The following is a 115,343-nucleotide window of genomic DNA, read 5'->3' as shown; positions in this document are numbered from 1 at the left end:
AGTAAAAAATTTAGTGAATATGGGAGCTACCATACTTAAGGCTCCAATTTTATTGTTTGTAGCAAATGAGAAAAAGTATGGTGATGCTTATCTTACTATGTGGAAACACCAATTGAAAGAATGTTGGAAAGAAGTAAAAAGCGACTTTAATGTTGTTACAGATGGGGAAAGGCCAAAGCCGAAGCAGAAGGATCATAAGCCACTTAGCATAGCTGGTACATGGAAAGAGCTTAACGCTAGAAAATCAGATATTGAAAAAAACTTAGAGAAGGGGTTGAGCAAAAATAGTGAAAGTATAGATAAATCTAGAAAACCAGGTGTTGGAGAAAGCTTAAAGGAAAAGTCGCAAAACAAAGTTAATGAAGAAATAGCTGGGTTTAGAAATAAAAAGAGCGGCAATGTTTATGTTGAGAAATTACAAAATGAGAGGAATTCACAGAAAGGGCAAGGCGCTACACACCCTCATTAGCCATTACTTTAAATTGATACCCACCCTCTATTTAATCATTTTACAACAAAAACTTGCGTGCATTTTGCCCTCAGTATAAGATATTAATTATTTAATTAAATTTCTTAACCATATGCGCCCTGTAATACTATGTGGTGGTAGTGGCAGCAGACTTTGGCCTCTATCTAAGCCAAAGCAATTTCAGAAAATATTTAGTCAGAATACTATGTTTCACAACACTTTGTTGAGGCTAAAAGGCGATTATATGCCACCCATCATTACCACAAATATACAATATGAGTCATTATTGATGCAGGAATTACATTCATTACAGGAATGTAAAGTAGTTTTTGAACCAGTTAAAATTGGGACAGCGGCAGCAACACTAATTGCTGTGCTTCTCTGCGATAGGAACGAGACAATCTTAGTTCTGCCTTCAGACCATTTTATAGGTGATTTGAATAGTTTTTATGTTTCTATTGAGAAAGCGTCTAAGCTAGCCTCTGAAACTGACTCTATAGTCACTTTTGGGGTAAAGCCCATAAGTGTTGAAAGTAGTATCAGAAAAGTATAAAGAACTGTTATTGCAAGAAAATGGAGGCAATAATGGATCAAATAGAAAGAGTACTAAATTTAATAAAAGATGAGGATTTAGAAAGGCTAGGAAAATTAAGTGAAGTAGATAAATGTAATACTAAATTGTTGGGCAAGATTATATTTAAAGGTCTAATGAAGTTAATATTAATGGGGCAAAAAACAAGCTTAAGAGCGCTAGAAATGGTAATAAACAGGTGTATAATGGATAAGAATAGCGATAAAAGTACAGTAACATACAGTGGTTTGTCAAAAAGGTTAAAAGTTATAAATCCAGAATATTTTAAGGGAGTATATATTGATTTGATGAGCAAGATTAAAAAGCTATTACCCCAAAAAACATCAAATAATTTACATAAGTTTGATTCGACAATCATAAATTTATCGGGATATCTCATAAAAGATGGGCTAAAAATAGGCGGTAAAAGTAACGACAGTCAAGTTAAAGTGAGTGTAGGATTAAAGGATCAATTGCCGACAAGTATAAGATTTTGTAAAGGACAAGAAGAAATTAGTGAAGATATAGCATTAGTGAGAGCCATTAATGAAGCTAAAGTTGAAAAAGAGGATATTTTATTATTTGATAGAGGAATCAGAAAAGTTGGAACTTTTGCCGAATTTGATGAAAAGGAGTACAAATTTATCACAAGAGTTAAAGTAGGAAGAAAACATGATGTTATAAGCAGGAACAAAGTTATAGGAGAACAAAAATCGGATGGATCAGAGATTTTAGAAGATATAATAGTTAATCTTTATCGTGCACGAGGTAAAGTAGCAGAAAAGCATGACCTACGTTTAATAAAAATTCGAAATAAGGCAGGAGATGAAATATGGTTTTTAACCAACTTGCTTGAAATGTTAGCTTATGAAGTAACAGAGCTATATAGGCGCAGGTGGGACATAGAGGTATTCTTTAAATTTATAAAGCAAAATCTTGGATATAAGCACTTTTTAAGCCATACTATGAATGGCATGAAGGTGTATATTTACATGATTATTATTACGGCTTTGTTATTTCTTGTTTATAAAATCAAAAATAATCTACACGGATTCAAAATAGCACTATTACAATTCACATTGGATCTTAATGATTCTTTTATACGTTCAATTGTTTTACTATCAGGAGGGAATTTACATGCCGTCAATCACCTTGTATCACTCCACTTATAGCACTTTCAACACTTATGGGTAAAGCCTCATGAATTCAATTCTGAATACGGCTATATAAATGCAGTATATGGTCAGAAAGAAAAATGTCATATAGTAAAAGATTTTACAGAAAAACCCGAGCGTAAGGTAAGTAACGATCATTATTGGAACTCTGGAATATTTGTGTTTAGAGCAAAACGCTATATAGATGAGATAAAAAAAATTGCTCCGACTCTCTATAATTTATGTTGTGAAAGTATGAAGCATTTTGTATCACGAGAGAGATTTCTGTATTTAGAACAGCAAAATTGTGCAGGAATGGGTGATACATCTATTGATCACCTAGTGATAGAAAAAGCAGAAAATATTGTAATGATAGAAGCCAATTTCGATTGGATGGATGTTGGCACTTGGGGTTCAGTTTTAGAGTTAAGTAAGAGGTTTAATAAGAATTTTGAGTCGTTTCAAGCTGTAACCAAAGGAAGAGAGCCAGTTTTGATGACAGAAAATGATGCAAAAAATTTACTAGGTAGAGTTTATAAACGGCCAAGTAAGAGCCTAATGTTGTTCATTAATAAAGTTAAGGAAGTAAAGCCAATAAGGAAAGAGATTAAGCCATGGGGATTTTATAGTGTAGTTTTAATGGGCAAGGATTTTCTTATAAAATACCTTTTTATAAATCCACTGAGCCGCACTTCTAAGCAATTTCACCACTATAGAGATGAGTACCATATAATACTATCAGGGGTTGGATGCGTGAGTTTAGATGACAAAACATATGCTATAACAAAAAATCATGTAGTAGAGATTCCAAGGAAGGTGTTTCATAAAATTGAGAATAAAAGTACAAGATTTCCTCTTGAGATAGTTGAGTTTCAGGTAGGAAAGTTTTTATCTGATAATGATATAGTAAGATTGGACGATATATATAGAAGGTCTTAATATAGAATATTGAATATATTCTATAAGCTTGCTAAATTTAGACAACCTAATTTGAGGTAAAGGAAAAATTACAGTTATATGAAGCATAAAAAGTATGATATTTAAATCTTAGTATAATGTCTATTGCCTTTGAATTTACTATGGCTATTCGCTATTTGCGAGCAAAGAATTCTAGATTTTGCTCTATAATGGCCTTGTTTTCTATTATTGGTATTGCTCTTGGAGTTGCAACGCTAATAGTAGTAATGTCTGTAATGAATGGGTTCAGAGCAAAGCTGCTCGACTCTGTACTTGGCATTAATGGTCATATTAATGTTTACTTTGATAGAAGCATAAATTCAGATTACCACGCAGTGTTAAAATCTATTGAGAAAATCCCAGGTGTATTAAAAGCTACTTCTATGACCAATGATCAAGTGATCGTTGCATCAAATGGTGGAATTGTGGGTAGCGTAGTCCGTGGTGTGTCAACTAAAGACTTACTTAATAATACTACCGTTAAGAATAATGTAATTATGGGTAACGTGGAAAAATTCGATGAAGGTATCATAATAGGGGCAAGATTAGCAGAAGCTTTGAATATTGATTATGGTGATAACATTATGCTTATATCACCTGAAGGATTTGACGCACTGTCTGGTGAAATACCAAAAATGAAAGAATATAAAGTTGTAGCAATATTTGATATGGGTATGTTTGAGTACGACAATACCTTAATGTATATGCCCATAAAGTCAGCTCAAGCTTTTTTTAATTATAAAGATAATGTGAGAAATATAGAAGTGTTTGTAGATGATATTGCTATGGCTAATAAGCTAGCAAACGCTATAGCAAAAGAAACAGGAATGAGAGCTGAAAGTTGGCAATCTCAGCAAAGCCATTATGTTAATGCTTTAAAGACTGAAAGAAATGTGATGTTTTTAATTCTCACTTTAATTATAGTTGTAGCAGCATTCAATATTGTTTCAAGTTTGATGATGATAGTGCAAGAAAAGAAATCTGCAATTGCAATTATGCGTACATTTGGTGCAACAAGCGGAAGCATTATGCGCATATTTTGTGCTTGTGGGCTGTTAATTGGTTTTACAGGAACTTGTCTTGGCTCTATTACAGGGGTTGTTTTTTCTCTCAATATTGAAAATATTAGAGTGTTTTTAGAAAACATTACCAACATCAAGCTATTTGATCCTATGATATACTTTTTTTCAAGTTTGCCAGTGATATTAGTTTCTCAAGATGTAGTGAACATTTCTGCACTTGCATTGTTCTTGTCATTTTTAGCAACAATTCCTCCTGCATTGCAGGCAGCTGCACAAGACCCAGCGGAGATATTACGTTATGAATGATACTCGAAAAAAATGCATAGGTTGGTTCTTAATTGTATTGTTATTTGCCAGCTATATTACAATGAATAACATAATATTTTTTAAAATAAATCAGCAAGAAAGTGAAGACAGTATAAGTGTTTTAACGGAAAAGGTAGATGAACTTAGAATGTTGCTTGAAATTAATCAATCTAGGGTAGAAAAAAGGATATTTGACTTAAAGAGAAATCTTCACACTCAATGTGAGCAGGGTGATGGTAGTTTAAGGCATAAGAGCCTCGCAAAGTTGCTTCTACTTGTGATTAAGATGAAGAATTCGTTATTGCGAGAAGCCAAGTTTGATAATCATATAAATTCAATAAAGCCTTTGATATCAGAGCTTGACGATCCAGAGATAGAAAATGCAGTAAATGAATTGGAAAATTTGAAAGAGGTAGATACTTTACTCGGGTTGAAATTGTCTTTTGAGAAGAACATGACTGTTATTAACTACAATAAAAGTAACTTGTTTAAAAAAATCATTTCAAATTGGATAAAGATAGATGATCGTAGTGATCCACTCAGGTTAAAGCTTGCGGAAATTGAAGAATTAATAAGCGATAATGATTGGCAGAGCATAGCCACCGCAATAAGTGACTTAACATACCCAGAATTCAAACCATGGCTTAATAAATTGAATGATTTTATTGTAGCTTTCAAGAATACTTCAATAATATATCGTCACTTATTACAATACATCTCATGATTTATTTTATAATTTTTGCTTTTTCTTTTTTATTTGGCATATGGGTCAAGGTAAGTGGTGAAGTAATAAAATTGGAATTAGGCAATTACACTATAAGTATTGATCTATATTTCGTTATTCTTGCTTGCGCAGTCTTATTATTTTTATTGATTGCAGTTGCACGTTTTTGTTCTTCTATTTCATCAACATTTGCTAACATAAAAAATAGAAGAAGAAGTAGGGAAGAATTGCTTCTCTTTGAAGCTTTCTTTAGCTTAGACTTAGGTAATATAGAGAACACCAATAAGCTAATTAAAAATCTAAATGAAGAAAGTGATAAATTATCTTTAGTAAAGCTCTTTAATTCAGGTCAAACGGGAAATTACAGCTTTTTCAGCCATAATTTAACGAGTATTACAAGTAAAAATCGCAACTTAGCTCTACTTCTGATAAATAAACTGATTATTCACCTAAAGCAAGAAAGGTTAGTCTTTCAAAAATTTATAGAATATTGCTCTAGTTCAATTAATGATAAAATTTTGTCTATTCCCTTTCAAATAGAGCATTGTATATTGCAAGAAGATTGGATAAATGCAATTTCAAAGTTAAAGGAAGCTATCAAATTCAATATTTTTCTTCCCTTTGATCGTAAAAAGATGTTAGCGGTTTTTTATTGCGCTTTAGCAAAGCAATACGAAAGTAAAGGAAGTTTTTACAAAGCTATAGATTATTTAGCTAAAGCACAAAGTTATTATGCAACTTTTCAGCCCATCAATTATTTAAAGGCAGAATTATATATCAAGCTTGAAAAAATCAGAAAAGCTTCCACAGTATTAGAGGAAGAGTATAGAGTAAATCCTACTCCTCAATCAGCTAGAATGTATATCAAGTTAAATAATAAAGGCGCTGAAAGACTATATAACTTACGCCCTGATTATTATTTTAGTTATTGCTTGCTTGCTTTGTCTTCAATTAGCTTAGGGAAATATGATCTTGCAAGTCAGCATTTAGATATTGCTATGAAAAAAGCTAATTACATATCAATCTACCTTGTTATGGTACAGCTCAAGATTATGTTGCAAGAGTATGATCAAGCAATTTATTGGTTAAACAGGATGGACTCAGAAGCTGTGCCTGATCCAGGTTGGAAATGTGCTGATTGTAATAAAGAGCTAAAGCAATGGGATTATAAGTGCTCAAGTTGCAATAGTCTTAATTGTATTTACCTTATATTATAAGACTCCATAAGGTGTGATACTTTTACATCGAGATTGCTTTAATATATCTCAAAACAGTAAATCTGTGAGTTTCTTAGTTAGGTTTGACTCCAATGTCAAAAAAACTTGTTTTTAGACATTACCAGTTATATATTTTAATAAATTAGAATTATATACAAAATGAAGAGCTTAAAGGAATTATCCTTAAGAATTAAAAATATTAAGTCTGTGCAGAAAACCACGAAAATAATGCAAATGGTTTCTGCAGCAAAATTATTACAAAGCCAAAAGAAATTATCAAATTCAAAATTGCATATATCTAAGCTGCATAGCATTATTTCTTCACTAGCGCTATCAGAGGATCAAGAGTTACTAGCAAGAATTCTAAATATCAATAATGAAGATTCTTTCCTAGTATTTATTATTGCATCTGATCGTGGTTTATGTGGCAGCTTTAACTCCTCTGTTGTTAAATTCAGTCAGGAGCATATAAACAAATTAATTGCAAATGATAAGAAAGTAGACATTGTTTTTTTTGGTAAGAAAGCTTTTGAGACAGGCAAAAATAGATTTAATTCTAAAAATATCTTGAAGGTTGAAAATAGTAAGGGAATCACACTAAAGCGTGTGGAAGCCTTGGTTAGTGATATAGATCTAAGTAAATACAATAAAGTTAAGGTTTTTTACAGTAAATTCTATAATACCTTCATGCAAAAGCCAATATTAGAAACAATAAAACCATGGAGTAAAGACTCATTATTAATTGATAATTCTGTAGTTAGTCCTCTAAAAGATTACAGCTATGAGTATGAACCACAAAATATTGAGTTTATTTTAAAATCTTTGACTCAAGATTATGTTACAGCTGCTCTTTATTCTGCTTTACTTGAAAGTGCAGCAAGTGAAAATAGTGCTAGGATGGTTGCTATGGAATCAGCAAACAGAAATACAAAAGAAATGCTAAATAAACTAGCATTACTTTATAATCGTTCTCGTCAAGCAGCAATTACAACTGATTTGATTGAAGTTATAGGTGGTGCAGAATCTTTATAGAAACTCAAGGAATAAAAATGAATATATTAAATATTGCAGCAGATATCACTAAACTAATAAAAAAGCAGAATCAAGACGCAGAAGTTACAATATATGAAACTAATAAGACCTCGGTTTCTCAGCGTCTATCAAAAATTGAACAAATATCACAATCTAGAAACTGTACTGTCGGAATTAGAGCTATAGCAGGTAAGAACAAAGCTGCGTATATTTCCACAAACGATTTGAATAATCTTAGTAGTGCAGTGAGCCAAGTGGTGGAAATGGCAAAGAATGCCCAGGAAGATCCTTATATTAGTTTTGCTGTAGATGGCAGTAATTATATCTCTTCTGCAGATTTAAATATCTCAGATAATAATGTTGTAACAATTGATAAATTAAAAGAAATTACTGAAGCTACAGAAAATTCAGCTCTTGCACATAAAAATATTATTAATTCCGAAGGAGCTTCATCTTCACATACTTCAGTAAATACAGTATTATCAACCGTTTCTGGTTTTGTTGGTTCATTTAGTAAGTCAACTTTTGTTAATCAGGTTTCTGTTGTTGCTGGAGAAAAGAGTGAAATGAAAATAGGCTACGATTACGATGTAGCATGCAACTTCAGTGATTTAAAAACACCGGAGTCAATAGGGAAAGAAGCAGCAAAAAGAGCAATAGATCAATTGGGTTCATGTACAATCAGGACAGGCAAATTTCCGGTTGTTTTTGAAAAAAGAGCAGCAAAAGAGCTAGTAAAGAGCTTTGCTTCTGCCATAAATGGTAGCAATATTGTAAATAATAGCTCTTTTTTGAGAAATAGTTTAAATAATCAAATTTTTAATACTGAGATTAGCATTATTGATGACCCATTGTTACCAAGGGGTATAACATCAAGACCGTTTGACGGGGAAGGAATAATGAGCAGAAGAAATGAATTTGTAAAAAATGGAGTACTGCAAAACTGGATTTTAGATCTATATTCGGCTAGGAAATTAAACTTGGAAACGACCGCAAATGCAACTCGTGCAAGTAATGCTGCAATTATTCCTTCAGCTAGTAATTTCTATTTCAAAAATGGTAATAGATCGTTTAAGGAATTAATTGACGAAGTAAAAGAAGGAATATATGTAACTGATTTATTTGGTTTTGGTGTTAATTTAATCAATGGCGATTATAGTCAAGGTGCATGCGGATTTTTTATAGAAAATGGTAAAATAACGTATCCAATACACGAGATTACTGTTGCCGACAATTTGAAAAATATGTTTAGCAATTTAGTTATTGCAAATGACCTAACTTTCTGTGGGCAGTTTAATTCACCAACGATTAAAGTTAGCGAAATGACAGTAGCAGGTTCACTTAGTGATTAAAAATTTTAGTTGCATTAAGTACAATAATTGTGTACTACTACTATGTAATGTTAAGAATAGACTATGGAGTATAGAAGTTTAGTTGCAGTAACTAAGCTTAAAGCATTCTAAATCGTAATTTCAAAGTTTTTCATCACATTAATAATATTAGTTAGTAGTTTAGGAGTTATCCATATGGAATTTGGTAATATAAAATGGTTTAATGTTGAAAAAGGCTATGGTTTCATCAAGCCAGAAGGTAAAGGTGAGGACGTTTTTATACATGTTAGTGCATTAGAACGTTCAGGAATAAGACCTGATGAACTTCGAGGAGAGGATAAAAAGAGAGGAATGAAAGGGGAAAGAGTAAGTTATGAGCTTAAAGAAGAGCGTGGTAGGAACGGAGAAGATAAAAAGTCTGCAATAAATTTAAGATTGGAAGATTAGTCTATCGTGAAGCTTTTTAATAGGGTAATGTATTGTGAGTAATTTTCATGAAATGGGGCTTCCAACTTTGCTTAGGCAAGCTCTAAGTAAAAATAATCTTTGTGTTCCAACCCCGATTCAGGTGCAAGCGATTCCTCTAGCTCTTCAGGGCAAAGATATTCTTGGGTCTGCTCAAACGGGAACTGGAAAAACCTTAGCGTTTGCTATTCCACTGGTTGCTAAATTGATGAATGAGCCAAGCATTGGTTCAGCTTTAGTCATCGTGCCAACCAGAGAGCTTGCTCATCAGGTAACAAGTGAGATAAGAAAACTCTTATCTCAAAGTTCTTTACTAAGAGTTGCTTTGTTGATCGGAGGCGAGCCTATTTTTAGGCAGCTAAATCAGCTTCAGAAAAAACCACAAATTATAATAGGCACTCCTGGTCGTATTATAGACCATATTGAGCGTAAAACTTTAGTTACTCGGAATGTTGGTATTCTTGTGCTTGATGAGACGGATCGTATGTTTGATATGGGCTTTGGAATTCAGATTGAAGAAATTATGAAGCATTTGCCTAAAATAAGGCAAACTCTTATGTTTTCTGCAACTCTTCCTGGAGAAATAGTAAAACTTACTGAAAAATATCTTAATCAACCAGAGCGTGTTTCTGTTGATTGCCAGGCTACAACTTCTGTAAAAATTAAACAAGAAGTTGTTTATGCATCAGAATCAGAAAAATATGGCAAGCTTGTTACACAATTATGTCAGCGCAAAGGATCGATCATTATTTTTGTCAAAACAAAGCGAGGAGCGGATCAGCTAGCTGACAAATTGCACAAAGATGACTATAGCGCTTTGGCAATTCATGGTGATTTAAGGCAGCACAAGCGTGAAAGAGTCATTAATTCTTTTCGTCGTGGCCGCAATCAAATCATGGTTGCAACAGATGTTGCTTCTCGCGGCCTTGATATTCCGCACATTCAACATGTTATCAATTATGATGTGCCACAATCGCAAGCTGATTATGTTCATCGTATAGGTAGAACTGCACGTGCGGGAGCTGAAGGATTTGCATTATCTTTTGTTACACCTCAAGATAAGAGAAGACTGCCTGCACTAGCAGATAAAGAAGGAGAGCCAAATTTTGATTGTAGTATGCAATCTCAAAAACGTAACAGCAAAAAGATCTTTAAAAGGCCAAGTAAGTTAAAGGCTAAATACGGTAGAAAAAAGATCAATGTATTTAAGAAGAAAAGCAGAGTACTAGAAAAAGCGTATTAATGTACTTAACTATTCTTCTATTCTTTAAAAGCTCCAGTAAACTTGCTGCAAAGCGAAGTGATTGGAGGATGGTAGAAAGAATATATAGCTAGCCCAAATTAGATTTACCTACAATTTGATAATCTCAATTCTGCTGCTTATAACCTTTTGAGATTATCACAACGGTATAATGTTATGCTGTGTGGACTATAATCTGTAGCTTAATTCAATTTGGCTACAACGAGCTGCTAGATTTCAGTTTTTTTAATAATTGTGTGCTACTAATTATATATAGATTTACACTTTTAAAGAGAATAGATGATTTCTAAAAATTTAGAGGCAAGTTTAAATAGAGCGTTACAGATTGCTTCTAATTGTAAGCTTAAATATGCAAAAGTGGAACATTTGTTGCTAGCATTAACCAAAGATTTGGATGTAAATTATGTTTTATCAAGATGTAACATCAGAGCTGATGAAATCATAAATATAGATAATATTATATTAAGAAATGGTCGTGGTAATAATATAAAAGGTTTTTTGCAAGACAACTCCGAATTAACTGTCAATAAAATTGAGCCTGATTCGCTATTTCAATGCATAATACATAAAGCCATGATACGGGCTCATCGCTTAGGGAGAAAAGAAATAAATGGAGCAAGTGTTCTATTGGAGATTCTGTCTTCTGAACAAGGTTCATACGTTGAAGATCTATTGCGCAAACGAAATGCAAAGGATTCTAATTTGATTGATAATATATCTAATATAAGATATTCAGATGATGTAGAAGAATACATAGCTAATCGCAAGATAAAACTTGATAAAAATAACGATATCTCTACTGTAGCAAATAAAGGTGAATTATTAAAAGATGAAGAAGTTCTACAAAATTATTGTAGAAATTTAAATGATTATGCAAGAAGCAAAAAAATAGATTATATCATTGGTCGTGATTATGAATTAAATCGCACTATAGAAATCTTACTAAGACGCAGAAAGAATAACCCTTTATATGTCGGAGAACCAGGTGTTGGTAAAACAACAATAGTTGAAGGTTTGGTGTTGAAAATTATTGAAGGCAGCGTTCCGAGTGCACTGAGATCCAGCACAATTTATGCTGTGGATTTAGGATCACTTCTTGCAGGAACACGCTATAGAGGTGACTTTGAAGAGAGAATAAAATCTATAATAAAAGTAATTGAGGCAAAACCTGGTGCTATTCTTTTTATTGACGAAATACACACTATTATTGGAGCAGGTTCAACAAGTGGCAGCTTTCTTGATGCTGGCAATCTGCTTAAACCTGCACTTGCAAGAGGTACATTGCGTTGTATAGGTGCAACTACATACAGAGAATACAGCAATAGCTTTGAAAAGGATAAAGCATTAGCAAGAAGGTTTCAAAAAATTAATGTAAAAGAATCTTCCGTTAATGATACAGTAAAGATACTAGATGGTATAAAGCATTACTATGAAGGGTATCATGGAGTATATTACACGAAACACGCCATTAAATCCGCAGCTGAACTTTCACACAAGTATATTACTGGGCGAATATTACCTGATAAAGCAGTTGATGTTATAGATGAAGCAGGGGCATATTGCAAGTTACAAAAAAACAGGCGAAAAATTATAAATAGTAGAGATATTAAGAATACTATCACTAGGATTACAAACGTACCTTGCGGGCTTGACGATATGCAAAGAGTAAAATCTCTGAAAGAAAATCTCAAGAGGTCTATTTTTGGTCAAGAGCAAGCGATAGAGTCTCTTGTTAATTCTATTAAAATTGCTAAATCTGGTCTGAGAAATTACAATAAACCTTTGGCAAATTATCTTTTTGCAGGACCAACAGGTGTAGGTAAGACTGAGCTTGCAAAGCAACTAGCACAAAATATGGGTATGAATCTTATAAGATTTGATATGTCTGAATATATGGAATCTCACACAATATCTAGAATGATTGGTTCCCCTCCTGGATATGTGGGTTACGACCAAGGTGGATTGCTTACAGAATCTGTATCTAATAATCAATATAGCGTAGTACTTCTTGATGAAATTGAGAAAGCTCATAGTGATATTTATAATATATTACTACAAATCATGGATTATGGTTGTGTTACAGACACTTACGGACGTAAGGTTAATTTTTCCAATACGATTTTAATTATGACAACCAATGCAGGGGCATTTGAACGTAACAAAAGTTCTATTGGCTTTGGGTATAAAAACTTTAACATCAGTGACAGCGAAAAAGCAATGGAACGGGTTTTTAGCCCTGAATTTCGTAATCGTCTTGATGCAGTCATTTCCTTTTCTGATTTGGATGCGGATGTCATTTTGCACATTGTGGATAAATTTATTCAGGAATTAAAAAAACAACTTGTGCAAAAGGGTATAAGCTGCTCAGTCGCAGAGGAAGTAAAGTCTTATCTTGCGCAAACAGGTTATAGCAAAGAAATGGGAGCACGCCCAATAGAGAGGCTGATTGAAAAAGAGATAAAAAGTCATTTGGCTGAAGAAATACTGAATCGTCGATTAATTAAAGGAAAGAAATTAAGGATTTATATTGGTAAACACGGAATTGCTTTTGATATAGTTTAAATTCTTGCTTGAGTATTAAATTTGTAGTATAGTCACTATTTTTTAATGAGGCTATAGTGGCAAGTTTAACCAGAAATCAATATTACAGTAATCAAGATTTACGGAATTTATTTTCAAGGCTGGGAATAAAAGCGGAAGAAGTAATAAGTCAGGAGTTTGATGATGTACTTAAGTTAGTTGAGCGGCGCTTTAGAAGAGCTTCATTAAAATGTCACCCTGATAAGTAGTAGGAGAGAAAGAGAAAAAAATAGCTGAAGAAGAGTTTAAAAAACTTAGTGCAGATAAAGATAGGCTAGAGCAATATCTTAACGACTTAAAAGCAGCTGGCATATCTATACCATTACAGCGAGAAGTGCAGGAAAAACAAGGAAAAATCGATGAGATTCTATCACGTAGAAACAAAGCTATAAATAGAGCGCTTTTATTTTTTATATTAGCAAATGTGGTACTTGGTCCGTCGCCTCAAGTCAAATATTGCTTATCGCAACTTGCTAACAGTGGCAAAGTACAAAACATTGCTTATAAATTTTATGCATTCAGCATCGGAGTTTGGCCATGGTTATTTATTATATCCTTTTGTAGTATTATCTATGTAGCAAGTAAACAAAGAGGCTCACAAGAAGGAAATCTAGATAGGTTAAATAGGGGATACAATTTACTTATTGCTGCTGATAATTATGTGATATGTATAGCAGCAGCGTTTGCTGTGTGCAGTTTAGCGTCGGAAATTGCACAAAATGGCTGGCCTGTTCAATATGGAATGGTGCTTATGGCTAATTTAGCATTGGATTTATTACTTATTGCTTTACTTAGAACTTTTATAAAAGCTTCTGAATTATATAGTGAGCACTGCATCCAGCGTTTATACGAAGAAGATGCAGAATTTAGCTAAAAGGAAAAGTTTGCATGGTATGACTATAAATTAGTGCTTATGTCGCTCATTCTTCCTATTGTTAAAATGTATTTTGAAGATTTAATTCAAGAAAAACCACAACAGCACACCACCGATCCTAAAGTTACACCTTTAAATATAGGCGTAGGAACAAGAGCATAAAAAGGTCTTTGCTTCAACTATAGTTTTTGCTACACTTTGAGTAAATTTGAAGATATTAATGAGTGAAGAAGTAAAACAAATCCTAAGTTACTACGAAAGTGAAAACCCTGGAGTAAAAGCGAATCTTACTCGCATTCTTATGCATGGGAAACTTGGTGGAACTGGCAAGTTAGTAATTCTCCCTGTAGACCAGGGATTTGAGCACGGACCAATAAAAAGTTTTGAAGTTAACCCTGATGCTTACGATCCACATTATCATTTTCAGCTTGCAGTTGATTCAGGAGTAAGTGCATACGCTGCTCCGCTTGGTATGATCGAATCTGGTGCTTCAACTTATGCTGGAATGCTACCACTTATTTTGAAGCTTAATAGCGCTAACTCTTTGCACTCAAAAAGCTTAACTTCAGATCAAGCAATAACTGCCTCTGTAAAAGATGCGCTGCGTTTGGGCTGCATGGCTGTTGGGTTTACTATATATCCTGGTTCTGCTAAGTGTTTTGATATGATGGAAGAAGCTCGCAAAATTATAGCTGAGGCTAAATCTTGTGGCCTTGCTGTAGTGCTATGGTCTTATCCACGTGGTGAAGGGATTTCCAAAGAAGGTGAAACAGCAGTTGATGTGATTGCTTATGCTGCGCATATAGCGGCTTTGCTCGGTGCCAACATAATAAAAGTAAAACTTCCAACCAATCATCTGGAAAGAGAAAAAATAGAAAATATTGAATCATTATCTAAAAGAATTGAATATATTAAAAAGTCTTGCTTTGCAGGAAAAAGAATAGTAGTTTTCTCTGGTGGTGAGTCAAAGTCAGTGGATGATATATACAATGAGGCAAAAGAAATTAAGCAAGGTGGTGGTAATGGTTCAATTATCGGGCGCAACACTTTTCAAAGAAAAAAAGAGGATGCTTTATCTATGCTAAAAGATATAATTAATATCTACGCATAAAAAAACGGCTGGGTGGCAGAATGGCTTATGCGGAGGACTGCAAATCCTTTTATACCGGTTCAATTCCGGTCCCGGCCTCTTACTCCAATTAGATCGTTTTTTCTTCTGAAATTTTAACAAGAAGTGTGGCTTTTAATGAAATATTAAAAAAAATAAGATACTATATTCAAAATATAAGCAGTAAAATGCAAAAGAGATTAACAGAAGTTTTATTATTGATTGGTTTGTCCTTCTTGCTTACCAGTTGCACTTTTCACTATTTATTAAAGAGCTCGTATACTCATCTTGCACCAGAAAAGTACCCTTCATCCAACAAACAGGCGGTTTACGTCGGTACAGCTTACAGTGCACAGACTATATGCGTTATTTAATGACTTTCTGTTAATAGGTAAGTCATCATTCACAGCCAAACATGGGCGTGCTAGTCAATATGTTAACTATGGAAGAGAAGTTGGAGCAGATGTGATAATCGTATCATTTCAAAATATGCAAAAGGATAAAGAGCATTTTAGCATCACAGAAAAACTATTATGGGACACAAGCTTAACAACATTTCATACAAGGACCATTATAAACTTTGATCAGGACGTACTCTTTCTAAAAAAGGTAGGTGATGCAAAAGCTCCATGGGAATATGTCAAAGGAGAGTTCAAGCTTCACGAAAAAGACGATACTGATCCATATCTAGGGAATTGGGTAGGGTATAGAATATGCAAGATTGCAATATCTTCTTCAGAAGATGAATACTTAGGATTTGTAAATGAAGATAATTGTAAAGAAAAATCTGGAATAAATAAGATGCTTGCTTGGAAAAATGGGGATGTAAGGTTGCGGATTAATAAACAATCAAAACAGGGATTTTATTTAAATCGAAATAAGATTCCTATACTAATAAAATCTCAAATTAACAAATTTGGCTACCTCGAATTGGTAGATAAAAATACTGATCAAGTTCTGGTTTCCCTTCAGAAAAATTAGTTTTTACTACTCATAGAAACTATATACTTACTATTTTGATAAACCTCAAGCTTTCTAAGTTATTCTTGTTGCATGGTAAAAAATAAACTAAAAATAAGCAAAGTGTTTTACAAAATGATATTACGTAATTTATTGTTTTTACTGCCGCCTGAAATCGCTCACTCCTTGGTAATAACGGCGTTAAAAAAGATGCCCTGTAGGAAACCTATAGAACTACCTAAGTCTTTAAATGTAAACTTTTTTGGTAATAAAATTAGGAGTCCTGTAGGTCTTGCTGCAGGTTTTGATAAAAATGCGGAAGTTGTAAAGCCGATGATCTCATTTGGTTTTGGATTTATTGAGGCTGGTACTGTAACTAAACATCCCCAATATGGAAACAAAAAACCGAGAATTTTTCGATTAATTAAAGATGAAGGAATAATTAATAGATTGGGATTTAATAATAAAGGAGTAGACTATTTTCTTAAACAGATAAGTAAAACTAAACTTGGTGATTGTATTTTTGGTATAAATATAGGAAGAAACAGTACATCAAAGGACCAAATCAGCGATTATGTTGACTTAATAAAGATAGTATATGGAAAGAGCAATTATATAGTACTGAACATCTCATCCCCAAACACACCTAACTTGCGCGATTTGCACAATAAACAAGAATTATCCAAATTGTTGAAATCTATCACTCTAACCCGGAAATCAATCGATAGCTCTGAATCCATACCGATAATATTAAAAATTTCTCCAGATATAGATCAGCAAACAAAAGAAAATATCGCTGAGCTTACACTAGAATATAAAATTGACGGCTTAATAGTAAGCAACACTACGATAAGTCGAGATTCTTACTATAATGAGAGTGGTGGGTTGAGCGGCAGACCATTGTTTCAACTTTCAACCGAGTTATTGAGTGATATGTACAAGCTTACTAAGAGCAGGATTCTATTGATAGGATGTGGGGGAGTTTCAAGTGGTATTGACGCATATGAAAAAATAAAGGCAGGAGCCTCTTTAGTACAACTGTACACTGCTCTCGTATATCAGGGGCATCAAGTTGTGAACAAAATCAATCTGGAGCTTGCAGAATTGGTAAAAAGAGATGGATTTAGTAACATTACTGAAGCAGTGGGTTGTATACATTAATTTTGGAAGTTATTGATATTGTTTTAGTAAAGTAGAGCTAACTTTTTAGTGTAAAGGTATGATAGGGAGTGCTTTTCTTTTGAATGATGAACATGAAAGTTTTGAACGATATAATATCTAAAGTTATTAATTATAAATTTACAGATCATGCAATATTAGAAGAGGCATTAACCCATCCAAGCGTAAATAAAAGGAATAGCGAAGACCAGATCGTAAGCTACGAAAGGCTAGAGTTTTTGGGCGATAGTATTTTGAACATGGTTATATCTGCTATGCTGTTTAAAATGTTTCCTGAAGAAAAAGAAGGAGCATTGGCAAAAAGAAAAACGGATCTAGTTTGTGGCAGTACCATTGCTAATGTTGCTAAAGAAATAGAGTTAGGTAACTTTATCATAATGAATAATAGTGAACGTTGCAACGGAGGGAAATGTAACTTAAAAAATTTAGAAAATTCGCTTGAGGCACTAATAGGTGCAATTTATATTGATGGTGGACTTGAGAGTGTTGAAAAATTTATTATCCAACATTGGGAAAAGCTAGCTAAAGACATCCTCGATCCTCCTCAAGATCCTAAAACTTCACTGCAAGAGTGGACTCAGAAAAACAAATTACCTTTACCAGAGTATGAACTTGTAAAACAAACTGGACCAGCACACAATCCTGAGTTTACTATATCAATTTTCATAGAGAATTATGGCAAAGTTTCTGCATGCGCTTCTAGTAAGAAAATTGCTGAACAAAAAGCTGCTGAGTTGATCCTAGAAAAAATTAAAAAAACGACTTAGTTTAATCAAAATAGCTGTTAGCATAAATTTAAAGTAAGCTAAGCTCTTTAGTTCAGCTTACATATTTTTTTATCTCAGCCAGAATCTTATCAGATTGACTTTCATCTGAATTTAAATCAGCTACAAAGTGTGTGACATATTTTCCTTCAGGGCTAATAAGGTATATCATTGAAGAATGGTTAATTTCCTCTTCTCCATCTACTTTACTTGCATATACTTTATACTTTGCAACTACTTCATCTATTTTTTGTCTTTCACCAGTTAGCATTTGTATTCTATGGTCAAATTGCTGCTGAAATTCTTTAAGCCTTTCTGTGTTATCGCGCTCAGGATCAACTGTGATAAAAAATGTTTGTAGCTTATTGTCAGTTTTCTTATCTAACTTTGCAAGTGTTTCTGAAATTATGCCGAGATTCATAGGGCAAATTCTTTTGCATGAGGAAAATCCGAAAAAAATCATCATATACTTATTTTTAAAATCACTACTGCGTACTGTTTGCCCGTCTTGATTGATCAAAGAAAAATCTCCACCTACCTTAATTTCTGTATTTTGTGAAACAAATATGCCTTGCTTGGTAAAATAACAATAACCTAAGAAGATAGCTGCTACTGTTATTAGCAAACTAGACCATAACCTTATAAACTTTATCATTAAAGCGTTTCCAATAAAGTTAAATCATATATTGATTAGTTGATTGATTCAATATATTCCTTCCAAAGTGGGTTGTTAATTTTATCTAACAATTTCTTATGCTCATCAATTTCTTTAATACTTGGTGAATGTTCTCTGCGAGCTAAATTAAGCACTTTATGCTGAATAAACGTAGAGTTATTGTCCTGAGCACATTCATTATTAAATAAAAAGGTTTGCAATCCTCCTGTAAGCTCAACATAGACCTTTGCAAGCAATTGAGCATCAACTAATGCTCCATGCACCTCTCTACCTTCCAGAGATATATCAAAACGTTTACATAATGCATTTAAAGAAGCAGGCGACCCTATGAATTTTTTTCTCGCAAGTGGTAATGTATCTAACACTCTATCTGAGGAAATCAATCCAGCATTCAACTTACCTAACTCCATATTAAGGAACTTAACATCGAATTCAGCATTATGAATCACCAAAATGTCATTAGATATGAAGTCAAGAAACTCAAGTGCAACATCTGAAAATAGTGGTTTATCTTCTAAAAACTCCTCACTAATACCATGAATATTAAATGAGTGATAAGGTACATCTCTTTCTGGATTAAGATATCGATGAAATGTTTTACCTGTTGGAATACGATTGATTAATTCCACACATCCTATCTCAATAATTCGATGACCAGATCCAGTGTCAAGACCTGTAGTTTCAGTATCAAGTACTATTTCGCGTAGCTTACTTTCCATCAGTGCAACAACCTTACTTATCGTTTGTTGTTAAATTTTCATCAATACTTGCCTTCTTATAGTTAATAGAAACAAGTAACCAAGTTGGGTCTGATGAATTAATATTTTTTTTGAATTGCCATACATCCTCAACTTTGTTAACAGTGGACATACTACCTGATATAACATCTCCTTCATTATTCTTAACAAAGTTAATTTGCTCTGAAAGAAAACATACTGCAATAAATACTATGTTTTTCACTAACTTTATTTCTAAGATCTTTTGTGAAACGATAGAAACAATTATAGACTCGTGTATCTCTTTACGATGTTTAATCTTGTCTATAAAGCTATTATACAAATCTTTGTCCAGAAGGGATTTTAATTGAGGTAAATTTCCTTGGTTAAAATATTTAATTATTAATTCAAAAGCTATGTTTGAACCTTCGATAAAATTGGAAATAGAGAACTCTCTGTTTTTTTGTAATATTTGTTCATAAGTAGCTTCTATTGAACTTTTGTCATTGCTATAAATATAATCTTCGATATTTTCTACTACATCCTCTTTACTTTGACTTACATCCAATACACCTGTTAGCTTTTTTAGATTGAGACTGGCTGATCTTCCTAAAGAGTTATATAAGCGTGAAAAAATAAACGCCGCTAGTAAAGCATATATTACAAGCTCTATCATGGTAACTTGCTCCTTTTGATATATAAAGTATCTAAATATTATTAATTATTGATAAAAATATGTTTTTCATATTAACCTATAGTTAGGTTTACTATTCGTTTGTAAATGGATATATTATATAAGAAAGTATTAAACATCTCAACTTAATTAAAGGAGACTTAAGAAATGTTACAACATAAAATGAAAATTCATGGTCAATATGTCAAAGATTTTTCGTTTGAGAATCCAAATTCGCCATTCCTTTCTTCTAGTAAAGCTCCCGATATTAATGTAATGGTTAACATTAATTCGGCAAAATTAGAAGGAACAGAAAGCAAAAAAGGAATAAATGAAGAAAAGCCTTTTCATGAAATTACTTTGCATATAGAAGCCAAAGCAACGGTAAAAGATGAAAATGTGAAAGATGGTGTAGCTTTCATTTGCGACGTAAAGTATTGTGGCATTTTTTCAATAGAAAACTCTACAAAGCTAAGTGAAGAGGAAATGAGGCGAACTTTGTTTATTGGCGGACCTACTTTTCTTTTTCCTTTTGCAAGGGAAATAATCGCAAGAACTACAAGTAATGGTGGGTTTCCTCCACTTATGCTAGATCCTATAGATTTTGAAACTATGTATCAGCAGCAAAGCCAGCAACAAAAAAGTAGCGTTAGTAATTCCAATTTTAACTAATACAGGATGAACAATTCTTTAAATGCAAAGAAGACTTTAAACATTTACGGGAAGTCATACAACTATTTTAGCCTAAGTAGTGCTAGTGAATTTTTAGGAATAGATACAACTAAATTGCCCTGCTCGCTGAAGGTTGTGCTTGAAAATTTATTGCGCAACGAAGATGGAGTAAGCGTTAAATTAGATGACATAAAGATATTAGCAAATTGCGTCAAGAAACACATTAATCACGAAATTAGCTACAAACCAGCAAGGGTTTTGATGCAGGATTTCACAGGAGTTCCCGCTGTCGTTGACTTAGCTTCAATGCGTAATTATGTGAAGAAAAACGGAGGTAACCCAAGCAAAATAAATCCATCTGTACCTGTTGATCTTGTGATCGATCACTCTGTTCAAGTAGATAGTTATGGAAGTGTTTCCGCATTCAGTAAGAATGTTGAGCTAGAAGTAAAAAGAAATTTGGAGAGATATCAATTCTTAAAGTGGGGAGAATCATCCTTCACAAATTTTAGAGTAGTGCCACCCGGTACCGGAATTTGCCACCAAGTGAACCTTGAATATTTAGCGCAAGTTGTGTGTAATAATGATGGAGTCATATATCCTGATACTTTAGTTGGTACTGACAGCCATACTACAATGGTTAACGGGTTATCAGTTCTTGGTTGGGGTGTTGGAGGCATAGAAGCTGAGTCTGTGATGCTTGGTCAACCAATTAGTATGGTGATTCCAGAAGTAGTTGGATTTAAATTAATTGGCAGACTGCCGGAAGGAGTAACTGCGACTGATTTAGTGCTGACGGTTACCAATATCCTAAGAACAAAAGGCGTTGTTGGTAAGTTTGTAGAATTTTATGGTGATGGTTTAGATTATTTATCTTTGGCAGATAGAGCCACTATAGCAAACATGGCCCCAGAGTATGGTGCAACTTGTGGGTTTTTTCCAATTGATCAGAAAACACTCGATTATTTACATTTAACAGGGCGACCAGAAAAGCTGATTAAGTTAGTTGAGGCTTATGCGAAAGAGCAAGGATTGTGGCGTGGCAATAATGAGTTAGCATTTTTTGACGCACTAGAACTTGATTTATCGAGCGTGAAGCCAGTAATGGCTGGTCCTAAAAGACCACAAGATAAGGTTTTTCTTTCACAAGTGGCAGAGTCTTTTTCTAAATCATTTTCAGTTAATGAGTCAAAGGAAAGCGATAAACTCCAAGATGGAAGTGTAGTTATTGCAGCAATAACAAGCTGCACTAATACTTCAAATCCAAGTGTGATGATTGCTGCAGGTCTTGTAGCTCGTAATGCAATTAAACTTGGATTAAAATCAAAGCCTTGGGTTAAAACTTCTCTTGCTCCAGGGTCACAAGTTGTAACAGAATATTTAGAAAAGTCTGGATTGCAGGTAGATCTAAATGCTTTGGGTTTTAATCTAGTTGGATATGGTTGCACAACTTGCATTGGGAATTCTGGTCCACTTAATAAAGATATAGAAGATGGCATTAAAAACAAAAACTTAACCGTTGCTGCAGTTTTATCTGGCAATCGTAACTTTGAAGGAAGAATTCATCCGTTAGTCAAAGCTAATTACTTGGCATCTCCGCCACTTGTTGTTGCATATGCACTTGCTGGTACTGTGCAAATTGATCTGACAAAAGATTCAATATGCAAAGATAAGAATGGAAATGATGTCTATCTCAAAGATATATGGCCAACAAACAATGAAATCGAAGATTGTGTTAAAAGTGTGGTAACACGTGAGATGTTTATACAAAAGTATAAGGATGTTTTTTCTGGTGATGAACATTGGCGGAAGATAAAGTGTGAAAAAAGTGAAATCTATAATTGGGATGCAAACAGTACTTACATACAAAATCCGCCTTATTTTGATAACTTATCACCTAAAAATAATAAAATCGATATAAAGGGTGCACAAATATTAGCAATGTTTGGCGATAGCATAACTACTGATCATATTTCCCCTGCGGGAAATATTGCCTCGAGTAGTCCTGCCGGTCTATATTTAAAAGGGCTTGGAATTGAACCACGGGATTTCAATTCATACGGGTCTCGCCGTGGTAATCACAATGTAATGATGCGTGGGACTTTTGCTAACATTAGAATAAAAAATGAAATGGTTAGCACCGAAGGTGGATATACAAAATATATTCCTTCTCAAGAAACTATGCCAATTTTTGATGCGGCGATGCGCTACAAGGAAGCTCTCATCATTGTGGCAGGAAAGGAGTATGGCACAGGTTCAAGTAGGGATTGGGCAGCAAAGGGTACTTTATTGTTGGGGATTAAAGTTGTAATTGCAGAAAGCTTTGAGCGTATACATAGGTCCAACTTAGTTGGTATGGGTGTTCTTCCACTTATATTCCAAAATGGAATAACCAGAAAGATATTTGATGGTAGTCAGGTAATAAGCATAAAAGGTGAAATAGTGCCAGGTGGAAATCTAGAATGTATCATCAAAGGAAAGGATAGTTCTGAACAATCAATTCAACTCAAATGCTGTGTACAAACCGCAACTGAGACTAAATACTTGATGTGTGGTGGAGTGTTGAGCTACATACTTGCACAATCTTTTTGATTTAGTGAAGTTATTGCATGGACTTCTTTTAGCCAGCCCTGATCCCTTTGTAAATAGCAATTTGCTCTGCGCAAAGTTATGATATAATTTCACCATACATATGGTGTCGGAGTATTTTTTGGAGATAATTATATATGATAAGCTCTATACAAGAACCTAATGAACTCAGAAAACGTTTACAAGGATTTTATCGTACTGATGAAAAGAGTTATATACGTTATCTTGTAGAAAAAGCAGAGCTTTCGGCTGATTCAAAAAATAGAATTTATAATATTGCAAAACAAGTTATTGAAAAAATCAAACACAATAAATTAAGTATTGTAGATTCCTTTATGCAGCAATACTCGCTTTCCAATGATGAAGGAATAGCATTGATGTGCCTTGCTGAATCACTACTTAGAATACCAGATGATTATACAATAGACGAAATAATCAAAGATAAAATTGCCAATCAGGAATGGAATAAATATTTAGGGCACTCTTCTTCGTTGTTTGTCAATGCTTCCACATGGAGCTTGATGATAGGTAGCAGTATATTGAGAGATAATGAAGGCGATTCGAAGTTCTATTACGCAATTTCTAAGTTACTTAAGAATTTAGGAGAACCGATCATTCGCAAAGCAGTAAAACAAGCAATGTCTATGCTTGGTAATCATTTTGTTGTTGGAGAAACCATAGAAGAAGCTTTAAGGTATGCAAAACTAGATGACAATAGTAAGTTTTTATACTCTTTTGATATGCTTGGCGAAACTGCTCACACAGCTGAAGATGCAGAAGAGTATTTTAATTCATACATGCACTCAATAAAAGCTATAGGTGAATCCACTGAAATAAATGATTGTTTTAAATCGCATGGAGTTTCAATCAAATTGTCTGCGTTACATCCACGTTATGAATTTGGTCAATTCGATAATATAGCTGAAGAGTTGAGAGCTAAACTGCTAGAGCTTTGTCATGAAGCAAAAAAATACAACATTTCATTATGCATAGATGCAGAAGAAACAGAAAGGCTTGAAATGTCCTTAATCTTGTTTGAACAATTACGGCTTGATGAATCACTTTCTGAGTGGGAAGGGCTTGGCTTGGCTGTGCAAGCATATCAAAAGCGCGCTTTATCTGTTCTTGACTTTGTTGAAGATGTTGCTATCCGATCAAAGCACAAAATTATGGTGAGGCTTGTAAAAGGTGCATATTGGGATTCAGAAATCAAGCGTACGCAAGAATTGGGATTAAATGATTACTCAGTATTTACAAGAAAAAGCTATACTGACGTATCTTACTTCGTGTGCGCACAGAAACTTTTGAGTAAACCAAACAGCTTTTACCCATGCTTTGGAACTCATAATGTCTATACTTTTGCTTCTATCATGGAACTTGCTGATAAAAACCACCCTGGATTTGAATTTCAACGCTTACATGGAATGGCAAAAGACTTATATGATTATGCAATGTCAGAGCTTGCAACAAATGTTAGCTGTCGTGTCTACGCACCCGTTGGGGAACATAGTGACTTGTTGCCTTATCTTATAAGACGCCTTCTTGAAAATGGAGCTAATAGTTCGTTTGTTAATCAAATAAGTGATCCTAACGTTAAAATCGATGAGTTAATTTCAGATCCACTGGAAAAAGCTATAAATTTTAATTATGAACCTCATCCAGGCATTCCATTACCACAAGATATTTTGGGACCAGAAAGAAAAAATTCCTTGGGGATGGATATTAGTGATTCTGTGATAGTCTCACAATTTGCAGATGATATAAAGGGTTTTAGTGAAAAAAAGTGGCAAATTGGACCAATAATTGATGGAAAAGCACTATTTGATAATGCTGAATTTATCGAAGTAGTGAATCCTGCACATTTGGAAAATGTAATTGGAGAAGTGTCAAGTGCAACAAGCGATCAAGCTTTAAACGCTCTTGAAATAGCACACAGTGCTTTTGCTAAGTGGCAGAATGTTTCAGCAGAAGAGCGCGCTAAATGCCTTGAAAAAGCTGCAGATTTGCTTGAGGAAAGGATGAAAGAGTTAATTTACATTCTGATTGTGGAAGCAGGAAAAATTTTATCCGATGCAATAGCAGAAGTAAGAGAGGCAATCGACTTTTTGCGCTATTATGCAATGATAGCAAAAAATGAACTGAATGACTGGAAAAAATTGCCAGGTCCAACAGGTGAAGATAACTTCATCTTTTTTGAAGGCAGAGGAGTTTTCTTATGCATATCACCGTGGAATTTTCCACTCGCTATCTTCATTGGACAGGTTTCAGCTGCACTTGCAGCAGGTAATGCAGTGCTGGCAAAACCGGCAGAGCAAACGCCGATTATTGCCTATGAAGCCGTTAAGATACTACACGAAGCTGGAATACCAAAAAATGTGCTACACCTTATTCCAGGGGATGGTTGGTATTTAGGTAAAACGTTAGTACCAGATAATAGAATTTCCGGTGTAGCTTTTACTGGTTCAACACAAACTGCTCAAATAATTAATCGAATGCTTGCTAGTAGAGATGGTCCTATTGTGCCACTTATCGCTGAGACTGGTGGATTAAATGCTATGATTGTTGATAGTTCTGCTCTTTTAGAGCAGGTAACTAAGGATGTTTTGATTTCTGCATTTCGCAGTGGCGGTCAACGTTGTTCTGCTCTCAGAGTGCTATTTATTCAAGAAGATATAGCAGAAAAACAGATAAAAATGATATGCAATGCAGCTCAAGAACTAAAGATAGGTGACCCAATACAACTGAGCACAGATATTGGTCCAATAATTGACAAAGCATCTATTGATATGCTCACTAAACATACGGAAAAAATATCAAGGGATGAAGATTCAAACCTTTTGTCCAAGGTACCCATGGATACAAATTCTTATGATGGTTATTTCTTTCCTCCGTACATTTATGAGATACAAAAAATTTCGCAATTAAAGCAAGAAGTGTTTGGGCCTATTTTACATATCATACGTTTTAATAAGTCGCAGTTAAATGAAGTTATAAGTGATATAAACAATACAGGATATGGACTTACGTTTTCTTTGCAAAGCCGTGTACAAAGTCAGATCGATTTAATAAGCAAGAAAATATCAGTTGGAAATGTATACATCAATCGCAATCAAATAGGTGCAGCAGTTGGAACACAACCATTTGGCGGTAGAGGACTGTCAGGTACCGGACCAAAAGCTGGTGGTCCTAATTATCTGCAACGTTTTTCTATAGAAAAGGTTGTAAGTGTCAACACTACAGCATGTGGCGGTAACATTACACTTGCGTGTTTGGATTGATTTGCAATTTCTAAATTGGAAGTCCGTGCAGTTGTGTATGCAGTACTAAAACCTAAAATTCATACACTGAAAGGATAGTTGTGATTCTAAGGAGGATTCAAAGAAAGTCTTGTCTTTAATAAAAGAAAAAGGTTGCTATAATTCTAACAAAAGCACTATAAACAAAATGAATGTAAAAAATATCTTATTAGCGTTTTTAGTACAATTTATATTCGATTTGTCATTATTTGCGGCTGATCCTATTTTGCTTAATTGTATTGAAACTCCAGGGATTTATGATCTTGAAACAAGGCCAAAAAGCTTTAACTCTTCAAATAATTTAAGAAGAAAACCTGGCTCTCCAAATAATGCAGCAGGAGAATTAATAAATGTAGTGGGTAGAGTTACTGATGTAAATTGCTTACCGATACAAAATGCTGTGGTTTCTATATGGCACGCAGACTCACTTGGCATGGGCTATTATGATGAAAATGTGGAGCTTGATCCAAATTTTGCTGGATCAGGAAGATTTGTAGTAAATAACCTTGGCTATTATAATTTTATTACAATAGTACCAGGTAAAATTGGTGATAGGGCTCCACACATCAACTTTTTGGTCCAACATCCAGATTTTCCAGAATTCACAACACAAATGTTTTTTGCTGATCATAATTGCGATAACTGTGATGATCTTCTTCTTGGTAATCTTATTGAGAGTGGACTTGCAAGCCTTCTGATAGCACCATTTACTTATAACAATCAGGCCATGAAGACCTACACATTTAATATAACCCTAGGTGGGCATAACAAATTTTCTGATAAAAGATAAAGCCCTTGCATATCAGGGGAGTTCATAGTAGTCTTAAGCGCTATTGTACTTAAAATGTATATGAAAAATATCTTACTAATGTTTTTACTATGTTTTATGTGCAGCTTACAATTATTTGCAACGGAGATGTCAACGATGAAGATAACAATTTCTAAAGCTTTACCCGATTTTGAGACGCTAGTGGTAGGTTTGTTTGAGGGTGATAAGCTCATAACTAATGTTCTACAAGATAAGCAAGCTATAGATAACATCAAGAAATTTAGTGGTTTTAATGGAGGTTTTGGTGAATTTTTCTCCGTTACTTCATCAGAGGGAAAAAATATTATAGTTGCTGGTCTTGGAATGAGGGATGAATGGGATGAAAGCAAAGGATTAAATATTGGTGGTAAAATATATTGTGAGCTAAGCAGATTAAGAATCAAGCGAGCAGCTATTTCAATCGAGGGCAGTACAGCAAATGTTGCATATGGAGCATTTCTGCGCAGTTTCAAGTTTAATAAGTATAAAACTAAAAAGGATGAAAAAATTACAGAAGTAGAGGAAATTACATTATTAGTAAAAGATGAACAGTTAAGTAGCATTGAAAAATCATTTGAGCGTTTAAAACACGAAGGTGAAGGTATCTTTATTGCACGTGCTTTTACTACTGAGCCACCTAATATTTTATATCCAGAGTCTTACGCTAATCGTATAAAAGCTGAACTTACTAAACTTGGTCTTGAGGTTGAAGTGCTTGATAAAAAGCAAATGGAAGAGAAAAAAATGGGAGCATTGCTTGGGGTAGCACAGGGAAGTAGTAAAGAGCCAAAATTAGTAGTGATCAAATGGAATGGAGCTTCCAAGGAACAAAAGCCTGTAGCTTTTGTGGGTAAAGGCATAACGTTTGATACTGGTGGAGTGTCACTCAAGCCTTCGCGTGGCATGGAGTCAATGAAATATGACATGGCGGGTTCTGCTACTGTGGTTGGGGTGATGCGTACTCTAGCTGGACGAAAAGCAAAGGTAAATGCAGTTGGTGTAGTTGCACTTGCAGAAAATGCAGTGGACGGTAATGCTCAAAGACCAAGTGATGTAGTAACTTCGATGTCTGGACAGACGATAGAAGTGTTAAACACTGATGCAGAAGGAAGGCTCATACTTGCAGATGCCTTATGGTATACACAAGATAGATTTGCACCGAAATTTATGATTGACCTTGCAACTTTAACTGGTGCTATAGTGGTTGCACTGGGAAATAATGAATATGCTGGTCTTTTTTCAAATAACGATGAATTAGCAAATCATCTGATTGATGCAGGAAATGAAGTAAATGAAAAATTATGGCGCTTTCCTATGAATGAAACTTATAACAAAATTATTGATTCGCCGATTGCTGATGTGCAAAATATAGCTCCTGCAGGTTCTGGTGGGGATAGCATAATGGCTGCACAGTTTCTACAGCGTTTTGTGAACGACACTTATTGGGCGCATTTAGACATTGCGGGTGCTGCTTGGCATGAAAAAGGCACTGATATTTCTCCAAGAGGGGCAGTAGGTTTCGGTGTAAGGTTGCTCAATAAATTAGTTGAAAAATACTATGAGGTTAATGATTAGGGATATTTGTATTGGGTTTATGGCTTAATTCATGGCTACATGATTGTCTATTTACAAGGTGTAGAAAATGATATCATAAAAGTAACTTGCACTTTCTTTTTGGAGGATTCTAAAGTTACGAACTTGAGCAGCATTAAGAAAGTATTTTTGTTCAAATGATGATCTATTAAAACTTTAAAGCCATTTAGTATTGACGCTATATACTTAAGTGTTAAAATAAAATGAGAAGTTTTTAGGAGTTTATATGGCAGTAGGTGGGAAAGCAAAGACAGCTAGTAAAAATAACCCTACTCAGCGTAAGAAAGCCGAGCAAAAAATGTATAAAGATAAACCGGTAAAACCTGTTAGATATATAGATCGTGATTCGCGCATGAATTATATGTCTGCTCAATATGACAACGGCAATCTGGTTAAAGATGAGGTGAGCGGCAATCCTATAAAGTGGGAAGCTGTATAATAGTTGTGGTTAAAGTTACTATTAATTCTAAGGAATGTGAAGTAGAGCATGGGCTCACTATAATTCAAGCTTGTGAAGTTGTGGGCGTTGAAATTCCACGTTTTTGTTATCATGAGCGTTTAGCAATTGCTGGTAACTGCAGAATGTGTTTGGTTGAAGTGGAGGGTGGACCTCCAAAACCAGTAGCCTCTTGTGCAATGCCAGTTGCAGAAGGGATGGTTATTCACACTGATACCCCTAAGGTTAAAAAAGCACGTGAAGGTGTGCTTGAGTTTTTGCTAATTAACCACCCGCTTGATTGCCCAATTTGCGATCAAGGTGGTGAATGCGATTTGCAAGATATCACGATGGCTTATGGGAAAGGAACCAGCAGACTTGATGAGCATAAGAGGGCTGTGCCAAAAAAACACTTCGGACCACTGATTGAGACTGCGATGAATCGATGCATTCATTGCACTCGGTGTGTTAGATTTTTGTCTGATGTTGCAGGTACAAATGAACTTGGAGGAATCGGAAGGGGAGAAAATGTAGAGATTAGCACTTACATAAAAAGGCATATTAGTTCTGAATTATCTGGAAATATCATAGATCTCTGCCCGGTGGGGGCTTTAACTTCAAAGCCTTACTCCTTTACAGCGCGTCCATGGGAGCTATCACATTGTGAGACTATAGATGTGCTAGATGCTGTGGGAAGTAGCATTAGAGTTGATTATCGTGGCCTGGAAGTTATGCGAATATTACCAAGGCTGAGCGAAGAGGTAAATGAAGAATGGATATCAGATAAAACCCGTTTTGCCTATGATGGACTAAAAGTTCAGCGTCTTGATCGACCTTATGTAAAAAAAGATGGTAAATTAGCCCCAGTTGATTGGAATGAAGCATTAACTGTTGCTGCAAAGAAATTAAAGAATACAAAATCAAATAAGATAGCTGCAATTGCAGGTGATTTAGCAGATTGTGAGTCTATGCTTCTACTCAAAGAAGTGATGCAGAAGCTCGGCTCGGGGAATATAGACTGTAGGCAAGATGGAGCAAAGCTTATACCAAATAATCGTGGGTCATATGTATTCAACACCACTATTGAGGGTATAGAAAATGCAGATTTATGTCTGCTTATAAATACAAATCCAAGAATAGAAGCACCAATAATTAACGCAAGATTGAGAAAGAGATATTTACAAGGTAATTTCACTATTGCAAATATTGGTCCTAATCTTGAATATCTATATAATGTTGAAAGATTAGGTGATGGTCCAAACGTTCTAAAAGAAATAGAAGAGGGAAATCATAAATTCTGTGAGTTACTGAGTGTGGCTCAGAACCCTATGCTAATTATCGGTCAAGATGCATTAATAAGAGATGATTCTGAATCAGTTTTAGCTCTAGCTGGCAAAATTGCAGAAAAATTTAACATGATCAGAGATGACTGGAATGGCTTTAACGTACTGCATAAGGCTGCAGCAAGGGTTGGTGGACTCGATGTTGGATTTGTTCCTAAAAAAGATGGAAAGGATATTAGTCAAATATTAAAGCAAGCAGAAAATGGCGAGGTAGAAGTTGTTTATCTTCTTGGTGCAGATGAAATTGATACATCAAAATTAGAAAATACATTTGTAATTTATCAAGGACATCATGGTGATAGGGGAGCGCATATAGCAGATGTCATTCTACCTGGAGCTGCATACACAGAAAAATATGCAACTTATGTAAATACTGAAGGGCGAGTACAGAGAACAAATTTAGCTGTTTTTCCTCCTGGTGAAGCAAAGGAAGATTGGTTGATTATAAAAAATTTATCCCAATATTTGGGTCTTTCCTTTCTATATGATAGTCTATTTGATGTTAGGAAAAAATTAGACACTATTGGTCCACAGTTTAGAGATGCTGACCAAGTAGTAGAAAATAAATGGGTATCAATTGCTTGTAATGAGATCAAATTAAGTAATATTCCTTTCACTCTAAAAAAGTATGATTTTTATATGACAGACTCAATAAGTCGCGCTTCAAAAATAATGGCAGATTGTACTAAAGCTTTCCATGGACACGCTGATTAATATCTTATTTGTTTTAGTACCGCTACTGCTTTCAGTAGCATATTTAGTGTACTTTGAGCGTAAAGTTATTGGTGCAATTCAACTAAGGCATGGTCCAAGTGTAGTAGGGCCATTTGGGCTACTACAGCCATTTGCAGATGCTATCAAATTGATAATTAAAGAGCCGATAATACCATTTAGAGCAAACACCATACTGTTTATTATGGCTCCAATGCTCACCTTTATTTTAGCATTAATTTCCTGGGCAGTTATACCATTTGGAGCTGAAATAATTACAGAAAATGGACAGCAGGTAATAATCCCTAAGGTAATAGCAAATATTAATGTTGGAGTGCTTTATGTGCTAGCTATATCCTCTTTGGGAATATATGGCATTATTATTGCAGGCTGGTCTAGTAATTCTAATTATGCATTTCTTGGCGCTATAAGGTCAGCTGCTCAAATGATTTCATATGAAGTTTCAATAGGTCTAATAGTTGCTATAGTTGTTATTACAACTGGCACATTAAATCTTGGAGAGATGGTGGTAGCGAAACATAATATGCCATTTTGGATTGATTTATTACTAATGCCTATAGGAATAATATTTTTTATTTCTTTGCTTGCCGAAACTAATCGTCACCCATTTGACTTACCAGAAGCTGAAGCAGAGCTCGTCTCTGGGTATAACGTCGAGTATTCATCAATGCCTTTTGCTCTCTTTTTCTTGGGAGAATATGCAAATATGATTTTAGCAAGTGCTATGATGACAATATTCTTTCTAGGAGGGTGGTATCCTCCATTAGAGCTTAGTTTGCTGTATAAAATTCCTAGTTTAATCTGGTTTGTTTTGAAGATAGTTGTACTTTTGTTTATATTTGTTTGGATTAGAGCTACAATACCTCGTTATCGTTATGATCAATTAATGCGTCTTGGTTGGAAAGTATTTTTGCCAATATCGGTACTTTGGGTAATACTCATTTCAGGAGTGTTGCTTTTTACTGGGAATTTGCCTGGATCCAATGTTTAATTTTCCAAATACAAGGTTAAGGCGTAGGCGCTCAGGCAAGTGGGTGCGCAATTTAACAAGTGAAAGCACTTTATCAGTAAATGATTTGATTTTTCCCTTATTTGTTCATGACGGGGAAGAAACAATTGAGCCAATTTCTGGCTTACCTGATATCAAATGTTATTCAATAGATGGATTAATTTCTATAATTCAGAAAGCTAAGGACTCGGGGATTAATGCTGTTGCAATTTTTCCTGTAGTTGATAGTAAACTAAAATCTGAAAACGCCGAGGAAGCGTATAATCCTGATAATTTAATCTGCAAAGCGATTCGTGCTGTAAAATCGAAGATACTTGATATTGGCGTTATTGCAGACATTGCACTAGATCCATACACTACTCACGGTCATGATGGCATTTTAAAAAGCAGTAGGATAGATGTAGAAAATGACGAGACTGTGTCAGCATTATGTAAGCAAGCGCTTGTTTTAGCAAAAGCAGGATGCGATATAGTTGCTCCTTCTGATATGATGGATGGTAGGATAGGAAAAATAAGGAAAGCGTTGGATGATAATGACTTTCAGAATGTGTCAATATTGTCCTATGCAGTAAAGTATTGTTCTAGCTTCTATGCGCCATTCAGGCAAGTTGTCGGTTCGTGTGCGTCATCAAATTTCATCGACAAAAGTGGTTATCAAATGGATTATAGAAATGCACGCGAAGCAATCTGCGAAATCGAAATGGATATAGATGAAGGCGCAGATTTTATAATGATAAAGCCAGGTATGCCATACTTGGATGTAATAAAAACAGCAAGTGAAAAGTTTAATTTTCCGATTTTTGCTTACCAAGTAAGCGGCGAATATGCAATGATAAAAGCTGCAGCAAATAATGGATGGCTGGATTATGACAGAGTGATTTATGAGTCTTTAATTGGTTTTAAACGTGCAGGTGCAAGTGCAATATTTACCTATGCTGCACTTGATGTTGCAAAAAGTCTTAGCAGTGTGGAACATCTAAATAGGTAGCTGGCCGACGTGACTTGACAAACCTTCCCACTTTCCTTATCATATCAATAAGAGTATTTATCCTTGTTTTTAATCTCTGCAGATTTAACAACAAAAATTCAGTAAAAAACTCAGGTATATATTGGCAGATTACATAAAATTATAGCGGCTGCATGTCTTTTTTATTTTTTCTACATTCAGCCAAAACACGCTTATTTTAAGCGTTAGCACATTATTACAATGCCAATTTACATTATTATAGGGTCAAAACTCACTACTGGGGGATTCTTTTGCCTTTTTTTTGCCTGGTAAATTTTTTAATACTTATAGTTAAAGCTTCAGGCCAGCGTGTGACGCATAGCTATACGGAGATTGAAGATGTCATTCAAGTAGCTGACACTGGAATCCAGGAATTTTTTGAGCACAAAGGAGACTTATTCTAAGTTTTTATTGGTAAGAAAGGCTGGATCCCAGTGTCGGAGCACTGGGATGACAAAAAAGGAGGCTACTAATATAAAGGGGCAACGGTTTAGATCGTTTTTAACTATTTGCCTTTTTTCTATGCAAGAAGTGTATTGATAAGTCCATTACAATTCAGTATTGTGAAAAATATAAGTCAAGTGTTAGTTAGGACATGGGGATTTTTTTTCAATTTTTGGGTAAGGTCCTAGGCAAGGTTTTTCCTGCCAAAATAGTAAGCTCTTTTTTAGGAGTAGGGTATTTACCGGGTTGGCAGCATTATTGGTCTTCTTTTCTAATATTATTTATTACCGACATTATATTAATGCTTACATACGGAGGTGATTTTATACTATATAAAATGCCGAATACAGGCATAGTTGTAGCTGCCATTTTTACCAAGCTAGCAATAGTTATGTTAGTGTTGCAATTAGTTGCAATATCCATTTTTCACATTCAAGATCCTTCAGCCAGCAGTGATGAGAATATAGTAATACAAATAGCATCAGGACAGGTGCTGACTGTTGCGCTTTCGATGCCGGCAATAATATCAATTTATTATACTGTAAGTAAATTCTATCTAAGTATATGTAAAGCAATACTTCAATGTCCATTTTGGTTTAATGATCTTATGCATTTGTTCTTTTTCTTTATAATACCTTATTTATTTTTTAATATTGTAGAAGTAATAAAACCATGGCCGATAAGTACGATACAGCTTAGTTATAACAATGCAATATCAATCACATTTGAAGGGATTTTTCATGTGTTTTATGCAGTGATTTTATTGTACTTGACTGCATTTATATTCTGCGATCTGACTATGCATGATGCGATTGTTTTAAACAAAAGCATATTTGAGTATGTAAAAGAAAGTTCAATAGCCTTGAGTGACTATTTTCATGGCACTATTAAAAAAATAAGTATAGAATAGTACTTATTTGCTTATGTATTCAGTTTAAAAGATATACAGTCTGCGTGAATCTACAGGATATAATAAAGGGATTACAAGATTTTTGGGCAGATGAAGGATGTACTATACTTCATCCATATACGTCTGAAGTTGGAGCTGGAACACTACATCCTGCAACAATCATGTCAGCGATTGACGAAAAATCAACAAAAATTGCGTATCTACAACCAGTAATCAGACCTGCAGACGGACGCTATGGCGACAACCCTAATCGCTTATATCAGCATCATCAATACCAAGTTATAATAAAACCATCTGGCAGCAATTTGCAAGATGTTTACTTAAATAGCTTAAAAGCTCTTGGTGTATCGACAAAAGAATATGATATTAAGTTTATTGAAGATGATTGGGAAAACCCAAGTGTTGGTGCATCCGGTCTTGGTTGGGAGGTTACATGCAACGGAATGGAAGTAACACAACTTACTTATATACAGCAAGTGGGAGGTATTGACTGCAAAATAATTCCTGGTGAAGTAGCATATGGGTTAGAGCGTTTAGCAATGTGCATACAGGGTGTAGATAATGTTTACGACATAATGTGGAACGATAATGGTGTAACTTATGGAGATATTTTTAAACAAAGAGAGCGAGAGTTTTCTTACCTGGCACTTGATTATTATGATACTAAAGTAGTACAACAGCAGTTTGAGGATACAGAAAAACTGTGTAAATTCCTTGTTGAAAAAGAATTGCCGATAGCAGCTTATGACCAATGTATTAAAACGAGCCATCTACTTAATCTACTTGATGCAAGAGGTGTGCTTGGTGTGAATGAACGTACAGCCTATATTGGTAGAGTGAGAGAGTTAACAAAAAAATGCTGTGAATTATATAGAGCAAAGTAGAATATGTTGTCACAATTATTGTTTGAATGTCTTTCAGAAGAAATTCCATCAAGAATGCAGAATTCATCTGCAGCTCAGGTTAAGAGCTATATCACTAATGCTTTTAGTAAAAATAATGTGAAATTTGCATCTATAGAAGTTTATGTGACTGCACGTCGCATTGCTCTTTTTATTGATGGCATAAGTGCTTTAGAGCTAAAAGATTCTAACAATGAAATTAAAGGACCAAGAGTTAATGCACCGAAAAGTGCTATCGAAGGTTTTTTGAGAAAAAATCGGAAAGGTGAAGAAGATTTACTCATTCGCAAAGTAAATGATGAAGATTTTTACTTCATTAAGAGAGAAAGCTGCTTATTTAACATCAACGGGTTTCTCAAAAATCAACTGGAGGAAATGCTAAAAAACTTTTCTTGGCCAAAGAGTATGAGATGGAGTGAAAGAAAAGAGAGATGGGTTAGGCCAATTAAAAATATTCTATGTATTTTAAATGACGAAATAATACCTATATCTTTTGCAGGGGTTACAGCATGCAACGTGACGTATGGTCATAGGTTTCTTTCAGGTGATGCAGTACTTACTGTTAAAACACCCAAAGACTATTTTGAATTGTTAGAAAAAAATAATGTCATTCTCCAGTTGGACAAAAGAAAGCAATTTATACTAGATCAGATTAATAAGTTTACAAAAGAGGAGAACTTACAACTTGAAAAAAATGATTATTTACTTAATGAATTGGCAGGGCTTATAGAGTGGCCAATAGTATTATTTGGTAAAGTAAAATCATCAGAATTACCGAAGGAAGTAATACTTAGTATAATTAATACGCAGCAAAAGTATCTTGCTTTAAGTGATGGACAGAAAATATCACATTTTGTTACTGTTGTAAATGTTAACAATAATGAAGTTGTCAAAGGTCATGAAAGAATATTAGAAGCACGTCTTGCTGATGCCCAGTTTTTGATATCTCAAGACAAGAAGGAAAACCTAGATTACTATGTCAAAAAATTGAGCTCTATTTCATTTCATGCTTCGCTCGGTAGCGTAGAAGAAAAAGTGAAGCGTATTATCGCTCTTTCAAAGTATATAGCGATATTTATTCCACATGCTTCATTAATTAAAGTTGAACGTGCTGCATATTTAGCAAAGGCAGATCTTGCAACGTTGATAGTGAAAGAATTTCCGGGATTGCAAGGAGTAATGAGTGGATACTACGCTTCTTATTTTCAAGAAGATAAAGAAGTAGTAGAAGCTATAACTGAGCACTATAAGCCAATTGGATCGGAGCAAGAATGTCCTAAATCTCCTACTGCGATTGCTGTAGCTATTGCAGACAAGATGGATAGTTTGGTTGGTTTAATTGCAGCAGGTGAGAAAATCTCTGGTTCGTATGATCAGTTTGGTTTGCGGAGAATGACAATTAGTATAATTAGAACAATACTTGAAAATAATTTGCATATTCCAATTAGATTGCTGATAGATAAGTCAGTATCTTTATGTTCAAGACTTCTATTGAATAAAAATATAACTCCAGTTGATAAGCCAAGTGAAAAACAAATTTCAGAACTAGTATTTAAATTCTGCTTAGAAAGGTTCAAGATTATTTTAAAAAATAGAAATATAAGGCAAGATGTTGTAGATTCAATACTATATAAAGTCGATATTAATGATCTGCTGAAAGCGGAAAAGCAAACTGTGATATTGGATCGTTATCTTAGTACAAAAGAAGGTGAACAGGTTCTAAGCACTTATAAAAGAGCCAGTAATATGATGGGCAAAGTGAGAAAAAGTGATGGCACTACTTATAATGCATCTTACAGTAAGAAGTTTTTGATTGAAAATGAGGAGATTGCGCTATCAAATTGTGCTATAGCTGCTTGTAAAAACATAAAACAAGCGATAGAAAATAACGACTTTAATACAGCGCTTGATGAACTTGCTCGTTTTGCTCCATTTATCAATCAATTTATGGACAGTGTAAAGATTAACTGTGATTCTAATGAGCTTAGAATAAACAGGTTATCTTTGCTTGCAAATGTTGTTTCTACCTTTCATTTAGTAGCAGAGTTTAACCTTATACAGGTTAAACAATTGATAAATGCTCAGGCAATATAAGGAACAAATCAAATCATCTCCACAATCCTGTGGCGTTTATAAGATGATTGGAGATAAGAGTAAGGTTTTATACATTGGTAAAGCAAAAAACTTGAAGTCGAGATTATCTGACTACCTTCAATTCGAAAACCTTTCTGAACGAATCAGAGTAATGATCTCACAGGTTATTAAGGTTGAAATATTCATCACTGAGAATGAAATCGAAGCATTGCTTCTTGAAGCACAGTTAATAAAATCGTTAAAACCATCTTATAATATTTTGCTTAGGGATGGAAAATCTTATCCTTATATAACAATTTCTAAGCATGATTATCCAAGAATAGCGAAATATAGAGGTAAGTTTAAGAAGAATGAGTTTCATTACTACGGCCCTTTTCCATCTGCTGCTGCTGTTAAGAACACTATATTATCATTGCAAAAAGCTTTTCTCTTAAGAGTATGTTCAGATCAATATTTCTCTTCAACAAAAAGACCATGTCTTGAGTATCAAGTTAAGCGCTGTTCAGCACCATGCGTAGATAAAATTACAAAAGATGATTACTGCAAATCAGTAAAACAAGCACAAGATACTCTGCTAGGAAGGAATAAAGAAGTGCAAAGACAGCTATTTTCTACAATGGAAAAGTGTAGTAGGGAGATGAACTACGAGCTTGCTGCTGTCTATAGAGATCGATTGAAATTTCTTCAGCAGATTCAAATGCAGCCAATGGATTTTTCTTTTGAAGAAGATGCAGATTTCTTTAGCGTTGTACGTGAGGCAGACTTAGCATGCATTGGTATACTATCTTTCAGAGATAAAGGTAACTATGGAAGCATTCCTTACTTCATTGAGAATTGTAGTGATCATTCAAATGATGAAATTTTATCCACCTTTTTGGTCAATTTGTATAATCCAGTTAACACACCACCAGCGCAAATTTACGTTCCATATTCTATTGTGGATAAGGAAATTATAGAACAAGCACTGTATGCTCTTACTCAAAAATCAATAAAAGTTTTGCATGCGAAAAATAGTAAAGAACGTGATTTGTTGAATTTTATTTACAATAATTCTCAGCATAGCTTAGAGCAGAAGCTTACTGATTATAGAAATAACCTAGAAAAGCTCGAAGAGCTTAGCAAGATCTTCTCGTTACCAAATATTCCAAAGCGTATCGAGGTTTATGATAATAGCCATATATCTGGAAATCAACAAGTTGGTGTGATGATTGTTGCAGGGCAGGAAGGTTTTTTAAAAAGTGAATACAAAAAATTTACTATAAAAGAAGAAATTTCAGGTGATGATTATAAAATGATGAGAGAAGTGCTGACTAGACGTTTCTCTGGCAATATAAAAGATATAATCCCTGATTTTTTACTGATTGATGGCGGTCCAGGACATGTTTCCATAGTGCAGAATGTGTTGGAAATATTGAATATAAAAGTTCCTTTTGCTTGTATGGCAAAAGGTCATGATCGTAATGCAGGAAATGAAAGATTTTATGTGCCGAGCAGAGAAGAATTTACTCTAGCAAGTGACAGTAAGGTCATGCTTTATTTACAATTGCTGCGTAATGAAGCTCACCGTTTTGCAATAACTTCGCACAGAAAAAAACGCGATAAACAGTTTTTTTCTTCACAATTAAGTGAAATATCCGGTGTTGGCAGTAAAAGAAAGAAGGCACTCATGTCTCATTTTGGTTCGGTAGAAAATATAAGCAAAGCTTCTCTAGCTGAAATTCAAAACGTACCTGGAATTAGTAAAGGTTTAGCAGAAATCATTCTTCAACACGTGAATTCTAAGAAAGGTACTCCTAAATAGGTACTCTAAAATTAACCTTTATTTCTTCTTAATAAGACATAAAAAGCTCCTTTGCCACCATGTTTTTTTATGGCTTGCTGATAGTATAAGATCATATTTCGAACTTTTGTGTCATTCAACCACTTATTTAAGCTATTCTTTATAGTGTCTATTTTATCTGTACTATTACCATGCCCCGTAATTGCCAATAAGCACCTATTCCCTGCTTGATAATTTTTGATAATAAAATCTATCAATTGACAATAAGCATTATCTATACTATAGCCATGCAAATCGAGTTTATCGCTTATAAAATATTTGCCCCTATCGATCTTTAATTTTGTATTGTAGTCAAGACAAAATGATGAATCACCATTATCAGTATTAAGAAAATTTTCTTGTAAACTAGAGGCACCTTTATCAATCATAGATTTTATTATATTTACTTTGTGATCAACTTTCAAAGTAACTTTTCCACATTCTATTGGCTTAACATTTTTTTGCCAATCTAACTCATCATCTGACATAAATTCATTAATTGAACTGCATAATTTTACAACAATATATAAACACAGTAAAATATTGCTTATTCTATAAAAAACTGATTTTCAATAATGAGATGAAATCATCAAAAGCTAATGAAAACTGTTGGATATATGGAAAGCACACTTGTATTTCAGCATTAAGAAACAAAAATAGGCGGTGTATAGAACTGTTAGTAACAGAAAATTTCTACAGAGAATTTGAGAAAGAAATTAAACAATGTGCAGATAGTAAGGGCATTAAACCTCGACTGGTAGAGAACAAAATGTTCAATGATGTTTTACCCAAAGGTGTAAATCACCAAGGAATTGCTTTAAAAGTTACTCCTATTTTTCATAGCTTAAATATTGAAGAAATAGCTGAAAACAGCTCTACTATAGTCATTTTAGATCAAATTACTGATACACACAATATAGGATCGATTTTAAGAACCTCAGCTTGTTTCAACATTGATGCACTGATTTTACCACATCACCATTCACCTAGCGAAAATGCATCTATCGCAAAAGCAGCAAGTGGAGCACTGGATATTGTTCCTCTAATATACGTTACAAACATAGTAAAAACGATGGAGTCTTTAAAAAAGATAGGCTACTGGTGTTATGGGTTTGATTGCAATGCAAAGGAAAATATAGATGAAATAAAGAATTTTGGGCAAAAAAGAGTAATTATTTTTGGTTCTGAAGAGAAAGGAATGCGGAGATTAGTGAAAGAAAGTTGTGATTATCTTTTAAAAATTCCAATGTCAAACGTAATTGATAGTCTAAATGTTTCAAACGCAGCAGCAATAGGACTATATTCCATTTACATTAAAACAAAAATCACTGCAAATTAGTTGCAATAAAACAAGGATGTCATTCCAGCATGTGATACTGGAATGACAACAGTGAATGACATCGCAAAATGTCATTCACTAGCACTTACATTACCAATCCCAAGAAAGTGCTGAACTTGTATCTTGTGGAATTTCAAAAGATGGCTGTGACACTATCTCTTTTATCTCATTTTTAAGCCATTCGCTACCATCTTCTCCAGCTTCTTTAATAGCTTTCTTGAAACTGCTCTCTAGTACAGCTTTAGCAGCTTCAGTGACGTTACCATTACCATTTATAGCATTTCCTATTGTAGTTAACTTAATTAACTCAACGTTTAAGTCAGCAGGCATCTTATCAGTCTTAGCCTTTATAGCAGTGACATCAGCTCCTAAGGTATCTGTAATCTTATCAGTTTAGTTTGTAATTGCAGTAACCTTATCTCCTAAATTAGCAGAATTTGTAGCAGTTTCTATAGCAGTTACTTTAGCTGTTAAGTTATCTGGAATAGTATCAGTTTTAGCCTTTATAGCAGTAACATCAGCAGATTTAGCTAAAGGAGCTAGTTCAGCAGATTTAGCTAAATTACCTAACTCAGTTCCTAAATCAGCAGGCATCTTATCAGTCTTAGCCTTATTCCTGATATCAGATCTGTTCCGACTTGAGTTTTTATGGTAAATAAGTCAGCGCTTAAGTCAGCTGGAATAGAATCAGTCTTAGTTTTTATTGCATCTACATTAGTTCCAATACCTAATAATGTAGCAATTGCACCTCCAGTCATGAACTTTGTTGCTGTAGCACTGTAATCTATTTCAGCAGCACCATTAGGTTCATACTTAAAAGTGTTGAAAACATTAGTAGCATTGTCTACACCAAAGGTATACTTATTCTGTGCAGCATCTTCATAAATTATGCTTTTAATGTTAGGGGATGGTACATTTGCTCCAGAGTTGTCTTTAAAAGTTAAACTAGCCATATTACTTTCCGTTAATTATAAAAACCATAATGTGCATGAAAATAATATAAATTCCGTAAATACTAGATTTTGCATAAGATTTCCTTGAAGCTTTTCGCTTCAGAATTCTTCTCTTGTGATCTAAGTATGTAGCAGACGATGTCATCCTAGTAGCCCCTTTGGTGTTATTCCAGTGCTTGACACTGGAATCCATTTTTCCATCATAAGAAACGTTGATTACTTTTATACTTACAAATTTAACTAGATCCCAGTGTCAAGCACTGGGATGACAGAAGAGAGAACTGGGGTAACATCGAATTGAATGACAAGAAGAGGGCAGTGCCCTCCTTGTATGTATTAGATGTAGGCCGAGTTATGATCGTGATAAACATGATCGCTTGTGCAATCGAACATTGTCACAAAGCCATTCTCTAGATAGAGATTGTATTCATGGTGTTGGTCTGATAATTCAATATTATCTTGCGTTTCTAAGTTGAAGTGACTTGAATCTGATAGCAATTCGTAATTTGGATTATCTATTTTACTAATGCTGCTTATTACTTTGCCATTACCATTTGATATAGCCAAACTATAACTATCACCATCCTTCATTATTTTGATGGATACCTTATCTTCAGGTAACACTATAAGCTTTTTCGTGTCACTATCGTGAATTAGAAATTTGCCATCTTTAAAGTAATACTTGTCTTCCGGCAAAGCACCAATCTTATAATCCGATGTATGCAGTTTGTTCCAAAAATCTAACACAGATTGCTTATCTGCTCCTTCTGCTCTATTATACAAGGCTTTCACATCATTATAATCTATGATTACATTTGCCTTATGCTTTCCTTCTACATCTCTATCATAGCTCTTTTCTATTTTCAAGATTGTGTCTTTCAACACTACCTGCTCTTTCTCCTCCACTGAAGATGACCTTTTTGCCCTTGTTAGAATTTGTGGTTGATCAGACTGTATTTCACTATTGTCGTTTCTCTCTTCAGCAACAACATTAGTAGTACTATGAACTTCTGTCTTAGTTTCACTTACTTGCCCTTTTGGACTTTCGGTTTCCCTTGTGTATATCCTTTGATAGTCAGTGTAGCCTCTATTAGTGTCACCGATATCGCCATCACCTTGATCAAAAGTTATTTTTTTACTTCCATTTCCCATATCCTCAATTTCAACTTGAGGAGAAACAGATGATAGGAAATCGTTATAACTGTAGTTATAATCAGCAGAAAAGAATATTTTTCCTTTGAAGTTATGGAAATTATTAGATAACATTCCAATTTCTTCATCAGTATCACCATCAAATAGTTTTACTTTAGTGAAATATCTTTGATTGTTGATTCTCACTATTTCACCACTCGAGTTTCTTTGTATCTGATAATCATTTGGATCATGTTTAATGGTAAAAAGTTTACCAGGGGCATATTTTTCTAAGTTTATAAGGCCCACATTTATATGTTTATGAGAATAATCTCTCTTTTCATATTCATGTGCAAATACTGGGTTGATATATTTGTATTCTTCTGGTATAGTATTACCTTGAGCATCATACCTATATTCATTACCACGTTCATCAGCTGGCACTAATTTGTATCCGTCATCCTTTTGCACTAACTTTAGATGATTAACTTCTTCAGGTAACTGATAGCGTACATTTTTTCCGTGATCATGAATGAATAAGTTACTCCCATTTACAACTTCACCTCTTTCATTTTTTATCTCTTCAGTAATATAGAAACCCATATTTTTGAATTCATGTAGATTTTTGCCTCCTTGCTTTACAACCGCTTCGTATACATCGTCGTCTGTTCTATCAGTCCCTTTATCATCCAATAATGTTCCTTTTTCTACGATTACGCCGCTTTCTCTTTGCTCATCAGAATATTGAGCATGCTTTGAATCCTGATGATTTAGAATTTTGGTCCCTCTAAGAAGCAGAGAATCTAAATCTTTTTGAATGTGTCCAGTGCTAGGATGCAACAATTCATTTTCATGTAAATGTGCTTCATCAAAGTATTCATCACGTTCAACTGTTCTGCCATCTATCAGAGAAGCTTTATAATGACCATTTTCTTTTGTAATAGCCATATAAGCACCACCGTCATATTGAGTATTCAAGTTGTGCAATATGTCCTCAAAAACAAAAGTTTCTTTAGTTTGACCTTCAACTTGCTTAAAAAAGCCCGATTCGCTCGACAACTCTCCAAGCTTTGTATTCCCATCATATATAGATAGTGCACCCATATCTCCGTGACCAAGAGCTTTGATAGAGAAAACTTTACCTTCTTGTAGATTAATATGAGCACCTCTGATTAGGTTTGGATCGATATTAACCATCTCTTCTAACATCTTTTCTACATCGATGTTCTGAGTTGACTTTAACTGTTTTGAACCAGTGCTTATCATCTCATCGAGCAAGGAACCTTTTAATTCCTCATATTTGGAGGGAATTGAATGATATTTGCCTAAATATTCTTCATAAGAAATCTTCCCTTCACCAAGTTCTCTATCTATTTTAGAATATTCCTCTTGCCTCTCCTGATCCAGACCTTTTAATGCATCGTCGTAAGTTTTCTTCAAATTCTCATCATACTTTGATAGCACCCTAAAAGTTTGCATTTTATACTCTTGACTGTTTTGATATTCATTACCTTGTTGGTCAGAGTAAGTTAGTTTATCCTGTCCATCAGGAGTTTTTACTACCTTTAAAAAATGATATTCCTTTGATATATCGAGGTTATCATTTGTTGCCCTATTAATAGCACGAGCAACATCATAAAATGCAACATGTTCTACAGGAGAAAAACTTCCAACGTTTTCTCCATCTATTTTTTCTATATTTGCTTTATAGTAGGATATGTTTTTAATTTCTCCACCCACTATTTCTTGACCAGTTGCTATAAAATCTCCTTTTGTAACTTGCAAAGCGTTGAGATGTTCCATTGCAGTTTCTGTATCATTCTCAGCAAGCCAACTTTTGAAGTTAGCATCATGTCCTTTTATGTCTTTCAAGAAACTTTTTGATTCATCTGAGTTACCTTGACGTAAAGCATCTAGGTAGTTTCTTAATAAACTAGGATCTTTTTCCTGTAAGTACATTATCAACGCATGACCAGTTTTATACACTAAACTGTTTTCTTCACCATTGGCTGAGTATTGTAAATTTAAAATTCCACCTAGATCCAAATTTGCGGCTTCAGTTTTATCAATGCTTGACCCTTGAGCATTGAACTTGTGATCTGAATGATGTTCAAAGTAATCTGCAATTCCCTCCATTAATACTGTAGGTAGAGATTTTCCTCCTGTAGCCAAGTAAGTTAAACCATGTGCAAATTCATGCTGAAGGTTATGAACGCCACCTTGCTGATAGACATACATCTCAGCAAAAATATCAGCTTCTCCTTTGTAGTAACATTTACCACCTTCATCTCCAAGGTAAGAACCAAAACGTTCGCTTCCACCAAGGTGAGTGTAATCAGCCTTATCATCAAACACATAAATTTTGAACGTTTGTTCTGAGCTACCAGGCTCCAGCTTAAATGCATCTTTAAAATTAGTAGCTGTTTCTCTTATCTCACTTTCAATGTGAGCAACTTTACTTGCTCTTAAATTATGAGAATAAACTTCTACTTTAATATTTAAATCTTTAACTTCTATGATATGCTTATTGTTAAAGTATTCTTCTTTAGTTATATTTTTATTTACTTGTTGATTAATTGTCATAATTCTAACCTCGAATTTATTAGTCTTTACAATATCAAGCATAAAGTGACTCATCTGAAAAAAACGTAAATTCTCATATTGATATAATTTATATCTTAATAAAAAAGTATAGATAGTTAACTTAATATGTAACATTTAGAATGTGGCTAAAATTCTATAGCTGACCTTAGGTGGCTGCTAACAAGTAACGGAATTATAAATATTAAGAAATTTATCAATTTTAAAAAAGGCAAAAAAATCCCTATGTAGCGAGTTTTGACCCTATAACAATGTAAATTGGCGTTGTAATAATGTGCTAACAAGCGCGATTTGGCTGAATGTAGAAAAAATAAAAAAGACATGCAGCCGCTATAATTTTTATGTAATTTGCCAATAAATATCTGAGTTTTTTACTGAATTTTTGTTGTTGAACCCGCGCGGATCAAAAACAAGGATAAATACTCTTATTGGTATGATAAGGAAAGTGGGAAGGTTTGTCAAGGAATTTCATTCAACAAGAAGTCTAAAAGCAAATTGACTTCCATTTCACTGAAGCACTATACTAAAGCTACGATGGGTAATTAGCTCAGTTGGTAGAGCACTTGCTTGACGTGCAAGGGGTCGCTGGTTCGAGCCCAGTGTTACCCACGTTTTTTTGCTCATAAAAAGATTTTATATGACAGCAGTGCACAATGGCAAACACTCAATAGCAGAGTCCAAGCGCTTAATTTATTCTATAATAATAGTCGCAATAACAATGCTTATGGAGATAGTAGGTGGAGTAATTTCACATTCGCTTGCTCTACTATCAGATGCAGGGCATATGCTCACTGATCTTTTTGCTTTGATTTTAAGCTGGATAGCGCACAAATTTTCAGCTAAGAAATCTGATTTACAGAGGTCATATGGGTATCACAGATTGCAGATAATTGCAGCATTTGTTAATGGTTTAACTCTATTTCTCATTGCAGCGGTCATTATAATTGAATCAATAAAAAGATTTATTTTTCCAGTCAATGTTGAATGGAAAGTAATGTTAATAATTGCTACACTTGGCCTAATTTCTAACATTATAGTCTTTTTTATATTACATAGTAAATGTGAAAGCAATATAAACATAAAAAGTGCTGTATTGCATGTTATAGGAGATATTTTAGGTTCTGTAGCTGCTATACTTGCATCCATAATTATCATGTTTACCGGATGGCAAATAGTGGACCCTATTTTGTCAGTATTTGTCAGTGTAATAATCTTAAGCAGTGGCTATAAAATTCTCAAGAATTCTTGTCATATACTTCTTGAAGGTACACCCGAAGGTGTATCCGCTGAGGAGGTAAAAAGTGAGATTGTATCTAAGTTACCTGAAGTGATAGATGTGCATCACATACATGCATGGTCACTATCTGATAATTATTTTATACTTACTATGCATGCCAAGATAAAGCAAAATGGACAACACACTAATATTTTGTATGAGATAAAAAAAATACTATTAAATAGGTTCGAAATTGCGCACTCTACAGTTGAAATTGAATACGATGAGTGCGTAGACAGTAAAATACTTAAGCATTGACATCTATAGGCTATTTGTTATTACTACAATATCATAATATTATAGAGAGTAGGCTATGATAGGTATTTCTCAAATACAATTTCCTGGAAAGGATTCTTACAGATTAAAGACAGCAAGTTACTTCGCAGCTTTTGTTTCTTTAAGCATTTTAGTTAATCCTGCCAATGTCTTTTTATCTTTTGCCACATTGTTTTTTAGATCTGAAATAAAAACTTTTTACGTTTATAAAGACATAAAAGCTGCAAAGCAGGAAAAAATAAGTAAAAAGGAATATTGGGAAATATTTTTTAAGAATAATAGAATTAAGATAGCATCTTTCTTTTTATTTTTTGCTTTTGTAACATATCTAACCTTTACGACTGCTTTTCTACTCGTTTCGTTACTTGCAACAATACCACTTGCAATGGTTTTAATTCTATTACAAAGTGAATTAAGGCCAAAGGATTTTAATCCATTTACGTTACTCAAAGCTGCTATAAGTTTCTTTTTAGAAGGCATAAAAGAAAATACTCGCAGTATGACAAATAAGTTTGATGGTACTTATGAGCATTTACTACCCCATCAATTAAATAATGATATCATTAAAAATATTGACAAATTAAAAGATAAATATATTGAACAAGTATCTGAAGACACTATTAATAATGAGGGATTTAAAGAGTTTATTGAATATATAAATCACTTACATATGCTTGATGGCCAACCATTTAGTAATGAGAATAAGGGAAAATTAGTAATGTTTTTGCAAGATTTTTGCAAAGGTAATGAGAAACATAGCTCTGGTTTCACTGGTGGACAAATTCTTCTGTTAGTTCTTAGAGCCTGCAATGATGGAGATAGAGAAGCTGTAAAAAATAAAAAAGACGCGTTGATTGCAAATTTACTAGATAGCCAAACTTTCTCTAGAAAAGAACGAATTCCTAACACATGTTTTACTGGTGTTATCTACAGAATGTTAAGTACATTAGAGGGTATTCATTCCGATCCAGAGATTAAATTTACACCACCTAGACAAATGCTCCTTACAGAAGCAGAAAATGAAGCACGTAAGTTTATATTAGACAGGCTAAAAAATAAGAAGAACAGTAAAGAAATTCTTAAGGCTTGGTGTAATGCACAAAATAATTGTGAAGATGATAAAAGTCAAAAAATAGTTGATGATTTTATTGCAGAAGTAAGTATTCCCTTAATGAGAAATTTACTGAGTTTTACTTCTCAATATAGTGAACAAATTGTGTCGACATTAATGAAAAATATTAGTTCTGTAGAGTTAAATAAATTAGAGCATTCTACATTGAATCAATACATAAGAAATAAATTACAAGATCATGGTTTAGATAATCAAGTTGAAAATATCAGAGGAAAAGTCTTTTTGAAACTTTTAGAACGTGACTTACTTAAAACAAATTTTTCTCTTAAAGATTCATCTTTAGATGAAGCTAAGAGAATAGCTAACAAAATAATAAAAGAGGAAGTTGAAAAACTTAGATTGGAAACTGCTGAAAAGGCTAGGAAAATTAACCCTATAGAGGTTCAAGTAGATGTTACATTGCAAAATCTATCAGCCTTGTCGCGAGAAAGGAAGTGTTGCATTGCGTATAATAGACTAAGTGAACAGTACAAAGGTAGTGAAAGAGGAATAATGGAGAACATCTTATTGAAAAAATTAGAGATAACGAAAGAAGAAATGAATAAGATACTAGAAGAGCATGATATACGTAAGCTAAAATTAGCACTTGATGATGCATGTAAGAAAAGTGGAAAAAATATGAAAGAAATGATAAAAGAAGTGGAAGGAATAGTCTCAAGCCACCTCTCACATGGAGTATACGCTAGTAATTTAGCAGAAGGAGTAGGGCATAGCTCATAAAAACTTACGTTCTCTGCCTTGCAGAAGATTCGCAATGTTTTTATAGTGCTTCAAGAAAATTAATATCGCTGCAGTGAGTAGTACAAGAAATAACTCTTTTTTAAAAAAGAAAGATATTACAACAGCTATTGCAGTAGCAGCCAAGGAAGCAAGAGAAGAGTACCGAAAGATAAAAAATACTATTAGCCAGACAAATACAAATGCTAATGCTATAGAAATGTTAAGTGCTACTAAAACTCCCAAAGTTGTTGCAACCCCCTTTCCTCCATTGAACCTTAGCCAAATAGGAGACATATGCCCTAGAACTGCTAAAATTGCAGATACATATATATAAAAATCGTTATTATCACAAAATTGTTGTGCTGTATAAACCCCGACAAATCCTTTCAAAGAGTCTAGAAATAATGCAAGGACAGCAAGTCTCTTATTTCCTGTTCTTGCAACATTTGTAGCACCAATGTTTCCTGAACCTACTTCTCTTAAATTTATACCATTTATTTTTGCAATAATTAAGCTAAACGGTATTGAACCTAGTATGTAGGATAATATAAGAATTATATATTTCTCCATTATTCTAGCATCCTCTCTCTTGCCATCCCAGTGCGTGACACTGGGATCCAGCGAACTTTATTCGCAAACGAATCTAGTAGATAAATATAAAATTTTACATTAAAATATAACACTACGGTGGAACTATATGCAAAATAGATCCCAGTGTCATGCACTGGGATGACAAAAGGGAATTTTGCTATGAAAAGAAGATGGCGCTGGAATGACATCTGTTGTTGTACCTTCATATGCCAGAATTTAATTAATTTTATTATTCCTTAGCCTTTTTAGATAACATTGGACTTCATTGTTAATCTGATTGCTAAACAGTATAAGTGCTGTCATATTGATGAGTGCTAAACAAGAGAATAAAGCCCCACCAATATTAGCAATAGCCATTATATCTTTAGACAAACCTGACAAAAATGAAACTACTACCACCGCTATACGATATATTACTACACTTTTTACACCAAACAAATACAGCCATCCCATTTCACAACAATATACAAATGAAATTACTGAGGAAAACGCAAACAAAGGCGCAGCGATGGTTAAAAGTATAGGAAACCAAGAAGAAACTGTTTCAAATGCTTTTTGGGTGATCAATATTCCCTCGCCAATGCCGGTCTGGTATGCACCTGTTATTACTATTGTTATTCCTGTCAAGCAACAAATTAACATTGTATCAAAGCATGGTTCTATCATCGCAACCAGCCCAGTTCTAACTGGCTCCTCATCTTTAGCTACCGCGTGAGTGATTGCAGCAGAACCAACACCTGCTTCACTGGCAAAAATTGCCCTTTGAATTCCAGCAACAAATGCTCCTACCACTCCTCCACCAACGGCATTGAAGTCTATCATACTGGAAAACAATATTTTTAATGTATTGCCAAAATTGTGAATATTGAATGCAATGATTGTGATACAACTCAAAATATATATTAGTGACATGATAGGCACTAGTGCAGAAGATACTCTAGCTATTCTTCTAATTCCACCGATAATTACCAGAGCAAGTAACGTAGAAATTATGGAAGAGAGAAACCAAGGATGACCATCTATCCAATTTGAATAACCAGATAATATTGAAACCATTTGGTTAGTTTGAAATGCTACACTTCCACCAAGACCTGACAATACAAAAAACACTGCATATATTGCAGCTATTACAATACCAAGCTTCTTAAATCCAAATTCCTCTAGTCCATTTCTTATATATTGAAAGGGACCACTGAATAACTGCTCCTGGCCTTCTGTTCTGTGTCTGAATGCTAAAGTTACTTCAGCAAACTTTGCAGACATACCAAAAAAGCCTGTGATCATCATCCAAGGTACCGCTCCTGGCCCTCCCATTGAAATTGCAATTGCAACACCAGCAACAGTTCCAAGACCTACTGTGCTTGATAGCGCGGTTACAAATGCCTGAAAATGCGTAATGTGACCATCATGATGATCTGTGTCATATTTTCCACATAAAATAGCGAACGCATGCTTAAACATCCTTATGTTGAGAAATCTAAAACGTAGTGTTAGAAATATATAACCAAAGGCCAATAAAAGAATTATAAATGGTACGTGAAAGATCTTGAAAAACAACACTTCATTCATGAAGTTGCTTACTCCATTTAATGCAGTGTCATAACTTTTATGAAAAACTGAAGCAGCGTATACATCATTAAATGGTAGGCAAAATAACACTATATAAAGCATTCTATAAATCATGTTTAATACCTTTTGTAATAAGAATCTATTGTATTTAAGACTTCCCTTCTCAGTAGATATATCGCAACAGCATTTGGAATCATAAGGCACATAAACAGGCTATCACCTAAATAAGATATAAATTCTATATTTTTTGATATACAGCTTATATACACTGAACCCACTATAAAAAACTGAAACAATATCAGTACTTTTTTGTTACCAAATAAGTACACTAGGGCAACTTCACAGTAGTAATAGTAAGCTATGATTGTGGAAAATGCAAAGGAAAACATTATCAGCGGAAGAGCTAGCTTGCTAAATAAAGGTAAGGCTGTTGAAAATGCTGAGCTAACTAACGTAATATCACCTACGGTATTAGTGATATGCATATCGGTGATAATTATCACAATACCAGTCAAAAATGAGACTAATATTGTGTCTACAAATGGTGCAATCATTGCAACACTTCCAACTTTAACTGGGTCTTTCTCTTTTACAATCGAATGTGCTATAGCTGCTGTTCCAGTACCTGCTTCATTAGCAAACACTGACCTTCTTACCCCTGCTATTAATCCACTCAATACTCCACCTCCTATAGCTGATTTGTTAAAGATATCTTGAAATATTATAGATAGAGCATTCAGTAGATTATTTCCGTTTACACAGATTAAATATATACACATGCCTATATATAACATTATCATGATCGGCCCTAAACCTGTTGCAACTAAAGCAATTCGCTTTATTCCTCCCAGTATTACAATTAATACAAATAGCGAGATAATAACAGATGTGTTGTATTCAAATAAGTTACTTGACAACGCTGCAATTTGATTTGCCTGAAATGGTATGCCGCCTAGAATCATTGCAACAAGCAGCATAACTGCGTAGATAAATGCAAGGAATTTGCCAGTCTTCATAAATCCAATCTTTGCAAGTCCATGTTCCATATAATAAAAAGCCCCACCAGTTGTGTTTTCAGAGCGGTAATTGAATGCAAGCACCACTTCGGCAAATTTTATCGACATGCCAAGTATTCCGGTAATTATCATCCAAAAAATTGCACTTGGACCTCCTATTGTAATAGCTATTGCAACTCCTGATATTGTTCCAAGGCCAACTGTTCCTGAGATTACTGTTGCAAATGCTTGAACATGAGTGATTATGCCATTGTTATTATTGCATTTTAGGTTGAATAGCGTCTGTATTCCATGCTTGAATAATCTAAAGTTAGTAAACTTAAATCGAACCGTACAAAAAACTCCGGTTGCAATTACCCAAATAATTATGAATGGAATATTAAATATCTTTATATATAGAAGAGAGTTTAATAGATCAGTTACTTTTATAATCATGCTACTCAACTACTTTTTAATGAGTTTTATATGTGTAGTATATATAAAGTCCAGTGCTTATTGGAATAGTAAGTATATACAATGCGCCTGAAATTGGTAGTGTTATCCAGGGCTTGCTTATAAACAGTATGATCAATACTCCAAAAAACGACACAAATATATAGGATAGGCTTCTAGGAACATAAATGTACTTTGCAGAGAAAGTTGGAATATGACTTATCGAAAAAAATGAAATGGCCAAAAAGTAACAAGCTGTATTCTTTACGTTAAAAAATTGCTCTATAAGAAGTAAGTATTCACTCTCATGAGATTGAAAGGTAATAATTATTGGTAACAGAGCAAGTAAAGCACATACAGGAGCTGGAACACCGGAAAAGAAAAATTTTTTCCAGTATAATTGTTCTGAATGTAACGAAACATTGAATCTTGCAAGTCTTATTGATATGCAGATTACATATATCATTACTAGAATCCAGCCTACAACTTTAATTTCATTTAACTTCCAAAAATATAAAAGAAAAGCAGGTGCTGAACCAAAATTTAGAAAATCTGCAAAAGAATCGAGTTGTGCTCCAAAATCGCTGGTTGATTTTAAAATTCTGGCTATCCTGCCGTCCATTCCATCTATTATTGCTGCAATGATAATAAAAATTGCTGAAAATTCCCATTGTTCATTAAATGTGAATTTAAGTGAAGTAAGGCCAGCACATAAACCTAATAAAGTTATAAAGTTTGGGAATAACTTGGTAATAGGTAAAAATTTACTGTTACTTTCATCGTTATTCATATAACATCAAAAGTAAGCTTCTCTTGTTTATTAAAATCTGCTATAACTGTCTCACCGCCAATAACAGTTTGCCCTTCTGAAACTCTTACTTCTATGCCAATGGGAATATAAATATTTACTCTGCTACCAAATCTTATAATTCCAAATCGTTCACCTGCTTTTACACTCTGAGATGTCCTCAAATTACAAACAATGCGGCGTGCAATAAATCCAGCTATTTGCTCTACAATGATTTCTTTTCCGTTCTCATATTCAATCGCAATAACCTGCTTTTCATTCTCATTACTAGACCTATTGCTTATTGCGGAAACAAACTTGCCTTTTTTATAACTCATTTCCTTTATTGTACCAGATATTGGTATACGATTAACGTGGACATTCAAAACACTTAGAAATATGCTAACAAGCGTAAACTTCTTTTCTTCTTCATTCTCTTCTGATAAAGAGTAACTAACTTCTTCTATCTTTGAAATTACACCATCAGCAGGGCTTAATATAAAGTCCTTATTGTTTGGTACAGCTCTTGCTGGATCACGAAAAAAATAGGTACATAATAACGTTGGAAATAAGCAAGTAATTCCAGCTCCCCAGGATATAGAGAATGCTATACATGTTACGATAAAGGAAACAACTATAAATAAATAACCTTCTCTGTTTATATTAGGCAAACCAAAGCACATAATTTATTCTCGATAATTCATTATTAATAATTTATCATTTATAATTTCTCATGAAAAGCTTTTTTTCACTGCTTCACTTTTGGAATGATTATATAAGCATTTGCTTATATAATCATTGATGGGTATTAAATTTTTAATAAAAATTAAGGATTTTTACTGTTGTTAATATTATTTTAATAAAAAATTAATAATAATTCTTAATAATATATGAATTATTATGTTCGCAATTTCGTATGACAGGGGAAATAGAAAAAGATGAATCTCCTTCCTTATACGTTGCAATTAAGGAAGGTGATATTGAAGCTACAGAACTACTAATAAAGTCTGGTGCAAACGTCAATGATAGTTATGAACGTAATCGTACACCACTACATATTGCTATCGGGTATAAGCAGTTTGAAATAGCGAAATTGCTGATAAATAACGGAGCAAACGTTAACGCAAAAACTGAAAATCATGGCAAAGATGATTTAACACCAATGCACCTTGCAATTTTTGCAAACACGCCAGAGTTTATAGAATTGCTAGCTAGCAATGGTGCGTCAATTGATGAAAGAGAAAGCGCTGAAGGACATACACCTTTTCACCTTGCTGCTTTGTATGGAAATAAAAGTGTAATACAAGCCTTAGTTGATAAGGGACAGAATATTGAAGATATTGATAATAATGGTCGTACAGCTTTATTTTTAGCTATTAGTCAATGCACTGAAGCAGAGGATGATAGCAGAATAGAAGTTATCGAGTATTTGATAAATAAACTCAAAGCAGGCATAACGAAAAAAGATAATAATAACAACACAATACTTTTTCCTGCTGCTAATAATTGTTCTGGAAAGGTAGTGGAACTCATCATTAAACAATATAGAGAAAGCTTTGGTAGAGATCGGTTGAAGAATTTTATCAACCACAAAAATAATGCTGGAATGGATGCTTTGGATATTGCGCTCAACAGTGAAAATGAAGAAGCCATTGAAGTACTTAGATCATATGGAGCAGATATCGAGAATAAAGTAACTCCCAAGATTACTGTAGAAAAACCAAATAGTACCTTAGATGGAGCAGAAAGTGTAGAAGTGGTATCCCCAATCAAGCAAAAATAAAAGCAGCTCTAAATTTCTTGCTTTCTTTACATTCTTTCTATAGCATGACATATTAATGTTAGAATAGGGTATGTTTGCAGGTCAAAATAATAATCAACAACAGAATAGAGATAGAGCACAAGCTTTAATAGAAAGAGTGCAAAACGCTCATAATAATACTAGTAAAATTAAAAAATCCATTAATATAGCTTTATTAGTAAGTATGATTCTCCCATTTTCTCTTCTAATACAATTTTCTTTGTTTTTATGGCTGGTAAACCATTTTTTAAAACCGGAGGAAAATGAAAGGAAGTTATCAGCATGGCCAAAAAATATTATTAGAGTAATGTTAACGGCTGTTTTAATTATATGTATTATTATTTCTTGTGTATTTTTAGTGCTGCCCATGTTCTTCTTGTGGTTGCTAAACAAATCACTCATTGAAGAAATACAGCAGTTTAACGATTTAATACAACAAATTCCAGAGGAAGAAAGGCATGTTTTCTTTCAAGATTTAGCAACTATTCCTTTTATGGCACAAACTACTCATGACCCAAGTGCAGTTGCCAGTATAAACTTGAGTGTTGATAGACTCATAGAAAAGTATAAAGAAAATCTAAGCAAAAATGAATTCTATGTACAGTTAAATAGAGGCAACACAACCGGCATTGAAGAGTACATCAAAAAGTCAAATGAATTTATAGAAGACGATAAATCTCATGCACTTGAATGCTTAAGATTTATCAATAGAACAGGGGATAATTTTAAAGACAACCATAGTAAGTTAACACTAAAACAGGCAGCTATTTTATGTTGGAAAGCCTGCAATGATAGAAATACAGGGACAGAAAATCAAAGAACTCCTTTGAATGATGAAGACATAAAAAACAGAAAAGATATGTTTTTAAAAGGTCTTGTAGACGCTGCAACAACTTACGGTAATCAAGGTCAAAGTTGTGCAGGTGGAACATACAATAAATTATTTGAGTCTTTATCTGGTTTACATCCATCAGTGGTTATTACACTCGATGGAGAAGAGGCTAGAGCAATGATAAAAGAAACGATCACACAAAAATTCCCTGAAATGGCCAGAGCCAATTTCACCAATTTCTCTGGAACAGAACAAGAAAGGATCCGTAGCGAGTTACCAGAGTTATCATCTGAAACAGTAAGGTATATTATGACTACGCATTCAGCTCTTGAGAGAAGGTGTCAAGAGTTCAGCAGTAGATTAAACAATGATAAAAAGAATGAAATATTAGAAGAGTGTATGAGCAACTTATCCTATGTTGAGCTAGAAAGTTCAACTGAAAGGAGAAGGTAAATTGTATTTGATTCTAGCCATTTATCTTAAAATATGAAGCAGAGTTTTGGATTATTTAAACTTAAGTTTATGTATTGAAATAACATGTAAAACCACTTCGTGTAGGTGATATGTTATGTTTTATCTACATGTCAAGGATCCTTCTTTCAACTTAAAGATGTTGCTAATCAGCACATACAAATGTAATATTAATTAATATTTATAAATAAAGCAATTCCATGGAAAGTAACTACAACGCTGACGCAATAAAAATCCTAAGAGGTCTTGATGCTGTGAGAAAGCGTCCAGGTATGTATATTGGTGACACTGATGATGGATCGGGCCTGCATCATATGGTGTATGAGGTTGTTGATAATGCGATAGATGAGTCTTTAGCTGGATATTGCAGTAGGATTGAAGTTAGCATAAATGAAGATGGCTCAGTATCTGTAACCGATAACGGTCGTGGCATTCCAACTGATATTCATGCAGAGGAAGGAATATCAGCAGCAGAAGTAATAATGACCCAACTACATGCAGGAGGTAAATTTGACAGCAATACCTATAAGGTTTCCGGAGGATTACATGGTGTTGGAATTTCAGTTGTTAATGCGTTATCGAGTTGGCTGGAATTAACCATCTGGCGCAATAAAAAAGAACATTTTATGCGCTTTGAAGATGGTGAGTCTGTTGAATCTTTAAAGGTAATTAATGAAAACACAAATAAAAGAGGAACTAGAGTAACGTTTATGCCATCAACGGGGACTTTTAGTAGTATTGATTTTAGTTACTCCACTCTTGAGAGTCGCATCAGAGAATTGGCATTTTTAAACTCAAATATTGAGATCATTTTGTGTGATCTCCGTAATAAACCACATGTAAAGTCTCATTTTAACGATAGTAAAGAGTCTGAAGATAATTTTGGTACAGCTAATTTTGTACGGTACTTAGACAAGAATAAGACACATGTTACTAAAATTGCCAGCATTAGAGATAATGTAAAAGATCTAGGTACCAGTGTAGAAATATCAATGGAGTGGAATGATTCCTACTATGAGAATATGCTATGCTTCACAAATAATATAAGACAACGGGATGGCGGTACGCATTTGGCAGGGTTTAGATCTGCACTAACCAGATGTATCAATAACTATGCAAACAATGAAGGTTTTTTGAAGAAGGCAAAAGTGAATTTGACTGGAGAAGATGTTAGAGAAGGCTTAACTTGTGTTTTATCTCTCAAGATGCCTGATCCTAAATTTTCTTCACAGACAAAAGATAAATTGGTCAGTTCTGAGGCGCGGGCAGTTGTAGAGAGCATAGTTTTTGACAAGTTGAGTACAATGCTTGAAACTGACCCCAAGTTAGCAGCAAGTATAGTAGAAAGAGCGATTAGGTCAGCAAAAGGAAGAGAAGCCGCAAGAAAAGCACGAGAGTTAGTTAAAAATAAAAACAATATTAATATTGCAACTCTACCTGGAAAGCTTGCCGATTGTCAGGAAAAAGTTCCTGAGTTATCGGAATTGTTTATAGTAGAGGGTAATTCCGCAGGTGGTACTGCAAAGCAGGGACGTAATCGTAAAACACAGGCGGTACTTGCTTTAAGAGGGAAAATTCTAAACGTAGAACGTGCAGGGCTGGATCGTATTTTTTCATCTGCAGAAATTGGCTCTCTGATCACGGCAATTGGGGCTGGAATAGGGAGTGAGCACTTCGATATTGAAAAAACTAGGTATCATAAAATTATCATTATGACAGACGCAGATGTTGATGGCTCGCATATAAGAACTTTGATTCTAACTTTCTTTTTTAGACATATGCGTGAAGTAATTGAGAAAGGATATTTATACATAGCGCAGCCGCCGCTCTATAAAGTTACAAAAAATGCTAAAGATACTTATATCAAAGATGATGAAACTTTTGAAGAGTATATAGTAAATTCAGCGATTAAAAGATTAACATTAAATGGTGTAGGCAAAGACTTGCGTTTCGTTTTGAATAAGTGCCTCAGTATTTCAAACATTAGCAAAAATTATGATAGGGAAATACCACAAAATCTCTTAGAATCATTGCTAATTTTAAGCAAAAAGAATGCTCTATTGTCTGCTGATGAGATATTAAAATATTTAAAATTGATGTATAGTGAATATAATTGGGAAGTAGAAGTAAAAGATGAGGAAATTCACATTGCTAAATTGTTTCAAGGATTAGCAGACAAATATGTATTCTCGCTTAGTATGCTTGAAAGCAAAGAAATACGGAATATATTGAGTTCTCTTGATAACATAATTGACTTATTTAATGGTGATTCATTTTTACAGTCTCAAGAAACTGAAATAAAAATAAAGTCTCCAAGTGCACTCGCAAAAATAGTGATGGGTTATGGTAAAAAAGGTTTAACTCTGCAGAGATTTAAAGGTCTTGGTGAAATGAATGCAGATCAGCTTTGGGAAACTACACTCAATCCAGAAACTAGAACTCTGCTAAAAGTTGAAATAAAAGATTGTGAGGAAGCAGATGGCATATTCTCGGTGCTAATGGGTGATATAGTTGAACCACGTCGTGACTTTATAAATAACAATGCACTGAACGTGCATGATGTTGATATTTGATTTTAGAAATGCTAAACCCTTATGGCTCAGCATTGTGTGCCAAACCGGCTATTTAAAACGTACTACTAACCAATTCATTTCAGAAATCTGAATTGATCTCGGTTGTATTCCCGTTTTCGATCATAAATATATAGATTTTCTGCCGTATTGTTGTTACAATTAATGCCTCGCTAAATTAAATATTAATGGATGAATGAATTAAGAAAGCTAAGTATTACAGAGATGCATGATGGACTTAGGCAAGGAGATTTCTCTGCTGTTGAGCTTGTGGGGGCACATGTCAACGCAGTTGAAAGTGAACAGCTAAATGCATTTGTAACAAAAACCCCAGAAATCGCGATAAAAGCTGCTAAAATAGCAGATGAATACTTTTTGAAACAAAAAGATAATATTTCATCACTTATGGGCATACCAGTTGGTGTTAAAGATTTATTCTGCACAAAAGGAATAAAAACAACAGCATGCTCAAAAATGCTGGAAAATTTCATCCCGACTTATGAATCTACGGTATCTAATTTGCTTTTGAAAAGTGGAGCAGCCATGCTCGGTAAACTTAACATGGATGAATTTGCTATGGGTTCTGCGAACACAAATAGCTATTTTGGTCCTGTTGAAAATGTGTGGATTAGAAAAAGTGATGGAGAAAAAGTTGTTCCTGGTGGATCTTCCGGTGGGTCTGCAGCATCAGTTGCTGGGTTTTTATGCGCTGGAGCATTAGGAAGCGATACTGGTGGGTCTGTACGTCAACCAGCAGCTTATTGCGGAGTAGTGGGAATAAAGCCAACTTATGGAAGGTGTTCGCGTTTTGGTATGATTGCATTTGCGAGCTCTCTTGATCAAGCAGGAGTAATTACTCGTTCCGTTTCTGATTCAGCGTTAATGCTAGAAACAATTTGCGGCTATGATGAAAAAGACTCAACATCGAGCGAAATGCCGGTACCTAAATTTTCCAATCTTATAAATGGTGATATCAAGGGTAAGCGCATTGGTATACCAAAAGAATATAGAATGGATGGAATTTCAGAAGAAATCGTTCATTATTGGGAAAAAGTTTCTTCTAATTTAAAAGAAAATGGTGCTGAAGTTGTTGACATTACTCTGCCTCATACTAAATATGCGATACCGGTTTACTATCTAATTTGTTCTGCTGAAACTTCATCTAATCTTGCTCGCTATGATGGTGTACGTTACGGATTCAGGGTTGATGCTGATACTCTTGAAGAAATGTATTCGCTAACAAGAGCAGAAGGTTTTGGTAAAGAAGTGAAAAGGAGAATTTTAATTGGTGCTTATGCGCTTTCTTCAGGTCATTACAATGATTATTATGAAAAAGCACAGTGCATTAGGGCATTAATCAGAAATGATTTTATAAAAGCATTTGAAAAAATAGATTACATACTTGTTCCATCTGCTCCAACAGAAGCTTTCGGCTTGAATGAAAAGCCAGATCCATTAATTATGTGCATTAATGATGTGTTTACGGTGCCGGCAAGCTTGGCTGGATTGCCTGCTATCTCTATTCCTGTTGGACTCTCCAATGAGGGCTTACCGCTTGCCTTGCAAGTAATTGGAAATTATTACGATGAAGCTGGAATATTAAATATGGCAAGTGTGATAGAGCAAAATTGTGGCAGAATAATTAACTATCTTATGTAATATGCCTTCTTATATTAACTATAGCATTTTAGCTATAGGAAGCAAGAACTTGATTTTTGTAGCTAAATAATAGATTATCAAAGGCACACTCAAATATCTAAAATGAAAGAAAAGACTTTCACGATCATTGATGGTTACGGTTTTCTTTTCAGAGCTTATTATGTTTTGCATCATTTAACTACCACAACTGGTATTCCAATAGGTGCTGTATATGGTTTTCTGAATATGGTTCTTAAATACATTGTCCACTCGGACTACTTAACTATAGCACTTGACTCTGGAAAAAAAAATTTTAGGCACGATTTATATTCTGAGTATAAAGCAAACAGAGTAACGCCTCCTGAGGATCTAATTCCACAATTTACAATACTGAGAGAAGCGGTGGAAGCTTTTAACTTCAGCTATGAAGAGATTGAAGGCTATGAAGCAGATGACATAATTGCAACACTAGCTGCAAAATATGCCAACCACGAAGACTTTAAAGTAGTAGTAGTCTCATCAGATAAAGACTTATTTCAACTTTTGAATTACAACATTTTAATATTTGATCCTATCAAAAATATATACATAGATGAAAAACAAGTGATAGAAAAATTTGGTGTAAATTCACACAAGCTTCTTGATTTATTTTCTCTAACTGGAGATGCGTCTGATAACATTCCAGGCGTCCCAGGAATAGGGCCAAAGACTGCAGCTAAATTACTAGATGAATTTGATTCATTGGATAACATTATAGAAAACATCAATAACATTGAGCAAACAAGAGTTCGTAATATTCTTACTGAGCATAAGGAAAAAGCACTAATTTCAAGAGAACTTTTGTCACTATGCAAAAAAGTAGATCTTCAACATGATGTTGTAAAATATGAAGTCCATCCTCCAAATATGGAAAAATTGTTATCCTTTTTGAAGAAATATGAATTTAATTCATTGATAGGAAAAGTAGAAAAGCTTTTTTCTTATAGTGGATCTAGCACAAAAGAGAAAACAGAATATAGCGGTGAAGAATTAGAAAAATTTTTGGAGCATTGCAGATATGAAGGCAAAATTGCAATTCATTGCCACTTTGAAAACAACGCGTTAAACAAAATCTCCTTATCTTGCAGTGAAGATAATATTTTCTACATAGATCAAAACTGTCTACAAGATGCACTCACTATAATAAATTCAACTTTATTTTCAAATGGGGTGCTTAAAATAATACATGATATTAGAAAGATCAGAGAGACATTTCCTGCAATAGAGAAAGTGCTAGATTCAATTGATGACTTAATGATCATGTCATACAGTCTTGATACAGGGAAGCATGATCACAGCATTCCAAATATAGTTGCACACAATTTAAGTGAAAATGTAGAAACTTTCTCGGCAAAAACTTTAATAGCGATCCATGAGAAACTGACACAAAGATTATTTCAGGAAAAACTTTTTACGATTTACGAGCGCTTTGACAAGCCTCTCATGAAAGTAATATTTGATATGGAGAAAAATGGAATACTACTCAATATTCAAAAACTACAGGAATTGTCTGATAAGTTTGAGCAGCTAATTGCTGTACTTGAAAACGATATACATAATTTAGCAGGAGAAAAATTCAACATTGCATCGCCAAAACAATTAAGTGATGTTTTGTTTAATAAAATGGAGCTAAGTAAAAAGAAAAAGTCAAAATCTGGGTCTTATAGCACCAACTCTGAAGTTCTAGAGGCACTTGAAGAGGAGGGGACAGAAATCGCAGGTAAAATTTTAAGTTGGCGACATCTAAGTAAATTAAAGGGTACCTATACTGACGCGTTAATAAAACAGGTTGATCCGCTTGATGGTAGGATACATACAAGCTTTTCAATCACTGTGACTGCAACTGGAAGGCTGAGCTCTAGCAATCCTAATTTACAAAATATTCCTATCAGAAGCGAAGAAGGTAGTCTTATCAGGCAAGCGTTTATTGTGCCAAAAGGGTGCAAGATAATCTCTGCCGACTATTCGCAAATAGAATTAAGACTCCTGGCACATGTGGCAGATGTTGCGGCATTTAAAGAAGCTTTTGCAAATAGGGAAGATATTCATGATATTACTGCAAGACAAGTTTTTGGAGTGCAAGAAATAGATGAGCAATTAAGACGCAAAGCAAAAACCATTAATTTTGGAATTATATATGGAATTAGTCCATTTGGCCTTGCAAAGCGACTTGGAATTACCTTTCAAGAGGCTGCTGAATACATTAATTATTATTTTTCTTGTTACCCAGAAATAAAGGTCTATATGGAAAAAGCAGTATCTATCGCGAGAAATCATGGTTATGTAGAAACTTTGTTTGGTAGAAGATGTTTTGTAAGAGACATAAACAATAAAATTCCTTATCTAAGACAATTTGCAGAAAGGGCAGCAATAAATGCACCACTGCAAGGAACCGCCGCTGATATAATAAGACGTGCAATGATTCAGCTTTTTGATCAATTGAAAATAGGTAAAATAATCCTCCAAGTTCACGATGAACTACTAGTTGAAGTAGAGGACGACAAGGTACAAGAAATAGCAAAACTTATGAAAGACGTAATGGAAAATGCGATAGAAATCTCTATACCACTTGAAGTAGAAATAAAAATTAGCGACAACTGGGGCTTTTCTTAATTATACCGTAGACCCTAAGAACCTGTCTTGAAAGGACTTAATTAACAAGCATAGTCATATTAAAGAGTTCTTGAAGTAAGGAGGGCACGTTAAGGAAACAACGTTTACCTAAAATTCTGTGATATCAGCAGCTTTCTTGCCCCGTTTTCAGTAAACAGTGATTTTTCTATATATTAGAAAAATTTTTATTTTAATTAGCGTTAAACAATAGGCGCCTATTGGTTTTTAGCTAAAGTAAAGGTCAAATATCTGGAATTCTGGACATAAAATCCCCCTGTGTAAAAAAAGATTAGAAAAAAGTGCAGCGCACATACGACAGAGATTAAGTATACGTGTATACACTGAAGAGGATAAGCTACGCTTTTTGATTAAAAATTTGACTGAAAAGTCTGCAGACAAAGATAGATTTTGAGCTCTTAAAATATCTCTAACTGTAATTATAATCAGATTTAAAATATATGGAAGCAATTTTTTTACATTCCCTTATCATTTGTTACTTTTCTATTTCTTGCTTTATTCTTTTCTTTTTTCCCTTTCAAGACAGGTTCTAAGAAATTTGAATTAATGCGAAAAATATGCTATAATTAAAGCATAGGTTAGTACGGATAGATCAGTTATGACAGGAATACCAATTTCACAATCAAAGAATCAGGAACCTTCGAAGCCACCTGTTCAGGCGGTGGAGAAAAATGAGATGGTCCTCAAGGAGGAACATAGGGTAATTTATGATGACTTTGTGAAAGTGCTACAAGATAAGGCCAAAGGGAATCAAGGAATAACTAATGCTTTCATATCAGTTTATAAGGACATACTACTTAATAATGTCAATCCGGAAAAAATAAGACCACTCAGTGAAGAGAATTTTTGTCAGTTTTTACTTTCTATATTTAAAGAAGTTAGAGAGAAAAAATTGGCTAGAGAGGAAGATAGTAAAGTAAAGCAAGTAGTAGAGGCATGCTTAGATGATATACGTGGTACAGAAGCTAAAGATTCACTAATAAAACTTGTTGGGTTACCATTGGGAATAAAAATAGACCCGAAAAATATTTCTGGCTCCTTTATGGATGGAGTGAAAGAAAAAATACCATTTTTAGGTGGGGATAAAAAAGAAGAGGATGAACCACTACTTAGTGATGAAGAGATGGTAACAAAGTTCTTACGTAAAGTTTTTCTTCCTATTCTTTTTTCCATTGCTTCAATATTAATTTTTGGTCCTACTACACTTGCAATAGTTGCTGCTGTTATTGGTACAATATTTGCTGTAAAGGGAGGAGTTGAGGTTCTTTTTTCAAATAACAAAAAAGGTACTTTATATGATCCTAGTTCACAAGATAAAGATGATACAGAAAAGAGAGAAAAACTGAATGAAAAAATTCGCAATGGCATTGATGATATTTTAAAAACCGAAATCAAAAAAATTCCTGAACAAATTTCTCAGGGAGACGGAGAGAATAAACAGCATTTTGCTTCTGAGCGAGTTTGCAGTCCACGAAAAGAAACACCTGCTACCCTTAAACAACCTACTTTAGATCAGCCAGCTAAAAGTACAGGACAGCAAACAGATTTACCAAATATGTAGAGGTCTTTTATTGTTTTATAACACATACAACAGGAGTATGATCAGATGGGTTTTCTAGTTTACGCAACCTATCATCTATGTAACATGTTTCCAATTTATCTGCAGCTTGTGGCGATAGCAGCATATGATCTATTCGCATTCCTTGATTGTTTCTGAGTGAATTGCCTTGATAATTCCACCAAGTGAATTGTTGCAAATTTGGGTGAGATATTCTAAATGCATCTTTAAAACCAAGATTCAAGATCGCTCTTAATTTCTCACGCTCTTTTATATGAAAGCACACTTGGCCATTTAATAAATTTGAATCAAAAACATCAATTTCATCCAGTGCAACATTATAATCGCCAGCTATAATAGTTAACTCTTCATTTTTCAATAAAGTGCCCATCCTTTCATATAGGTTATCAAAAAACTTGAGTTTATACTCAAAAGTATGAGAGTCTGGGCTTTGACCGTTTGGAACGTATACACTTCCTACCCTTACCTTATTATTGGTGTGTTTTATCACACACTCTATATAACGTGCTTCTTGATGACTCTCTACAATATCAATTTTAAACTTCTCCAGTATTGGATATTTAGATAAAACACAAACACCATTTCTTGCAACCTGTCCATAGACAGCATATTCATATTCTAATTCTTCTATTTCTGCATAAGGAAATTGCTCTTCCGTACATTTTATCTCTTGCAGCAAAACTATATCTATCTGACTATCAACTATAAAACTACAAAGTTGGTTAGCTCTTTTACGTATGGAGTTTACATTCCAAGTTGCAATCTTTAGCATCAACAATCCTTATTAATTATATCAATTAAACTCTCCCCAGTAGGCAACCTCGATGTTATAATTTTTTTCCACTTGATTAACTTTAAACTATCAGCAATGTTTTTACTCATGGTATATGCAACTGTATTATTCATCACAGGAGATAGCCCACTTTTTAGAACTAATGAACAAAATACCCTTGCAGTTTGTGAGGAAAAAAAAGCAATGCTATCAATTTTACCGTCCAATAGTAAATTTTTACACCTATTAGTTAGACTCCTTTTAGTAATTGTTTTATAGAGTACAACTTCTCTTACGTTAAAACCTTCTTCAGATAATCTTTTTTTTAGGTCACATGATACTTCTTGTCCCCTTATATATAAGAACTTTATTGCATTTGAATAATGAGATTTTATGAATGATATCAGACCATCAACGTTGCTGTCTGCTGAGATTATATCGGAAAATCCCAAATTTTTTGCAGCCTGCATAGTTGAATTACCAACTGTAATAATCGAAAAGTTATCCTCTTTGCATATTTGACTGAAAGCCTTTACACTGTTTTTACTTGTAGATATCACAACGTCAAATTCATACGTAGATATATCAGGATTTAAGTACTTTATTGTGAATACTGGCTCTATAAAAACTTTGTATCCATATTTTTTTAGCGTGCTTCTTGTGTTCAACGAATCTAATAAAGGCCTTGTCAATAAAATAGACTTCATTTCGGTTATTTCACTAGCAGTAAAATAATATCCCTTATACACAAATTATTGAATAAAAATTTTATTTTTTAAGTTTCTTGTATAACCTAGAAAAAAGGCAAGAGAAACTCAATAGTTGACCTAGTAATGAAAAATTGATCATAAACAAGCGAATATTTTTGATCAAATAAAAAAAAGATGTTACTCACTGAGTAACATCTTTTTTAAGAAGATAGATAGTTTTGTTTACTCTCTATATCTTCACTTTTGGAGCTTTATGCTCTACATCAACTTCAGCAGTTACTGTTGAAGAAGGTCCCACCAATTTGTCCAAAGAACCTGTCTTTCTTAAGTCAGCTTGGGTTTTTAACTTGCCATTTTTTTCAGTGAACATACCATGTTGCGGAGAAGAACTTGGTGAATTGAACCCACTATCAGAATTACGACGGTAACTGGCAAAGCTAGAAGTTGTATCAGTACTTTCAGTGCTTAAAGAACCCATTGAATTGCTTCTTGGCGGTTTCTTCGGAGCAACATAAAAGCGGCTATTTCCTATCTCTGCAGATGGTATCTCATCTGCGTGCATCCTTTCATATTGTGTAAGAGTAACTTCCTCTGGCTTTTTGCTACCTTTTGACGAGAACAGCCTACCAAAGAATGAAGTAGATGCTTTTACTTTCTTATGCTCACTAGGATTTAATAATTCTGCTTCGCTGCTAGTAGTGCTGTAACTGCTTAAAGAATTCATTGAACTGCTTCCTGATAAGCTATTGGATTGTTCAGAGTTACTTCTCTTTAGTGAAAAAGATCTAGGTTTGTTATTATCCCCTTCTTTAAACATGTTATTACGCATTTTAAGCGATCCTTTTAGGATGTGGTCTTCTTTGCATTTTGCAATAACTTCCTTAATCTCACCATGATGTTCAGAGAAAATACTGTCTCTAAAGTATTTATCTTTATCTACTAGCCTTTCTGTGACTAATTTACGTAAACCATCTGCGTCCAAGTTATCAATAAACTTTTTCTGTTCTTTCCATCTTGTAATTAAACTAAGATTTTCCGTAAAATCATCTGCAGAGGAAGTGAATTCCACCTCTTCTTTCGCTTTTATTTTTCCTTCTATTTTCTCTGATATTCCAGAACGTATGCTCTCTATTAATGCAGAATTATTTCCTTTATCAGCAAAAATTTCTTTCAGATTCTTTTTAACTCCTTGAACTCTTTTCTTGTGTGATGAATCAGGAGTAAGCTCATCATCTATTCTGTCTGAATAATTTTCATTGCCAGCTGCACGATATAACTTATTTGCTGTTGCAGTGAGTATATCACTTGCTTTTTCTTTCGTTTTTTCATTGATAAGATGAGCACCTCTCTTCAGTGAATCTGCTGAATACTCATAGCCATCTTTAATTTTCCCGCCAATATGCTTCGCTCCTTCAACTGTTTTTTCTGCTGACCATTTGAGTCCTTTATATCCAGATTGAACTGCTTTTACAGCAACTTTTGCAGCGAAATATAAGGTAAGACCAACTATAGCACCTGGTATAGCAAGTGTTGCACCAACTGCCAAAAGTGGTAGCACTGCTGTAAATAATCCACTTGCTGTACCTATTACAAGGGCCTGATCTCCTTGCTTCATTTTAGAGAATTCTGTATTTCCTTTTAACAAGTCAGTAATTCTTTCCTTTAGTTTTTTAGAATCATGAACAATATCTGCACTTAATAAATTTTGCATAATTGTACTAACACCAAAATTATCTTGTTGAGCTTCAACAGGACGTGAGTTAGGTTGTATTTCACTAGGTAACATTTTTAACCTCACTATTAATTAAATATACTAATATTGTATATATCTGATTCTTAAGTTAGGGTTAATTCATCTAACAACGTCCACTTACTCTCAAATGATTTTACTTGATGTGTTTTTTTGAAAGCACAGAAAATTAGTGATTGTTGCAATATAATATCTCGTTTGGATTAGCTATAGTTGAAGCAAAAACTCATCCTTTTGAAGGAGTAGATTTTTCTGGAACCTTAGCAGGGGTTGATTTTGGATCTGATAGTTCTGTTCTGACATATTTGCCTTCTTTATCATATAAATCGTGAAAATCATTCATTTGCACGTCAGTTTGAACTTCCATTTCTTTGATCTCTTTTTGATCTGTTGAAGATGATGCATCAACACCTGTACCTTTAGTAGCTTTTTGTTTTAGTTGTGTGTTTTCTTCTTGTAATTGTTTTGAATTTTTCTTTAACTCACCAATCTCTTTTATTTTTTGTTTTAGTTGTTCAGATATAGTTAGTTTGTCCCTAGCCAATTTTTTATTTTCCTGTCTTAACTCACTAATCCTTTTACTTGAGGTTTTATCTGCAGCCTGTGTACCTTGGTCTTGTGTTTTAGGAACTGTAGTTTCGTGATCACTTGCCTGGATTCCTCTACTTTCATATTCAACTTCAGTTTGAGTTGCCTGACCTTTTTCCTGCTGTAATCTGTCCTGCAATTTCTCTAGAGCTTCTTTAACAGACTTCAGCTCTTCTTGTAACATACCCTCCTTTGCCTTAAACTGTTGTTTAAGCTTATCTATTTCTTCATTCGTATTTATCTCACTCATCTCATCTGCAAGTGATTTTCCAGATTCAAGTTGTTGAATTTTCCTTTCTAAATCTTCGTTTTTCCTCTCTAAATATTCTTTTTCCCCCTCTAAATCTTTGTTTTTTATTTTTACTTCATTTAATTCTTTAACCAAATTATCGATTTTTTCCTTCAATTCTTCTACCAACAGCTTTTCATTATTATCTGTTTTCGGTATTCTTTTTGTAATATTTATCAGCTCTGTGTTTTCTTCTTTCAACTTACTTAGTTCAGTCTCACCTTGATTCAATTTTTTCTGTAGTTCCTCATTTATTCTATTTGTTGATTGAATCTCACTTTCTTTATCTTTCAATTGATTAATTAAATCTTTTATTCTAGCATTTTTATCTTTTTGACTTTGTTCTAGTACGGTTACTTTTTGTGCTAATCGATCTATGTCTTTATCCTTTTCAGCTAACTCTTTTTCCTTTCTTTTCAATTCATCTTTAAGTCTTGTGACTTCTTTTGCCAAATCTTGCTTTTCCTCGATTAATTGACTTGCTTCTGCTTCACCTTCTTCTGTTATCTTCGTATTACGGCTTTTTAACTCCGCGTTTTCCTTCTTGAGATATGTGTTTTCTTCCTCTAACTCATTTCCTTCTTGTTTGTTCTCTTCTTCATCACTAAACGTATCACTCTCAAATATTTCATCTTCACCATTAAATTCACTACTAATAGACAAAGAACTTCTGCGTGAAGAAGGTGTATTAAGAGAAGAATATCCACTGCTACTTGGTGTAGCTGACTGTGGTGAATCTTTTGTAAATGTTTCCTCTGCTGGTGTTTGCTGCTCGTTCACACTTTTGACCATGTCAGTGAAAGTTTGATATAGAGTTTTGCCATTGATAAAAACTTCTTTATTCTGCTCAACTAATTTTAATACCTCTTCTGGGTCAGTTATTTCTCCAAATTTTGGTTCATCAATCACTCTTTTTATGCCCTTAGAATTTACTTCTACAGTCATGCTACAATCTATGCTATTGCCTTTAGAATCCTTAGCTTGCCAGTTAATGGTCATCTCACATGAGCTTGAACCAGTAAAATCATAGTGCCTTTCGCTGCCTTTTTTGGTTGCAGTTATTTGACTATCTTTCCCTAAAGATAGGTTATAAACCTTGCCTTCGTCACTGGCTCTTAAAAGGGTGCTAATCTCTATTGGTTTTTCTTTATTTTTAAACCTAATTTGAAAGTCATTATCTTTTGTTGTATATACTAAGAAATTTTCACTTGGTAGAGATTCTGCGAATTTTTTATGTGCTGCAGTTATTGATTGCTCAAACTTTTGAAACTCATTTTCCCACTTTAAATTTATCTGTTCTTTAACGTTTTCATCTTTGCGTAAAGGGCTGATAAAGTACCAGATTAAATTTTCTTCTTCTAGTTTTCTGATAAAATCCTGAAAATTTTTGCAAGATTTAATGAAACTTAAAATATCATTTTTCTTCTGCTCATCTAAATCTAGACCTTGATTTTCAGTTACAAGTAAATTTTCTTTTGTCATAATTTTTATTTTTAGAGAACTATATTATAATATTAGCATATTTTCTTAAAAAATCAACTAATCTTATAGTTAAATAAACTTGAGTATTTGGCGGGAATGTTATATATTAACCACTCCAAGAAGTGCAGTATGGACAATACTATTATAAGAAAATACGATATTAGAGGTGTGGTAGGCAGAGACCTGCAGATCAGTGATGGGTATGAAATAGGCAGAAAATTTGGTCAAACTGCAGCTAACGTTTGTGTAGGCTATGACAGCAGGATAGATTCACCAAGTATAGAAAAAGAATTAATCAGAGGCTTAATTTTATCCGGTGCAAATGTTATACGCGTTGGGCTCTGTTCTTCACCTATGCTCTACGCTGCAACAATGAATGCAGATCTTGGGATTATGATCACTGCTTCTCATAATCCCAGAAAATATAACGGCTTTAAATTTTTCAGTAGTAAAAAAGTTTACTCAGATCAAGAAATGAAGGAAATTATAGGCAGTACAATTAAAAACAGCACGAAAATTGGAAGCTTAATTAACACGAATATATATAGCGAGTACGTTAACATATTAAAAAATGTACTCAAGAATAACACTACACAAAAACTAAAAATAGCCTGGGATTTTGGCAATAGTCCAACAATTGTAAGGTATATTGAAAAAGTTTTACCAAGTCATATACACATCATAACCAATAATTCTATCGATGGAACGTTTCCACTGCACGACCCAGATCCCATAGAAGAGAAAAATCTTGCTCAGTTAATAGATATTGTCAAGAAAGATAAATGTGATCTTGGTATTGCACTTGATGGTGATGGTGATAGGGTACGCTTGATTGATAATAAAGGTAATGTTGTTTCCAATGATCACTTGTTTATGATTTTTGCACGTGAAGTATTGGCGGAACACCCAAAAAGCAAAGTTATTGCCAACGTAAAAATGAGTATGAAAGTGCATGATTTCGTTAGCAAATTAGGGGGGCAAGTAATTACCTGTGCCACTGGACACTCACTAGTTAAGAAAAAGATGGTAAAAGAGGAGGCAAAGTTTGCCGGTGAACTGAGTGGACATTTTTTCTTCTCTGAGCTGGGCTTCGATGATGGACTATATTCTGCTGTTAAAGTCATTAACATTTTACTTAAGAAAAACCAAAGCCTATCTGAGATGATTGAAGATTTACCAAAGTTATATATCACTCATGAAGTGAAAATTGTAGTGAAGGATGAGAAAAAATTTCAAATAATTGAGTCAGTAAAGGAGACGCTAAAGCAGAAAAATATTGTATTTTCAGAGCTTGATGGTATTAAGGTAACCGATAATAAAGGTTGGTGGCTTCTTAGAGTATCAAATACGCAAAACTGCATTACAGCAAGATGTGAAGGAAATACCTTAGAAGATTTTGAACTCACTAAAAAAGTTTTGTTTTATTACATTGATGAACTAAAATTATACATTTAAATTTTTTTTGATGGTTTACTTATTCGTCAATGTTTGCAGTTTTGTTTGATTAGTCATAGGAATTGGTAACCTATGGCGAATTGCTGTGGATAATAGCTGTCTAAGCTAATTTAGCTATAGAAAATGAACACTCACTTTTCTTTATTGTTTTGAGATTTTTCTTGATCAACCATTTCCTCACCGATCTCTTTTATTTTTAGTATCAATGACTCTGGCACATACATGTTAATTACTTCTTCTGTTGTCACAAATAAAGCCTGATAAGAGTGTGAATTTATTATCCAATTGGGCAATATGTCTTCTGCGTCTATTTTAGACTCTCCCTCTTTTTTATCATATACTGTGTGGCAATATAAGTGCACAGCAAAAAATAGTACATAAGAAAGCAATATTCCTCTGAGTGCTCCGACAAAGATTCCAGTAACTCTATCCATTAATCCCAACCTTATAGGTGATAATATGTACATTAGCCAGTTATTCATTGTCATGAATGTAAGATTAAGTATGATAAATACAGAGATTGTAGAAAGTATGTTTTGTGTAACTTTAGAGTCAAAATACTTACTATAATTTATAATAAAAAAATCATAGTAACTAGCTGTCAAAAAGACTGATAAGAGCAAGAACATTAATGCACATAGCTCTTTTATAAAACCTCTAGTTATTGATATTATTACACACAAGACAATAATAAAAATAATTAGACTATCGAAAAACATATTTTGTATCTATATGATTTTCAAGATATAATAGTTGTAAATAACAAGGTTGTAAAATTAATTGTGTTGATATTTTATCAGCTGGTCTAAGTACCGAGCAATCATATCAACTTCTAAATTTAGGTAATTACCTGTTTTATTATGCTGAAAAGTTGTGTTTTTCCATGTATAAGGAATGATATTCACAGTGAATTCTTGATCGACAACTGAATTTACTGTAAGGGAAACTCCATCTAGCGTTATAGAACCTTTTTTCGCAACAAATTTAATTAATTCTTGTGGGCACGATAGCTTGATTTCATGAGAATCTAAATCTTGTTCAATTATTAAAATTCTTGCTATCCCATCAACATGACCCTGAACTAGGTGGCCGTCAATTCTGTCACTCAGTTTCATTGCTTGTTCTAGGTTTATTTTTTTCCCTGTTTTCCACGTATTTAAGTTAGAAACCTTCATGGTTTCTTGAGATACTTGAACTGTGAATACATTGCTCATTATGTTGACAACAGTTAAACACACTCCGGAGCAGGATATTGAATCTCCTTTGTTTATAGAGGATAAATTTTGTGTCTCAATATGGAAGATTTGATCAGAGTTAGGGTGGATAGTGATATCAGTTATAGTGCCAATATCTTTGGTAATTCCTTTAAACATGCAATAAAATAAATAATTATATCACAAAAGATCTTATTTGTTAGGTGCGCAAACTTTTTTACTTATCTGCTCAATAGATTCTACAGAATATTCAGAATATAGAAAGTAAGCCAGGTTCAAAACGCACAGTGTAATTAATATTGGTAACCCTATGTTTAATGTTAGACCGATACTTTCCCTTTTTTCTGTTGGCACCAATTCCTTTAAAATTGACACTTTTTCCAGCGGCAAATGCCATAGGCATAGCACTGATATAGAAGCTGCTACTAAAAATAGACAAAAATAAGTCTCTTTTGAAGAAAATACAGTTTTTAATGGTGATTTGAGCCTAATATTAGTAGGCAATCGAGTTTTAGCTTCATTTGTTTTTGGTACATGGTCTACAGCTTTGCTTGGTAAAATTTCATGAGAAACATTTTTAGGCTGTGGAGAAGGTTGGCCTGAAACTAATTTAATCAACTGCCCTTTTTTTCTATATACTTGCTTTTGTAAATATTCTTTACCTAAAAGTGAATTATTAGGAGGTTGTGGCCTTTTGAGTACCTCTAGCACTTCTGATATCTCATTCGGCTCTAATACTTCATGTAATTGTTTATCTTGAAAGTAAACAATATTAAATATTGAGTTGAAAATATTGTGAAATATTTCTGAATCTTGATTTTTATATTCACTTACTACTTCTACGAATATTTCATCGAGTTTTTTTCTCTTGTGCTCAGCTACATTATCTATCATAGCTACTCTAGCATCAAGTTGAGCTTGTTTTATGATTGATTGTTTTTCTTCTTGCAATAATTCTTTAGGCTGCTTTTTGGATTTCTTTTTTCTATTAGCCTTAAAATAATCTGTGTGTGACCTAGTTTGACCTATATCCCGCTCTATTTCTTGAGACACTAAATTTCTTGTAGTATCCTCATTTTTAGCTTTTTCTGCATGTTTTAGCTGCTCATTCAAGAATATCTCGATTTGTTGTAAGCCATCGAGGTTGATGTTTTTAACGTTTGTTTGTAGCGTTATCGTTATGCCCTGCAGGAGGATTTGAATTGGAGCATTACTTATCAATTCTTCTACAGTTTTATTAGCTTTATGGTAGTTGTTGTGTAATTCTTCACTTTCTTTTGGTACTTTTATATTGGCTGTGAAGTTTTTCTCCTGAGAAAGGCAGATTTTAAAAAAGTCAATTAAATGTTTTATTTGAGGTAATATTGTATTAGGGTTTACCTCTGTTAGCAGCTTGAGCTTAAATGAAAACTCTTGTGTATCACTTACAACACTTGTTGAGCGAATGGTGTTAATCTCCAGTACTTCATTAGAAAATGCCTTACTTATTTTTTTAGATCTATCCTTAAAAAACTTAAGTAAACCCTCAATTTCGTATTTTTTCTTAGTTTCTATGTTACTACTATGCATGAGTAAATTTTTTAATGTAGAGTGAAATAAAAAACATAATTAGTCAATAAATTAATAATTATAGCACTCTTACATAATAGTAGCGTGTTGGATTCAATAAGAGCAGAAAAAGTTACTTTACAAATCTCATCAATCTTCTTATCATGACAATAAGAGTGTTTATCCTTGTTTTTAATCTCTGCAGATTTAACAACAAAATTCAGTAAAAAACTCAGGTATATATTGGCAGATTACATAAAATTATAGCGGATGCATGTCTTTTTTATTTTTTCTACATTCAGCCAAAATGCGCTCTAAATAAGCGTTAGCACATTATTACAATGCCGATTTACATTATTATAGGGTTAAAACTCACTACTGGGGGATTCTTTTGCCTTTTTTTTACTTGGTAAATTTCTTAATATTTTGGATTAGTTAGGAGTCCTATAGAGATGTCATTTCAGTGCTTCTTATTACCTGTTCTGGATCCCAGTGTTATGCAACTGGGATGACACCACAGGGGCTACTTGAATGGCAAGAAAGAGGGCTACTTGGATGACAGGGAAAGGAGTACCTAAATGACAGATCAAAAGCTTTTACCTTTTTTCTATTTAGTAAATTTCTTGATGCTATAACTAAAGCAATTTAGTAGCACGTAGTATAATATCAAACCTTTTTATGCGCCAACTTTTATCTACTTCCATCATGTTTCGCAGTAGGTCTATCTGCTGTTGTACCAAGAGGTATTGCATAACAACTGCATTTAAGCTTTCGATTACTCCTTTACAAAACGTATTTATGAAGAAATCGACCGCGGTGAAGGGGGCTTTGGATCAAGCGGTAGGTAGTTTTTTATATGTAAGTTGACAGCATTGATTTTTTGATATATAGTATTAATATATTATTAATTTATTTTCAGGAGTAATTATGTTAACTTTTAAAAAATATCGTAAAACAACAGACACGGCAGTTATATTACTTGCTCTCTGTATGTTATAGGCACAGCAGTAGCACTTTCAACACCGTATTGGGTGTCTTCAACTTCGCTTTTAGCACCAATTGCAGTTTTTGCAGCTACACCACTTGGAATAAGTGTTTTAGCATTTGCTGCTGTTGCACTGGCTAGTTTAGCAATATATTTCATCATCAAAAACAATGAAATATCTGAGCCTAAAATTCCGAGCATTGTTATTGAAAGTTGTAAAGGAGATCTATTTTTGAAAGCAAAAGATGAAGATTTTGAGTATATCACAAAACACAAACAAAATAAGAATCAAGATGGCAGTGTTATCCCCGATGAGTATCGTATAGATTTTGCCTTCAAAGATAAGAGTTACTACATAACTGCGAAAAATGAGTCAGGTATATCTGACAATAATAGCTGCTTAAAAATAAATTCACTAGCAGTAAAAAATGATGAAGGTGAGTTTAAATTAATAGATGGAAGTGACCAACAGCTCAAAACGTTAAGTTTAGGCTCTGGAGAAAATGATGCTAAAGAACTAACCATTCAATTTCAGCCAAACTCAAGTGTTAAATCACCAGAAGCTGAACAACAAAAGAACGAAAGATCATTATTTAACTAAGTATAAAAGGGGTAGACTAAATAAGTCTGCCCTTCATTTTTTAGTGTTAGGTTACTTAAACTTATTGTAGAAACTGCTGCAATGTTAGTATATTCATTAATAACAATTGGTGCTGGTGTATCAAAATCAATTAACTCACATACTGCAATACGCAAAATAGATAAGCTTATAAGATTTAACCGTGAAAGTGACCAGCTTGGGTGTAAATAAGACTCTATTATTTTATCATATTCTTCACTGCTTTTTATAACCTTACATAACAAGTTTTCTAAGAACTGATGTTCAAATTCTTCACATTCAAATATATCTTTCAACGTACTTATGTAATCTTTAAGCTCACAATTTTCCAATTTAAAAGTGTAACCTATGAAGATATTCAAATAAACAACCTGTATGGTTGCTATACTCCTTTTTATCCAAATAGTTTTATTGATGATATTAAAGATTGCACTATAATGAAAGTTTAAGCTAGCATTTTTAAGGTGAATAAAGAGCTAATAAGTGAAATACCTTTACTTGAAGATAAGGCAGTTTCTGAAATTGAAAATGCTGTTTCTTTGCAGGATTTAGAAAAAGTTAGGTTGTCATACTTGGGGAGAAAGGGTGTAGTAAAAGCTTATTTCGATGACTTAAAGAATATAGATGATGCAGGAGAAAAACGCAACTTAGGTGCAGTTATTAACGTTTTACGCAATAAGATAGACCAACTTATAACAAGCAAAGAAAATGAACTAAAAGCTCAAGAAGTAAACTTTAAGCTGCAAAATGAAGCAGTTGATATCACGCTGCCTGTTAGGCCAGAAAGAATTGGCAAGATTCATCCACTCAGTAAAGTTATAAGTGAAGTAAAGCTCATTTTTGCACATATGGGTTTCAAAGCAGTTGATGGTCCTGATATTGAAGATGAATTTCACGTGTTTGATGCGCTAAATACTCCAAGTCATCATCCTGCGCGAGAGGAGCAAGATACCTTCTACTTAAAGAATAAAATAAACGATAAAAGAATGGTGCTGCGCACTCATACCTCATCTGTGCAGATTAGAACTATGGAAAAGATAAAAGCTTTTCCAATTAAAATAGTGGCTGCAGGCAAGGTATACAGAAATGACTTTGATGCAACTCACACTCCTATGTTTCATCAGATAGAAGGGCTTTATGTTAATGAAAATGTCAATATGGGCCAATTAAAATTTACTATTCATCGCTTCCTTAGTAAATTTTTCGGAGATAAAGGTCTAAAAATACGCTTTCGTAATAGTTTTTTTCCTTTTACTGAGCCTTCTGCAGAAGTGGACATAAGTTATAAAGGTAGTAAATGGATTGAAGTACTTGGATGTGGTATGGTGCATCCAAATGTCTTTAAAAATGTTGGAATAGATCATACTAAATACAGTGGCTTTGCATTTGGGATTGGTATAGAAAGACTAGCAATGCTGAAATATCAAATTAGTGATCTAAGGAGCTTTTACGACAATAGAGTTAGTTGGCTCAACCATTATGGTTTTCATTTTTCGTCTTTAAGATAAGTGACAAATAAATCTTATACATTTGTTGTACTTGCTGCTGGGCATGGTAAACGAATGAATTCAAGCTTGCCTAAGGTTCTGCACAAAATAGGTAATTTCTCCATGCTTGAGCACGTCATTTACAATGCAAAGCAGCTAAATCCTGAAAATATTGCTGTTGTAGTTGATCAGCCTTTAATTGAAAGACTAAAGTGCTTTGAGGATATAAAATTAATTACACAAGAGTCAACGCTCGGTACAGGGGATGCAGTCAAAATTGCAATGAGAAACCTGAAAGAATTGTCAGATATAGTTGTTGTGCAGTATGGGGATACTCCACTAATAAAAAGCAGCACAATAACTAAAATGATAAGCTGCTTAGGAGAGAGCAATGCTTTAGTTTGTCTTGGGTTTAAAACTAATAATAAAGGATACGGTAGACTAATTATTGAGAACGGTTCCCTAAGAGAAATAGTAGAAGTACAAAATGGTAGAAATAATGATTTTGCTAATGCCGGAATAATGGTTGCACGTGAAAAGAATCTACGTGAATTGGTGGAGAAAATAGAGTGTAATAATCAAGCTCGCGAATATTACCTGACTGATATAGTTGCCATTGCAGTAAAGAGTAATTTAAATGTTGGCTATGTTATTGCTGATGAGGAGGAGGCAACTGGCATAAATAATAGGAATGACCTTGCAACGGCCGAGTTTTACTTTCAAGAAGAAAAAAGAAAGTTTTTCACTAACTCTGGAGTAACGCTTTTTGCTCCAGAAACTGTTTTCTTCTCTCTTGATACGCAAATTGGTATGGATTCGATTGTTTACCCATACGTTTTTTTTGGTCCTGGAGTAAAAATAGGATCTGGTGTTAGGGTTGGTCCATTTGCCAAATGTGAAAATACAACAATAGGTGATCGTGCAATCATAGGTAATTTTGTTGAAACAAAAGCAAGTGATATAGGTATAAATACTAAGATAAAGCATTTAAGTTATGTAGGAAATACTCAGGTAGGGCAGGGGAGTAACATAGGTGCAGGTACTGTTGTTTGTAATTATGATGGTAAAAAGAAACGTAAAACAAATATTGGAAGCAATTGTTTTATTGGTGCCAATAGCTCACTAATTGCACCGCTTAATGTTTATGATGACTCTCTAGTTGCAGCAGGTAGCGTTATAGTGGAAGATGTACCAAAGAGGAGTCTTGCAATTGCAAGAGAAAGGCAAATAACTAAGAAAATAAAATAACTCTGATTTTTATTACGCGAATTATGTTATTTTTAATATATGCGTTAGTATACATGTATATCAATATACATGTTAAAAATGAAAAAGTTGCTTATTTTGGTGGTCTGTTGTTTCCTGTCAGTACCGTATTTTGGAGTTGATTGGATTAGAGATAGAATCTATACTTCTTTATCATATAGCCGGCTTGGTGTTAATTATGATGTTGGTTTTCACTATACAGATAGCACTAAAATTTCAGTTGGCTATGTAATCAAACCTATTATTAATTCTCTAATCAGACCTACTCTTGAGGAAGAATTTGGAGCAGTGGTGGGGCTTATGGCAAAGCTTAATTATCATCATAAATTTGAAGGTACGAATATGACTCGTTATATTACTGCTGGTGTTGGTCCTGTTATAGTGCGTACAATGAAGGCTAAACCTAATGTAAGTAGAGCTGATAATGTAGGTGAAAACATAAGTACCCTATTGGCAGAGGTTTTCAAAACTATAGTCAATGATAAATTTTTTTCTTATCAAATAGGTTCTGGTATTAATCTTCCACTTTCTGAAAGAACAAGTGTTTTTGCTGGTTATAAACTTCAAAGGTTTCATAAAATTTTTCATGGAATTGAGCTAGGAGTGAGTTTTAATTTATAAACTCTGATTGAATATTTTTAGTAAAAGCTAGTGGGAAATTATATTGAAGCGAAAGTAAGTGATGTAGACTTAAATGATGATTGCAGCAGATAGTGAAAGATATGCCAATTTGCAATTGCAAGAGAAAGACAAATAACAAAAAAAATAAAATAATTCCAATTTTTTACTTGCAATTTATACTATTTTTAATATTTATATGCTTGTATATGCATATATTAATCTTTGGAGGATAAAAATGAAAAAGTTACTTACTTTGTTGGCTTGCTGTTCTTTGTCAGCACCGTCTTTTGGAGTTGATTGGGTTAAAGATAGAACCTACACCTCTTCGTCGTATGGCATGCTTGGTATTAATTATGATCTTGGCTATCATTGTACAGATAGCATTAAAATTTCATTTGGTCCTGCAGTTAAACTTGTTATGAGTGAAGGGATTTTAGACGCGGGACTTATGACAAAGCTTCATTATCATTATAAATTTGAAAATACAGATATTACTCCTTATGTTACTTTTGGTGTAGGAGGAGTTGCTAAAATTCCTCTTTCAGAAAATCAAGGGCCAGACGTAGAAGAATTTTTTTCTTATCAAATAGGTTCTGGTATTAATCTTCCACTTTCTGAGAGAACAAGTGTTTTTGCTGGCTACAAGCTGCAGAAGTTTCATGAACTTTCGCATGGGGTTGAATTTGGAATGAGTTTTAATTTGTAAGCTACGATTGAATGTTTTTAGTGAAGTCTGGTTTGAATTTTTGTTGAAATAAAAGCAAGTTATATAGGCTAAAATGATGATTGCAGTAGGTAATAAAATGTGAAAAAGAAAAGTTTGGCAATTGCAAGAGAAAGGCAAGTAGCTAGGAAAGTGATTCCAATTTTATTATGTAAGTTATGTGATTTTTAACTTTTCTGTGAGTATATATGCGTATATTCATGGTTAGAGGGTGAAAATGAAAAATTACTTACTTTAGTAGTCTGCTGTTCTCTGTCAGCACCGTCTTTTGGAGTTGATTGGATTAGAGATAGAATCTATACTTCGTCGTCATATGGCAATCTTGGTGTTAATTATGAGTTTGGCTATCATTATACAGATAGCATAAAAATTTCAGCTGGTCCTGTAGTCAAATCTGTTTTGTTTGGAGGATGTTTGGCAGAGCTAGGATTCATGGCAAAGCTTCATTACCATTATAAATTTGAAAGTACGGATATTACTCCTTATGTTACTTTTGGTGTAGGAGGTGGAGCTAAAGTATCTCAACCAGAACAGCAAAGTAAAGAGCCAGACGTAGAAAAGTTTTTTTCCTACCAGATAGGTTCTGGTATTAATCTTCCACTTTCTGAGAGAACGAATGTTTTCGCTGGCTACAAACTTCACAAGTTCAGTGAGTTTTCTCATGGGTTTGAACTTGGAATGAGTGTTAATTTATAAGCTCCTATTGAATGTTTTTAGTGAAAGCTTATTAACGTCGTAAATTTTTCATGATACTAAGAGAATTGGAGAGTAGTCAAGTTTTAAAACTTGACTATTCTCCACGAGGAAAAGCAGATAAAGGTAGAAGTATTTCATGTTTTTATTTATATTGACAGTATGTGTAACATCATTTACGATTAGTGTTAATAACAATAATTGATATTTGTCATGTTTGCAGTAATCGAAACTGGTGGAAAGCAGTATTTAGTAAAAAAAGGCAGCATAATTAAAGTAGAAAGATTACAAGCTGAAGAAAAAGAGGAAGTGGAAATCAATAAAGTGATTTGTGTTTCAAGTAATGGCTTATCTTGTTCATCTAATGCTGTTGTTAAAGCTGAAGTACTGGAGCAGTGTAGAGATAAAAAAATTATAATCTTTAAGAAAAAGAGAAGAAAAAATTACCGTAGGAAAAATGGTCATAGGCAGTATATTACTGTTCTTCGTATCAATGAAATTAGTCTTCAAAAGTAAGAGGTAAGATATGGCAACTAAAAAATCAGGTGGTAGTTCCTGTAATGGTAGAGATTCGGCAGGGCGTCGGCTCGGGATAAAGAAGAATGGTGAGGTTATTCCAGGTAACATAATTGTACGTCAAAGAGGTACAAAATTTCATCCTGGAAAGAATGTTGGTATGGGTAAAGATCATACGATTTTTGCTAAAACGAAAGGCTGGGTGAGTTTTAGAAAATCAGCAAATAAAAAGACGTTTATTGATGTTGTGCCTACAGATGATATGCAAGCCTTGGCTTGAATAGATACGGGTCTGTAGCTCAGGTGGTTAGAGCGCACGCCTGATAAGCGTGAGGTCGGAGGTTCAACTCTTCCCAGACCCACCATTTAAATTTGCAATAGTTTTGTAACTAAACGATGGTTTTACATAAGAATTCAGTAACCAGTGAATCAGTAGCAGCCGGTCATCCAGACAAAGTAGCAGACCAGATTTCAGATGCAATACTTGACGAATACCTTTTTAATGACTCTTCCTCTCGTACTGCAATAGAGACTTTAGTTACCAAAGATAATGTCATTATAGCTGGGGAGGTGTTTGGGCCGAACATTGAAAATAGCAAGATTGAAAGTATTGTACGGAATACAATAAAAGATATTGGTTATGAGCATGATGGTTTCCACTGGGAAACAGTGAAAGTAAATATATTACTACATGAACAATCAAATGACATTGCAATAGGTGTGGATCAAGGTGCTGGGGATCAGGGCATAATGTATGGCTATGCAACAATAGAGACGGAAAGCCTCATGCCAGCACCCATTTTTTATGCACACTCGATTCTGAGAAATATCATGAGTATGGTCAAAGGGGTAAAGCTTGGTCCGGATGCAAAATCGCAAATCACTTTGGCGTATGAGAATAACCTTCCAGTGCGTGCTGAAAGTATTGTTGTTTCAATACAGCATCTTGAGGATCTGAGTCAATCGAAAGTGAAGGAAATAATTTATCCTTACATAGCTTCATCTTTACCTGAAGGGTGGATGTGCCCTAAAGAAAATCTCTTAGTCAATCCAACAGGTAGATTTGTTATTGGTGGACCAGTTGGTGATTGTGGATTAACCGGACGAAAAATTATGGTTGATACTTATGGAGGCTATATTCCACACGGTGGAGGAGCGTTTTCTGGAAAAGATGCAACAAAAGTTGATAGATCCGCAGCTTATATGGCGAGATACCTTGCTAAAAATATTGTCTTTGCAGGTTTAGCTGAACGTTGTCTTGTGCAGCTTTCTTATGCAATTGGTGTCTCAAAACCTACTTCATTTTACATTGATACATTTGGTACGAATAGAATAGATGAAGAGAGGATTAAAGGGTTTATTGAAGATAACATAGATTTATCAACTAAAGGCATAATAAGACATTTATCACTTAATCGTCCTATATATAAACGTACAGCCTGCTATGGGCATTTTGGTAAAGAATCGGAAAGTGATGGTGGATTTTCTTGGGAAGGTGTGGACTTATCTACTGATTTTTGTAAAGAATTTAATATAGAAGAAGAAAAGAGAGAATGTCTTTAAACTATTAAACTCTTTTATTTCTAGCTTGATACTGATATAATAGCTTATTATAAATTATAAGTAACTTTTTAGTAACTATACTACTTTTAATATTTATGAGGCTTAGAAGGTGTCCGACAAACCAAAAGAAGAATTTTACGATATTGCTGTAAGAGAGTCATCTGGCCTTATTGAAAAAATAATAAAACATCCTTTCAATGTTGAATTGATGAACAATACGCTAGATTATGAAAAGTTTAAATTTTATCTTCAGCAGGATTTTTTATATTTAGTGGACTGTACTCGTGCTTTATTGATTATTACAGCTAAAGTTCATGAAATTGAAATAATGAGCAGCTTAATAAATGTGGCAAGAGGAACATTTGATGTTCGGAGGCAATATAAAGAACATTTTAGAGATTGTGATTTATCTGATAATCACAAAAAATCAAGAGCCAGTTCTGCCTTTACTGACTTTTTCATGCGCGCTGCATATCACAGTTCTGTTGCTGAAGCTTTATCAGCATCTTACCCTTGCTTTAACATATACCAAATCATTCTACAGAATATGATGAGTGAGGTAACATCTGATGAGGTTAAAAATAGCAAGTACGAAGGATGGGTCAATATTTACAATAGCAAAGCAATTAATGCTGCAATTGATGAGTTTACTAATGTTACGAATAAATTTTATAAGAAAGCTGGCGATTGTGAAAAAAGAAGGATGCATGAGTTTTTTAAGAGAGGTTTAGAGCTAGAAATATTGTTTTGGGATGAGATGTATTCTCTAGCATAGTCTGTAGTATTAACACTAAATTATATTCTAGTTTATGTGATGTTCAGTGGTATAATTAAGAGCTATTATGGGTCAAATCTTTTAAAGGATATTATTGAGCATCCTTTCAATGTTGAATTAGCAAATAATACTTTAAACATAGAAAACTTCAAATTTTATATACAACAAGATGCATTCTTTTTAGCTGATTATATTCGTACTGTTTTAATGATTGCATCAAAAATGGAGAGTTGTAATAACATTGTTCCATTGATTGAGGTGGCTAAAGGGGTAATAGAGATTATGAAAGTGTTATACAACCACTACTTTGCTGTGTATTCCATAAATCGTGGAGAAAAGTCGCTTGAGTGTTTCAATTTTACTAACTTTCTTTTGTCTACTTCATATAGCGATGTTTATGAAGCTGTAACAGTTCTTTACTCTTGCCATTTCATATATAAAATTGTTGTTGATAATATGAGAAATAAAATTAAAAAAAATAATAGGTATAAGGATTGGCTTGATTTTTTTGGCAGTAGTTTGATGGAATCTGGATGTGTTGCTTTGGAAGATATTGTTGACGAATATTGTAACAAAGTAGGAGAAAGTGAAAGAACCAGAATGCTAGAATTATTTAAAATAACTGCACAATTTGAGTTGGATTTTTGGAGTGGGGCATATAATTTTTCAAAATTTGATCAAGATTTTAAGAAATATTGACAATTTTAAGCTAATTTGTATGCTTGGTACGTATTTTTGAAGATGATATGAAAAGTAAAGAACATGATTTTCATTTAGTAGATCCAAGTCCCTGGCCAATTGCTATATCAGCAGCAATTCTTGTTCTTGCACTTGGATTAGTTGGTATACTCCATAAACAAATTTCTGGAATATTTGGTTTAGTTTTGGGAATCTCTGCGGTATCAGGGGTGCTGTTTTATTGGTGGAGAGATGTAATAAGAGAAGCAATTTATGATAAATGCCATACTGCCATTGTAAAACATGGACTCAAGCTTGCAATGTACTTATTTATCCTCTCGGAAGTTGTATTTTTTATAGCGTTCTTTTGTTCATTCTTTAAAGCCTGGCTTGATCCGATTTTTTTGTTTGAAGCGTTTTCTCCTACAAAAAAAATTGAATGGCCCCCTGAAGGGATTTTACCACCTGATCCGTGGTCATTACCATTTATGAATACATTAATATTATTACTTTCTGGTACAACGATTACTTCAGCACATCATTTTTTACTTGAAAATGATAAAAAAAACATGATTAAAATGTTATCTATAACTATATTGCTTGGAATTTTCTTTATAATAGTGCAAGCAATTGAGTATTATGAAGCAAGTTTTTCTCTACAAGAAACAGGAGAGAAACTTATCTATACATCCAACTTTTACATGATTACTGGTTTTCATTGTATGCATGTTATAATAGGTATAATATTTTTGTCAGTGTGTTTGTTTAGAGCTCGAAGAGATCAAATTACACCTCAAGATCATTTATGCTTTGAATTTGCCTCTTGGTATTGGCACTTTGTTGATGTAGTCTGGATATTTTTATTTGTGTTTGTTTATTGGTTAAGCCTTTATTAAGTGATTAAAATAATAGGCCTAGATCCAGGGATGAGTAAGACTGGTTGGACTATTATCAGCCTGGAAGAAAAAAATAATATTAAATTTTTGGATGGTGGCACCATATCAACTGATAGTAAGTCGGGTATAGGTGAGCGTCTACATATAATTTTTGAAGAATTAAAGAAAGTAATTTCTTTATACTCTCCAGATGAAGCTGCTGTAGAAAAAATTTTTGTTAATAAAAATCCAAAATCTTCACTAACTTTGGGATATGCAAGAGCAATTGCAATTTTAATATTACAAATGACGAATTTACCCATGAATGAATATGATGCAAACTATATAAAAAAGAGCATTACCGGAAATGGTCATGCTGATAAGGATCAGATTATATTTATGGTGAAGCAAATAGTTAAAAACTTAAATATAAAATGTCATCATACTGCTGATGCTCTTGCTACAGCAATTTGTCATGCTTATACGAGAAGTTCTTGTTTTATTGAATAGGTTTACATGAATTCAGTTAAAAAAACTATTTGATGGTATTTATCTTATCTAACGTTCGTTGCAGAATAATACATGCAGCAATTTTATCATCTATTTTTTTTGATTTTGTGATTGATATTCCAGTAATTTTTAGTGCGTGAGTTGCAAGAGATGTTGATAGACTTTCGTCTTGTAGGTATATGTGTACTTTACATTTTTTTATTATTTTATTTGCAAACTGGATTATTGCTTTACACCATTCAGTCTCTTGGTCATCTATTTTGAATGGTAGTCCTATTACCATTGATCCAGCTTCATTTTCTTTAAGCACTCTATTTAGATAACCTAAATCTTTGCTCATATTTCTTCTATAATATATACTATGAGCTGTAGCTATAAGCTGTGTTTTATCACTAAATGCTATGCCTATTTGTTTTTCTCCCATATCAAGGCACATTATACGTTTATCTCTTGGAATAGACTTTAGAAATTCATCTGGATTTCTATGTAGCATCTATGAAAACATAACTTTTGTACAATTGTATTTTTGTGACAGTAAGTTATGTACAGTCTACTGGCATGATAGACATTCATCATAATTAATATCTGTTTTTTGTTGCAATATTTCACTTTTTTTGAATATGTCATGTGAGACCTTGTCAGCTCTCTGCATTGATTGTGATCTGCAGTAATACAAGCTTTTTAATCCTTTTTTCCAAGCAAGCATATGTATTTTGTGTAAGTAACGTTTATGCACATTGGCAGGTAAGAACAGATTTACTGATTGAGATTGACAAATATAAGGAGTTCTATCACTTGCATGTTCTATGATCCATTGTTGATCAAGTTCGTATGCTGTTTTAAATGTCAGTTTTTCATGCTTGCTAAGAAAATCTAAATGCTGAACAGAACCCTCATTTGTTGAAATTGAGGACCATATTTCATCATTGTCTTGATTTTTTTCTGCTAGTAGTTTTTGCAAGAATTTATTTCGTACTACAAATGAACCTGTCAGTGTCTTCTGTATAAATACGTTTGCTGCATATGGCTCTATTCCAGGGGAAGTGTTGCCTGCGATAATCGAAATTGAGGCAGTTGGAGCAATAGCGAGCTTATGTGTAAACCTTTCCATTAGATCGATTTCTTTAGCGTCAAGACATGGCCCTTTTTCTTCTGCTAATTTTTTAGAAACTACATCCGCTTGCTCGCGCAAATGCTTAAATACTTTTTTATTCCATTGTTGGGCTGTTACTGATTCAAAAGGAACCATTTTACTTTGTAAAAATGAATGAAAACCCATCACGCCAAGACCGATACTACGCTCTCTTATTGCGGAATATTTTGCTCGCTGTATTTCATTTGGTGCTTGGTTTATGAAATCCTCTAATACATTATCAAGAAAACGCATTATATCTTCTATGAAAAGCTCATTATCTTTCCATTCTTCGTAGTATTCAAGATTTACGGATGATAAACAACATACAGCAGTGCGTGACTTTTTCAGGTGATCGTAACCTGTAGTTAAAGTTATTTCACTGCATAGGTTTGACATTTTGATGTCTAAGTTGAGTTTTTTGTAAGATTCTGGCTTATTGTTATTTGTTGCATCAAGGAAAATAATGTAAGGTTCTCCAGTTTCAACTCTTGCTGTTAATATTTTAATCCATATATCCCGTGCTTTTACTGTTGAAATAACTTTATTGTTATGAGGGCTTATTAAATCCCATTCTTGATCATCTTCAACAGCTTGCATAAACTTATCTGTTACTATTACAGCATGATGTATATTTAATGCTTTGCGATTTGGGTCACCACCAGTTGGCTTACGTAAATCTAGAAACTCTTCTGTTTCTGGATGCCATACAGGAAGATAAACTGCTGAGCTTCCTCTTCTTAAGGATCCTTGGCTGATTGCAAGCGTCAGAGCGTTTTGTACTACGATAAATGGCACAATTCCTGATGTTTTACCGCTACCTTTGACACTTTCACCAATTGAACGTAAATTTCCCCAATAACTACCTATTCCACCACCACGTGCAGCGAGCCAAACATTTTCATTCCATAGATCAACTATTCCCTTCAAGCTATCTTCAGTTTCATTAAGAAAGCAGGAAATAGGCAATCCTCTTTTGGTACCGCCGTTACTAAGTATTGGTGTTGAAGGCATGAACCACAAGTTGCTCATGTAATCATAAAGACGTTGTGCATGTTTTCTATCATCAGAATAGTAATTAGCAATACGTATAAAGAGATCTTGATAACTTTCATTTTCTATTAAATACCTATCCAATAGAACTGCTTTTCCAAAATCGGTTAATTTACTATCTTTTGCGTAATTAATAGTAATGTAATTCATAAGGCTCCTTTTATGATAATATAGAAATTTATTTGAGCGATTTCTCGATTAAGTTGTTAAATTTTTTTGTGGATACTGTAATGCAAACAAGATACCATCAACTTGGCTGCCATATATTTTACAGTAACTCATTTGACTTATTTGCATATTTGTTTCTTTTGCAACATGCTGAATATAATCTTCTGAGTGACGAAAATAATCTCCTTTGTTTACAAAGTCAATACCTTTACTTTCCTTTCTTCTTACTAAACATACAATAATCCCTTTTTTGTTTGTCAATCCTTTTGCTAGTTCCAATTCTGCTAGAAAATCATGTAGATAGTGTAGCACTTCAGCAAAGATAATTACATCATATTGCTGATTCTTCTCTTGTTTAAGAAATTCTTTCATTTCTGTATGTATTAACTCATCGTAAACAGGTTTACCTTTTATAAGGCATCCTCTTGCAATATTGAGCATTCTATTTGAGATGTCAACTCCTGTTATGCGACTTCTAATATTACTTATTTTTAGGAAGTGACCACATATTCCAGTACCGCAACCAAGGTCGAGTATATTCAGTTCAGAAGTGGAGTTGTTAAAGACTTTTGTAATTATCATGTGTATGAGTTCATGCCCTCTGTATTGTTTGGCAATTAGCCAATGCTCAACAAAATATTCACCTGTGTAATCAAAATATTGCTTTATGAGATTTTTAGGCAATTCTACGATATCTGATGTGTTTGTTATTTTTTTTAAGTAGTAAGAAGCTTCTTTGTGACTACTATCTAATTTTAACGTCTTTGTTAAATAATTATAAGCTTTATTAGTATTTCCTACTGCAAAATGACATCTTCCAATATTATACGAGATTATAGGTAAATTGGGGTAGAATATGCTAATTAACCAAAATCTTAACTTTGCATCTGATATATTACCTTTATAGAAGTGATATAACCCGATTTCAATGTTGGTATTTAACAGGTTTTTAGATTTTTCAAGAAGAACTACAGTTTCTTTATGGAGAGTATTGTATTTATCCATAATGAAATTTTTTACTTTTTTAATGTTTAATAAGCCAGTAAGCTTAGATATGCAATTTAAAGCAAAGTTTTTTATAAGAGATAGATTACTTTTCATACATTAGAAATACTCCAAATGTTCATTGTCATTTTTAGGTAACTAATTTTAACACATTTTATCTTACAAAATATCTTTTTCATTAATTTTTCTGTACATATCAATTTATAGAATATTTCTCAGATTTTACTGTTTAAGATTGTTGATAATAATAGGTAAATGTTTTATATAAAAAGGCGTTGACATATGATTTATCAGATTGTAAAATATAAAAGATTAGTTTTTAGATGTTTGAAAAGTTTTATGGTAGAGATTATTTAATCTCAATTCAATTGTAAGTTAATATTTAACTCTGCATATTCTACATATAGTCAGATAAATAAATTATTAAGAGCACTTGATGGATGCCTTGGCGTTAAGAGGCGATGAAGGACGTGGCAGGCTGCGATAAGCTGTGGGAAATTGTCAACAAATTTTGATCCGCAGATTTCCGAATGGGGAAACCCAACTAGCTTAGCTAGTTATTATATATTAAGTATATAAAGCAAACTTGGTGAACTGAAATATCTAAGTAGCCAAAGGAAAAGAAATCAACCGAGATTCTGTTAGTAGTGACGAGCGAAAGCGGAAAAGGCTAGCGATTTAAAAATAAGAATTAGAATACTCTGGAAGTGGTAACCATAGAAGGTGATAGTCCTGTATAAGTAGAAGGTTTTTAAATCCTTGAGTAGAGCGGGGCACGTGAAATTCTGTTTGAATATGGGGGGACCATCCTCCAAGCCTAAATACTCCTTAACGACCGATAGTGAACAAGTACCGTGAGGGAAAGGTGAAAAGAACCCCGGGAGGGGAGTGAAATAGAATCTGAAATCAAGTGCTTACAAACAGTTGGAGCTCTATATCAATTTATTGATATTTAGAGTGACAGCGTACCTTTTGCATAATGGGTCAGCGAGTTAATCTATGAAGCAAGCTTAAGCCGGTAGGTGTAGGCGTAGCGAAAGCAAGTCTGAATAGGGCGTTTAGTTTTATGGATTAGACCCGAAACCAAGTGATCTAGTCATGACCAGATTGAAGGTATGGTAAAACATACTGAAGGATCGAACCAGTTAATGTTGCAACATTATTGGATGAGTTGTGATTAGGGGTGAAAGGCCAATCAAACTTGGAAATAGCTGGTTCTCCGCGAAATCTATTTAGGTAGAGCGTTGTATGTATGTTGTTGGGGGTAGAGCACTGGATAGACTAGGGGGATTCATCATCTTACCAAATCTAACCAAACTCCGAATACCAACAATTAATTGTACAGCAGACACACTACGGGTGCTAAGTCCGTGGTGGAAAGGGAAACAGCCCAGATCACTATCTAAGGTCCCAAAATTACAGCTAAGTGGGGAAGGAAGTAGAAAAACCATTACAGCTAGGAGGTTGGCTTGGAAGCAGCCATCCTTTAAAGAAAGCGTAACAGCTCACTTGTCTAAATAAGTTTTTCTGCGCCGAAAATGTACCGGGGCTAAAGCTGTATACCGAAGATGTGGGTGCTTATTGATTTCGATTAGTAGGCGCGGTAGCGGAGCGTTCCGTAAGTCTGTGAAGGTGGTTTGTGAAAACTGCTGGAGATATCGGAAGTGAGAATGCTGACATAAGTAGCGTAAAAGAGTGTGAAAAACACTCTCACCAAAAATCTAAGGGTTCCTACGTTAAGTTAATCTGCGTAGGGTTAGTCGGTTCCTAAGGCAAGTCCGTAAAGGAGTAGTCGATGGCAATTAGGTTAATATTCCTAAACCTCTTAAGTGTGACGGGTTTTGTATTTGTATAGGTCTTATTGGATTGATCTATGCTTAAAAGAAGCTCCAGGAAATAGCACTTATATTTATGAGGCCGTACCGTAAACCGACACTGGTGGATGAGTAGAGTATACTAAGGTGTTGAAAGAATGATGTTGAAGGAACTCGGCAAATTATACCTGTAACTTCGGAAGAAGGGTAACCTGCTTTTAGGCAACTATGAGTGGGTGGCACAAAATAGGGAGTAGCGACTGTTTACTAAAAACACAGGACTCTGCAAACACGTAAGTGGAAGTATAGGGTCTGACGCCTGCCCGGTGCTGGAAGGTTAATAGGAAGAGTGCAAGCTCTGAATTGAAGCCCCAGTAAACGGCGGCCGTAACACTGACGGTCCTAAGGTAGCGAAATTCCTTGTCGGGTAAGTTCCGACCCGCACGAATGGCGTAACGATTTCTCCACTGTCTCCAACATCATTTCAGCGAAATTGAATTCCCCGTGCAGATGCGGGGTACCCGCGGTTAGACGAAGAGACCCCGTGCACCTTTACTATAACTTTACATTGCTGTTAAAAATGTGATGTGCAGGATAGGTGGGAGACTTTGAAGTTATGGCGCTAGCTGTAATGGAGTCGACCTTGAGATACCACCTTTTACATTTTTAATATCTAACTATGTTTCATTATCTGAAACTAGGACATTGTATGGTGGGTAGTTTGACTGGGGCGGTCGCCTCCTAAAAAGTAACGGAGGCGTGCGAAGGTAAGCTAGAGCTGGTCGGAAATCAGCTTGATAGTACAATGGCATAAGCTTGCCTGACTGCGAGGCTGACAAGCCAAGCAGAGACGAAAGTCGGTCATAGTGATCCGGTAATTCTGTATGGAAGGGTTATCGCTCAACGGATAAAAGGTACGCCGGGGATAACAGGCTGATGGTGTTCGAGAGTTCATATCGACGACACCGTTTGGCACCTCGATGTCGACTCATCACATCCTGGGGCTGGAGAAGGTCCCAAGGGTTCGGCTGTTCGCCGATTAAAGTGATACGTGAGTTGGGTTTAGAACGTCGTGAGACAGTTCGGTTTCTATCTGCCGTGGGTGAAGGAAATTTGAGAAGATCTGACTCTAGTACGAGAGGACCGAGATGGATATACCTCTGGTGTACCAGCTGTTATGCCAATAGCATCGCTGGGTAGCTATGTATAGATGGGATAATTGCTGAAAGCATATAAGCAAGAAACCCTCTTCAAAAAAATTTCCCAATTAAGGCCGTGGGAGACTACCACGTTGATAGGCTAGGTGTAGAAGCATGGTAACATGTGAAGCTAACTGGTACTAATAGCCTGATTGATTTATTTGCTTTCTATATGTGTATATGCAGTGTTAAATATTAAATTAAAATTTGTTAAATCAGAAATTTTTGTTGACTTGGTGGCTATAGCAAAAATGAACCACCCGATCTCATTTCGAACTCGGAAGTGAAACTTTTTAGCGCCGATGATACTTAAAAAGGGAAAGTAGGTCGCTGCCAAGTTTATAAAAATTTCTTTTTATTTATATCTGTTCAGTAGGGCGATGAAACAAGGTAAACATAGAGTAGGTGTGAGGTAATGTAACTGATCTTTTACAACTCTGCGAAAACTTTAAAATAAAAGTAGAATTTGTTACCTATTTGCAAACGAGGAGGAGACATAGCAATATTTAATAAATCATTAAAATAAGCTTGGTTAGTGTCCCCCTTCGGGGATTGTCTCGCCTTGAGGCGAAGGACAAGTTACAATAGTCGCGTATGCGACGTTATGGGTATAATGCACACCCTAAGTACGATATGAAAGTACACTTGGTATGGATTCCCAAATATCGCAAAAGGGTGCTAATAGGCCAAATTGCTATTAGAGTTAGGGAGCTGCTAAGGCAGGTTACTATGGAAAATGAGATCCAAATTATCTCAGGTAAAGTTGCAGTAGATCATATTCATATGTTCATATCATATAAACCACAGCAAAGTGTTAGTAAAATTGTACAACTTTTGAAAGGAACAAGTTAAAGGTTGCTGATGCAAGATTTTGCAAGTCTAAGGAAGCAATTTTGGGGTAGACACCTTTGGGCACGTGGATATTTAGCCGTAAGTTCTGGTACAATTACAGATGAGGTGATACAGGAGTACATATCTATCCAGGAAGGCGAGCCACTTCATGACAATGATCAATTTCAAATTGATTGAAATTTAACCCTTCACCTTGTAGGTGATGGTTGTTGAGTTTGGATATCCTTAGCAAGGTACTTTGAAACATAGTTGAACTATTGAAGTTAAAATTCTGGGCTGTTACTTAAAAAACGCATTCACTGAATTATTTGTGCTAAAAAAAAGCTTTATTAAAAAGTGAAAGAGATGTTTTCACAGAAGTGTAAGAAAGTTGCAAGACGTATAAGGTATTACTTAAAGCTACCTATCTGAAGCAACTGGAGCTTCTCAAGTTGCGAAAAATATTTTAAAATCTGAAAGAGTGATGTGAAATTTTTAAGTAAATCAGAAAGTATTCCACTACCATACTGAACAGCAAATTAGGCATTATATCGCTTACTGTAAAAGCTCATATTTTACGTAATCAGAGCGAGGAACTTGAAAGGATAATTTCATTATACTTAACATGAAAACAAAGAGAACTGTACAATTCCCTGCCTATCGTTTCTTGAACCACTCCCCTGAACGGGTACTTTTACTTTTATCAAACTATTCTCTTATTGTAATAAGTTGCTTCTATATTCAAATTTAGCAATTTCCCTCTAGGATTATCCTTATTTTGTTCTAAATATAGGCTTTGTTCAAATGCCATTCCCCATTGTGTGCGATAGCTAGACTCTCTATATTTATAAAAACTCTCCTTAGCATTATTTGTATCGAGCTTTTTATCTTGTTTTCTTATACTCTCTACCATCAAGCACCCACATCTATTAATTTATTTTTAAAAACTTTACTTATCTTATCATAAAAAATATAGCTGTAAATACTTTAGTGAAAATTTCTTCTTATTTTATCTTTCTTTAAGCAAATATTGAGGTCTTTTTGTAAATTTTTATAGCCTGCTTGCATAATGTTTTTATGGGTTAGTATTATGTAATAGTATCCTACATTACTTATATTAGAAATGCTAACTTTAGCTAGCATTCGTAATTGCCTTTTTATTTTATTTCTTTTTGCTGCTTTTCCGACTTTTTTACTGATAGCCAGACCTACTCTAATAACATGAATATACTTTTCAGGTTCTCTTTCTTTTATAGCATATAGTGATATATATACCCCTCGATAAAAAAGACTGTCAGGTGCTAATCTGTTTTTAAAAGCAAAGGAAAACTCTTTTTTTTTATGCTTACTATGCGCATAATTTATTACACCCTAATGAGCGACGCTTATTAAGAATTTTTCTTCCAGCTTTTGTTGACATACGTGAACGAAATCCATGTTTGTGCTTTTTTTTTAAGTTTTTTGGTTGAAATGTTCTTTTCATTGTTTTTATATTAATATAACTATTTATTTTAAATTATTTTGCTCTATTGTCAAATAATGGTCAACTTCTATGGCATTCTTGTTGAATAAAATTTGATATATGGAAAAATGAATTTAATTATAGGCGTACCTGTTTTACTAATCCTTTTATTTTGTTTGAGTAAGTTTCAAGCAGTAAGTAAAGTTAAGTCTTATATATATTTGAGTTGTATGTGGATGCTACCTTGTTTGTTAGCATTCTATGATGGTTATTTTATAATTTCTATTTCTATAGCGTTACTTTTTTTTATGCTGATTTTTATCTTTAAAGGTAAAAGAAATAAGATGGTAAAATTTTTGTTATTTATGGCTTTAGCAATATCACTTTTTATCACTTTATTTATAATGCTATCTATTTTTGTTCAGTCCATTTCTTTTTTTAATAAAGTAGCTATTTCAGAATTCTTATTTTGCTTAAAATGGAAGCATAATGTAGCTATTATTGGCGAAGGAGAGGTGGGATGTTTTGGTATAGCGCCACTTTTAGTGGGGACATTACTTATAACTATTGTAGCAATGTTAGTTGCGGTGCCGCTTGGTTTATTTTCTGCAATATATATTAGTGAGTATGCGAGTGAAAAAGTGCGTTATGTTATTAATACAGCCTTACAGGTTTTGTCTGCTATTCCTACTGTTGTATATGGATACTTCTCAGTTGTATTTTTGTCTTTTTTTATAAAGCAGGTAGCAAATTTTTTTAATTTAAGTATACACTCAGAAAGTGCTTTGATTGCTGGTTTATCGATTGGAATAATGATTCTTCCTTTTATTATTTCTTTGCTTGAAGATGCTATAAGATCTGTTCCAAAAAGTTTACGTTATGGTTTTATGGCGCTTGGCGCAACACCAGCGGAAACTATATGGCATATAACAATACCTTATGCAATGCCTACAATTTTAAGTGCAATTTTGTTATCAATTTCAAGAGTGATAGGTGAAACAATGATTGTACTAATGGCTGTAGGAATCAATGCAAACTTGACCTTTAATCCTCTCAATTCAGTTACTACTATTACTGTACAAATTGCTACATTACTTACCGGAGATCAGGATTTCAGTAGTGTGCAGACTCTTGCGGCTTATGCTCTTAGTTTGGTGCTGTTTGTTATTACTTGGTTATTGAATGCATTTGCATTGTTTATAATGAAGCGTAACTAGTAAGTGTTTTAATATTGCAAAATTTCTGTTGATAATATAAAATTTATTTTCTTTAGAAGTTCTTTATATAGAATTATAGTGTTAGGTGATAAAAAAGATGGATATAGGTAAAGTAGTTAAAGTAACTCAAGCAGTTGTTGATTTAAAATTTGAAGGCGAATTACCTAGGATATTTAATGCTTTGAAAAGCAAGTTAAAATACAAGAGCAAGGAGCTGGTTTTAGAGGTTTCACAGCATATAGGTGATAATATAGTACGTTGTATTGCTATGGATAGCACAGATGGTATGTCAAGAGGTGACGAATTTGTTGATACAGGTGCGCCAATATCAGTTCCGGTTGGACGTTCAACTTTAGGAAGGATTTTTAATGTTGTAGGAGAGCTTATAGATGAGTGTGGTCCGCTGAAAGGAAAGTGTGATTTAGAACCTATACATAGATCACCTCCAAGTTTTACCGAGCAGAAGATACAGGAAGAAGTTTTAGTTACAGGAATAAAGGTTATAGATCTTCTTGCGCCTTATCTTAAAGGAGGAAAAATTGGCTTATTTGGTGGAGCTGGTGTTGGTAAAACAGTTCTGATAATGGAATTGATTAACAATATAGCAAAAGCTCATAAAGGATTTTCCGTATTTGCCGGAGTAGGGGAGAGAACGCGTGAAGGTAATGATCTTTATAATGAGATGATCACTTCGAATGTAATAGATATAAATGAGCATGAAAAATCTCAAGCTGTTTTGGTTTATGGTCAAATGAATGAGCCTCCTGGAGCAAGGGCTAGAGTTGCTTTGACGGCGCTAACTATGGCGGAGTATTTTCGTGATCGTGAAAACCAAGATGTTCTATTTTTTGTAGATAATATCTTCCGTTTCACTCAAGCTGGCTCTGAACTTTCCGCTTTACTTGGGAGAATACCATCAGCTGTTGGTTATCAGCCAACCCTTGCGACTGATATGGGCGCTATGCAAGAGAGAATAGCCTCAACTACTGCTGGTTCTATTACTTCTGTACAGGCTATATATGTTCCTGCGGATGATTTGACTGATCCAGCTCCAGCAACTACATTCTCTCATCTTGATGCCACCACAGTATTATCAAGGCAAATAGCTGAAATGGGCATATATCCTGCTGTTGATCCACTTGATTCAACTTCTCAGTCTTTATCTGCTGAAATCATTGGTGAAGAACATTATAATGTGGCTTCTGAGGTGAAACGTATATTGCAAACTTATAAGTCGCTGCAAGATATTATCGCAATACTTGGTATGGATGAGCTATCTGATGAAGATAAAATTATTGTTGATAGAGCTCGTAAAATTCAGAAGTTTCTTTCTCAACCTTTTCATGTTGCGGAGGTGTTTACTGGCATGTCTGGTAAATTTGTTTCACTTTCTGATACTATTTCTAGTTTTAAAGGAATTATTGAAGGCAAATATGATCACCTGCCAGAAGCTGCGTTTTATATGGTGGGAAGTATAAGTGAAGCAATAGAAAAGGCTGAATCGATAAAAGCTGAAGTTGGAGCTAAGCATTAAAGATTATGAACACTTTTAAGGTGCAATTTTTTTCTCCTGATAATAGAATTTCGTTTGATGAAGTAGTTTCTCTTTCAGTGAGTGGGCTTGAAGGGGAGCTAATGATTTTAGCTTACCATTCCCCTTATTTAATTTATTTATTGCCTAGTATAATTACTGTTCAAATGAGTAACCAGATAAAGGAGAAAGTTGTAATTGACAATGGTGTATTAGAGGTTGTAAATAATGATTGTAGCATTCTAACAAATCAAATTCAGGTTTTTGATCATTTGACTCATGATGAGGAATCATTAAAAAATAAGAGAGTTGGTATATATTTAAGTTATCTTGATGTCAAATCTCTTTAGGGGCTCTTTTTTTGTATCTGTTCAAATGCATGGCTAAATGCTGAGACAAGAATTCCAGTACTTCCTCTCTTTTCATCTCAGCTTCCATGATATCATCCCAGTGCGTGACACTGGTTTTTCATAATCATTAAAACGTTGATTACTTTTATACTCACGAATTTAACTGAATTCCAGTGTCAAGCACTGACCATTTACTGCGCAAATTGATAGAATGTTCGTACAGTTGTGTGTTACACTACTCAGATGACAAGAGGGGCTACTTGAATAAAGAAGCCGCTGGTCTCATATGCATCTTTAAGAATTTCCACGCTGACTTTGGCTACACACCTTTGAGGGACTGCTGATTAAGTCTAGAAGTGAACTACAGTGGTCGTCATCATCGCTATGAAATGCGCTATCAAGGATTAAAGACCTAGGTTTTTTTTCTGAATCATCAATTTCCTCTGTAAGCTGGTAAAACATTTTTGAATTATCATCAAAAACTTTCTTTTTATTAACAAGTACTTGATAAATTACTGGACTTAACAGTTCTACTTGGCTATTTAAGTACTGCACTTTACCGTTTAGCTCTTTTCTTTCTCCAGTTATTCTTTCAATTTCCAGAGCTTTATTTCCAATCATTTCTGTCAAGTACTTATTACATTTTTCCAATTCTTTAATCTTTGACTGCAGTAATTGATTCTCTTTTGTTTCTTTTCTCTTCAGCGATAACTGTTGCTTATACTTCTTAAATTGCTCATCTTTAAGCTCTAGCTCATTCTCTAACTCTTCACATTTCCGCTTTAGCCGATCTACCTCTTGTTTGTAAGATTCCAGATTTGTGTTGTGCTCATCGTCTAAGCTTCGCATTTGAGATTTTAAATTCGTTAACGATTTATCGTATTCATATCTCATGCGTTCTACTTCCTTTTCATTTTCATTTGCATCTTCTTCTAACTGATTCACTTTACTTTTCAGTTTCTCTCGTTCTGCATTAGTAATTGTTAACTTTTTCTCTAGGTCTTCCTTTCCTTCATGTACACTTTCAAGTTCTTGTATTTTCCCTTGCAGCTCTGTTGATATATTTTTTAGCTTCTCATCTTTTTGTGTTAGTCCAATTTGCAATTTTACGTTTTTTTGCTTTTCTTCTTCAAGTTCATTCTGTAAATCACTATTGCACTTCTCTAATTCTTCAATTTCTTGCTTAGTCTCCATGAGTTCCTGTTCTGATTTTTTTTGCTTTATTATGCAACTACTTAACAGCTGGTCTAATTCCTTTTGCAATTTTCTTAACTCACTTATCAACTCTTCTTTTCCTGCATTAGCAACTTCCAGCTTTTTCTTCAGGCCTTCCTTTTCTTCATACGCACCTTCAAATTCTTGCTCTCTTTTTTGCAGCTCTGTTGACATATTTGCTAGCTTTTCATCTTTTTGTGTAAGTCCGGCTTGCAATTCTGCATTTTTTTGCTTTTCTTCTCCAAATTCATTCTGTAAATCACTATTACGCTTTTCTAACTCTTCAATTTCTTGCTTAGCCTTGTCGAGTTCCTGTTCTGATTCTACTTGCTTTGCTGTATAGTTGCTTAACATTTGATTTTCTTCTTTCAAATCTGATATTTGCTCCTCTTTGCTTTTCTTTATACTCTCATTATCGCTTCTTAACTGATCAAGATCATCTTTCAAATGAAACCTTTCTTCTTCCAGATGAACTAATTCCTTTTGCAATTTTCTTAACTCACTTATCAACTCTTCTTTTCCTGCATTAGCAACTTCCAGCTTTTTCTTCAGGCCTTCCTTTTCTTCATACGCACCTTCAAGTTCTTGCGCTTTTTCTTGCAGCTCTGTTGACATATTTGCTAGCTTTTCATCTTTTTGTGTAAGTCCGGCTTGCAATTCTGCATTTTTTTGCTTTTCTTCTCCAAATTCATTCTGTAAATCACTATTACGCTTTTCTAACTCTTCAATTTCTTGCTTAGCCTNGACATTACATCACCCCTTACATTATACTAATTGAAATTATATATTCAAGTTACTTTTGTGAATATTTTATTATTTTAGTGTCCCCCTTCGGGGATTGTCTCGCCTTGAGGCGAAGGACAAGTTACAATAGTCGCGTATGCGACGTTATGGGTATAATGCACACCCTAAGTACGATATGAAAGTACACTTGGTATGGATTCCCAAATATCGCAAAAGGGTGCTAATAGGCCAAATTGCTATTAGAGTTAGGGAGCTGCTAAGGCAGGTTACTATGGAAAATGAGATCCAAATTATCTCAGGTAAAGTTGCAGTAGATCATATTCATATGTTCATATCATATAAACCACAGCAAAGTGTTAGTAAAATTGTACAACTTTTGAAAGGAACAAGTTAAAGGTTGCTGATGCAAGATTTTGCAAGTCTAAGGAAGCAATTTTGGGGTAGACACCTTTGGGCACGTGGATATTTAGCCGTAAGTTCTGGTACAATTACAGATGAGGTGATACAGGAGTACATATCTATCCAGGAAGGCGAGCCACTTCATGACAATGATCAATTTCAAATTGATTGAAATTTAACCCTTCACCTTGTAGGTGATGGTTGTTGAGTTTGGATATCCTTAGCAAGGTACTTTGAAACATAGTTGAACTATTGAAGTTAAAATTCTGGGCTGTTACTTAAAAAACGCATTCACTGAATTATTTGTGCTAAAAAAAAGCTTTATTAAAAAGTGAAAGAGATGTTTTCACAGAAGTGTAAGAAAGTTGCAAGACGTATAAGGTATTACTTAAAGCTACCTATCTGAAGCAACTGGAGCTTCTCAAGTTGCGAAAAATATTTTAAAATCTGAAAGAGTGATGTGAAATTTTTAAGTAAATCAGAAAGTATTCCACTACCATACTGAACAGCAAATTAGGCATTATATCGCTTACTGTAAAAGCTCATATTTTACGTAATCAGAGCGAGGAACTTGAAAGGATAATTTCATTATACTTAACATGAAAACAAAGAGAACTGTACAATTCCCTGCCTATCGTTTCTTGAACCACTCCCCTGAACGGGTACTTTTACTTTTATCAAACTATTCTCTTATTGTAATAAGTTGCTTCTATATTCAAATTTAGCAATTTCCCTCTAGGATTATCCTTATTTTGTTCTAAATATAGGCTTTGTTCAAATGCCATTCCCCATTGTGTGCGATAGCTAGACTCTCTATATTTATAAAAACTCTCCTTAGCATTATTTGTATCGAGCTTTTTATCTTGTTTTCTTATACTCTCTACCATCAAGCACCCACATCTATTAATTTATTTTTAAAAACTTTACTTATCTTATCATAAAAAATATAGCTGTAAATACTTTAGTGAAAATTTCTTCTTATTTTATCTTTCTTTAAGCAAATATTGAGGTCTTTTTGTAAATTTTTATAGCCTGCTTGCATAATGTTTTTATGGGTTAGTATTATGTAATAGTATCCTACATTACTTATATTAGAAATGCTAACTTTAGCTAGCATTCGTAATTGCCTTTTTATTTTATTTCTTTTTGCTGCTTTTCCGACTTTTTTACTGATAGCCAGACCTACTCTAATAACATGAATATACTTTTCAGGTTCTCTTTCTTTTATAGCATATAGTGATATATATACCCCTCGATAAAAAAGACTGTCAGGTGCTAATCTGTTTTTAAAAGCAAAGGAAAACTCTTTTTTTTTATGCTTACTATGCGCATAATTTATTACACCCTAATGAGCGACGCTTATTAAGAATTTTTCTTCCAGCTTTTGTTGACATACGTGAACGAAATCCATGTTTGTGCTTTTTTTTTAAGTTTTTTGGTTGAAATGTTCTTTTCATTGTTTTTATATTAATATAACTATTTATTTTAAATTATTTTGCTCTATTGTCAAATAATGGTCAACTTCTATGGCATTCTTGTTGAATAAAATTTGATATATGGAAAAATGAATTTAATTATAGGCGTACCTGTTTTACTAATCCTTTTATTTTGTTTGAGTAAGTTTCAAGCAGTAAGTAAAGTTAAGTCTTATATATATTTGAGTTGTATGTGGATGCTACCTTGTTTGTTAGCATTCTATGATGGTTATTTTATAATTTCTATTTCTATAGCGTTACTTTTTTTTATGCTGATTTTTATCTTTAAAGGTAAAAGAAATAAGATGGTAAAATTTTTGTTATTTATGGCTTTAGCAATATCACTTTTTATCACTTTATTTATAATGCTATCTATTTTTGTTCAGTCCATTTCTTTTTTTAATAAAGTAGCTATTTCAGAATTCTTATTTTGCTTAAAATGGAAGCATAATGTAGCTATTATTGGCGAAGGAGAGGTGGGATGTTTTGGTATAGCGCCACTTTTAGTGGGGACATTACTTATAACTATTGTAGCAATGTTAGTTGCGGTGCCGCTTGGTTTATTTTCTGCAATATATATTAGTGAGTATGCGAGTGAAAAAGTGCGTTATGTTATTAATACAGCCTTACAGGTTTTGTCTGCTATTCCTACTGTTGTATATGGATACTTCTCAGTTGTATTTTTGTCTTTTTTTATAAAGCAGGTAGCAAATTTTTTTAATTTAAGTATACACTCAGAAAGTGCTTTGATTGCTGGTTTATCGATTGGAATAATGATTCTTCCTTTTATTATTTCTTTGCTTGAAGATGCTATAAGATCTGTTCCAAAAAGTTTACGTTATGGTTTTATGGCGCTTGGCGCAACACCAGCGGAAACTATATGGCATATAACAATACCTTATGCAATGCCTACAATTTTAAGTGCAATTTTGTTATCAATTTCAAGAGTGATAGGTGAAACAATGATTGTACTAATGGCTGTAGGAATCAATGCAAACTTGACCTTTAATCCTCTCAATTCAGTTACTACTATTACTGTACAAATTGCTACATTACTTACCGGAGATCAGGATTTCAGTAGTGTGCAGACTCTTGCGGCTTATGCTCTTAGTTTGGTGCTGTTTGTTATTACTTGGTTATTGAATGCATTTGCATTGTTTATAATGAAGCGTAACTAGTAAGTGTTTTAATATTGCAAAATTTCTGTTGATAATATAAAATTTATTTTCTTTAGAAGTTCTTTATATAGAATTATAGTGTTAGGTGATAAAAAAGATGGATATAGGTAAAGTAGTTAAAGTAACTCAAGCAGTTGTTGATTTAAAATTTGAAGGCGAATTACCTAGGATATTTAATGCTTTGAAAAGCAAGTTAAAATACAAGAGCAAGGAGCTGGTTTTAGAGGTTTCACAGCATATAGGTGATAATATAGTACGTTGTATTGCTATGGATAGCACAGATGGTATGTCAAGAGGTGACGAATTTGTTGATACAGGTGCGCCAATATCAGTTCCGGTTGGACGTTCAACTTTAGGAAGGATTTTTAATGTTGTAGGAGAGCTTATAGATGAGTGTGGTCCGCTGAAAGGAAAGTGTGATTTAGAACCTATACATAGATCACCTCCAAGTTTTACCGAGCAGAAGATACAGGAAGAAGTTTTAGTTACAGGAATAAAGGTTATAGATCTTCTTGCGCCTTATCTTAAAGGAGGAAAAATTGGCTTATTTGGTGGAGCTGGTGTTGGTAAAACAGTTCTGATAATGGAATTGATTAACAATATAGCAAAAGCTCATAAAGGATTTTCCGTATTTGCCGGAGTAGGGGAGAGAACGCGTGAAGGTAATGATCTTTATAATGAGATGATCACTTCGAATGTAATAGATATAAATGAGCATGAAAAATCTCAAGCTGTTTTGGTTTATGGTCAAATGAATGAGCCTCCTGGAGCAAGGGCTAGAGTTGCTTTGACGGCGCTAACTATGGCGGAGTATTTTCGTGATCGTGAAAACCAAGATGTTCTATTTTTTGTAGATAATATCTTCCGTTTCACTCAAGCTGGCTCTGAACTTTCCGCTTTACTTGGGAGAATACCATCAGCTGTTGGTTATCAGCCAACCCTTGCGACTGATATGGGCGCTATGCAAGAGAGAATAGCCTCAACTACTGCTGGTTCTATTACTTCTGTACAGGCTATATATGTTCCTGCGGATGATTTGACTGATCCAGCTCCAGCAACTACATTCTCTCATCTTGATGCCACCACAGTATTATCAAGGCAAATAGCTGAAATGGGCATATATCCTGCTGTTGATCCACTTGATTCAACTTCTCAGTCTTTATCTGCTGAAATCATTGGTGAAGAACATTATAATGTGGCTTCTGAGGTGAAACGTATATTGCAAACTTATAAGTCGCTGCAAGATATTATCGCAATACTTGGTATGGATGAGCTATCTGATGAAGATAAAATTATTGTTGATAGAGCTCGTAAAATTCAGAAGTTTCTTTCTCAACCTTTTCATGTTGCGGAGGTGTTTACTGGCATGTCTGGTAAATTTGTTTCACTTTCTGATACTATTTCTAGTTTTAAAGGAATTATTGAAGGCAAATATGATCACCTGCCAGAAGCTGCGTTTTATATGGTGGGAAGTATAAGTGAAGCAATAGAAAAGGCTGAATCGATAAAAGCTGAAGTTGGAGCTAAGCATTAAAGATTATGAACACTTTTAAGGTGCAATTTTTTTCTCCTGATAATAGAATTTCGTTTGATGAAGTAGTTTCTCTTTCAGTGAGTGGGCTTGAAGGGGAGCTAATGATTTTAGCTTACCATTCCCCTTATTTAATTTATTTATTGCCTAGTATAATTACTGTTCAAATGAGTAACCAGATAAAGGAGAAAGTTGTAATTGACAATGGTGTATTAGAGGTTGTAAATAATGATTGTAGCATTCTAACAAATCAAATTCAGGTTTTTGATCATTTGACTCATGATGAGGAATCATTAAAAAATAAGAGAGTTGGTATATATTTAAGTTATCTTGATGTCAAATCTCTTTAGGGGCTCTTTTTTTGTATCTGTTCAAATGCATGGCTAAATGCTGAGACAAGAATTCCAGTACTTCCTCTCTTTTCATCTCAGCTTCCATGATATCATCCCAGTGCGTGACACTGGTTTTTCATAATCATTAAAACGTTGATTACTTTTATACTCACGAATTTAACTGAATTCCAGTGTCAAGCACTGACCATTTACTGCGCAAATTGATAGAATGTTCGTACAGTTGTGTGTTACACTACTCAGATGACAAGAGGGGCTACTTGAATAAAGAAGCCGCTGGTCTCATATGCATCTTTAAGAATTTCCACGCTGACTTTGGCTACACACCTTTGAGGGACTGCTGATTAAGTCTAGAAGTGAACTACAGTGGTCGTCATCATCGCTATGAAATGCGCTATCAAGGATTAAAGACCTAGGTTTTTTTTCTGAATCATCAATTTCCTCTGTAAGCTGGTAAAACATTTTTGAATTATCATCAAAAACTTTCTTTTTATTAACAAGTACTTGATAAATTACTGGACTTAACAGTTCTACTTGGCTATTTAAGTACTGCACTTTACCGTTTAGCTCTTTTCTTTCTCCAGTTATTCTTTCAATTTCCAGAGCTTTATTTCCAATCATTTCTGTCAAGTACTTATTACATTTTTCCAATTCTTTAATCTTTGACTGCAGTAATTGATTCTCTTTTGTTTCTTTTCTCTTCAGCGATAACTGTTGCTTATACTTCTTAAATTGCTCATCTTTAAGCTCTAGCTCATTCTCTAACTCTTCACATTTCCGCTTTAGCCGATCTACCTCTTGTTTGTAAGATTCCAGATTTGTGTTGTGCTCATCGTCTAAGCTTCGCATTTGAGATTTTAAATTCGTTAACGATTTATCGTATTCATATCTCATGCGTTCTACTTCCTTTTCATTTTCATTTGCATCTTCTTCTAACTGATTCACTTTACTTTTCAGTTTCTCTCGTTCTGCATTAGTAATTGTTAACTTTTTCTCTAGGTCTTCCTTTCCTTCATGTACACTTTCAAGTTCTTGTATTTTCCCTTGCAGCTCTGTTGATATATTTTTTAGCTTCTCATCTTTTTGTGTTAGTCCAATTTGCAATTTTACGTTTTTTTGCTTTTCTTCTTCAAGTTCATTCTGTAAATCACTATTGCACTTCTCTAATTCTTCAATTTCTTGCTTAGTCTCCATGAGTTCCTGTTCTGATTTTTTTTGCTTTATTATGCAACTACTTAACAGCTGGTCTAATTCCTTTTGCAATTTTCTTAACTCACTTATCAACTCTTCTTTTCCTGCATTAGCAACTTCCAGCTTTTTCTTCAGGCCTTCCTTTTCTTCATACGCACCTTCAAATTCTTGCTCTCTTTTTTGCAGCTCTGTTGACATATTTGCTAGCTTTTCATCTTTTTGTGTAAGTCCGGCTTGCAATTCTGCATTTTTTTGCTTTTCTTCTCCAAATTCATTCTGTAAATCACTATTACGCTTTTCTAACTCTTCAATTTCTTGCTTAGCCTTGTCGAGTTCCTGTTCTGATTCTACTTGCTTTGCTGTATAGTTGCTTAACATTTGATTTTCTTCTTTCAAATCTGATATTTGCTCCTCTTTGCTTTTCTTTATACTCTCATTATCGCTTCTTAACTGATCAAGATCATCTTTCAAATGAAACCTTTCTTCTTCCAGATGAACTAATTCCTTTTGCAATTTTCTTAACTCACTTATCAACTCTTCTTTTCCTGCATTAGCAACTTCCAGCTTTTTCTTCAGGCCTTCCTTTTCTTCATACGCACCTTCAAGTTCTTGCGCTTTTTCTTGCAGCTCTGTTGACATATTTGCTAGCTTTTCATCTTTTTGTGTAAGTCCGGCTTGCAATTCTGCATTTTTTTGCTTTTCTTCTCCAAATTCATTCTGTAAATCACTATTACGCTTTTCTAACTCTTCAATTTCTTGCTTAGCCTCGTCGAGTCTATATTGTAATTTGTTTCTCTGCTCGTTTAATTCTCTAATTTCTTGCTCAGCCTTTGTAAACTTTTGATCTAATTGTTGTGAGTTAATTTCTGTTTGCACTGCAGCTTCTTGCAAATTCTGAATTGCAACTTCTTGTAAATTAACCTCTGTCTGAGCTTCAGTGTGCTGTAAACTAATTCCTGTCTGAATTGCAACCTCTTGTAAACCAACTTCTGTCTGATTTTCAGCTTGTTGAGAGCCAATTTCCGCTTGAATTTCAACATGTTGCACAGCAACTTCTGTCTGAGTTTTAGTGTGCTGTAAATTCACTTCTGTTTGAGTTGCAACTTCTTGCAAATTCTGAGTTTCAGTTTGTTGAGAATCAATTTCCGCTTGAATCTCAACATGTTGCACAGCAACTTCTGTTTGAGTTTCAGTGTGCTGTGAATTAACTTCTGTTTGAGTTGCAATTGCCTGAGTTGCAATCTGCTGTGCTGGTACATTGTTGCTAGTGAAAGAAAGAATAGGATTGTTTTTAGCATCATTTTCAAGATCTTTCAGCTTTTCGTCTTGATTGATTACTATATTTTGCAGATTACTAACAGATGGAGCATCTTTATTCTTCTCCAATAATGCTTTTACAGCATCATGTAGAGAGAGGTCTTGAATATATAATTCCTCATTTTGTCTTATTAAATTCCAAAACTCCTTAGATGGCGATTCAAAATCTTTACCATTAAACTGTAGTACTTCAGTTATACCAGCACTACTTACATTCATAACCATAGTACAACTAAAAGTTTTCCCATGCTTGTCCTGCACAGACCAAGTGCTTGTTATTTCATAATATGCATCCTCTTTAAATTCATAATGTCTTTCCTTATCTTTTCGATAAGCGTACATACCATGCTTTTTATCGCAATAAATATTCAACGCATTAATATTACTTTCTTGCTGCAAGATATCGCTAATTTTTATTGGCTCACTTCTACTGTAATTAGTAAGGTTAATGTTTAACACTCTATTAGCATCTTCAGTTTCTACATAAAAAGCTTGAAGCTCTATGTCTTTCCTTTCAAAATACTTACTTACAGCTTTTTTTGCCTGATTTGCTAATTCTATAAAGTCTTTCTTAAAGCTCTTGTTGAAAGATAGATCTATATATGCTTGCTTAAAATTTTCATCATTTGTTAAATCCATGAACAAGTCATAAATCTCCCATTTTTCCTGATAATGCTTTTCTAAAACAGTAATGCTATTTTTTCTTTTCAACTCTGCTAATATGTTTTTCAGCATCAGGAAACTTGTTGACATAGTATACCCCCTATTACTATTGTTCTGATAATACATCTATTGTAGGAGTGGCTAAGCTATCAAAGTTCCTTTGTGTTAATCTTTGTAGTTGAATTTAATTGCGTTAAAAACAACTGCGAGCATTAAACTCAATTTAGCCTCACTATCTATTTGTATTACAATACTATACTAATAGTAGCACTACATCTTAGGCTATGCAAGAATTTCATTAGACGTAAAACTAGTAAACTTCAGAAATTGGGTATACTAGTTGCTAATTCTGTTAATAAAATATAACCAATTAAGGAAAGCGCTATACATATTAACTATGTCTCAGTTCAATATTTTCTTCCCTGACAGACTAAAAATTGAGTTGAGTTAAAAATCCGATTTTATTTAATACTTTTCAAAGATGACAATATTTTGTAAAAATAGGTTTTTAATAGGACAATAATATGGAAATTTTTCTTGATAGTGTTGATTTAAATGAAATTGAAGAATTAAAGGAGTTCATTGACGGCATAACAACTAATCCTTCTTTAATAGCAAAATCTGGACATAAAGATAAATACGAAGATTTAGTAAGTGAAATATGCTCTATTATAAAAGGGCCTGTTAGTGTTGAAGTTGTTGCAGATAGCCATGAAGAGATGATTAAAGAAGGCCTTAAGTTAGCGAAAATTGCTAGTAATATCGTAGTAAAGTTGCCCCTTACACATGAAGGATTAATTTCTTGTAAAAAGTTGTGGACAGAACATAAAATACCTGCTAATATCACATTATGTTTTTCTCCTGGACAAGCACTGTTTGCCGCTAAGGCCGGTGCTTGTTTTATTTCTCCCTTTGTTGGTCGCCTTGATGATATAAGCTATGATGGCTTATCGCTAATAGAAGATATATGCACTATATATTCTAATTATAATTTTAAGACAAAAGTTCTTGTTGCATCAGTAAGAAGTCCAGCACATGTAATAGAAGCTGCACGGCTTGGTGCTCATTCAATTACTGTACCAGCAAAAATACTTAGACAGTTAATTAATCATCCACTTACTGACCAAGGGCTCGCAATATTTGAAAAAGACTGGGCGTAAAGTAATACATGATATTGCTATAAAATATAATATAAAAAGGACATATGTACCATCTGTCCTTTAAAGACATGCAGGTTAATGATATGCGTAATTCAGAATTTTAAACATAATGATCCTCCTGTTAATAAAAAAAGATTCAAAAAAATGTATACAGCTACGACCGAAGTATAGCTAAAATATATTTTAACTGAAGATTATAGATTAATTGAATTGAAAAGCCTGCAGACGAAGATAGATTCCAAACTCTAGAACACCTTCATTACGAATAGTAAAAAGACTATCAGAATTTGTCAAGTAATTTTTATCGTAATTTTATGAACATGACGTACATCTGTATAGAGATTGAATATGTCATTTAGGTAGCCTCTTTGTTGTCATTCCAGTACTGAAATCCAGTTAGATTTGCGAGTATAAAAGTAATACAACATTTTTAATGATGGAAGGCATTACTAGGATGACAAGAAAGGAAGTACTGGTTTCAGTTTTTGTACGTTAGCCATGTATCTCAAATTTAATTATTTATAAATAAAAGATCACACTCCTTGGCTTTGTGATGGAATAAGTTTTTCAATGCTGTCTACACAAAACTCAGCCGTGTTATTAGCTATTTCATCAAATTTATCATTTATATCCTTACCTATTTTTTCATCTTTAATATATTCGTACAGAGCTAAAATAGCTATAGTTGAACATATTGCGATGAAACCAACTTTTGCTGTAATAAGTAATGATAGCCCACCTGCAAGTATGGATACTACTCCAACAGCTAGGTTTATAATTTTATTTTGTGTTGATTGGTTCTCTTTATCCTCTAAAACATTTGATATTGCTTTTGAGGCAATTTTTATTGCTATTGCTGTAGCTGAGATTATAACAAACATCATAGCTATTTTTGCTAAGAGAAAAATTGATGGTAGCATGATTACAAGAAACAATGAAGCACCTCCTATAAGTAACCATTTCTCATTTATTTTTTTAGACTGATCTATATCATCAGGCATTGCAACCCTCCACTTTCATTAACAGTTTATTCATATAATATGAAACATGCGATAGTCAAGATGTTTTTTTGTGGAGAAGCTTGCGATTGAGTTTTGAAGAGCTTTAGCTTTACAAGATGGTAGATTTGGTGATTATCGTAAGATTCTTGAAGTCATTTTAGTGGGAAGAATTTGTAAAATATGAAAAAATAACCGCCAGAAAATTGGAAACGCTATAACTTTCTTTCCTTTAAATATACTTTTTAAAATATATGCTGCAGCTTTTTCTGGCTCCCATATGAAGGGAAGTGGTTTATTAGACTTAAACATATCTGTTTTTACTGGCCCTGGCATTATGGTGATAAACTTTGTGCTACTGTTAGAATATTGGATTTTTAGTGATTGAAACAACTTTTTAGTGCTGCTTTGCTGGCACAGTATGCAGAAGCATGTGGTGTTGCATGAATAGCAACAAGGGAAGATATAACCGCAAAAGTTGCCAAGGAATTATGATGAATCCATTCTTCAATCCAGTTGATAACGCCAAAATAATTGGTTTCAAATGTTTTTCTATGAATGTTGGTATGAAACTTATCTTCTATTTCGCCACATCCTGCATTAAGAAAAAAGAGATTTGGTATAATATTTTGCTTTTTTAAAAAATCAGACGAGTTTTTAATATTTTCACTTTTGCTTACATCACATGTTATAGGTAAAAAATTACTACCTAATTCTTCTTTTAATTTTTCCAGTTTTTCAGTGCGCCTTGCAATGCCAACCACAAACCATCGATCTTTAATGAGCAACCGTGCTAGACTTTCTCCAATGCCAGATGATGCTCCTGTAATGAGACAAGTTTTTCTATCCATGTGAATTTATATAACATGAAGTATGAATGTAATGACTATTGCCTATTCACACAAGTTAAGTTTGCTATAATTTTGCTAAATAATAAAAAAAGAAAGCTACTTATAATTTTGAATTTTATATAAACTTAAAGGGAAATTTAGTATTTGCTTACTTGTAATTAAAAATTCTTATATAATATTTTAAGTGAGTTGAGAGAATTAAATGCAGGATGCAGCTTTAGTTTTACAAGATGGCAAGTGCTTTTTGGGAAAATCGGTAGGTAAAAGAGGCAAATGTATAGGTGAAGTTTGTTTTACCACTGGTATGACCGGGTATCAACATACTATAACCGATCCTTCTTTTGCTGATCAAATAATAGCGTTCACTTTTCCTCATATTGGTAATGTTGGAATAAATCACAAGGATAATGAAGGAGAAAAAGTTTTTGCAAGTGGTGTGATTATGCGTGAACTTTCTCCTATGTCTCACTCTTCTTCATATATTAGTTTAAATGATTGGTTGGAGAAAAATAATGTGGTTGGGATATCGGGAGTTGATACTAGAGCTTTGACGAGACATTTAAGAAAACATGGATCTCAAAATGGAATGATATGTCCGTCAAGTGAGGCACATATATTAGATGAATTGAAGAAATACAAATCTGTAAATGGAATAGAAATAACCAATAAAGTTAGCTTGCATAGTAAATTTAAAAGTGACCTTAATGCAAAATACAAAGTTGTGGTAATTGATTTCGGTGTAAAAAATAGTATAGTCTCACGCTTAGTAGAACTTGATTGTACGGTTGAATTAGTCAAACCAGATACAGGTTTTGCTCACAAAATATTAAGCATGAATCCAGATGGTATAGTGCTTTCAAATGGTCCTGGTGATCCACAAGAGATAGGAGAGAGTGTAATTTCAGAGATAGAAATTATTGTAAAGTCTAAGGTGCCGGTTTTCGGCATATGCCTGGGCCATCAATTACTTGCAGTTGCTTTGGGAGCAAAGACTATCAAGATGGATATTGGCCATCGAGGGAGTAACCATCCAGTTTATGATGTAATTAGTGGAAAAGTTGAGATAACTAGCCAAAATCATGGTTTTGTTGTTGATTCAGCTTCTCTTCCAAGTAACGTTGAATTTACTCATATTTCTCTATTTGATAATAGTGTAGAGGGGATAATGATGAAGGATTACCCAGTCTTTTCTGCTCAATACCATCCAGAAGAAGCGCCAGGTACGCATGATTCACATTATTTATTTAGGCGTTTTATTGATAATATTTTGTTATATAAAAGTAAAATCTAACTGAAATCAGTTAGATTAGCTTTTATTACTTGATCTTTTGGATTTGGATGTTTAATATTAGGGATAATAAAACTTAAGTTAAGGTAGTGTTCTCTTAACAGATTTTTGTGGAGGAGTGACCGAGTGGTTAAAGGTAACAGACTGTAAATCTGTCCGCGTGAGCGTACGTAGGTTCGAATCCTACCTCCTCCATTGTGCGGGTATAGCTCAATGGTAGAGCTCTAGCCTTCCAAGCTAGTGACGTGGGTTCGATTCCCACTATCCGCTCTTTTTTGTTGTATTTATATAAAATCAACATATTATTTATTGATGTATTTGTATTTTAGGTAGAAGAGTTAAAGTTATGACAGCGATAGTAGAAGCATTTGGAAAGCCGCATGTAAACGTGGGAACGATAGGACATGTGGATCATGGGAAGACAACGTTAACAGCGGCGATAACAAAGCATTATGGTAACTTTGTAGCATATGACCAGATAGATAAAGCGCCAGAAGAAAGAAAGAGAGGGATAACAATAGCAACAGCGCATGTTGAATATCAAACAGAAAAGAGACACTATGCACACGTTGATTGCCCTGGACATGCTGATTATGTAAAGAATATGATAGTAGGTGCAGCACAGATGGATGCAGCAGTGTTGGTAGTGTCGGGGGTTGATGGGCCAATGCCACAAACGAGAGAGCATATATTGCTGGCAAAACAAGTGGGTGTTGGATATATCGTGGTATATATAAACAAAGCTGATGTTGCTGATGCTGATATGATAGATTTGGTGGAAATGGAAGTGAGAGAATTGCTAAGTAAGTATGGATTTCCAGGTGATGAAGTGCCTGTGATAGTCGGATCTGCGTTAAAAGCATTGGAGGATGATGGTAGTGAGTATGGAAAGAAATCAATAGATAAATTGATGGAGAAGTTAGATGAGTATGTGGCAGTACCTCCAAGGCCTATAGATTTGCCGTTTTTATTGCCAATAGAAGATGTATTTTCAATATCGGGCCGAGGGACGGTAGTAACAGGAAGAATAGAGAAGGGGGAGATAAAGACAGGGGATGAGATAGAGATAATAGGTTTGAAAGCGACGCAAAAGACGATATGTACTGGTGTTGAGATGTTTAAGAAGTTGCTAGATAAGGGAAGTGCAGGACTCAATGTAGGAATACTACTAAGAGGAACAAAGAGAGAAGAGGTGGAGAGAGGGCAAGTATTGGCAAGGCCAGGGACAATAACTCCGCATAAGAAATTTAATGCGGAGGTGTATATATTGAAGAAAGAAGAAGGAGGAAGGCATACACCATTTTTTGGAAATTATCAGCCACAGTTTTATTTAAGGACAACGGATGTAACTGGGAGCATAAAATTGCTAGATGGAAAGGAGATGGTAATGCCAGGGGATAATGTAAGTATAGAAGTGGAATTGCAAGTACCAATAGCGATGGATAAAGGATTGCGTTTTGCGATAAGAGAAGGTGGTAGAACTGTTGGTTCTGGTGTTGTTTCGGAAATTTTAGAATGAGTATAGTAACTAAGATGAAGCAAGATATATATATTGGAATTAAAGCTTTCGATTGTTCTTTATTGGAAAAGTGTATTCGGGAGTTTATTGATCAATTAAAGCAGTTTAATGCAGATTTATCTGGTCCGATTGCGTTGCCAAGAAAAGATTCTAAATTTATTGTTAATAGGTCTCCTCATGTTGATAAAAAATCTCGCGAGCAATTTGAAATGAGGATTTCTAAGCGGTTAATTATTGTACATAATCCTACTTCTACTATGATGCAGATGCTTGCAGATTTATCTTTTTCTGCTGGTGTAGAAGTGGATTTAAAGGTTAAGGAAGTTAATATTTAGGAAAAGAAAATGAAGAGAATAAATTCGCTTAGGAGAGTCGGTTTATTAATGACTAATGTTGGCCATACTGCTATGTATTTTGATAATAGTCGCATGGCTGTAACTTTACTGCATCTCAGCGAAACTTGTATTATCGATATAAAAGGACAAGATAAATGTGGCTACAATTCAGTCATTTTAGGCACGGGGGATTTAAAAAAAATAGCAAAACCTCAGTTGGAATATTTAAAGAAAAAGGGTGTAAATAGTAAATGTAAATTATACGAAAGTAGATTAATTGATCTATTAGGAATAGAATGTGGTAAAAAGGTGGGGGTTAATCATTTTGTAGTTGGTCAATATCTTGATATTACGGGTTATTCTTTAGGCAAAGGGTTTGCTGGTGTGATGAAGCGGCATAACTTCAGTGGGCTTAGGGCATCTCATGGTGTTTCTATTGCTCATAGATCGCAAGGTTCTACTGGTCAATGTCAAGATCCTGGTAGAGTATTCAAGGGGAAGAAGATGGCTGGTCATTTAGGTAATAGCAGAGTAACTGTACAGAATATGAAAATATTATCCATTGATTATGAAAATAGCATAATTGCTGTAAAGGGTAATAATGTTCCTGGATTTAAAAACTCTTATGTTTTTGTGAGAGATGCAGTTAAAAAGCCTTTACATAAAGATGTTCCTTTTCCAGTAGGTCTGCTGTTGAATACGAGTGATGATGCTAATAATTTGGTGAGTTAGTTATGGAATGTGAATTAGTTGATCTATCTAATAATAATGTAGGTAGTGTTGAGCTTAATCCCTTGATATTTTCTGCCAAGCAAAAATTGAGTATTTTGCATGATATAGTGAGATGGCAATTAGCAAAGAGAAGAGTTGGTGCTCATAAAACAAAGGGTATCAGTGATGTTTCTGGTACAACAGCTAAACCGTATGGTCAAAAACGTACCGGTAGGGCGAGACAGGGGAGCTTGCGGTCTCCTCAATTTAGGGGTGGTGGAATTATTTTTGGCCCTGTTGTGAGGAGTCATGCTTATTCTCTTAATAAAAAAGTACGCAAATTTGGTTTGAAAATTGCTTTATCTCTAAAATATTTAAACAATCAAATTATTGTTCTTGATAGTTTAAATGTTGATGTGAAGAAAACATCTAAAATGTGTGAATATATGAAAAATTTTAA

At 34.0% G+C, this 115,343-nt stretch carries 99 protein-coding genes, 5 tRNA genes, 2 rRNA genes and 7 pseudogenes (2 of these 113 running past the window's edge); 78 read left to right on the top strand and 35 right to left on the bottom strand.

Going from position 1 to position 115,343, the window contains the following annotated elements:
• The 20 genes and pseudogenes from BWZ41_RS01760 to rnc all read left to right on the top strand — a co-directional run.
• Positions 1–469: the 3' end of a hypothetical protein gene (locus tag BWZ41_RS01760; RefSeq protein ID WP_143689201.1), read on the top strand. It extends 758 nt beyond the left edge of the window; 469 of the gene's 1,227 nt are visible here — the last part of the coding sequence; its start codon lies beyond the left edge, outside the window; the stop codon is at positions 467–469.
• Positions 470–581: 112 nt separating this feature from the next.
• Positions 582–989, top strand: a pseudogene (locus BWZ41_RS01755) (sugar phosphate nucleotidyltransferase); the annotation flags it as partial.
• Positions 990–1,054: 65 nt separating this feature from the next.
• Positions 1,055–2,212, top strand: coding sequence for an IS4 family transposase (locus tag BWZ41_RS01750; protein WP_158619486.1), 1,158 nt, complete (start codon positions 1,055–1,057; stop codon positions 2,210–2,212).
• A gap of 18 nt (positions 2,213–2,230) precedes the next feature.
• Positions 2,231–3,133, top strand: a pseudogene (locus tag BWZ41_RS08635) (sugar phosphate nucleotidyltransferase); the annotation flags it as partial.
• Positions 3,134–3,249: 116 nt separating this feature from the next.
• Positions 3,250–4,479: a lipoprotein-releasing ABC transporter permease subunit gene (locus BWZ41_RS01740; RefSeq protein ID WP_143689200.1), complete on the top strand. Its 1,230-nt coding sequence runs from the start codon at positions 3,250–3,252 to the stop codon at positions 4,477–4,479.
• Positions 4,472–5,203 carry a hypothetical protein gene (locus BWZ41_RS01735; protein WP_143689199.1) on the top strand — a complete coding sequence of 244 codons (732 nt, stop codon included), beginning with the start codon at positions 4,472–4,474 and terminating at the stop codon, positions 5,201–5,203. The genes BWZ41_RS01740 and BWZ41_RS01735 overlap by 8 nt, the downstream gene beginning before the upstream one ends.
• The gene (locus BWZ41_RS01730; RefSeq protein WP_143689198.1) at positions 5,200–6,420 is read left to right on the top strand and encodes a tetratricopeptide repeat protein; all 1,221 of its coding nucleotides are present in this window, start codon (positions 5,200–5,202) and stop codon (positions 6,418–6,420) included. The genes BWZ41_RS01735 and BWZ41_RS01730 overlap by 4 nt, the downstream gene beginning before the upstream one ends.
• A 159-nt stretch (positions 6,421–6,579) precedes the next feature.
• Positions 6,580–7,452, top strand: a complete 873-nt coding sequence (gene atpG, locus BWZ41_RS01725; protein ID WP_143689197.1) for an ATP synthase F1 subunit gamma — start codon at positions 6,580–6,582, stop codon at positions 7,450–7,452.
• A 17-nt stretch (positions 7,453–7,469) separates the two neighbouring features.
• Positions 7,470–8,804 (top strand): TldD/PmbA family protein, encoded by a 1,335-nt coding sequence (locus BWZ41_RS01720; protein ID WP_143689196.1) that lies wholly within the window; start codon positions 7,470–7,472, stop codon positions 8,802–8,804.
• A 174-nt stretch (positions 8,805–8,978) separates the two neighbouring features.
• Positions 8,979–9,230 (top strand): cold-shock protein, encoded by a 252-nt coding sequence (locus BWZ41_RS01715; RefSeq protein ID WP_143689195.1) that lies wholly within the window; start codon positions 8,979–8,981, stop codon positions 9,228–9,230.
• Positions 9,231–9,264: 34 nt separating this feature from the next.
• A complete protein-coding gene (locus BWZ41_RS01710; protein WP_143689194.1) occupies positions 9,265–10,491 on the top strand; it encodes a DEAD/DEAH box helicase in 1,227 nt (408 codons plus the stop codon).
• Positions 10,492–10,788: 297 nt separating this feature from the next.
• Positions 10,789–13,071: an AAA family ATPase gene (locus tag BWZ41_RS01705; RefSeq protein ID WP_143689193.1), complete on the top strand. Its 2,283-nt coding sequence runs from the start codon at positions 10,789–10,791 to the stop codon at positions 13,069–13,071.
• A gap of 56 nt (positions 13,072–13,127) precedes the next feature.
• The gene (locus BWZ41_RS07780; RefSeq protein WP_241653850.1) at positions 13,128–13,298 is read left to right on the top strand and encodes a hypothetical protein; all 171 of its coding nucleotides are present in this window, start codon (positions 13,128–13,130) and stop codon (positions 13,296–13,298) included.
• Positions 13,299–13,423: 125 nt separating this feature from the next.
• Positions 13,424–13,963, top strand: a complete 540-nt coding sequence (locus BWZ41_RS07775) for a hypothetical protein (protein WP_241653849.1) — start codon at positions 13,424–13,426, stop codon at positions 13,961–13,963.
• Positions 13,964–14,002: 39 nt separating this feature from the next.
• Positions 14,003–14,125, top strand: coding sequence for a hypothetical protein (locus BWZ41_RS08240; protein WP_277750549.1), 123 nt, complete (start codon positions 14,003–14,005; stop codon positions 14,123–14,125).
• A gap of 58 nt (positions 14,126–14,183) precedes the next feature.
• Positions 14,184–15,074, top strand: coding sequence for a class I fructose-bisphosphate aldolase (locus BWZ41_RS01695; RefSeq protein ID WP_143689192.1), 891 nt, complete (start codon positions 14,184–14,186; stop codon positions 15,072–15,074).
• A 6-nt stretch (positions 15,075–15,080) separates the two neighbouring features.
• Positions 15,081–15,152: transfer RNA gene (locus tag BWZ41_RS01690), tRNA-Cys, on the top strand.
• 267 nt (positions 15,153–15,419) lie between these two features.
• A complete protein-coding gene (locus BWZ41_RS01685) occupies positions 15,420–16,052 on the top strand; it encodes a hypothetical protein (protein WP_241653848.1) in 633 nt (210 codons plus the stop codon).
• A gap of 72 nt (positions 16,053–16,124) precedes the next feature.
• Entirely contained in the window at positions 16,125–17,192 is a 1,068-nt protein-coding gene (locus BWZ41_RS01680; RefSeq protein WP_143689191.1) for a quinone-dependent dihydroorotate dehydrogenase, read from the top strand.
• A gap of 92 nt (positions 17,193–17,284) precedes the next feature.
• Positions 17,285–17,977 (top strand): ribonuclease III, encoded by a 693-nt coding sequence (rnc, locus tag BWZ41_RS01675; RefSeq protein WP_143689694.1) that lies wholly within the window; start codon positions 17,285–17,287, stop codon positions 17,975–17,977.
• A gap of 52 nt (positions 17,978–18,029) precedes the next feature.
• Here rnc and BWZ41_RS01670 read toward each other — a convergent pair whose 3' ends face one another.
• The 3 genes from BWZ41_RS01670 to BWZ41_RS01660 are packed head-to-tail and all read right to left on the bottom strand — an operon-like array spanning position 18,030 to position 20,042.
• Positions 18,030–18,629 carry an SCO family protein gene (locus tag BWZ41_RS01670; RefSeq protein WP_143689190.1) on the bottom strand — a complete coding sequence of 200 codons (600 nt, stop codon included), beginning with the start codon at positions 18,627–18,629 and terminating at the stop codon, positions 18,030–18,032.
• A gap of 35 nt (positions 18,630–18,664) precedes the next feature.
• Positions 18,665–19,369, bottom strand: coding sequence for a DNA polymerase III subunit epsilon (dnaQ, locus tag BWZ41_RS01665; protein WP_143689189.1), 705 nt, complete (start codon positions 19,367–19,369; stop codon positions 18,665–18,667).
• Positions 19,370–19,382: 13 nt separating this feature from the next.
• Positions 19,383–20,042: a Tim44/TimA family putative adaptor protein gene (locus BWZ41_RS01660; protein WP_143689188.1), complete on the bottom strand. Its 660-nt coding sequence runs from the start codon at positions 20,040–20,042 to the stop codon at positions 19,383–19,385.
• A 165-nt stretch (positions 20,043–20,207) separates the two neighbouring features.
• Between BWZ41_RS01660 and secB the strand changes: the two genes are divergently transcribed.
• The 13 genes from secB to uvrC all read left to right on the top strand — a co-directional run bounded on the left by secB (position 20,208) and on the right by uvrC (position 39,674).
• Positions 20,208–20,711, top strand: a complete 504-nt coding sequence (gene secB / locus BWZ41_RS01655) for a protein-export chaperone SecB (RefSeq protein WP_143689187.1) — start codon at positions 20,208–20,210, stop codon at positions 20,709–20,711.
• Between the two features lie 6 nt (positions 20,712–20,717).
• On the top strand, positions 20,718–23,303 hold the full coding sequence (acnA, locus tag BWZ41_RS01650; protein ID WP_143689186.1) for an aconitate hydratase AcnA: 2,586 nt from the start codon (positions 20,718–20,720) through the stop codon (positions 23,301–23,303).
• 134 nt (positions 23,304–23,437) lie between these two features.
• Positions 23,438–26,578 carry a bifunctional proline dehydrogenase/L-glutamate gamma-semialdehyde dehydrogenase PutA gene (gene putA / locus BWZ41_RS01645; protein ID WP_143689185.1) on the top strand — a complete coding sequence of 1,047 codons (3,141 nt, stop codon included), beginning with the start codon at positions 23,438–23,440 and terminating at the stop codon, positions 26,576–26,578.
• Between the two features lie 166 nt (positions 26,579–26,744).
• Positions 26,745–27,386, top strand: a complete 642-nt coding sequence (locus BWZ41_RS01640; protein ID WP_143689693.1) for a dioxygenase family protein — start codon at positions 26,745–26,747, stop codon at positions 27,384–27,386.
• A 96-nt stretch (positions 27,387–27,482) separates the two neighbouring features.
• On the top strand, positions 27,483–28,979 hold the full coding sequence (locus BWZ41_RS01635) for a leucyl aminopeptidase (protein WP_143689184.1): 1,497 nt from the start codon (positions 27,483–27,485) through the stop codon (positions 28,977–28,979).
• A 244-nt stretch (positions 28,980–29,223) separates the two neighbouring features.
• Complete coding sequence (locus tag BWZ41_RS01630; protein ID WP_143689183.1) at positions 29,224–29,436, top strand: hypothetical protein; 213 nt, start codon at positions 29,224–29,226, stop codon at positions 29,434–29,436.
• A gap of 5 nt (positions 29,437–29,441) precedes the next feature.
• A complete protein-coding gene (gene nuoG, locus BWZ41_RS01625; protein ID WP_143689692.1) occupies positions 29,442–31,490 on the top strand; it encodes an NADH-quinone oxidoreductase subunit NuoG in 2,049 nt (682 codons plus the stop codon).
• Complete coding sequence (gene nuoH, locus BWZ41_RS01620) at positions 31,474–32,499, top strand: NADH-quinone oxidoreductase subunit NuoH (protein ID WP_143689182.1); 1,026 nt, start codon at positions 31,474–31,476, stop codon at positions 32,497–32,499. Before nuoG ends, nuoH begins: the two co-directional genes overlap by 17 nt.
• A complete protein-coding gene (gene hemB, locus BWZ41_RS01615) occupies positions 32,492–33,505 on the top strand; it encodes a porphobilinogen synthase (RefSeq protein ID WP_063630947.1) in 1,014 nt (337 codons plus the stop codon). Before nuoH ends, hemB begins: the two co-directional genes overlap by 8 nt.
• Before the next feature lie 613 nt (positions 33,506–34,118).
• Positions 34,119–34,877, top strand: a complete 759-nt coding sequence (locus BWZ41_RS01610; RefSeq protein WP_006015763.1) for a hypothetical protein — start codon at positions 34,119–34,121, stop codon at positions 34,875–34,877.
• Between the two features lie 44 nt (positions 34,878–34,921).
• Complete coding sequence (locus tag BWZ41_RS01605; protein WP_143689181.1) at positions 34,922–35,761, top strand: glycine--tRNA ligase subunit alpha; 840 nt, start codon at positions 34,922–34,924, stop codon at positions 35,759–35,761.
• Between the two features lie 3 nt (positions 35,762–35,764).
• Positions 35,765–37,873, top strand: a complete 2,109-nt coding sequence (gene glyS / locus BWZ41_RS01600; RefSeq protein ID WP_143689180.1) for a glycine--tRNA ligase subunit beta — start codon at positions 35,765–35,767, stop codon at positions 37,871–37,873.
• Positions 37,857–39,674 (top strand): excinuclease ABC subunit UvrC, encoded by a 1,818-nt coding sequence (gene uvrC, locus BWZ41_RS01595; RefSeq protein WP_143689179.1) that lies wholly within the window; start codon positions 37,857–37,859, stop codon positions 39,672–39,674. Before glyS ends, uvrC begins: the two co-directional genes overlap by 17 nt.
• An 11-nt stretch (positions 39,675–39,685) precedes the next feature.
• On the opposite strand, the gene BWZ41_RS01590 is transcribed toward uvrC, so the two are convergent.
• Positions 39,686–40,180 carry a Smr/MutS family protein gene (locus BWZ41_RS01590; protein ID WP_143689178.1) on the bottom strand — a complete coding sequence of 165 codons (495 nt, stop codon included), beginning with the start codon at positions 40,178–40,180 and terminating at the stop codon, positions 39,686–39,688.
• A gap of 92 nt (positions 40,181–40,272) precedes the next feature.
• On the opposite strand from BWZ41_RS01590, the gene rlmB reads away from it, so the two are divergent.
• Positions 40,273–41,031 (top strand): 23S rRNA (guanosine(2251)-2'-O)-methyltransferase RlmB, encoded by a 759-nt coding sequence (rlmB, locus tag BWZ41_RS01585; RefSeq protein ID WP_063630952.1) that lies wholly within the window; start codon positions 40,273–40,275, stop codon positions 41,029–41,031.
• A gap of 90 nt (positions 41,032–41,121) precedes the next feature.
• Here rlmB and BWZ41_RS07770 read toward each other — a convergent pair whose 3' ends face one another.
• The 4 genes from BWZ41_RS07770 to BWZ41_RS01575 form a co-directional block, all read right to left on the bottom strand.
• Positions 41,122–41,361 carry a hypothetical protein gene (locus BWZ41_RS07770; protein ID WP_241653846.1) on the bottom strand — a complete coding sequence of 80 codons (240 nt, stop codon included), beginning with the start codon at positions 41,359–41,361 and terminating at the stop codon, positions 41,122–41,124.
• Between the two features lie 63 nt (positions 41,362–41,424).
• Complete coding sequence (locus BWZ41_RS07765) at positions 41,425–41,625, bottom strand: hypothetical protein (protein WP_241653845.1); 201 nt, start codon at positions 41,623–41,625, stop codon at positions 41,425–41,427.
• Positions 41,610–41,984: a hypothetical protein gene (locus BWZ41_RS07760; RefSeq protein WP_241653844.1), complete on the bottom strand. Its 375-nt coding sequence runs from the start codon at positions 41,982–41,984 to the stop codon at positions 41,610–41,612. Before BWZ41_RS07760 ends, BWZ41_RS07765 begins: the two co-directional genes overlap by 16 nt.
• A gap of 336 nt (positions 41,985–42,320) precedes the next feature.
• A complete protein-coding gene (locus BWZ41_RS01575; RefSeq protein ID WP_143689177.1) occupies positions 42,321–45,698 on the bottom strand; it encodes a peptidase M2 in 3,378 nt (1,125 codons plus the stop codon).
• A gap of 554 nt (positions 45,699–46,252) precedes the next feature.
• On the opposite strand from BWZ41_RS01575, the gene BWZ41_RS01565 reads away from it, so the two are divergent.
• The 3 genes from BWZ41_RS01565 to BWZ41_RS01555 all read left to right on the top strand — a co-directional run bounded on the left by BWZ41_RS01565 (position 46,253) and on the right by BWZ41_RS01555 (position 49,120).
• A tRNA-Val gene (locus BWZ41_RS01565) sits at positions 46,253–46,325 on the top strand.
• A 28-nt stretch (positions 46,326–46,353) separates the two neighbouring features.
• Complete coding sequence (locus BWZ41_RS01560; RefSeq protein WP_017532437.1) at positions 46,354–47,250, top strand: cation diffusion facilitator family transporter; 897 nt, start codon at positions 46,354–46,356, stop codon at positions 47,248–47,250.
• Between the two features lie 55 nt (positions 47,251–47,305).
• Complete coding sequence (locus tag BWZ41_RS01555; protein WP_143689176.1) at positions 47,306–49,120, top strand: hypothetical protein; 1,815 nt, start codon at positions 47,306–47,308, stop codon at positions 49,118–49,120.
• Here the strand turns inward: BWZ41_RS01555 and plsY are convergent.
• Genes plsY through BWZ41_RS01525 form a run of 6 tightly spaced genes read right to left on the bottom strand, consistent with a single transcriptional unit; the run spans position 49,115 to position 54,198 of the window.
• Positions 49,115–49,690 carry a glycerol-3-phosphate 1-O-acyltransferase PlsY gene (plsY, locus tag BWZ41_RS01550; protein ID WP_143689175.1) on the bottom strand — a complete coding sequence of 192 codons (576 nt, stop codon included), beginning with the start codon at positions 49,688–49,690 and terminating at the stop codon, positions 49,115–49,117. The genes BWZ41_RS01555 and plsY overlap by 6 nt on opposite strands.
• On the bottom strand, positions 49,690–49,917 hold the full coding sequence (locus tag BWZ41_RS01545) for a hypothetical protein (protein ID WP_143689174.1): 228 nt from the start codon (positions 49,915–49,917) through the stop codon (positions 49,690–49,692). The genes plsY and BWZ41_RS01545 overlap by 1 nt, the downstream gene beginning before the upstream one ends.
• A 10-nt stretch (positions 49,918–49,927) precedes the next feature.
• The gene (locus tag BWZ41_RS01540; RefSeq protein WP_006012035.1) at positions 49,928–51,394 is read right to left on the bottom strand and encodes an alanine/glycine:cation symporter family protein; all 1,467 of its coding nucleotides are present in this window, start codon (positions 51,392–51,394) and stop codon (positions 49,928–49,930) included.
• Between the two features lie 2 nt (positions 51,395–51,396).
• Positions 51,397–52,731, bottom strand: coding sequence for an alanine/glycine:cation symporter family protein (locus BWZ41_RS01535; protein ID WP_143689173.1), 1,335 nt, complete (start codon positions 52,729–52,731; stop codon positions 51,397–51,399).
• Positions 52,732–52,747: 16 nt separating this feature from the next.
• Positions 52,748–53,518: a CDP-alcohol phosphatidyltransferase family protein gene (locus tag BWZ41_RS01530; RefSeq protein WP_063631018.1), complete on the bottom strand. Its 771-nt coding sequence runs from the start codon at positions 53,516–53,518 to the stop codon at positions 52,748–52,750.
• Positions 53,515–54,198 carry a phosphatidylserine decarboxylase gene (locus tag BWZ41_RS01525; RefSeq protein ID WP_006012044.1) on the bottom strand — a complete coding sequence of 228 codons (684 nt, stop codon included), beginning with the start codon at positions 54,196–54,198 and terminating at the stop codon, positions 53,515–53,517. Before BWZ41_RS01525 ends, BWZ41_RS01530 begins: the two co-directional genes overlap by 4 nt.
• Positions 54,199–54,431: 233 nt before the next feature.
• Between BWZ41_RS01525 and BWZ41_RS01520 the strand changes: the two genes are divergently transcribed.
• The 6 genes from BWZ41_RS01520 to BWZ41_RS01490 all read left to right on the top strand — a co-directional run bounded on the left by BWZ41_RS01520 (position 54,432) and on the right by BWZ41_RS01490 (position 65,058).
• Positions 54,432–55,298 (top strand): ankyrin repeat domain-containing protein, encoded by an 867-nt coding sequence (locus BWZ41_RS01520; RefSeq protein WP_143689172.1) that lies wholly within the window; start codon positions 54,432–54,434, stop codon positions 55,296–55,298.
• Between the two features lie 70 nt (positions 55,299–55,368).
• Positions 55,369–56,601, top strand: a complete 1,233-nt coding sequence (locus BWZ41_RS01515) for a hypothetical protein (RefSeq protein ID WP_143689171.1) — start codon at positions 55,369–55,371, stop codon at positions 56,599–56,601.
• A gap of 218 nt (positions 56,602–56,819) precedes the next feature.
• On the top strand, positions 56,820–59,192 hold the full coding sequence (gyrB, locus tag BWZ41_RS01510; protein ID WP_143689170.1) for a DNA topoisomerase (ATP-hydrolyzing) subunit B: 2,373 nt from the start codon (positions 56,820–56,822) through the stop codon (positions 59,190–59,192).
• Between the two features lie 189 nt (positions 59,193–59,381).
• Complete coding sequence (gene gatA, locus BWZ41_RS01505; RefSeq protein WP_143689169.1) at positions 59,382–60,848, top strand: Asp-tRNA(Asn)/Glu-tRNA(Gln) amidotransferase subunit GatA; 1,467 nt, start codon at positions 59,382–59,384, stop codon at positions 60,846–60,848.
• Positions 60,849–60,950: 102 nt separating this feature from the next.
• A complete protein-coding gene (gene polA / locus BWZ41_RS01500) occupies positions 60,951–63,479 on the top strand; it encodes a DNA polymerase I (RefSeq protein WP_143689168.1) in 2,529 nt (842 codons plus the stop codon).
• A 694-nt stretch (positions 63,480–64,173) separates the two neighbouring features.
• Positions 64,174–65,058 (top strand): hypothetical protein, encoded by an 885-nt coding sequence (locus BWZ41_RS01490; RefSeq protein ID WP_410543271.1) that lies wholly within the window; start codon positions 64,174–64,176, stop codon positions 65,056–65,058.
• Between the two features lie 7 nt (positions 65,059–65,065).
• Here the strand turns inward: BWZ41_RS01490 and BWZ41_RS01485 are convergent, their stop codons facing one another.
• From BWZ41_RS01485 to BWZ41_RS01470, 4 genes are all read right to left on the bottom strand, one after another.
• On the bottom strand, positions 65,066–65,848 hold the full coding sequence (locus BWZ41_RS01485; protein ID WP_143689167.1) for an exodeoxyribonuclease III: 783 nt from the start codon (positions 65,846–65,848) through the stop codon (positions 65,066–65,068).
• Entirely contained in the window at positions 65,848–66,555 is a 708-nt protein-coding gene (locus tag BWZ41_RS01480) for a uroporphyrinogen-III synthase (protein ID WP_143689166.1), read from the bottom strand. Before BWZ41_RS01480 ends, BWZ41_RS01485 begins: the two co-directional genes overlap by 1 nt.
• A gap of 232 nt (positions 66,556–66,787) precedes the next feature.
• Positions 66,788–68,344: an actin-bundling T4SS effector WalE1 family protein gene (locus tag BWZ41_RS01475; protein WP_143689165.1), complete on the bottom strand. Its 1,557-nt coding sequence runs from the start codon at positions 68,342–68,344 to the stop codon at positions 66,788–66,790.
• 190 nt (positions 68,345–68,534) lie between these two features.
• The gene (locus BWZ41_RS01470) at positions 68,535–70,667 is read right to left on the bottom strand and encodes a coiled-coil domain-containing protein (RefSeq protein WP_143689164.1); all 2,133 of its coding nucleotides are present in this window, start codon (positions 70,665–70,667) and stop codon (positions 68,535–68,537) included.
• 129 nt (positions 70,668–70,796) lie between these two features.
• On the opposite strand from BWZ41_RS01470, the gene BWZ41_RS01465 reads away from it, so the two are divergent.
• Positions 70,797–72,122, top strand: coding sequence for a phosphomannomutase/phosphoglucomutase (locus BWZ41_RS01465; RefSeq protein ID WP_177429445.1), 1,326 nt, complete (start codon positions 70,797–70,799; stop codon positions 72,120–72,122).
• A 131-nt stretch (positions 72,123–72,253) separates the two neighbouring features.
• Here BWZ41_RS01465 and BWZ41_RS01460 read toward each other — a convergent pair whose 3' ends face one another.
• Genes BWZ41_RS01460 through BWZ41_RS01450 form a run of 3 tightly spaced genes read right to left on the bottom strand, consistent with a single transcriptional unit; the run spans position 72,254 to position 74,905 of the window.
• Positions 72,254–72,841, bottom strand: a complete 588-nt coding sequence (locus BWZ41_RS01460) for a CvpA family protein (protein ID WP_064085309.1) — start codon at positions 72,839–72,841, stop codon at positions 72,254–72,256.
• Between the two features lie 57 nt (positions 72,842–72,898).
• A complete protein-coding gene (locus BWZ41_RS01455) occupies positions 72,899–73,495 on the bottom strand; it encodes a riboflavin synthase (RefSeq protein ID WP_143689162.1) in 597 nt (198 codons plus the stop codon).
• A 33-nt stretch (positions 73,496–73,528) separates the two neighbouring features.
• Complete coding sequence (locus BWZ41_RS01450; protein WP_143689161.1) at positions 73,529–74,905, bottom strand: hypothetical protein; 1,377 nt, start codon at positions 74,903–74,905, stop codon at positions 73,529–73,531.
• A gap of 1,010 nt (positions 74,906–75,915) precedes the next feature.
• Here BWZ41_RS01450 and BWZ41_RS01445 point away from each other — a divergent pair.
• Positions 75,916–76,470: a hypothetical protein gene (locus BWZ41_RS01445; protein ID WP_241653843.1), complete on the top strand. Its 555-nt coding sequence runs from the start codon at positions 75,916–75,918 to the stop codon at positions 76,468–76,470.
• Here the strand turns inward: BWZ41_RS01445 and BWZ41_RS01440 are convergent.
• Positions 76,467–76,820, bottom strand: coding sequence for a transcription antitermination factor NusB (locus BWZ41_RS01440; protein WP_241653842.1), 354 nt, complete (start codon positions 76,818–76,820; stop codon positions 76,467–76,469). The genes BWZ41_RS01445 and BWZ41_RS01440 overlap by 4 nt on opposite strands.
• Positions 76,821–76,952: 132 nt before the next feature.
• Between BWZ41_RS01440 and pheS the strand changes: the two genes are divergently transcribed.
• The 13 genes from pheS to ruvC all read left to right on the top strand — a co-directional run bounded on the left by pheS (position 76,953) and on the right by ruvC (position 86,196).
• Entirely contained in the window at positions 76,953–77,996 is a 1,044-nt protein-coding gene (pheS, locus tag BWZ41_RS01435) for a phenylalanine--tRNA ligase subunit alpha (RefSeq protein ID WP_143689159.1), read from the top strand.
• The gene (locus tag BWZ41_RS01430) at positions 77,997–79,223 is read left to right on the top strand and encodes an NTP transferase domain-containing protein (RefSeq protein ID WP_143689158.1); all 1,227 of its coding nucleotides are present in this window, start codon (positions 77,997–77,999) and stop codon (positions 79,221–79,223) included. It begins immediately after the preceding gene.
• Positions 79,224–79,301: 78 nt separating this feature from the next.
• Positions 79,302–79,862 carry a hypothetical protein gene (locus BWZ41_RS01425; protein ID WP_143689157.1) on the top strand — a complete coding sequence of 187 codons (561 nt, stop codon included), beginning with the start codon at positions 79,302–79,304 and terminating at the stop codon, positions 79,860–79,862.
• Positions 79,863–80,097: 235 nt separating this feature from the next.
• Positions 80,098–80,568, top strand: a complete 471-nt coding sequence (locus BWZ41_RS01420) for a P44/Msp2 family outer membrane protein (RefSeq protein ID WP_017532463.1) — start codon at positions 80,098–80,100, stop codon at positions 80,566–80,568.
• Positions 80,569–80,772: 204 nt separating this feature from the next.
• Positions 80,773–81,282, top strand: coding sequence for an acyloxyacyl hydrolase (locus BWZ41_RS01415; RefSeq protein WP_143689156.1), 510 nt, complete (start codon positions 80,773–80,775; stop codon positions 81,280–81,282).
• A gap of 210 nt (positions 81,283–81,492) precedes the next feature.
• On the top strand, positions 81,493–81,795 hold the full coding sequence (rplU, locus tag BWZ41_RS01410; RefSeq protein WP_015588327.1) for a 50S ribosomal protein L21: 303 nt from the start codon (positions 81,493–81,495) through the stop codon (positions 81,793–81,795).
• A gap of 10 nt (positions 81,796–81,805) precedes the next feature.
• Positions 81,806–82,075, top strand: a complete 270-nt coding sequence (rpmA, locus tag BWZ41_RS01405; protein WP_006012184.1) for a 50S ribosomal protein L27 — start codon at positions 81,806–81,808, stop codon at positions 82,073–82,075.
• Positions 82,076–82,083: 8 nt separating this feature from the next.
• Positions 82,084–82,160 (top strand) — tRNA-Ile (locus BWZ41_RS01400).
• Between the two features lie 31 nt (positions 82,161–82,191).
• The gene (gene metK, locus BWZ41_RS01395; protein ID WP_143689155.1) at positions 82,192–83,358 is read left to right on the top strand and encodes a methionine adenosyltransferase; all 1,167 of its coding nucleotides are present in this window, start codon (positions 82,192–82,194) and stop codon (positions 83,356–83,358) included.
• 109 nt (positions 83,359–83,467) lie between these two features.
• Complete coding sequence (locus tag BWZ41_RS01390) at positions 83,468–84,133, top strand: TenA family protein (RefSeq protein WP_143689154.1); 666 nt, start codon at positions 83,468–83,470, stop codon at positions 84,131–84,133.
• Between the two features lie 39 nt (positions 84,134–84,172).
• A complete protein-coding gene (locus tag BWZ41_RS01385; RefSeq protein ID WP_143689153.1) occupies positions 84,173–84,832 on the top strand; it encodes a TenA family protein in 660 nt (219 codons plus the stop codon).
• A gap of 47 nt (positions 84,833–84,879) precedes the next feature.
• Positions 84,880–85,707 (top strand): cytochrome c oxidase subunit 3, encoded by an 828-nt coding sequence (locus tag BWZ41_RS01380; protein WP_143689152.1) that lies wholly within the window; start codon positions 84,880–84,882, stop codon positions 85,705–85,707.
• The gene (gene ruvC, locus BWZ41_RS01375; RefSeq protein ID WP_143689151.1) at positions 85,708–86,196 is read left to right on the top strand and encodes a crossover junction endodeoxyribonuclease RuvC; all 489 of its coding nucleotides are present in this window, start codon (positions 85,708–85,710) and stop codon (positions 86,194–86,196) included.
• 25 nt (positions 86,197–86,221) lie between these two features.
• Here the strand turns inward: ruvC and ruvX are convergent, their stop codons facing one another.
• Genes ruvX through BWZ41_RS01360 form a run of 3 tightly spaced genes read right to left on the bottom strand, consistent with a single transcriptional unit; the run spans position 86,222 to position 89,650 of the window.
• A complete protein-coding gene (gene ruvX, locus BWZ41_RS01370; RefSeq protein WP_143689150.1) occupies positions 86,222–86,689 on the bottom strand; it encodes a Holliday junction resolvase RuvX in 468 nt (155 codons plus the stop codon).
• Between the two features lie 57 nt (positions 86,690–86,746).
• The gene (locus BWZ41_RS01365; protein WP_143689149.1) at positions 86,747–88,531 is read right to left on the bottom strand and encodes a ribonucleoside-diphosphate reductase subunit alpha; all 1,785 of its coding nucleotides are present in this window, start codon (positions 88,529–88,531) and stop codon (positions 86,747–86,749) included.
• 48 nt (positions 88,532–88,579) lie between these two features.
• A complete protein-coding gene (locus BWZ41_RS01360) occupies positions 88,580–89,650 on the bottom strand; it encodes a methyltransferase domain-containing protein (RefSeq protein ID WP_143689148.1) in 1,071 nt (356 codons plus the stop codon).
• A gap of 317 nt (positions 89,651–89,967) precedes the next feature.
• On the opposite strand from BWZ41_RS01360, the gene BWZ41_RS01355 reads away from it, so the two are divergent.
• The 4 genes and pseudogenes from BWZ41_RS01355 to BWZ41_RS08395 form a co-directional block, all read left to right on the top strand.
• A 23S ribosomal RNA gene (locus tag BWZ41_RS01355) occupies positions 89,968–92,732 on the top strand.
• A gap of 67 nt (positions 92,733–92,799) precedes the next feature.
• Positions 92,800–92,906 (top strand): 5S ribosomal RNA (gene rrf, locus BWZ41_RS01350).
• Positions 92,907–93,161: 255 nt separating this feature from the next.
• A pseudogene (tnpA, locus tag BWZ41_RS01345) lies at positions 93,162–93,596 on the top strand (IS200/IS605 family transposase).
• 79 nt (positions 93,597–93,675) lie between these two features.
• Positions 93,676–94,027, top strand: a pseudogene (locus BWZ41_RS08395) (IS66 family transposase); the annotation flags it as partial.
• A gap of 74 nt (positions 94,028–94,101) precedes the next feature.
• Here BWZ41_RS08395 and BWZ41_RS01340 read toward each other — a convergent pair.
• The 3 genes from BWZ41_RS01340 to rpmH (BWZ41_RS01330) all read right to left on the bottom strand — a co-directional run bounded on the left by BWZ41_RS01340 (position 94,102) and on the right by rpmH (BWZ41_RS01330) (position 94,881).
• A complete protein-coding gene (locus tag BWZ41_RS01340) occupies positions 94,102–94,311 on the bottom strand; it encodes a hypothetical protein (RefSeq protein WP_143689147.1) in 210 nt (69 codons plus the stop codon).
• Positions 94,312–94,385: 74 nt separating this feature from the next.
• Positions 94,386–94,763 (bottom strand): ribonuclease P protein component, encoded by a 378-nt coding sequence (gene rnpA / locus BWZ41_RS01335; RefSeq protein WP_080589533.1) that lies wholly within the window; start codon positions 94,761–94,763, stop codon positions 94,386–94,388.
• Complete coding sequence (gene rpmH, locus BWZ41_RS01330) at positions 94,747–94,881, bottom strand: 50S ribosomal protein L34 (RefSeq protein ID WP_010404613.1); 135 nt, start codon at positions 94,879–94,881, stop codon at positions 94,747–94,749. The genes rnpA (BWZ41_RS01335) and rpmH (BWZ41_RS01330) overlap by 17 nt, the downstream gene beginning before the upstream one ends.
• A gap of 107 nt (positions 94,882–94,988) precedes the next feature.
• Between rpmH (BWZ41_RS01330) and pstC (BWZ41_RS01325) the strand changes: the two genes are divergently transcribed.
• From pstC (BWZ41_RS01325) to BWZ41_RS01315, 3 genes are all read left to right on the top strand, one after another.
• Positions 94,989–96,077, top strand: coding sequence for a phosphate ABC transporter permease subunit PstC (pstC, locus tag BWZ41_RS01325; RefSeq protein ID WP_143689146.1), 1,089 nt, complete (start codon positions 94,989–94,991; stop codon positions 96,075–96,077).
• A 97-nt stretch (positions 96,078–96,174) separates the two neighbouring features.
• Positions 96,175–97,611: a F0F1 ATP synthase subunit beta gene (gene atpD / locus BWZ41_RS01320; protein WP_177429444.1), complete on the top strand. Its 1,437-nt coding sequence runs from the start codon at positions 96,175–96,177 to the stop codon at positions 97,609–97,611.
• Positions 97,612–97,616: 5 nt separating this feature from the next.
• Entirely contained in the window at positions 97,617–97,958 is a 342-nt protein-coding gene (locus BWZ41_RS01315; protein WP_143689145.1) for a F0F1 ATP synthase subunit epsilon, read from the top strand.
• A gap of 294 nt (positions 97,959–98,252) precedes the next feature.
• Here BWZ41_RS01315 and BWZ41_RS08390 read toward each other — a convergent pair.
• Positions 98,253–99,916, bottom strand: a pseudogene (locus BWZ41_RS08390) (hypothetical protein); the annotation flags it as partial.
• 137 nt (positions 99,917–100,053) lie between these two features.
• On the opposite strand from BWZ41_RS08390, the pseudogene tnpA (BWZ41_RS01305) reads away from it, so the two are divergent.
• A pseudogene (tnpA, locus tag BWZ41_RS01305) lies at positions 100,054–100,488 on the top strand (IS200/IS605 family transposase).
• A gap of 79 nt (positions 100,489–100,567) precedes the next feature.
• Positions 100,568–100,919: pseudogene (locus tag BWZ41_RS08385) on the top strand (IS66 family transposase); the annotation flags it as partial.
• 74 nt (positions 100,920–100,993) lie between these two features.
• On the opposite strand, the gene BWZ41_RS01300 reads toward BWZ41_RS08385, so the two are convergent.
• From BWZ41_RS01300 to rpmH (BWZ41_RS01290), 3 genes are all read right to left on the bottom strand, one after another.
• A complete protein-coding gene (locus BWZ41_RS01300; RefSeq protein ID WP_143689147.1) occupies positions 100,994–101,203 on the bottom strand; it encodes a hypothetical protein in 210 nt (69 codons plus the stop codon).
• A gap of 74 nt (positions 101,204–101,277) precedes the next feature.
• Positions 101,278–101,655: a ribonuclease P protein component gene (rnpA, locus tag BWZ41_RS01295; protein ID WP_080589533.1), complete on the bottom strand. Its 378-nt coding sequence runs from the start codon at positions 101,653–101,655 to the stop codon at positions 101,278–101,280.
• A complete protein-coding gene (gene rpmH, locus BWZ41_RS01290) occupies positions 101,639–101,773 on the bottom strand; it encodes a 50S ribosomal protein L34 (RefSeq protein WP_010404613.1) in 135 nt (44 codons plus the stop codon). Before rpmH (BWZ41_RS01290) ends, rnpA (BWZ41_RS01295) begins: the two co-directional genes overlap by 17 nt.
• Positions 101,774–101,880: 107 nt before the next feature.
• Here rpmH (BWZ41_RS01290) and pstC (BWZ41_RS01285) point away from each other — a divergent pair, with 107 nt between their 5' ends.
• The 3 genes from pstC (BWZ41_RS01285) to BWZ41_RS01275 all read left to right on the top strand — a co-directional run bounded on the left by pstC (BWZ41_RS01285) (position 101,881) and on the right by BWZ41_RS01275 (position 104,850).
• Positions 101,881–102,969: a phosphate ABC transporter permease subunit PstC gene (gene pstC / locus BWZ41_RS01285; protein WP_143689146.1), complete on the top strand. Its 1,089-nt coding sequence runs from the start codon at positions 101,881–101,883 to the stop codon at positions 102,967–102,969.
• Positions 102,970–103,066: 97 nt separating this feature from the next.
• Positions 103,067–104,503 carry a F0F1 ATP synthase subunit beta gene (gene atpD / locus BWZ41_RS01280; RefSeq protein ID WP_177429444.1) on the top strand — a complete coding sequence of 479 codons (1,437 nt, stop codon included), beginning with the start codon at positions 103,067–103,069 and terminating at the stop codon, positions 104,501–104,503.
• 5 nt (positions 104,504–104,508) lie between these two features.
• The gene (locus BWZ41_RS01275; RefSeq protein ID WP_143689145.1) at positions 104,509–104,850 is read left to right on the top strand and encodes a F0F1 ATP synthase subunit epsilon; all 342 of its coding nucleotides are present in this window, start codon (positions 104,509–104,511) and stop codon (positions 104,848–104,850) included.
• Between the two features lie 294 nt (positions 104,851–105,144).
• Here BWZ41_RS01275 and BWZ41_RS01270 read toward each other — a convergent pair whose 3' ends face one another.
• On the bottom strand, positions 105,145–108,111 hold the full coding sequence (locus BWZ41_RS01270; RefSeq protein WP_143689144.1) for a hypothetical protein: 2,967 nt from the start codon (positions 108,109–108,111) through the stop codon (positions 105,145–105,147).
• Positions 108,112–108,545: 434 nt separating this feature from the next.
• On the opposite strand from BWZ41_RS01270, the gene fsa reads away from it, so the two are divergent.
• Positions 108,546–109,181: a fructose-6-phosphate aldolase gene (gene fsa / locus BWZ41_RS01265; RefSeq protein WP_143689143.1), complete on the top strand. Its 636-nt coding sequence runs from the start codon at positions 108,546–108,548 to the stop codon at positions 109,179–109,181.
• Between the two features lie 533 nt (positions 109,182–109,714).
• Here fsa and BWZ41_RS01260 read toward each other — a convergent pair.
• On the bottom strand, positions 109,715–110,182 hold the full coding sequence (locus tag BWZ41_RS01260; RefSeq protein WP_063631040.1) for a hypothetical protein: 468 nt from the start codon (positions 110,180–110,182) through the stop codon (positions 109,715–109,717).
• A 374-nt stretch (positions 110,183–110,556) separates the two neighbouring features.
• Positions 110,557–111,030, bottom strand: coding sequence for an SDR family NAD(P)-dependent oxidoreductase (locus BWZ41_RS01255; protein WP_241653841.1), 474 nt, complete (start codon positions 111,028–111,030; stop codon positions 110,557–110,559).
• 202 nt (positions 111,031–111,232) lie between these two features.
• Between BWZ41_RS01255 and carA the strand changes: the two genes are divergently transcribed.
• The 7 genes from carA to rplD form a co-directional block, all read left to right on the top strand.
• Positions 111,233–112,321, top strand: coding sequence for a glutamine-hydrolyzing carbamoyl-phosphate synthase small subunit (gene carA, locus BWZ41_RS01250; protein ID WP_143689142.1), 1,089 nt, complete (start codon positions 111,233–111,235; stop codon positions 112,319–112,321).
• A 109-nt stretch (positions 112,322–112,430) separates the two neighbouring features.
• Positions 112,431–112,513: transfer RNA gene (locus tag BWZ41_RS01245), tRNA-Tyr, on the top strand.
• A gap of 4 nt (positions 112,514–112,517) precedes the next feature.
• Positions 112,518–112,588 (top strand) — tRNA-Gly (locus BWZ41_RS01240).
• A gap of 76 nt (positions 112,589–112,664) precedes the next feature.
• Positions 112,665–113,837 carry an elongation factor Tu gene (gene tuf / locus BWZ41_RS01235; protein WP_143689141.1) on the top strand — a complete coding sequence of 391 codons (1,173 nt, stop codon included), beginning with the start codon at positions 112,665–112,667 and terminating at the stop codon, positions 113,835–113,837.
• Positions 113,838–113,851: 14 nt separating this feature from the next.
• A complete protein-coding gene (gene rpsJ, locus BWZ41_RS01230) occupies positions 113,852–114,172 on the top strand; it encodes a 30S ribosomal protein S10 (RefSeq protein WP_143689689.1) in 321 nt (106 codons plus the stop codon).
• Positions 114,173–114,181: 9 nt separating this feature from the next.
• A complete protein-coding gene (rplC, locus tag BWZ41_RS01225; RefSeq protein ID WP_143689140.1) occupies positions 114,182–114,904 on the top strand; it encodes a 50S ribosomal protein L3 in 723 nt (240 codons plus the stop codon).
• A gap of 2 nt (positions 114,905–114,906) precedes the next feature.
• Positions 114,907–115,343, top strand: partial view of a 50S ribosomal protein L4 gene (gene rplD, locus BWZ41_RS01220; RefSeq protein WP_143689139.1) — the 5' portion only. It continues 178 nt past the right edge of the window; 437 of the gene's 615 nt are visible here — the first part of the coding sequence; it begins with the start codon at positions 114,907–114,909; its stop codon lies off the right edge, out of view.

It is taken from the genome of Wolbachia endosymbiont of Nilaparvata lugens (genome assembly GCF_007115045.1).
Classification (GTDB): Bacteria; Pseudomonadota; Alphaproteobacteria; order Rickettsiales; family Anaplasmataceae; genus Wolbachia.
The sequence above is the reverse complement of the archived record's forward strand: the minus strand, read 5'-3'. Positions and strand labels throughout refer to the sequence as shown.

Bases quoted from the DNA above. Each gene is read 5' to 3' on its own strand.
- BWZ41_RS01750 (WP_158619486.1), top strand. From the start codon at position 1,055: ATGGATCAAATAGAAAGAGTACTAAATTTAATAAAAGATGAGGATTTA.
- BWZ41_RS01740 (WP_143689200.1), top strand. From the start codon at position 3,250: ATGTCTATTGCCTTTGAATTTACTATGGCTATTCGCTATTTGCGAGCA.
- BWZ41_RS01735 (WP_143689199.1), top strand. From the start codon at position 4,472: ATGAATGATACTCGAAAAAAATGCATAGGTTGGTTCTTAATTGTATTG.
- BWZ41_RS01730 (WP_143689198.1), top strand. From the start codon at position 5,200: ATGATTTATTTTATAATTTTTGCTTTTTCTTTTTTATTTGGCATATGG.
- atpG (WP_143689197.1), top strand. From the start codon at position 6,580: ATGAAGAGCTTAAAGGAATTATCCTTAAGAATTAAAAATATTAAGTCT.
- BWZ41_RS01720 (WP_143689196.1), top strand. From the start codon at position 7,470: ATGAATATATTAAATATTGCAGCAGATATCACTAAACTAATAAAAAAG.
- BWZ41_RS01715 (WP_143689195.1), top strand. From the start codon at position 8,979: ATGGAATTTGGTAATATAAAATGGTTTAATGTTGAAAAAGGCTATGGT.
- BWZ41_RS01705 (WP_143689193.1), top strand. From the start codon at position 10,789: ATGATTTCTAAAAATTTAGAGGCAAGTTTAAATAGAGCGTTACAGATT.
- BWZ41_RS08240 (WP_277750549.1), top strand. From the start codon at position 14,003: ATGTCGCTCATTCTTCCTATTGTTAAAATGTATTTTGAAGATTTAATT.
- BWZ41_RS01695 (WP_143689192.1), top strand. From the start codon at position 14,184: ATGAGTGAAGAAGTAAAACAAATCCTAAGTTACTACGAAAGTGAAAAC.
- BWZ41_RS01680 (WP_143689191.1), top strand. From the start codon at position 16,125: ATGGTAAAAAATAAACTAAAAATAAGCAAAGTGTTTTACAAAATGATA.
- rnc (WP_143689694.1), top strand. From the start codon at position 17,285: ATGAAAGTTTTGAACGATATAATATCTAAAGTTATTAATTATAAATTT.
- BWZ41_RS01670 (WP_143689190.1), bottom strand. From the start codon at position 18,629: ATGATAAAGTTTATAAGGTTATGGTCTAGTTTGCTAATAACAGTAGCA.
- dnaQ (WP_143689189.1), bottom strand. From the start codon at position 19,369: ATGGAAAGTAAGCTACGCGAAATAGTACTTGATACTGAAACTACAGGT.
- BWZ41_RS01660 (WP_143689188.1), bottom strand. From the start codon at position 20,042: ATGATAGAGCTTGTAATATATGCTTTACTAGCGGCGTTTATTTTTTCA.
- secB (WP_143689187.1), top strand. From the start codon at position 20,208: ATGTTACAACATAAAATGAAAATTCATGGTCAATATGTCAAAGATTTT.
- acnA (WP_143689186.1), top strand. From the start codon at position 20,718: ATGAACAATTCTTTAAATGCAAAGAAGACTTTAAACATTTACGGGAAG.
- putA (WP_143689185.1), top strand. From the start codon at position 23,438: ATGATAAGCTCTATACAAGAACCTAATGAACTCAGAAAACGTTTACAA.
- BWZ41_RS01640 (WP_143689693.1), top strand. From the start codon at position 26,745: ATGAATGTAAAAAATATCTTATTAGCGTTTTTAGTACAATTTATATTC.
- BWZ41_RS01635 (WP_143689184.1), top strand. From the start codon at position 27,483: ATGTGCAGCTTACAATTATTTGCAACGGAGATGTCAACGATGAAGATA.
- BWZ41_RS01630 (WP_143689183.1), top strand. From the start codon at position 29,224: ATGGCAGTAGGTGGGAAAGCAAAGACAGCTAGTAAAAATAACCCTACT.
- nuoH (WP_143689182.1), top strand. From the start codon at position 31,474: ATGGACACGCTGATTAATATCTTATTTGTTTTAGTACCGCTACTGCTT.
- hemB (WP_063630947.1), top strand. From the start codon at position 32,492: ATGTTTAATTTTCCAAATACAAGGTTAAGGCGTAGGCGCTCAGGCAAG.
- BWZ41_RS01610 (WP_006015763.1), top strand. From the start codon at position 34,119: ATGGGGATTTTTTTTCAATTTTTGGGTAAGGTCCTAGGCAAGGTTTTT.
- glyS (WP_143689180.1), top strand. From the start codon at position 35,765: ATGTTGTCACAATTATTGTTTGAATGTCTTTCAGAAGAAATTCCATCA.
- uvrC (WP_143689179.1), top strand. From the start codon at position 37,857: ATGCTCAGGCAATATAAGGAACAAATCAAATCATCTCCACAATCCTGT.
- BWZ41_RS01590 (WP_143689178.1), bottom strand. From the start codon at position 40,180: ATGTCAGATGATGAGTTAGATTGGCAAAAAAATGTTAAGCCAATAGAA.
- rlmB (WP_063630952.1), top strand. From the start codon at position 40,273: ATGAAATCATCAAAAGCTAATGAAAACTGTTGGATATATGGAAAGCAC.
- BWZ41_RS07770 (WP_241653846.1), bottom strand. From the start codon at position 41,361: ATGCCTGCTGACTTAAACGTTGAGTTAATTAAGTTAACTACAATAGGA.
- BWZ41_RS07765 (WP_241653845.1), bottom strand. From the start codon at position 41,625: ATGCCTGCTGATTTAGGAACTGAGTTAGGTAATTTAGCTAAATCTGCT.
- BWZ41_RS07760 (WP_241653844.1), bottom strand. From the start codon at position 41,984: ATGGCTAGTTTAACTTTTAAAGACAACTCTGGAGCAAATGTACCATCC.
- BWZ41_RS01575 (WP_143689177.1), bottom strand. From the start codon at position 45,698: ATGACAATTAATCAACAAGTAAATAAAAATATAACTAAAGAAGAATAC.
- BWZ41_RS01560 (WP_017532437.1), top strand. From the start codon at position 46,354: ATGACAGCAGTGCACAATGGCAAACACTCAATAGCAGAGTCCAAGCGC.
- BWZ41_RS01555 (WP_143689176.1), top strand. From the start codon at position 47,306: ATGATAGGTATTTCTCAAATACAATTTCCTGGAAAGGATTCTTACAGA.
- plsY (WP_143689175.1), bottom strand. From the start codon at position 49,690: ATGGAGAAATATATAATTCTTATATTATCCTACATACTAGGTTCAATA.
- BWZ41_RS01545 (WP_143689174.1), bottom strand. From the start codon at position 49,917: ATGAAGGTACAACAACAGATGTCATTCCAGCGCCATCTTCTTTTCATA.
- BWZ41_RS01540 (WP_006012035.1), bottom strand. From the start codon at position 51,394: ATGATTTATAGAATGCTTTATATAGTGTTATTTTGCCTACCATTTAAT.
- BWZ41_RS01535 (WP_143689173.1), bottom strand. From the start codon at position 52,731: ATGATTATAAAAGTAACTGATCTATTAAACTCTCTTCTATATATAAAG.
- BWZ41_RS01530 (WP_063631018.1), bottom strand. From the start codon at position 53,518: ATGAATAACGATGAAAGTAACAGTAAATTTTTACCTATTACCAAGTTA.
- BWZ41_RS01525 (WP_006012044.1), bottom strand. From the start codon at position 54,198: ATGTGCTTTGGTTTGCCTAATATAAACAGAGAAGGTTATTTATTTATA.
- BWZ41_RS01520 (WP_143689172.1), top strand. From the start codon at position 54,432: ATGACAGGGGAAATAGAAAAAGATGAATCTCCTTCCTTATACGTTGCA.
- BWZ41_RS01515 (WP_143689171.1), top strand. From the start codon at position 55,369: ATGTTTGCAGGTCAAAATAATAATCAACAACAGAATAGAGATAGAGCA.
- gyrB (WP_143689170.1), top strand. From the start codon at position 56,820: ATGGAAAGTAACTACAACGCTGACGCAATAAAAATCCTAAGAGGTCTT.
- gatA (WP_143689169.1), top strand. From the start codon at position 59,382: ATGAATGAATTAAGAAAGCTAAGTATTACAGAGATGCATGATGGACTT.
- polA (WP_143689168.1), top strand. From the start codon at position 60,951: ATGAAAGAAAAGACTTTCACGATCATTGATGGTTACGGTTTTCTTTTC.
- BWZ41_RS01490 (WP_410543271.1), top strand. From the start codon at position 64,174: ATGGTCCTCAAGGAGGAACATAGGGTAATTTATGATGACTTTGTGAAA.
- BWZ41_RS01485 (WP_143689167.1), bottom strand. From the start codon at position 65,848: ATGCTAAAGATTGCAACTTGGAATGTAAACTCCATACGTAAAAGAGCT.
- BWZ41_RS01480 (WP_143689166.1), bottom strand. From the start codon at position 66,555: ATGAAGTCTATTTTATTGACAAGGCCTTTATTAGATTCGTTGAACACA.
- BWZ41_RS01475 (WP_143689165.1), bottom strand. From the start codon at position 68,344: ATGTTACCTAGTGAAATACAACCTAACTCACGTCCTGTTGAAGCTCAA.
- BWZ41_RS01470 (WP_143689164.1), bottom strand. From the start codon at position 70,667: ATGACAAAAGAAAATTTACTTGTAACTGAAAATCAAGGTCTAGATTTA.
- BWZ41_RS01465 (WP_177429445.1), top strand. From the start codon at position 70,797: ATGGACAATACTATTATAAGAAAATACGATATTAGAGGTGTGGTAGGC.
- BWZ41_RS01460 (WP_064085309.1), bottom strand. From the start codon at position 72,841: ATGTTTTTCGATAGTCTAATTATTTTTATTATTGTCTTGTGTGTAATA.
- BWZ41_RS01455 (WP_143689162.1), bottom strand. From the start codon at position 73,495: ATGTTTAAAGGAATTACCAAAGATATTGGCACTATAACTGATATCACT.
- BWZ41_RS01450 (WP_143689161.1), bottom strand. From the start codon at position 74,905: ATGCATAGTAGTAACATAGAAACTAAGAAAAAATACGAAATTGAGGGT.
- BWZ41_RS01425 (WP_143689157.1), top strand. From the start codon at position 79,302: ATGAAAAAGTTGCTTATTTTGGTGGTCTGTTGTTTCCTGTCAGTACCG.
- BWZ41_RS01420 (WP_017532463.1), top strand. From the start codon at position 80,098: ATGAAAAAGTTACTTACTTTGTTGGCTTGCTGTTCTTTGTCAGCACCG.
- rplU (WP_015588327.1), top strand. From the start codon at position 81,493: ATGTTTGCAGTAATCGAAACTGGTGGAAAGCAGTATTTAGTAAAAAAA.
- rpmA (WP_006012184.1), top strand. From the start codon at position 81,806: ATGGCAACTAAAAAATCAGGTGGTAGTTCCTGTAATGGTAGAGATTCG.
- metK (WP_143689155.1), top strand. From the start codon at position 82,192: ATGGTTTTACATAAGAATTCAGTAACCAGTGAATCAGTAGCAGCCGGT.
- BWZ41_RS01385 (WP_143689153.1), top strand. From the start codon at position 84,173: ATGTTCAGTGGTATAATTAAGAGCTATTATGGGTCAAATCTTTTAAAG.
- BWZ41_RS01380 (WP_143689152.1), top strand. From the start codon at position 84,880: ATGAAAAGTAAAGAACATGATTTTCATTTAGTAGATCCAAGTCCCTGG.
- ruvX (WP_143689150.1), bottom strand. From the start codon at position 86,689: ATGCTACATAGAAATCCAGATGAATTTCTAAAGTCTATTCCAAGAGAT.
- BWZ41_RS01365 (WP_143689149.1), bottom strand. From the start codon at position 88,531: ATGAATTACATTACTATTAATTACGCAAAAGATAGTAAATTAACCGAT.
- BWZ41_RS01360 (WP_143689148.1), bottom strand. From the start codon at position 89,650: ATGAAAAGTAATCTATCTCTTATAAAAAACTTTGCTTTAAATTGCATA.
- BWZ41_RS01340 (WP_143689147.1), bottom strand. From the start codon at position 94,311: ATGGTAGAGAGTATAAGAAAACAAGATAAAAAGCTCGATACAAATAAT.
- rpmH (WP_010404613.1), bottom strand. From the start codon at position 94,881: ATGAAAAGAACATTTCAACCAAAAAACTTAAAAAAAAAGCACAAACAT.
- pstC (WP_143689146.1), top strand. From the start codon at position 94,989: ATGAATTTAATTATAGGCGTACCTGTTTTACTAATCCTTTTATTTTGT.
- atpD (WP_177429444.1), top strand. From the start codon at position 96,175: ATGGATATAGGTAAAGTAGTTAAAGTAACTCAAGCAGTTGTTGATTTA.
- BWZ41_RS01315 (WP_143689145.1), top strand. From the start codon at position 97,617: ATGAACACTTTTAAGGTGCAATTTTTTTCTCCTGATAATAGAATTTCG.
- BWZ41_RS01300 (WP_143689147.1), bottom strand. From the start codon at position 101,203: ATGGTAGAGAGTATAAGAAAACAAGATAAAAAGCTCGATACAAATAAT.
- rpmH (WP_010404613.1), bottom strand. From the start codon at position 101,773: ATGAAAAGAACATTTCAACCAAAAAACTTAAAAAAAAAGCACAAACAT.
- pstC (WP_143689146.1), top strand. From the start codon at position 101,881: ATGAATTTAATTATAGGCGTACCTGTTTTACTAATCCTTTTATTTTGT.
- atpD (WP_177429444.1), top strand. From the start codon at position 103,067: ATGGATATAGGTAAAGTAGTTAAAGTAACTCAAGCAGTTGTTGATTTA.
- BWZ41_RS01275 (WP_143689145.1), top strand. From the start codon at position 104,509: ATGAACACTTTTAAGGTGCAATTTTTTTCTCCTGATAATAGAATTTCG.
- BWZ41_RS01270 (WP_143689144.1), bottom strand. From the start codon at position 108,111: ATGTCAACAAGTTTCCTGATGCTGAAAAACATATTAGCAGAGTTGAAA.
- fsa (WP_143689143.1), top strand. From the start codon at position 108,546: ATGGAAATTTTTCTTGATAGTGTTGATTTAAATGAAATTGAAGAATTA.
- BWZ41_RS01260 (WP_063631040.1), bottom strand. From the start codon at position 110,182: ATGCCTGATGATATAGATCAGTCTAAAAAAATAAATGAGAAATGGTTA.
- BWZ41_RS01255 (WP_241653841.1), bottom strand. From the start codon at position 111,030: ATGGATAGAAAAACTTGTCTCATTACAGGAGCATCATCTGGCATTGGA.
- carA (WP_143689142.1), top strand. From the start codon at position 111,233: ATGCAGGATGCAGCTTTAGTTTTACAAGATGGCAAGTGCTTTTTGGGA.
- tuf (WP_143689141.1), top strand. From the start codon at position 112,665: ATGACAGCGATAGTAGAAGCATTTGGAAAGCCGCATGTAAACGTGGGA.
- rpsJ (WP_143689689.1), top strand. From the start codon at position 113,852: ATGAAGCAAGATATATATATTGGAATTAAAGCTTTCGATTGTTCTTTA.
- rplC (WP_143689140.1), top strand. From the start codon at position 114,182: ATGAAGAGAATAAATTCGCTTAGGAGAGTCGGTTTATTAATGACTAAT.